Annotated in this window: 92 protein-coding genes and 7 pseudogenes (1 of these 99 running past the window's edge); 64 read left to right on the forward strand and 35 right to left on the reverse strand. The window is 59.1% G+C overall.

Annotation, left to right across the window (positions count from 1 at the left end):
* Positions 1–96: 96 nt before the first annotated feature.
* Positions 97–1,785, forward strand: a complete 1,689-nt coding sequence (locus IE038_RS13705; protein WP_163938555.1) for a molecular chaperone HscC — start codon at positions 97–99, stop codon at positions 1,783–1,785.
* Positions 1,786–1,789: 4 nt separating this feature from the next.
* Here IE038_RS13705 and IE038_RS13710 read toward each other — a convergent pair whose 3' ends face one another.
* Positions 1,790–4,453, reverse strand: a complete 2,664-nt coding sequence (locus IE038_RS13710) for a DUF805 domain-containing protein (RefSeq protein ID WP_163938552.1) — start codon at positions 4,451–4,453, stop codon at positions 1,790–1,792.
* Positions 4,450–5,130, reverse strand: a complete 681-nt coding sequence (locus tag IE038_RS13715) for a DUF1266 domain-containing protein (RefSeq protein WP_163938549.1) — start codon at positions 5,128–5,130, stop codon at positions 4,450–4,452. Before IE038_RS13715 ends, IE038_RS13710 begins: the two co-directional genes overlap by 4 nt.
* Positions 5,131–5,468: 338 nt before the next feature.
* Here IE038_RS13715 and IE038_RS13720 point away from each other — a divergent pair, with 338 nt between their 5' ends.
* From IE038_RS13720 to IE038_RS13755, 8 genes are all read left to right on the forward strand, one after another.
* Positions 5,469–9,533 carry a sulfite reductase subunit alpha gene (locus IE038_RS13720; RefSeq protein WP_189395782.1) on the forward strand — a complete coding sequence of 1,355 codons (4,065 nt, stop codon included), beginning with the start codon at positions 5,469–5,471 and terminating at the stop codon, positions 9,531–9,533.
* 266 nt (positions 9,534–9,799) lie between these two features.
* The gene (nirB, locus tag IE038_RS13725) at positions 9,800–12,358 is read left to right on the forward strand and encodes a nitrite reductase large subunit NirB (RefSeq protein ID WP_189395783.1); all 2,559 of its coding nucleotides are present in this window, start codon (positions 9,800–9,802) and stop codon (positions 12,356–12,358) included.
* The gene (nirD, locus tag IE038_RS13730; protein ID WP_163931944.1) at positions 12,358–12,720 is read left to right on the forward strand and encodes a nitrite reductase small subunit NirD; all 363 of its coding nucleotides are present in this window, start codon (positions 12,358–12,360) and stop codon (positions 12,718–12,720) included. The genes nirB and nirD overlap by 1 nt, the downstream gene beginning before the upstream one ends.
* A 91-nt stretch (positions 12,721–12,811) precedes the next feature.
* Positions 12,812–13,738 (forward strand): pca operon transcription factor PcaQ, encoded by a 927-nt coding sequence (pcaQ, locus tag IE038_RS13735; RefSeq protein WP_189395784.1) that lies wholly within the window; start codon positions 12,812–12,814, stop codon positions 13,736–13,738.
* 153 nt (positions 13,739–13,891) lie between these two features.
* A complete protein-coding gene (bamJ, locus tag IE038_RS13740) occupies positions 13,892–14,614 on the forward strand; it encodes a BamJ family beta-barrel-assembly machinery protein (RefSeq protein WP_163931947.1) in 723 nt (240 codons plus the stop codon).
* A gap of 285 nt (positions 14,615–14,899) precedes the next feature.
* Positions 14,900–15,340 (forward strand): YkvA family protein, encoded by a 441-nt coding sequence (locus tag IE038_RS13745; protein WP_163931950.1) that lies wholly within the window; start codon positions 14,900–14,902, stop codon positions 15,338–15,340.
* An 88-nt stretch (positions 15,341–15,428) separates the two neighbouring features.
* On the forward strand, positions 15,429–15,779 hold the full coding sequence (locus tag IE038_RS13750) for a helix-turn-helix domain-containing protein (RefSeq protein ID WP_163931954.1): 351 nt from the start codon (positions 15,429–15,431) through the stop codon (positions 15,777–15,779).
* Positions 15,776–16,150: a hypothetical protein gene (locus IE038_RS13755; protein ID WP_189395785.1), complete on the forward strand. Its 375-nt coding sequence runs from the start codon at positions 15,776–15,778 to the stop codon at positions 16,148–16,150. Before IE038_RS13750 ends, IE038_RS13755 begins: the two co-directional genes overlap by 4 nt.
* Here IE038_RS13755 and IE038_RS13760 read toward each other — a convergent pair.
* Both IE038_RS13760 and IE038_RS13765 read right to left on the reverse strand, forming a co-directional pair.
* The gene (locus IE038_RS13760; protein WP_189395786.1) at positions 16,126–17,904 is read right to left on the reverse strand and encodes a bifunctional diguanylate cyclase/phosphodiesterase; all 1,779 of its coding nucleotides are present in this window, start codon (positions 17,902–17,904) and stop codon (positions 16,126–16,128) included. The genes IE038_RS13755 and IE038_RS13760 overlap by 25 nt on opposite strands.
* Before the next feature lie 123 nt (positions 17,905–18,027).
* Positions 18,028–20,109 (reverse strand): carboxy terminal-processing peptidase, encoded by a 2,082-nt coding sequence (locus IE038_RS13765; protein ID WP_163931957.1) that lies wholly within the window; start codon positions 20,107–20,109, stop codon positions 18,028–18,030.
* Positions 20,110–20,248: 139 nt separating this feature from the next.
* Between IE038_RS13765 and IE038_RS13770 the strand changes: the two genes are divergently transcribed.
* Positions 20,249–21,211: an NAD(P)H-quinone oxidoreductase gene (locus tag IE038_RS13770; RefSeq protein ID WP_189395787.1), complete on the forward strand. Its 963-nt coding sequence runs from the start codon at positions 20,249–20,251 to the stop codon at positions 21,209–21,211.
* A 902-nt stretch (positions 21,212–22,113) separates the two neighbouring features.
* On the opposite strand, the gene IE038_RS13775 is transcribed toward IE038_RS13770, so the two are convergent.
* The 6 genes from IE038_RS13775 to IE038_RS13800 form a co-directional block, all read right to left on the reverse strand.
* A complete protein-coding gene (locus tag IE038_RS13775; protein ID WP_163937058.1) occupies positions 22,114–22,767 on the reverse strand; it encodes an HAD family hydrolase in 654 nt (217 codons plus the stop codon).
* 24 nt (positions 22,768–22,791) lie between these two features.
* Complete coding sequence (locus IE038_RS13780) at positions 22,792–23,781, reverse strand: ABC transporter ATP-binding protein (protein ID WP_189395788.1); 990 nt, start codon at positions 23,779–23,781, stop codon at positions 22,792–22,794.
* 1 nt (position 23,782) lies between these two features.
* Positions 23,783–24,580, reverse strand: a complete 798-nt coding sequence (locus IE038_RS13785; protein WP_163937055.1) for an ABC transporter permease — start codon at positions 24,578–24,580, stop codon at positions 23,783–23,785.
* Positions 24,567–25,409: an ABC transporter permease gene (locus IE038_RS13790; RefSeq protein ID WP_189395789.1), complete on the reverse strand. Its 843-nt coding sequence runs from the start codon at positions 25,407–25,409 to the stop codon at positions 24,567–24,569. The genes IE038_RS13785 and IE038_RS13790 overlap by 14 nt, the downstream gene beginning before the upstream one ends.
* The gene (locus IE038_RS13795) at positions 25,406–26,212 is read right to left on the reverse strand and encodes an alkaline phosphatase family protein (RefSeq protein WP_163937051.1); all 807 of its coding nucleotides are present in this window, start codon (positions 26,210–26,212) and stop codon (positions 25,406–25,408) included. Before IE038_RS13795 ends, IE038_RS13790 begins: the two co-directional genes overlap by 4 nt.
* Before the next feature lie 116 nt (positions 26,213–26,328).
* Positions 26,329–27,393: an ABC transporter substrate-binding protein gene (locus IE038_RS13800; protein ID WP_163937048.1), complete on the reverse strand. Its 1,065-nt coding sequence runs from the start codon at positions 27,391–27,393 to the stop codon at positions 26,329–26,331.
* 354 nt (positions 27,394–27,747) lie between these two features.
* On the opposite strand from IE038_RS13800, the gene phnR reads away from it, so the two are divergent.
* Positions 27,748–28,461 carry a phosphonate utilization transcriptional regulator PhnR gene (gene phnR, locus IE038_RS13805; protein ID WP_163937045.1) on the forward strand — a complete coding sequence of 238 codons (714 nt, stop codon included), beginning with the start codon at positions 27,748–27,750 and terminating at the stop codon, positions 28,459–28,461.
* Here phnR and IE038_RS13810 read toward each other — a convergent pair.
* A pseudogene (locus tag IE038_RS13810) lies at positions 28,458–30,601 on the reverse strand (mechanosensitive ion channel family protein). The gene phnR and the pseudogene IE038_RS13810 sit on opposite strands and share 4 nt — an antisense overlap.
* Positions 30,602–30,642: 41 nt before the next feature.
* Entirely contained in the window at positions 30,643–30,807 is a 165-nt protein-coding gene (locus tag IE038_RS13815) for a hypothetical protein (protein WP_167524074.1), read from the reverse strand.
* Between the two features lie 267 nt (positions 30,808–31,074).
* Here IE038_RS13815 and IE038_RS13820 point away from each other — a divergent pair, with 267 nt between their 5' ends.
* The 5 genes from IE038_RS13820 (at position 31,075) to IE038_RS13840 (ending at position 34,806) form a co-directional block, all read left to right on the forward strand.
* Entirely contained in the window at positions 31,075–31,512 is a 438-nt protein-coding gene (locus IE038_RS13820; RefSeq protein ID WP_189395790.1) for a hypothetical protein, read from the forward strand.
* 60 nt (positions 31,513–31,572) lie between these two features.
* On the forward strand, positions 31,573–32,310 hold the full coding sequence (locus IE038_RS13825) for a hypothetical protein (RefSeq protein WP_189395791.1): 738 nt from the start codon (positions 31,573–31,575) through the stop codon (positions 32,308–32,310).
* Positions 32,311–32,407: 97 nt separating this feature from the next.
* Positions 32,408–33,145: a hypothetical protein gene (locus IE038_RS13830; protein ID WP_189395792.1), complete on the forward strand. Its 738-nt coding sequence runs from the start codon at positions 32,408–32,410 to the stop codon at positions 33,143–33,145.
* Positions 33,146–33,242: 97 nt separating this feature from the next.
* Positions 33,243–33,971, forward strand: a complete 729-nt coding sequence (locus IE038_RS13835; RefSeq protein ID WP_189395793.1) for a hypothetical protein — start codon at positions 33,243–33,245, stop codon at positions 33,969–33,971.
* Positions 33,972–34,068: 97 nt separating this feature from the next.
* On the forward strand, positions 34,069–34,806 hold the full coding sequence (locus IE038_RS13840) for a hypothetical protein (protein WP_189395794.1): 738 nt from the start codon (positions 34,069–34,071) through the stop codon (positions 34,804–34,806).
* A gap of 105 nt (positions 34,807–34,911) precedes the next feature.
* Here the strand turns inward: IE038_RS13840 and IE038_RS13845 are convergent, their stop codons facing one another.
* The 5 genes from IE038_RS13845 to minC all read right to left on the reverse strand — a co-directional run bounded on the left by IE038_RS13845 (position 34,912) and on the right by minC (position 38,971).
* Complete coding sequence (locus tag IE038_RS13845; RefSeq protein ID WP_189395795.1) at positions 34,912–36,201, reverse strand: M18 family aminopeptidase; 1,290 nt, start codon at positions 36,199–36,201, stop codon at positions 34,912–34,914.
* A 136-nt stretch (positions 36,202–36,337) separates the two neighbouring features.
* Entirely contained in the window at positions 36,338–36,973 is a 636-nt protein-coding gene (locus IE038_RS13850) for an RluA family pseudouridine synthase (RefSeq protein WP_065760413.1), read from the reverse strand.
* Between the two features lie 90 nt (positions 36,974–37,063).
* On the reverse strand, positions 37,064–37,318 hold the full coding sequence (gene minE / locus IE038_RS13855; protein WP_065760412.1) for a cell division topological specificity factor MinE: 255 nt from the start codon (positions 37,316–37,318) through the stop codon (positions 37,064–37,066).
* 3 nt (positions 37,319–37,321) lie between these two features.
* Positions 37,322–38,134, reverse strand: coding sequence for a septum site-determining protein MinD (gene minD / locus IE038_RS13860; RefSeq protein ID WP_163933397.1), 813 nt, complete (start codon positions 38,132–38,134; stop codon positions 37,322–37,324).
* A gap of 96 nt (positions 38,135–38,230) precedes the next feature.
* A complete protein-coding gene (minC, locus tag IE038_RS13865; RefSeq protein WP_163933394.1) occupies positions 38,231–38,971 on the reverse strand; it encodes a septum site-determining protein MinC in 741 nt (246 codons plus the stop codon).
* A gap of 120 nt (positions 38,972–39,091) precedes the next feature.
* Here minC and IE038_RS13870 point away from each other — a divergent pair, with 120 nt between their 5' ends.
* Both IE038_RS13870 and IE038_RS13875 read left to right on the forward strand, forming a co-directional pair.
* A complete protein-coding gene (locus tag IE038_RS13870; protein ID WP_163933391.1) occupies positions 39,092–40,024 on the forward strand; it encodes a lipid A biosynthesis lauroyl acyltransferase in 933 nt (310 codons plus the stop codon).
* A 42-nt stretch (positions 40,025–40,066) separates the two neighbouring features.
* A complete protein-coding gene (locus tag IE038_RS13875) occupies positions 40,067–41,218 on the forward strand; it encodes a patatin-like phospholipase family protein (RefSeq protein ID WP_163933388.1) in 1,152 nt (383 codons plus the stop codon).
* A 51-nt stretch (positions 41,219–41,269) separates the two neighbouring features.
* On the opposite strand, the gene IE038_RS13880 is transcribed toward IE038_RS13875, so the two are convergent.
* A complete protein-coding gene (locus IE038_RS13880) occupies positions 41,270–42,055 on the reverse strand; it encodes an MlaA family lipoprotein (protein WP_163933385.1) in 786 nt (261 codons plus the stop codon).
* Positions 42,048–43,346, reverse strand: coding sequence for a serine/threonine protein kinase (locus IE038_RS13885; protein ID WP_163933381.1), 1,299 nt, complete (start codon positions 43,344–43,346; stop codon positions 42,048–42,050). The genes IE038_RS13880 and IE038_RS13885 overlap by 8 nt, the downstream gene beginning before the upstream one ends.
* Positions 43,347–43,583: 237 nt before the next feature.
* Here IE038_RS13885 and IE038_RS13890 point away from each other — a divergent pair, with 237 nt between their 5' ends.
* Positions 43,584–43,955 carry a hypothetical protein gene (locus tag IE038_RS13890; RefSeq protein WP_189395796.1) on the forward strand — a complete coding sequence of 124 codons (372 nt, stop codon included), beginning with the start codon at positions 43,584–43,586 and terminating at the stop codon, positions 43,953–43,955.
* 278 nt (positions 43,956–44,233) lie between these two features.
* Here the strand turns inward: IE038_RS13890 and IE038_RS13895 are convergent, their stop codons facing one another.
* Positions 44,234–45,784 (reverse strand): glycoside hydrolase family 17 protein, encoded by a 1,551-nt coding sequence (locus IE038_RS13895; RefSeq protein WP_189395797.1) that lies wholly within the window; start codon positions 45,782–45,784, stop codon positions 44,234–44,236.
* 335 nt (positions 45,785–46,119) lie between these two features.
* Between IE038_RS13895 and IE038_RS13900 the strand changes: the two genes are divergently transcribed.
* The 6 genes from IE038_RS13900 (at position 46,120) to csrA (ending at position 50,879) form a co-directional block, all read left to right on the forward strand.
* Entirely contained in the window at positions 46,120–46,968 is an 849-nt protein-coding gene (locus IE038_RS13900; protein ID WP_163933378.1) for a glycine betaine ABC transporter substrate-binding protein, read from the forward strand.
* Positions 46,969–47,160: 192 nt separating this feature from the next.
* Positions 47,161–47,472 (forward strand): DUF485 domain-containing protein, encoded by a 312-nt coding sequence (locus IE038_RS13905; protein ID WP_163933375.1) that lies wholly within the window; start codon positions 47,161–47,163, stop codon positions 47,470–47,472.
* Complete coding sequence (locus IE038_RS13910; RefSeq protein WP_163933372.1) at positions 47,469–49,127, forward strand: cation acetate symporter; 1,659 nt, start codon at positions 47,469–47,471, stop codon at positions 49,125–49,127. Before IE038_RS13905 ends, IE038_RS13910 begins: the two co-directional genes overlap by 4 nt.
* A gap of 224 nt (positions 49,128–49,351) precedes the next feature.
* Complete coding sequence (locus IE038_RS13915; RefSeq protein ID WP_189395798.1) at positions 49,352–50,167, forward strand: SDR family oxidoreductase; 816 nt, start codon at positions 49,352–49,354, stop codon at positions 50,165–50,167.
* Positions 50,168–50,222: 55 nt separating this feature from the next.
* Positions 50,223–50,555, forward strand: a complete 333-nt coding sequence (locus IE038_RS13920) for a YnfA family protein (protein WP_163933369.1) — start codon at positions 50,223–50,225, stop codon at positions 50,553–50,555.
* Between the two features lie 135 nt (positions 50,556–50,690).
* A complete protein-coding gene (gene csrA, locus IE038_RS13925; protein ID WP_163933366.1) occupies positions 50,691–50,879 on the forward strand; it encodes a carbon storage regulator CsrA in 189 nt (62 codons plus the stop codon).
* Between the two features lies 1 nt (position 50,880).
* Here the strand turns inward: csrA and IE038_RS13930 are convergent, their stop codons facing one another.
* Both IE038_RS13930 and mnmC read right to left on the reverse strand, forming a co-directional pair.
* A complete protein-coding gene (locus IE038_RS13930; RefSeq protein WP_163933364.1) occupies positions 50,881–51,108 on the reverse strand; it encodes a YheU family protein in 228 nt (75 codons plus the stop codon).
* Positions 51,109–51,167: 59 nt separating this feature from the next.
* A complete protein-coding gene (mnmC, locus tag IE038_RS13935; protein WP_189395799.1) occupies positions 51,168–53,159 on the reverse strand; it encodes a bifunctional tRNA (5-methylaminomethyl-2-thiouridine)(34)-methyltransferase MnmC2/FAD-dependent 5-carboxymethylaminomethyl-2-thiouridine(34) oxidoreductase MnmC1 in 1,992 nt (663 codons plus the stop codon).
* A gap of 140 nt (positions 53,160–53,299) precedes the next feature.
* Here mnmC and pap point away from each other — a divergent pair, with 140 nt between their 5' ends.
* A complete protein-coding gene (gene pap, locus IE038_RS13940) occupies positions 53,300–54,793 on the forward strand; it encodes a polyphosphate:AMP phosphotransferase (RefSeq protein WP_189395800.1) in 1,494 nt (497 codons plus the stop codon).
* Between the two features lie 259 nt (positions 54,794–55,052).
* The gene (locus IE038_RS13945) at positions 55,053–56,009 is read left to right on the forward strand and encodes a DMT family transporter (protein WP_163936126.1); all 957 of its coding nucleotides are present in this window, start codon (positions 55,053–55,055) and stop codon (positions 56,007–56,009) included.
* Position 56,010: 1 nt separating this feature from the next.
* Here the strand turns inward: IE038_RS13945 and IE038_RS13950 are convergent, their stop codons facing one another.
* Positions 56,011–57,405, reverse strand: a complete 1,395-nt coding sequence (locus IE038_RS13950; RefSeq protein WP_163936123.1) for a class II fumarate hydratase — start codon at positions 57,403–57,405, stop codon at positions 56,011–56,013.
* A 154-nt stretch (positions 57,406–57,559) separates the two neighbouring features.
* Here IE038_RS13950 and IE038_RS13955 point away from each other — a divergent pair, with 154 nt between their 5' ends.
* The 7 genes from IE038_RS13955 to IE038_RS13985 all read left to right on the forward strand — a co-directional run bounded on the left by IE038_RS13955 (position 57,560) and on the right by IE038_RS13985 (position 65,298).
* Positions 57,560–58,084 (forward strand): DUF2059 domain-containing protein, encoded by a 525-nt coding sequence (locus tag IE038_RS13955; RefSeq protein ID WP_163936120.1) that lies wholly within the window; start codon positions 57,560–57,562, stop codon positions 58,082–58,084.
* 12 nt (positions 58,085–58,096) lie between these two features.
* Entirely contained in the window at positions 58,097–58,396 is a 300-nt protein-coding gene (locus IE038_RS13960) for a BolA family protein (protein WP_163936117.1), read from the forward strand.
* Between the two features lie 107 nt (positions 58,397–58,503).
* A complete protein-coding gene (trhO, locus tag IE038_RS13965) occupies positions 58,504–59,442 on the forward strand; it encodes an oxygen-dependent tRNA uridine(34) hydroxylase TrhO (RefSeq protein WP_163936115.1) in 939 nt (312 codons plus the stop codon).
* A 2-nt stretch (positions 59,443–59,444) separates the two neighbouring features.
* Complete coding sequence (locus IE038_RS13970; RefSeq protein ID WP_163936112.1) at positions 59,445–60,077, forward strand: DsbA family protein; 633 nt, start codon at positions 59,445–59,447, stop codon at positions 60,075–60,077.
* A complete protein-coding gene (locus IE038_RS13975) occupies positions 60,070–61,902 on the forward strand; it encodes an ABC transporter ATP-binding protein (RefSeq protein ID WP_189395801.1) in 1,833 nt (610 codons plus the stop codon). The genes IE038_RS13970 and IE038_RS13975 overlap by 8 nt, the downstream gene beginning before the upstream one ends.
* 109 nt (positions 61,903–62,011) lie before the next feature.
* Positions 62,012–64,471: an EAL domain-containing protein gene (locus tag IE038_RS13980; protein ID WP_163933160.1), complete on the forward strand. Its 2,460-nt coding sequence runs from the start codon at positions 62,012–62,014 to the stop codon at positions 64,469–64,471.
* Positions 64,472–64,503: 32 nt separating this feature from the next.
* Entirely contained in the window at positions 64,504–65,298 is a 795-nt protein-coding gene (locus tag IE038_RS13985) for an iron-containing redox enzyme family protein (RefSeq protein ID WP_163933163.1), read from the forward strand.
* A gap of 3 nt (positions 65,299–65,301) precedes the next feature.
* On the opposite strand, the gene IE038_RS13990 is transcribed toward IE038_RS13985, so the two are convergent.
* The 4 genes from IE038_RS13990 to IE038_RS14005 are packed head-to-tail and all read right to left on the reverse strand — an operon-like array spanning position 65,302 to position 68,832.
* A complete protein-coding gene (locus IE038_RS13990) occupies positions 65,302–66,042 on the reverse strand; it encodes a YciK family oxidoreductase (protein ID WP_163933165.1) in 741 nt (246 codons plus the stop codon).
* Positions 66,043–66,067: 25 nt separating this feature from the next.
* Positions 66,068–66,739, reverse strand: coding sequence for an N-acetylmuramic acid 6-phosphate phosphatase MupP (gene mupP / locus IE038_RS13995; protein ID WP_189395802.1), 672 nt, complete (start codon positions 66,737–66,739; stop codon positions 66,068–66,070).
* 2 nt (positions 66,740–66,741) lie between these two features.
* A complete protein-coding gene (ubiG, locus tag IE038_RS14000; RefSeq protein ID WP_163933168.1) occupies positions 66,742–67,440 on the reverse strand; it encodes a bifunctional 2-polyprenyl-6-hydroxyphenol methylase/3-demethylubiquinol 3-O-methyltransferase UbiG in 699 nt (232 codons plus the stop codon).
* A gap of 60 nt (positions 67,441–67,500) precedes the next feature.
* Positions 67,501–68,832 (reverse strand): TRZ/ATZ family hydrolase, encoded by a 1,332-nt coding sequence (locus tag IE038_RS14005; protein ID WP_189395803.1) that lies wholly within the window; start codon positions 68,830–68,832, stop codon positions 67,501–67,503.
* A 108-nt stretch (positions 68,833–68,940) separates the two neighbouring features.
* Here IE038_RS14005 and mtnA point away from each other — a divergent pair, with 108 nt between their 5' ends.
* The 14 genes from mtnA to IE038_RS14075 all read left to right on the forward strand — a co-directional run bounded on the left by mtnA (position 68,941) and on the right by IE038_RS14075 (position 87,157).
* Positions 68,941–70,017 (forward strand): S-methyl-5-thioribose-1-phosphate isomerase, encoded by a 1,077-nt coding sequence (gene mtnA / locus IE038_RS14010; RefSeq protein ID WP_163933171.1) that lies wholly within the window; start codon positions 68,941–68,943, stop codon positions 70,015–70,017.
* A 269-nt stretch (positions 70,018–70,286) separates the two neighbouring features.
* Positions 70,287–72,938 carry a DNA gyrase subunit A gene (gyrA, locus tag IE038_RS14015; protein ID WP_163933174.1) on the forward strand — a complete coding sequence of 884 codons (2,652 nt, stop codon included), beginning with the start codon at positions 70,287–70,289 and terminating at the stop codon, positions 72,936–72,938.
* Positions 72,939–73,031: 93 nt separating this feature from the next.
* Positions 73,032–74,117, forward strand: a complete 1,086-nt coding sequence (serC, locus tag IE038_RS14020; RefSeq protein WP_163933177.1) for a 3-phosphoserine/phosphohydroxythreonine transaminase — start codon at positions 73,032–73,034, stop codon at positions 74,115–74,117.
* Positions 74,117–75,211: a prephenate dehydratase gene (gene pheA, locus IE038_RS14025; RefSeq protein ID WP_065760853.1), complete on the forward strand. Its 1,095-nt coding sequence runs from the start codon at positions 74,117–74,119 to the stop codon at positions 75,209–75,211. The genes serC and pheA overlap by 1 nt, the downstream gene beginning before the upstream one ends.
* Positions 75,212–75,251: 40 nt before the next feature.
* Positions 75,252–77,492, forward strand: a complete 2,241-nt coding sequence (locus IE038_RS14030; protein ID WP_163933180.1) for a bifunctional prephenate dehydrogenase/3-phosphoshikimate 1-carboxyvinyltransferase — start codon at positions 75,252–75,254, stop codon at positions 77,490–77,492.
* Positions 77,489–78,178: a (d)CMP kinase gene (gene cmk, locus IE038_RS14035; protein ID WP_163933183.1), complete on the forward strand. Its 690-nt coding sequence runs from the start codon at positions 77,489–77,491 to the stop codon at positions 78,176–78,178. Before IE038_RS14030 ends, cmk begins: the two co-directional genes overlap by 4 nt.
* A gap of 122 nt (positions 78,179–78,300) precedes the next feature.
* Complete coding sequence (rpsA, locus tag IE038_RS14040; RefSeq protein ID WP_065760855.1) at positions 78,301–79,977, forward strand: 30S ribosomal protein S1; 1,677 nt, start codon at positions 78,301–78,303, stop codon at positions 79,975–79,977.
* Positions 79,978–80,448: 471 nt separating this feature from the next.
* The gene (ihfB, locus tag IE038_RS14045) at positions 80,449–80,742 is read left to right on the forward strand and encodes an integration host factor subunit beta (protein ID WP_065762000.1); all 294 of its coding nucleotides are present in this window, start codon (positions 80,449–80,451) and stop codon (positions 80,740–80,742) included.
* A gap of 24 nt (positions 80,743–80,766) precedes the next feature.
* A complete protein-coding gene (locus IE038_RS14050) occupies positions 80,767–81,009 on the forward strand; it encodes a LapA family protein (protein WP_163933186.1) in 243 nt (80 codons plus the stop codon).
* A gap of 145 nt (positions 81,010–81,154) precedes the next feature.
* Positions 81,155–82,621 carry an MBL fold metallo-hydrolase RNA specificity domain-containing protein gene (locus IE038_RS14055; protein WP_163933189.1) on the forward strand — a complete coding sequence of 489 codons (1,467 nt, stop codon included), beginning with the start codon at positions 81,155–81,157 and terminating at the stop codon, positions 82,619–82,621.
* A gap of 577 nt (positions 82,622–83,198) precedes the next feature.
* Positions 83,199–84,512, forward strand: coding sequence for a UDP-N-acetyl-D-glucosamine 6-dehydrogenase (gene wbpA, locus IE038_RS14060; protein ID WP_163933227.1), 1,314 nt, complete (start codon positions 83,199–83,201; stop codon positions 84,510–84,512).
* 17 nt (positions 84,513–84,529) lie between these two features.
* Positions 84,530–85,480: a UDP-N-acetyl-2-amino-2-deoxy-D-glucuronate oxidase gene (gene wbpB / locus IE038_RS14065; protein WP_163933192.1), complete on the forward strand. Its 951-nt coding sequence runs from the start codon at positions 84,530–84,532 to the stop codon at positions 85,478–85,480.
* 7 nt (positions 85,481–85,487) lie between these two features.
* Positions 85,488–86,072, forward strand: a complete 585-nt coding sequence (wbpD, locus tag IE038_RS14070) for a UDP-2-acetamido-3-amino-2,3-dideoxy-D-glucuronate N-acetyltransferase (RefSeq protein ID WP_163933195.1) — start codon at positions 85,488–85,490, stop codon at positions 86,070–86,072.
* Positions 86,069–87,157, forward strand: a complete 1,089-nt coding sequence (locus IE038_RS14075) for a DegT/DnrJ/EryC1/StrS family aminotransferase (RefSeq protein ID WP_189395804.1) — start codon at positions 86,069–86,071, stop codon at positions 87,155–87,157. The genes wbpD and IE038_RS14075 overlap by 4 nt, the downstream gene beginning before the upstream one ends.
* A 447-nt stretch (positions 87,158–87,604) precedes the next feature.
* Here IE038_RS14075 and IE038_RS25300 read toward each other — a convergent pair whose 3' ends face one another.
* Together IE038_RS25300 and IE038_RS25305 are read right to left on the reverse strand one after the other, a co-directional pair.
* Positions 87,605–88,132 (reverse strand): transposase, encoded by a 528-nt coding sequence (locus IE038_RS25300; RefSeq protein ID WP_498052824.1) that lies wholly within the window; start codon positions 88,130–88,132, stop codon positions 87,605–87,607.
* A pseudogene (locus tag IE038_RS25305) lies at positions 88,121–88,386 on the reverse strand (transposase); the annotation flags it as partial. The pseudogene IE038_RS25305 and the gene IE038_RS25300, both read right to left, overlap by 12 nt.
* A 588-nt stretch (positions 88,387–88,974) precedes the next feature.
* Between IE038_RS25305 and asnB the strand changes: the two are divergent.
* From asnB to IE038_RS14140, 12 genes and pseudogenes are all read left to right on the forward strand, one after another.
* Complete coding sequence (asnB, locus tag IE038_RS14085; protein WP_189395805.1) at positions 88,975–90,861, forward strand: asparagine synthase (glutamine-hydrolyzing); 1,887 nt, start codon at positions 88,975–88,977, stop codon at positions 90,859–90,861.
* 127 nt (positions 90,862–90,988) lie between these two features.
* Positions 90,989–92,179 carry a glycosyltransferase family 4 protein gene (locus IE038_RS14090; protein WP_163933198.1) on the forward strand — a complete coding sequence of 397 codons (1,191 nt, stop codon included), beginning with the start codon at positions 90,989–90,991 and terminating at the stop codon, positions 92,177–92,179.
* Positions 92,176–93,283, forward strand: a pseudogene (locus IE038_RS14095) (NAD(P)/FAD-dependent oxidoreductase). Before IE038_RS14090 ends, IE038_RS14095 begins: the two are co-directional and overlap by 4 nt.
* 14 nt (positions 93,284–93,297) lie before the next feature.
* Positions 93,298–94,533, forward strand: coding sequence for a glycosyltransferase family 4 protein (locus tag IE038_RS14100; protein ID WP_163933201.1), 1,236 nt, complete (start codon positions 93,298–93,300; stop codon positions 94,531–94,533).
* Between the two features lie 91 nt (positions 94,534–94,624).
* Positions 94,625–95,923 (forward strand): hypothetical protein, encoded by a 1,299-nt coding sequence (locus IE038_RS14105; RefSeq protein WP_189395806.1) that lies wholly within the window; start codon positions 94,625–94,627, stop codon positions 95,921–95,923.
* Entirely contained in the window at positions 95,920–97,401 is a 1,482-nt protein-coding gene (locus tag IE038_RS14110) for an MATE family efflux transporter (protein ID WP_163933211.1), read from the forward strand. The genes IE038_RS14105 and IE038_RS14110 overlap by 4 nt, the downstream gene beginning before the upstream one ends.
* 28 nt (positions 97,402–97,429) lie before the next feature.
* The gene (locus IE038_RS14115) at positions 97,430–98,287 is read left to right on the forward strand and encodes a dTDP-4-dehydrorhamnose reductase family protein (protein WP_189395807.1); all 858 of its coding nucleotides are present in this window, start codon (positions 97,430–97,432) and stop codon (positions 98,285–98,287) included.
* Positions 98,288–98,408: 121 nt separating this feature from the next.
* Entirely contained in the window at positions 98,409–99,419 is a 1,011-nt protein-coding gene (locus IE038_RS14120) for a nucleoside-diphosphate sugar epimerase/dehydratase (RefSeq protein ID WP_163933214.1), read from the forward strand.
* Complete coding sequence (gene wecB, locus IE038_RS14125; protein WP_163933217.1) at positions 99,412–100,539, forward strand: non-hydrolyzing UDP-N-acetylglucosamine 2-epimerase; 1,128 nt, start codon at positions 99,412–99,414, stop codon at positions 100,537–100,539. The genes IE038_RS14120 and wecB overlap by 8 nt, the downstream gene beginning before the upstream one ends.
* Positions 100,539–101,507, forward strand: a complete 969-nt coding sequence (locus IE038_RS14130) for a UDP-glucose 4-epimerase family protein (protein WP_163933220.1) — start codon at positions 100,539–100,541, stop codon at positions 101,505–101,507. The genes wecB and IE038_RS14130 overlap by 1 nt, the downstream gene beginning before the upstream one ends.
* Entirely contained in the window at positions 101,504–102,514 is a 1,011-nt protein-coding gene (locus IE038_RS14135; RefSeq protein ID WP_163933223.1) for an MraY family glycosyltransferase, read from the forward strand. The genes IE038_RS14130 and IE038_RS14135 overlap by 4 nt, the downstream gene beginning before the upstream one ends.
* 22 nt (positions 102,515–102,536) lie before the next feature.
* Positions 102,537–104,573, forward strand: a complete 2,037-nt coding sequence (locus IE038_RS14140) for a polysaccharide biosynthesis protein (RefSeq protein WP_438810774.1) — start codon at positions 102,537–102,539, stop codon at positions 104,571–104,573.
* A 188-nt stretch (positions 104,574–104,761) separates the two neighbouring features.
* Here the strand turns inward: IE038_RS14140 and IE038_RS14145 are convergent.
* The 4 genes and pseudogenes from IE038_RS14145 to IE038_RS14160 all read right to left on the reverse strand — a co-directional run.
* Positions 104,762–105,596 (reverse strand): annotated as a pseudogene (locus IE038_RS14145) (IS3 family transposase); the annotation flags it as partial.
* Between the two features lie 39 nt (positions 105,597–105,635).
* The gene (locus IE038_RS14150) at positions 105,636–106,985 is read right to left on the reverse strand and encodes an IS110 family RNA-guided transposase (RefSeq protein WP_163939753.1); all 1,350 of its coding nucleotides are present in this window, start codon (positions 106,983–106,985) and stop codon (positions 105,636–105,638) included.
* 222 nt (positions 106,986–107,207) lie between these two features.
* Positions 107,208–107,456: pseudogene (locus tag IE038_RS14155) on the reverse strand (transposase); the annotation flags it as partial.
* A 118-nt stretch (positions 107,457–107,574) separates the two neighbouring features.
* Positions 107,575–109,461 carry an acyltransferase family protein gene (locus tag IE038_RS14160; RefSeq protein WP_189395808.1) on the reverse strand — a complete coding sequence of 629 codons (1,887 nt, stop codon included), beginning with the start codon at positions 109,459–109,461 and terminating at the stop codon, positions 107,575–107,577.
* Between the two features lie 246 nt (positions 109,462–109,707).
* On the opposite strand from IE038_RS14160, the gene tnpB reads away from it, so the two are divergent.
* The 3 genes and pseudogenes from tnpB to IE038_RS14175 all read left to right on the forward strand — a co-directional run.
* Positions 109,708–110,067 carry an IS66 family insertion sequence element accessory protein TnpB gene (gene tnpB / locus IE038_RS14165; protein WP_229775666.1) on the forward strand — a complete coding sequence of 120 codons (360 nt, stop codon included), beginning with the start codon at positions 109,708–109,710 and terminating at the stop codon, positions 110,065–110,067.
* 18 nt (positions 110,068–110,085) lie between these two features.
* A pseudogene (gene tnpC / locus IE038_RS24705) lies at positions 110,086–111,612 on the forward strand (IS66 family transposase).
* 46 nt (positions 111,613–111,658) lie between these two features.
* Positions 111,659–111,849: pseudogene (locus tag IE038_RS14175) on the forward strand (transposase domain-containing protein); the annotation flags it as partial.
* Between the two features lie 213 nt (positions 111,850–112,062).
* Here IE038_RS14175 and IE038_RS14180 read toward each other — a convergent pair.
* Positions 112,063–113,139, reverse strand: coding sequence for an acyltransferase family protein (locus IE038_RS14180; protein WP_189395809.1), 1,077 nt, complete (start codon positions 113,137–113,139; stop codon positions 112,063–112,065).
* A gap of 436 nt (positions 113,140–113,575) precedes the next feature.
* Between IE038_RS14180 and IE038_RS14185 the strand changes: the two genes are divergently transcribed.
* Positions 113,576–114,559, forward strand: a complete 984-nt coding sequence (locus tag IE038_RS14185; protein ID WP_229775669.1) for a glycosyltransferase family 2 protein — start codon at positions 113,576–113,578, stop codon at positions 114,557–114,559.
* Between the two features lie 60 nt (positions 114,560–114,619).
* On the opposite strand, the gene IE038_RS14190 is transcribed toward IE038_RS14185, so the two are convergent.
* On the reverse strand, positions 114,620–115,343 hold the 3' portion of the coding sequence (locus IE038_RS14190) for a right-handed parallel beta-helix repeat-containing protein (RefSeq protein ID WP_163939562.1). 968 nt of this gene lie beyond the right edge of the window; only the last 724 of its 1,692 coding nucleotides appear in the window; its start codon lies beyond the right edge, outside the window; it ends in the stop codon at positions 114,620–114,622.

The raw sequence follows: 115,343 nt of genomic DNA on the forward strand, positions 1-115,343 counted from the left end.
GTACGGAACCGTACGCACGGTGGTGTGAGAGGACGGCGGGTGTGAACTCGCCTCCTACTCGATTCTCATTCCCGCTGCTCAGGAAGAGTCCCCATGATGCAGGATGCAAGCACCCCCCGTACGCCCTTGCTGGGCATCGATCTGGGTACGACCAATAGCCTGATTGCCGTCTGGCAGGACGGGCGAGCGCAATTGATCCCCAATGCCCTTGGCGAATGGCTTACCCCTTCGGCAGTCAGCATCGATGAAGATGGCAGTATTCTGATTGGCCAGGCGGCTCGCTCCCGGCTGACCACGCACCCGGAGCGAAGCGCAGCCGCGTTCAAACGCTTTATGGGCAGTGAAAAACGTCTGGAACTTGCTGGCCAGACCTTCAGCCCCGAAGAGTTGTCCGCGCTGGTGCTCGGTGCGCTCAAGCAGGACGCAGAAGCCTGGCTAGGGTGTTCGGTAAGCGAGGCGGTGATTTCAGTGCCGGCTTACTTCAGTGATGAACAGCGTAAACGCACCTGTTTTGCTGCTGAGCTGGCCGGGCTCAAGGTACAACGCCTGATCAACGAGCCTACCGCTGCCGCCATGGCGTATGGTCTGCATGAGCAGAAATTCGAGCGCACGCTGATTTTCGACCTGGGGGGCGGCACCTTCGATGTGACGGTACTGGAATACGCCTTGCCGCTGATCGAGGTGCATGCCTCTACCGGCGACAACTACTTGGGTGGCGAGGATTTTACCCATGCATTGGTGCAGGCTTGCCTCAAGGACCTGCAACTGGCGACCGACAGTGTTGAGCCGCAAGCCCTGGCTTCACTGTACGACGGTCTGGAGCAGATCAAGCGCAAGCTCAACGAAGGCCCGCAACAGTTGCAGTGGCGGTGTGCCGGTGAAATGCGTGAGTGGTCGTTGGATGAAGGACGTGCGCAAAAGATCTGGGAGCCTTTGCTGGCCCGCCTGCGTGCTCCGGTGGAACAGGCGTTGCGTGATGCGCGGCTGAATCCGCGTGACCTCGATAGCCTGGTGCTGGTGGGGGGCGCCACGCGTATGCCGGTGGTCCAGCAGATGGTTGCTACCTTGTTTGGGCGTTTGCCCTACCGGCACCTTGATCCTGACACCATCGTTGCCTTGGGGGCTGCCAGCCAGGCCGCGTGCAGGGCACGTGACCAGGCCATCGAAGAACTGATCCTGACCGATGTCTGCCCCTATACCCTGGGTATTGCAGCCGTCCGCGGTGAAAGCCGGCGCCAAGCGTTCGTGCCGATCATCGAGCGAAATACGGTGATCCCGACTTCACGGGTAGAGCGCTTTCATAGCACGCATCCCGAACAGAAAACCGTGCGCATCGAGGTCTATCAGGGGGAGCGGCCCTGGGTGAGTGACAACATCTTCATCGATGCATTCGATATCGAGTTACCGCAGGCCGACCGGATTCAGTCCATGGATGTGCGTTTCAGTTACGACATCAATGGCCTGCTGGAAGTGGATGTTGCCCTGGAAGGGGGCGAGCGTCACAGTCATGTGATCGACCGCAGCCCCGCCGGGCTTGACGATGCCGCCCGGGCGGCCAGCCATGGTCGGTTGGCGGCGTTGAAGATTCACCCGCGCGATGCGCTGCCCAACCGTGCACTGTTGGCGCGTCTGGAGCGCGCCTGGATGCAAAGCCTGGGTGAACAGCGTGATCAGGTTGGTCAGTGGCTTGAGGCCTTCACTGCCGTGTTGGGTAACCAGCATGCGCAGGACATCAACAGTACTCGCCAGCGCCTGAATACAGCGCTGGACGAGCAGGGGCTCTGAGCCGTTAGGCGTTCAGGCGGCGCAGGGCGGCTTGCAGGCCGCCTTCCAGCGCATGCTTTTCGCCACCGGGTGGCACGCCATAGCGATTCGGCAGGCTGTCGCCGGGCAAGACCAGCAGCACCAATGGCATGAACGGCAGGACGATGGTCAGGGCCATGCCAATCAGCAGCATGGCCACGCCAAACCCGATGTCATGCAGCCGCCGCAGGATGATGCTCATCTGCACCAGCACGGTGATGGCCACGATCCCCAGCGCTACCTGTGCATTGCCGCTGGCCAGGCTCAGGAAGATGGCCAGCCCTTGGCACATCAGGCTCTGCTGGGCGCAGGCGACACGTCCCAGGCGGCTGTTCAGGCTCAACATGTTCCATTCTGATACCGGTTGGCTGCCTGATTTGGCCAGCGTCAGGCGTTCGCTCCAGGACAACAGCGCTGCCAAGGCCAGGCGCAGGCCCGGTCCATGGCGCGGATCATCCTTGGCCTGCTGCAATTGGCGCAAAACCTTGGTGCGTGGCACGGCAGTACGGTTTTCCATCACCAGCCTGCGCAGGGTATCGATGCCGAGATAGAACGCGCTGCTGTCGATGCCTTGCTGCTCTTCGAGGATCTCCCGGGGCGGGCGTACCGGTTCGCCCTTGATCAAGCCGTCTCGGAATGACTCGAACCAGGCATCGGAGCAGGCGATTCCGGAGATAGTGTTCAACAATACACGGTGCTGCTCGGCATCCAGTGTCGGGTCCTGATAGAGCACCCCACAGAGCAGCATCAAACCCAGCAGATCATCGCCGAAGGTGTCGTAATCGTTCACGACGCAGTCGTACAGGCGTGTGTTGCTCGGCAGCTTGGCACTGCCCAGTGCCTGAGGCACGGTGAGCAGGTTCAGTGCGATGTCGTTTTGTACGGGCTCCTCTTCTGACAGCCAGCCCAGTAAACCGTTGAAGTGACCTTCCTGTTGATGCACGCGCTGCAACAGCGGCAACACGCGCGACAGCGGATGCCCCGTGTCGGCGCGCATGCTGTGAAGCAGTGCAGGGGAAATCAGCGTCAGCCAGCGCAGCGGGTTGGACATCAGGGCAATGAAGAACAGCGCTTGGCGGTGCCATTCCCACAGTCGTTCACCGTCAGGTTGGGGCGGCAATACGACGCCCTCGCGATTGAGGAGCGCGAGCATCTTTACCCCAAACGGTAGCGAGGCGATGAGCTCCTGCTCAAAGGCGCTGTCCAGGCGCGCCCATTGCTCCGTACTGAGGGCCATGAGCCGGCGCAGCCAATGTTGAGTGACGTCCAGTGCCAGGTCCTGACCCAGCAGCGGGTTCAGTTGTACGCCGTCATCAGGGGCGTTGATAAAGGCCGTCAACGCCTGTGGAATGGGAGCATGCTGCAGCCAGTACAGGTGTTGTTCGGCCTGTACCTTGAGGCCTTCGAGCACCAGTGTATCGAGCACATCGTTACTGTCGGGTTCCGCTAGCAGGCGTTCCAGCAGGGCGGTGTCGCCACGGTGCAATGCCCAGGCCTGGCGATACAGGTTCGTTAACCCCGGGTCGTCAGGCTCATCGAGCAGTAACGCCACCAATGGCAGTTCATCGCCGTCCAGGCGCCAGTTCACATAAGCCCCCGCAAGGCCTCCCAGGTTCTGGCGGCCTGCGTTGAGCCAACGGGTCAGTGTCTCCGGGCGTTGCGCCGGGCTGCCCCACGCCTGGGCAGGGTCACTCAGGTTGTTTGGCCAGTCGCGGAAATGCTCGCGGCGGTCGAAGGCTTGAATCAGCAGCGGCAAGCGCTGTGGCTGGTGTTTACCGCACAACTCGAGCAGCCACTGTGCGGCCTGCGGATGCTGGTGCTCGCGCCACAGACGCACCCAGGCGCTCAGGGCTTGCTCCTCCAGGCCGAGGGCACTGCACTGGCGAGCGAGCAGGTACAGCCAGTCGACATCATCCGGTGCATCTCGATGTTTTTCAGCACACAGCGCGTAGAGGGTCTTGCTCGCAACATCAGCTTGAGTGAGTTGTACCAGCAGGCGCTGCAACCAGGCGTCGTCGTTCGGCAGTGGCAGGCAGGTAGGCTGGTTGACGAAGTCACGGAACTCGTCCAGCGGCCGCTCCTGATAGAGGTGCTCCAGGGTGTTCACGTACCAGAGGGTTTCGATCTGCGCCGGAGGTGGCCAGGACGAGATCGTTGCGGTATCGAAGAGGTCGGGCTGTGCGATGCGTTCGATAAACGCCTCGACTTGCTCGACATTGTCGATACGCAGCAGGTGCCCCTGCCAGTCCAGCCGCTCGGCCAGCAGGCGTGCGCAATTGTTGGAGATCGGCCCGCTGTCGATCAGCCGCTCCAGCAGGGGCCAGCGCAGCGCCTCGACAACCTCAAGGGAGACGCTGTCGAGACGCTCGATATAGCCACGCCAGGCCGCTGGGTCGAAGCGCTGTGCGCCATCGCTGAACAGTTCATCGAATGCGTCCAGCAGGTCGCGGGCCGGACTTTGCTCATCGCCGGCGTGTGCGGGCTCGACGCTACGGGCTTCCTTCAGTGCGGCCTCGTAGGCTTCACGCAAGGCCTGGAAACCCTGTGGGTCGGTTTCCGGATGATGCTGTGGCAGGCGCGTACGGTAGGCGCTGCGGATGGCGTCCTGATCGCGGGTAGGCTCGATGCCCAAGGATATCCAGCAGCTCATGACCAGTTGAACTCCACCAGCGAATCAGGTTTTTGTGGCAGGTTGAGTGGCAGGTCCCAAGGCAGCTCGGCAAACAGTTCGGTGGCATCCTGGGCGAGGGCACGAGCGCTGCAGCGACTCCAGTAGGCATAGCCTTCTCGGTCCAGGGCGTGGCCGAGCTCTTCGTCTGCACTGTCCAGGCAGCACCAGTACATGCGGCCGGTCATGTAGCCGCCCAGGTAGGTGCTCCAACTGGTGTAGTAATGACGTGCTCTCAAGGCCAGCCGGCTATGTAGCCAGAGACTTTCATCAAGGTTGAGCCAGCCGCTGCGCAGGCCGTTGCGCAGCAGGAAACCCATGCGCCCCAGGTCCCAGGCACGAATGCCGCCGTGGCCACATTCGCTGAAGGTCCGGCTGGCAAATTCATGGAGCGCGCGTTGCCGTGGGGCGAGGCTGTCGAGCAGGGTCGACCATTCACTGGGCAGGCAACGCTGCCAGTTCCAGTAGGCATCGACCATCCCGCTGGCATGACCGCGGTCGGCCATGTAGAGCATTTCGAGCAACTGCTGGCGATTGCTGATGCCCCAGCCGTCCTGCAGGTCCATCTCGATGTAGTCCGGGGCGGTGTAGCTGGAACCGTTGAGGGCTGCCATGGGGGCAGAAAGGGCGTACAGCCAGCGCTGTTCTATCTCTTCCATGAAAAATGCTCCTGAGCCGACGGGAAAATGGAAAGCGCCGGCACTCATCGGCGCGAATTGTAGAGATCCGGCAGGTGAGCGGCAAACTGCAGCCTTCAGTGCCTGCCTCGCACTGGTGCGAGTTGTTCCGCAATGGTGCGTCGCCACCGCTGCGGTGTTGGTTTGAAGCCGCAGATGACGGGGTATTGCAGTTTGGCGCGGCCCTTGCTTTGGCGTGTTCATCAGGCAATCAACGCAGATTGCTCTATTCACGACAAAGGCGCCGTGTCGCTCCCGCTTGCAACGCAAGCAGGGGCGGCAGGGCGCCTTTTTGTTTTGCCTAAGCAGGAGATCGGGTGATGACCCAGACATCCGTGCGCAGCGTCTGCCCCTATTGTGGCGTCGGCTGCGGCATTGTCATGACCGTGGCCGAAAACCGGGTAATCAAGGTCAGCGGTGACAAACAGCACCCGAGCAACTTCGGGCGGCTTTGCACCAAAGGACAGACCTGCCATCAACCACTGCGCGAGTCGGGACGCATGGAACAGGCCTTTGTCCGTCACCAGCGTCAGCGCGACCCCGTGCAGACCGCGATCGACCTGGCGATCGACGAGGCAGCCCAGCGCCTGAAGGCCATCCTCATCGAGCATGGCCCGGATGCCCTGGCGTTTTACGTTTCCGGGCAGTTGTCGCTGGAAGCCCAATACCTGATCAACAAACTGGCCAAAGGCTTTGTGCGCAGTCGGCATATCGAGTCCAACTCACGGCTGTGCATGGCCAGCGCCAGCAGTGGCTACAAACTCTCGCTGGGCGCGGATGGGCCGCCGGGCAGCTATGAGGACTTCGACCGCAGCGAACTGTTCTTTGTCATTGGCGCCAACATGGCGGACTGTCATCCGATCCTGTTTCTTCGCCTGCTTGACCGACGCAAGGCCGGTGCCCGGCTGATTGTGGTCGATCCCCGGCGTACTGCGACAGCGGAAAAGGCCGACCTGTTCCTGCAGATCAAGCCCGGTACCGACCTGGCGCTGCTCAACGGTTTACTGCACCTGTTGTTGGTCAACGGTGCGGTTGATACGGCGTTCATTGAACGTTTCACCGAGGGCTGGGAGGCCATGCCGGACTTCCTGCAGGACTATGCACCGGCACAGGTGGCGCAGGTGACCGGTCTGGCCGAAGCCGATATCCGCAAGGCTGCCGAGTGGATCGGCCAAGCGCCAGAGTGGCTCAGTTGCTGGACCATGGGCTTGAACCAGAGTATTCACGGCACCTGGCAGACCAATGCGCTGTGCAACCTGCACCTGGCCACCGGGGCGATCTGTCGCCCTGGCAGCGGGCCGTTCTCCCTGACGGGGCAGCCCAATGCCATGGGCGGACGCGAGATGGGCTACATGGGGCCGGGTTTACCCGGCCAGCGTTCGGCACTGGTAGAGGCCGACCGGCATTTCGTTGAGGACCTCTGGCAGGTGCCGCGTGGCAGTCTGCGGGCCGCGGCCGGAGACGGTACCGTAGCCGTGTTCGAGGGCATGGCCGCCGGGCATATCAAGGCCTGCTGGATCATCTGCAGTAACCCGGTGGCCAGTGTCGCCAACCGTCAGCAGGTGATCGACGGCCTGCAAACGGCTGAACTGGTCATCACCCAGGACGCGTTTCTCGATACCGAAACCAATCGCTACGCCGACATTCTTCTGCCCGCGGCGCTTTGGGCCGAAGCCGATGGGGTAATGGTCAACTCCGAGCGTAACCTTAGCCTCACCGAACAGGCCGTCGAACCTCCGGGCGCGAGCCTGCCGGATTGGCAGCTCATCGCCCGAATGGCCTGTGCCATGGGCTATGAGGCAGCGTTCAGTTATACCTGTGCCGAGCAGATTTTCGATGAGCTGCGTCAGGCCTGGAACACCGACACCGGTTACGACCTGCGCGGTATCAGTTACCCCTTGTTGCGCCAGGCACCACGGCAATGGCCCTGCGCACCCGGTCAGGCGGATACACGGCACCCGCAACGCTACCTGAATGATGGCGTCAGTCAGCGCTTGCACACAGATGCTCAGGGCCAGTGCCCGCCGCTCGCCTTTCCAACGCCTGGCGGTAAAGCCCGCTTCTTTGCTCGGCCCTACCTGCCTCCCGCGGAGCTACCGGACGAAGCCTACCCGTTGGTGCTCAATACCGGGCGGGTTCAGCACCACTGGCACACCCTGACCAAGACCGGCAAGGTCGCCGTGTTGAATGCGCTGGAGCCTGGCCCGTACCTGGAAATTCACCCCGAAGATGCCCGGCAACTGGGCATTACTGAGCACGATCAGGTGCAGGTGCGCTCCCGGCGTGGAGAGGCGTTGTTGCCGGCGCGCTTGAGTGAGCGGGTACTGCCGGGCAACTGCTTCGCCCCGTTTCACTGGAATGATGCCTATGGCGAGCGTTTGGCGATCAACGCGCTGACCAGTGATGCCATTGACCCGGTTTCCCTGCAACCGGCGTTCAAATACTGCGCAGTGGCCCTGAGCCGTGTCGCGGGTGAACGTATTGCCGCTGTTGAACTACCGGCCCACACGCTTCAGGAGTCCGCGACCATGCCGATCGACACACTCAGCCAACTGCTCGGCCTGAACAACCGCGTTGAACTGGCGTTGGCCGAGGATGAACACCTGTATATGCAGGGCTATTTGCTGGGCCTGCGTAACAGCCATCTGGACGGCGTGCCGAGTTTGCCGGTCAGTGCGCCACTGGCACCGGCGCGGCGCCTGTTGGTTGAAGGTCTGCTGGCGGGCCTGTTTTCGCGCAGTACGCCGGTACAGGCCCCTGCCATCCAGGCTATGGAGCCTGTCGAAGCCAGCCGCCATTGGCTGCTTTGGGCGTCCCAGACCGGTAACGGCCAGGCGCTGGCGCAACATTGTGCGCAGCGCTTGCGAGAGGCTGGCCTGGCAGTTCAGGTAAGCAGCATGGAGCAGGTCAGCCTTGAGCAGGTGAGCAACGCTGCCAGCCTGTTGCTGGTGGCGAGCACGTTTGGCGATGGTGAGGCACCGGACTGCGCCAAGGCCTTTTGGCAGGCCCTGCAGGCCGCGTCCGCCCGCCGCTGCACCGGGCTGCGTTACGCGGTATTGGCCTTGGGAGACTCCAGTTACGCCGAGTTCTGTGGTTTCGGTCGCAAGCTGGACCAGCGTCTGGCTGAGCTTGGTGGTGTGCGCCTGCTGGAGCGGGTCGAGTGTGAGCCCGACTTTGACGAGCCGGCTGAGCAGTGGCTGGGCACGTTGGTCACGGCCCTTGGGCAGGCTTCAATGGCGGCTGCGCCAGCGGTCGCGCTTCAAGCGGCGACCGTGCCAACCTTCAGCAAGCAGCAGCCGTTGCACGTCAGGGTGGTGGAAAACCGTCTGCTCAACGCACCCGGTGCCGCCAAGGAAACCCGGCAAGTGGTGTTTGATCTTGCGGACAGCGGCCTGACGTATCAGGCGGGTGATGCCCTGGGCGTCTGGCCGCGCAATTGTCCGGCACTGGTCGAAGAGCTGCTCAGTGCCATGAAGCTTGATGGAGAGGTGAGTGTCAGCCTCAAGGGCCAGCCACCCATGCCGTTGCGTAGCGCACTGCGCGAGCGGCTGGAGATCGCTCGAATCACTCCGGCCATACTCGAACAGGTTGCCCGCTGCAGCGCTGATCCTGAGTTGCAACGCCTGCTGGACCCGGTGCACAAAAACGAGTTGCAGGGCTGGCTATGGGGGCGGCAACTGGTCGATCTGCTGCAGCAGTTTCCCGTAAGCATGACGCTCGATACCTGGCTGCGCCTGCTCAAACCCTTGCAGCCGCGCTTGTACTCCATTAGCTCAAGCCCGTTGTTGCACCCGCAGCAGGTTCACCTGACGGTGTCGACGGTGCGCTACCGCCAGCGTAAAGGGGTGTGCTCGACCTTCCTTGCTGACCGTGCCGAAGCCGGGCAGGTGGGGATCTTTGTACAGCCCTCGGCTGATTTCCACTTGCCGAGCGATGATACGGCACCGGTGATCATGGTCGGGCCCGGGACGGGGATCGCACCGTTCCGGGCGTTTCTTCAGGAACGCCAGGCGCGCGGCGCCAGTGGGCGCAACTGGCTGCTGTTTGGCGAGCAGCGCGCTGACAGTGATTTTTACTACCGTGACGAACTGCTGGCCTGGCAACGCGATGGCCACCTGACGCGGCTCGACACGGCCTTCTCCCGTGACCAGGCAGACAAGGTCTATGTGCAGCAGCGCATGCTGGAGCAGGGCGCCGAGTTGTGGCACTGGCTGGAGGCGGGCGCGTACTTCTACGTTTGTGGCGATGCCGGACGCATGGCGCGGGATGTGGACGCGGCGCTCCAGCAGGTGGTGGCGGAGCACGGTGGAATGAGCGCCGAGCAGGCCAGTGATTATGTTGCGGGGCTAGGTCGGGCCAAACGCTACCGGCGAGATGTGTACTGAAATGCCCCAGAACGGGTAGCGCTGCACCAGGATGGCGCCGCTGGGGCGTGGTGTTTGCCGCGATGCCCTTGGCTATCCGGGGCTTGCACAGTTGGCACGGTATCTGCTGAAGACAGATTACAACGTCCAGGGGTGATCAACGGCGATCCGCCCCACGGACCACGATTATGAACGACCAGGCAAAGGCGCCTGGAGCTTCGGCTCCAGGCGCCTTTTTTTGTGGGTGTTTTTCCGGCCGCCGTGATCGGCCAGAGTGAGGAAACGCTATGAGCGCTCAAGCGACCATCGAGCAACGGGAACGTCTGATCATCGTCGGCAACGGCATGGTGGGCCATCACTGCGTCGAACAACTGATCGAGCGCGGCGCCTTGGCCCGCCTCGATCTGCGGGTGTTCGGCGAGGAGCGTCAGCGTGCCTACGACCGTGTGCACCTGTCGGAGTATTTCAGTGGCAGCGATGCTGAAACACTGGCATTGGGTGATGCGCAATTGTATGCCGAACACGGTGTGCGCCTGCACTTGGCAGAGGCAGTCGTCGAGATCGACCGCGAGGCCGGTGAAGTGGTGACGGCGCAAGGCCGCTACCCCTTTGATCGGTTGATCCTGGCTACCGGCTCCTATCCCTTCGTACCGCCGATTCCCGGTCCGGACGGTGCGGCGCGATTGGTCTATCGAACCCTGGACGACCTGGATGCGATTCGTGCGGCGGCCTATGGCGCACAGCGTGGCGTGGTCATCGGCGGTGGTCTGCTGGGCCTGGAAGCAGCCAACGCTCTCAAATCCCTGGGGCTTGAAGCTCATGTAGTGGAATTCGCGCCGCGCCTGATGCCAGTACAACTGGATGCTGAAGGCGGTGCGGCCCTGCGTGCACAAATCGAGGCACTGGGTGTCGGTGTACACCTGTCTCGCGCCACCCAGAGCATTGTTGAAGGCCGCGACTTCCGCTACCGGATGAATTTCGATGGCGAGCAGTTCCTGGAAACCGACCTGATCGTGTTTTCGGCGGGCATTCGCCCGCAGGACAGCCTGGGCCGTAGTTGTGGCCTGGAAATCGCACCACGGGGCGGGGTCGTGATCGATGGCGAATGCCGCACCAGCGACCCACGGATTTTTGCCATCGGCGAGTGTGCCTCGTGGAACGGCAGCGTCTTCGGCCTGGTGGCCCCGGGTTACAGCATGGCCCGTAACCTGGCTTCAGCCTTGTCGGGGGAACCATTCGAGGCCTTCGCCGGTGCCGACATGTCGACCAAGCTCAAGCTGCTGGGCGTGGATGTCGGTTCCATCGGCGATGCACACGCGGCGACCCCCGGTGCCCGCAGCTACCGCTTTATCGACGAGGCCGGCAGCGCCTACCGACGCCTGGTGATCGACGCCGAGGGCAAGCGCGTCCTGGGGGCGGTTCTGGTCGGTGATAACAGTTACTACGACACCCTGTTGCAGTATGTGCAGAACGCCATTGCCCTGCCAGCGGACCCCGCCGGCTTGATCCTGCCCTTGGGCAGCGCCGCGCCAGCACTGGGTGCGGATGCCTTGCCAGACGCGGCAACCATCTGCTCTTGCCACAACGTCAGCAAGGGCGCGATCTGTGCTGCCATCGACGGTGGTTGCAGCGACCTGGCGCAACTCAAGGGCCAGACCAAGGCCTGCACGGGGTGCGGTGGCTGCGCCGCCTTGCTCAAGCAGGTCTTCGAGCATGAGCTGAGCGCCCGCGGTGTGGCGGTGGACAAGAGCCTTTGCGAGCACTTTGCCTTCACCCGTCAGGAGCTTTATGCGCTGGTGCGCGTCGAGGGCATTACGACGTTTGAAGACCTGCACGCCTGTCATGGTCGCGGTCAACTGGGCTGCGATGTCTGCAAACCGACGGTAGGTTCGATCCTCGCGTCCTGCTGGAACCAGCCGATCATGGATGCCGCGCTGGTGCCCTTGCAGGACACCAACGACACCTTCATGGCCAACATGCAGAAGAACGGCACATATTCTGTGGTGCCGCGTATTCCGGGTGGGGAAATCACACCGGACAAGCTGATTGTGATTGGTCAGGTGGCGAAGAAGTACGACCTCTACACTAAGATCACCGGCGGCCAGCGCATCGACCTGTTCGGCGCGCAGTTGCATGAATTGCCGGAGATCTGGTCCGAGTTGATCGCCGCTGGCTTTGAGACCGGGCATGCCTATGGCAAATCCACCCGCACGGTGAAGTCCTGCGTCGGCAGCACCTGGTGCCGCTATGGCGTGCAGGACAGCGTGGCCATGGCGCTCACCCTGGAAGACCGCTACAAGGGCCTGCGTTCGCCACACAAACTCAAGTTCGCGGTGTCCGGCTGTACCCGCGAATGCGCCGAGGCGCAAAGCAAGGACATCGGCGTGATAGCCACCGAGAAGGGCTGGAACCTTTATGTCTGTGGTAATGGCGGCATGCGTCCACGCCACGCCGAGCTGTTCGCCACCGACCTGGATGATGCCGGGCTGATCCGTACCATCGACCGCGTATTGATGTTCTACATCCGCACCGCCGACAAACTGCAGCGCACTTCGGTCTGGCGCGAGCAGTTGGAGGGTGGGCTGGATTACCTCAAGGCGGTAATCCTCGGGGACAGCCTGGGCCTGGGCGCCGAGCTGGAGGCGCAGATGCAGCAGGTGGTCGATCGCTACGAGTGCGAGTGGGCCAATGCCCTGAAAGATCCCGAGAAGCTCAAGCGCTTCCGTACCTTCGTCAATGATCACCGTCCGGATCCGGCGATTCACTTCGTCAAGGAGCGCGGCCAGCGCCGACCGGTGGGCAACGCCGAGCTTCACCTGATCCCGACCACTGAAGAGGTGCTGTGATGAACCCGTCGAATCAAGCGGTACGTGTTGACCTGCAAGACTGGCAGGCGGTCTGCAGTCGCCATGACCTGGTGCCCTATTCGGGGGTGGTGGCCCGTGTGGGGGATGCTCAGGTGGCCCTGTTCTATCTGCCGGAGGCTGCCCAGGCGCTCTATGCCGTAGACAACCATGACCCGCAGTCCGGAGCCAATGTGATCGGGCGGGGCATCATTGGCAGCCTCAAGGGGCAGCCGGTCGTGGCGGCCCCCCTGTATAAACAGCACTTCAGTTTGCTCGACGGACGCTGCCTGGAGGATCCGCAGCAGGTAGTGCGGGTATGGGCTGTGCGTTTCAATGGCGACCAGGTCGAGGTAGCGGTTTAGGCTCAGGCCAGTCACGGCGGCTTGTGCTGCGGTGGGCGGTGGCGGCTCAAGGCAGTCGCCGCCTGCTCGGCAGGCCGTTACACTGTCGGGCATGAACCTCGACACCCGCATTAAATACCGCCACTTGCTGTGCTTCCTGGAAATCGCCCGGCAGGGCAGTTTCGCCAAGGCGGCCGATGTCTTGGCAATCAGCCAGCCCGCAACGTCCAAAACCCTCAAGGAACTGGAGGATTTGCTGCAGGCGCGTTTGTTCGAGCGTGGCAAGCAGGGCGTTGAACTGACCCCGGCCGGGTTTCGTTTCATGCGTTACGCAGGCCCTAGCGTGCAGGCCCTGCGCGAGGGCGTGAGCAGTGTACGCGGCGAGGAACACGCGCCACCGCAGGTGCGTGTCGGGGTGCTGTCCACGGTCGAAAGCCTGTTGATGCCTGAAGCGCTCTGCCGTTTGCATCAGCGCCATGAGGCACTGGTGGTCAGTGTCGCCACCGGGCCCAGTGCCTATCTGCTGGCGCAGTTGCACGTTGGCGAGCTGGATCTGGTCATTGGCCGGATGACCGACAGCCCGCAAATCCAGGGCCTGATCTTCGAGCACCTGTACAGCGAGTCAATGGCCCTGGTAGTGCGTCCGGGGCATCCATTGCTCAAGCGTCAGCCATTGGAGCGTAACCGTGTCGGGGCCTACCCATTGGTACTGCCGCTGGCCGGTACCACCATTCGCAAGCATGCCGACAGCTTGTTCGTGCAGTGCGCCATAGAGCAGCCGCTGCAGCGCCTTGAAACCCTGTCTCCGGCCTTGAGCCGCCGTTATGTCCTGGGCAGTGATGCCGTCTGGGTCGCGCCACGGGATGCGGTACGGGTCGATCTTGACGCTGGCGAACTGTGCGAACTGGACCTTGGTGTCAGCGAACCGGGCGGTTCGGTCGGTATTTGCAGCAATGCCGCGTTGCCTCGGTCACTACCGGCACAGTGGTTGTGCGAGGTATTGCGCGAGGTCGCCGGAGCCTACCGCACTGAGCGATAGCGGCCATTGGCTGTCATCTGGATGAAGAAGGTTTTATCTGGCTGAACTTATCCCTGTTTTCTCGCTCTCATGCCGGTAGCCATTGGTCGTGGCGGCCTGATAAGCTCGCGGCTTTACTCGATTGCCCTATTGGCGCATGAACAAGGAAATAGCATGAAACAGCATCGGTTGGCGGCTGCGGTTGCCCTGGTTGGCCTGGTACTGGCGGGTTGCGATTCGAAGACCAGCGTCGAGCTGAAAACTCCGGCACAGAAAGCCTCCTACGGTATCGGCCTGAACATGGGCAAGAGCCTGGCTCAGGAAGGCATGGACGACCTCGATTCCAAGGCTGTCGCACAAGGCATCGAAGATGCTGTCGGCAAGAAAGAGCAGAAAATCAAGGACGAGGAGCTGGTTGAAGCCTTCGCTGCACTGCAGAAGCGTGCTGAAGAGCGTCTGGTCAAGATGAGCGAAGAGTCGGCGGCTGCCGGCAAGAAGTTCCTCGAAGAAAACGGCAAGAAGCCAGGTGTTGTCACCACCGCTTCCGGCCTGCAGTACGAAGTCGTGAAGAAGGCCGATGGCGCTCAGCCCAAGCCGACCGACGTGGTCACTGTTCATTACGAAGGCAAGCTGATCGACGGCAAGGTCTTCGACAGCTCGGTTGAGCGTGGCAGCCCGATTGACCTGCCGGTCAGCGGCGTGATCCCAGGTTGGGTCGAAGGCCTGCAACTGATGCACGTTGGCGAGAAGTACAAGCTGTACATCCCGTCCGACCTGGCATACGGCGCACAGAGCCCAAGCCCGATGATTCCGGCCAACTCCGTGCTGGTATTCGATCTGGAACTGCTGGGCATCAAGGATCAGCCGAAGCCAGAAGCTGAAGCTGACGCCAAGTAAGTTTACCGCTGTACCGACGACGCCCCGTTCTCACGGGGCGTTGTCGTTTCTGGGGCCGGGCAGCATTTCCCTGTACCATCAGGCACATACCATGCGACGTCTGAATCGCTGAACCTGTTGACGCGGCACTCAAACAATTGCGCATTTAAACAGGTGTGTAAAAAACGCCCGATTTGAGTAAAGCCCTTGCGCTGCGGGCACCCTGGGCCCTAAAAGCGGCTCTGTTCACAAGGTTATCCACAATAACTGTGGATAACCTTCCCTGACACATTGGTAGGAGGCTGCATGAAAGCTCCGTGGAATTTCACTCGTTTCCTGCCTTTGGCCGAGCGCTTGCTCAGCCGTGGGCGGCTCCCTGCACTGATTTTTGCTGTGGCTCGCAAAGGTCCGCAATTGGGCAAGCTCAAAGATGACGTGCGCCTGTTGCAGGCGTTGTGTCTGGCCTGGTGGCGCGGCGAGTACCGGGCAATCAGCCCCAAGGCCATGGTCACTGTCGTGGCGGGGCTGTTGTACTTTGTCAGCCCTCTGGATGCGATTCCAGACTGGTTGTTGGGGGTAGGCCTGCTGGATGACATCGCGGTGCTGGCTTGGGTGCTCAAGACGGTGGGTGATGAACTGGCGGCGTTTCGCGCCTGGCGTGATCGGCAGGCGCCGGAGAAGCTGCGTGTTGTAGAGCGTTTGCCGGATTCGCCTGAGGCATTGTGCCTGGAGCATAAAAAAAGCTGACGCCGCACGTTTCCGTTGGCTGGTAATATAATTGGCATAAGGATTATGCCTACCGATTACATGCGAGTTGTCCTACAAGGGGGTTGTAATGGGTATTCAGGTCATCAGCCGGGACGGCCAACCCGAGTATGCGGTCGTACCTTGGGAGCAGTATCAGGCCCTGCTCAAGGCAGCAGGTCAACCTGCGGCGAATTCAATGGGGCAACCGGCCACGTGCGAGCCGGTTGTCGAACCCTCGGCGGCTCGGGTTCCGAGCTTGAGTGAGCTGGCCCAGTTGCGTCAGGCCAAGGGTCTGGCACCTGAGCAGTTGGCGCGTACCGTGGGTATCAGCCCGGCCTACCTGGCCATGATCGAGTCCGGTGAGCGCCAGCCCGATGCGGCGATTCGCCGTAGCTTGGCGTGGGAGCTCGGTGTGCCTGGCTGGAGTGAGCCATCGTGAGCAGCGTGCGGATCAGCCGCCAGCAGTGGGAAAGCCTGTTGGGCGAGCTGGACGTTGCGCGTCGGCAGCGCCATCTGCTGACCTACCGGGCCTTGCTTGAGCGTCTGCAACTGCCGACCCCGGCCATGCAGACCCTCACGGCAGCGCTGGAGTACCTGGCTGTGCTTGATGCCCGTGCCGAGCAGCCACTACGCAGCTCGTTGGTGATCAGCCAAGGCGCCAGTCGCCTGCCACGCACTGGTTTTTTCGAGTGTGTCGAGCGCCTGGGGCGTTTTTCCGGGCCGTCCGATGGTATGGCTGCTGCGTCCTGGCATGCGTCAGAAGTGGTCCGGGTGTTCGAGTACAGTTACCCGGCAGAGGCTGAGGTCTGAGCCAGCTCGGCGGTCTCGATCACGTAAACGCTATAGCCCTTGACGTCCTTGGCGTGATGCTTGGCCTTGGAGGCCAGTTCCGCCAGCTGCCCGGCAGTGAGCTGTGCGCCTGCCTGTGCGTGTAGCTGCACCACGCCGATGGACAACGACAGCAGCTCAAAGGACTGTTGCCGGCCCTGTCGGTCGTGCCCAGTGAAACATCCGGCCTCCAGATGTTCGGCGCGGTAGAAGCGCCTGCACTGTTTCTGAAAATCTTCCAGTAACAGCTTCAAGCGTGCGTGCCAGTCACTGGCACTGAGCACCAGCATGAAATCGTCACCGCCGATATGCCCGACAAAGTCGCGGCTGGGGTCGACCCGCTCACTCAGGCACTGCGCCAGGCACAGTAGCACCTCATCACCCCGGGCGTAGCCGTAGATGTCATTGAACGGCTTGAAGTTATCGATATCCACATAGCAGATCGCCGCCTCACGCTGCTGCTGCAACAGGTGTGTCAGGCATTGCTGGATCGGTACGTTGCCTGGCAGCAAGGTCAGGGGGTTGGCGTACCGGGCCTGCTGGATTTTTTGCTCGGTGATCAACTTGAGCACATCGATGACCCGCCCCAGGCCCAGGTATTGCCCGTTCTGGGTAATGATGAAGTCTTCCTCGATGCGTTGGCGCGCCCGGCTGGTCAGCAGTCGGCTGACCTGTTGCAGAGACTGGCTGAGCTCCACGGCGAGAAAGTCTTCACTCATTAGCCGGCTGATCGGCTTGCGTGCAAACAGGTCGGTGGCGAAGGGTTTGAGCAGGGCGTCGGAAAACGCATGCCGGTGCACGATGCCACACGGTCGTAGATTGGCATCCAGCACGGCCAGTGAGTTCAGGTTGGCCTGGCGGCGAAACGATTCCAGTACCAGCGCAGTAGGGGTATCGCCAATCACGGCTGACTGCTCAATCAACAGCGCTTGAAGGTCGCTACTCTCTTCGCTGAGGATTTGGCTGACGGCTGTCTGGTTTGGCAGTACGTTCTGGATGTCTCGCGGCGGCTGTTCTTGAGGACGGCCCAGCAGGTAGCCCTGAACCAGGTCTACCCCCATTTCAGTGAGTACCTTGAGCTCTTCGGCCAACTCGATGCCTTCGGCAATCACTTGTGCCCGAGAGGCTTTGGCGATTTGCAGAATAGAGCCGACAAACTCGCGTTTGACCGCGTCCAGATGGATTCCGTCGATAAAGTGGCGGTCAATCTTCACGTAGTCCGGGCGCAGTTCCGACCACAAGCGCAGGCTTGAGTAACCGGCGCCGAGGTCGTCCAGGGCAATGGAAAACCCCATGTCGCGGTAGTGGTGCAACGCGTTGAACAACAGTTGGAAGTCATCGGTGGGTGTCTGTTCGGTCAACTCAATGACCACCCGGCTCGGTGACAGGCCCATGTCTTCCAGCATTTTCAGGGTGCGTCCCGACTGATACTGCGGTTCCAGCAACGACTCCGGCGAGACGTTGAGGAACAGCTTGCCCTCCAGTTTTTGCTGACTGAAGCGACGACAGGCACTCTCTCGGCAGGCAACTTCCAGCTCGGTCAGTCGACCGGCCTGACGGGCCACGGCAAACAGGTTGATGGGGGAGTGCAGTGGGCTGTTGGACGGGCCGCGGCTTAAGGCTTCATAACCGAGAATACGCCGTTCTGATAGGCAGACGATGGGTTGGAACAGGCTGTGCAAGCCGCTTTGAGCCAGGATGGAGCTCAGCGCGCTAAGCTGTTCGGTCACGGTCATGGCAGGCGTTCCTTACGAAAAAAGGGCTGCGTACCCTTGGTACGCAGCCCCTTATTTCACGACAGATAAATGACTGTTTGATGACGCGCCAGCGTCCAGCCATATTATTTCGCCATTAGTGCCTCAATGCTTGGCCACCGCTGAGTTCAGACTCAGGTAGTCCAGCAGGATGCGCCCGGTTTCAGCCAGGTAGGCGTCATCCTCGGGTTTGGTGTCATCCGGCTCGGCCGGCAATGCATCCTCGTCTTCTTTTTTCAGTTCCTTGAGCGGTTCCTCGCCCTTGGCTTTACGCCGGGTGTTCTCCAGCGCCAGTTGTTTGCCTTCGATAGTGGCGTGCTGGGCACGACGCTCGGTTTCGTTCAGGCTCACGGATTTTTCGTTCATCAGCTTCTGGGTCAGGGCCAGACGATCGCGGATGTAGACGAACTCCGGATCCTTGGCGCTGCGCTCGTCATGACGCGCCTTGAGCTGAGCCAGGAACGGTTTGAACGGATCGCTCGCCGGCTTGATCGCCGGACGAATGGTGTCCCATGGCATCGCCTCGGGCAGGGCGCTCTCGCCGATTTCCTTGGTGTCGATCACCGACGGGTAGTCGATGTCTGGCAGTACGCCCTGATGCTGGGTGCTCTGGCCAGAAACACGGTAGAACTTGGCCAGGGTCAGCTTCAATTCGCCGTGGTTCAGCGGCTGAATGGTCTGCACGGTGCCTTTACCGAAGGTCTGGCCACCGATGATCAGTGCGCGGTGGTAGTCCTGCATGGCGCCTGCAAAGATCTCAGAGGCGGAGGCCGACAGGCGGTTGACCAGCAAGGCCATCGGGCCTTTGTAGAAGGCACCGCTGTTTTCGTCTTCAAGCACATCGACACGACCATCGCTGTTGCGCACCAACACGGTAGGACCGTTGTCGATGAACAGGCTGGTCAACTCGGTGGCTTCCTGCAAGGAACCGCCGCCGTTGTTGCGCAGGTCGATGACCACGCCGTCGACTTTTTCCTTCTGCAGCTCGGTCAGCAGCTTTTTCACGTCACGGGTGGTGCTCTTGTACTCTGGATCGCCAGCGCGGAAGGCCTTGAAGTCCAGGTAGAAGGCCGGGATCTCGATGATGCCCAGCTTGTAGTCGCGGCCATCCTGCTTGAGCTTGAGCACCGACTTTTTCGCGGCCTGCTCTTCCAGCTTCACCGCTTCACGGGTGATGGAGACGATCTTGCTGGTCTGGTCGTTCGGTGCATTGCTGGCTGGAATCACTTCCAGGCGAACCACGGAACCTTTCGGGCCGCGGATCAGCTTGACCACTTCGTCCAGGCGCCAGCCGATCACATCGACCATTTCCTTGTCACCCTGGGCCACGCCGACGATCTTGTCGGCAGGCGCGACTTGCTTGGTCTTGGCGGCAGGGCCAGCCGGTACCAGGCGAACGATCTTGACCTGGTCATTGTCGCTTTGCAGGACGGCGCCGATACCTTCGAGCGACAGGCTCATGTTGATATCGAAGTTCTCTGCGTTGTCAGGCGACAAGTAGTTGGTGTGCGGGTCGTAGGATTGGGCGAACGTGTTGATGTAGGCCTGGAAAATATCCTCGGCACGGGTCTGGTCCAGGCGCGTCAGCTGGTTCTTGTAGCGCTTGGTCAACAGTTCCTGAATGGCCTTGGGGTCCTTGCCGGCGATCTTCAGACGCAACACTTCGTCCTTCAGGCGCTTGCGCCAGAGGTCGTCGAGTTCGGCTTCGTTTTTCAGCCAGGCGGCGTCCTTGCGGTCGACCAGCAAGGTTTCCTGGGTGTTGAAGTCGATGCTGTCGACGCCCTTGTCCAATTGCGCGAGGGTGAAGTCCAGGCGCGATTTCACCCGGTTCAGGTAGCGCTTGTAGATCGTGAAGCCGGGATCGAGATTGCCGCTCTTGAGGAAGTCATCGAACTGAGTCTTCCACTTGTCGAATTCGGCGATGTCGCTGGCCAGGAAATAGCTGCGAGCCGGATCGAGCAGCTTCAGGTAGCTGTCATAGATGATGACTGAGCGAGCGTCATTGAGCGGCGGTTTGCTGTAGTGATGGCGCTTGAGCAGCTCGACCACGTTCAGGCTGGCGACCACTTCGTCACGGTCGGGTTGCAGTTTGTCCCAACTGTTGGCGGCAGAAGCATTGCCCGCCAGCGGTAGGCTGCCAAGGCCGATCAACAGTGCGAGGGCGGTACTGGGCAGAAAATGCTTCATGCTGATTCGACGTAAGGGCAATTGATCACGCATATTAGGCCGTCTTTGAATTCGCCGGTTCCATAAAAACCGGACGCATACTGCAAAAAGCCCGACGCATTTGCACTCGGGCTCGTGATAACACAACTATGGAGGCACTGTGAAGGCATTGCAAGGCGTTGACGGACATGTGGAGTGGGTTACGACGACAAGTCCAACCTGCGATGTAGGTCAAGTACGAATCCGTGTTGCGGCTGCGGGCCTCAATCGGGCCGATTTGTTGCAAAAAGCCGGGCTCTATCCGCCACCTCCTGGCGCGAGCGAGTATCTGGGCCTGGAATGTTCCGGGGTGATCGTTGAAGTCGGTCCAGGCGCTTCCTGGCAGGTCGGTGATCGGGTCTGCGCGTTGTTGTCCGGTGGCGGCATGGCCGAAGAAGTGGTGGTCGATGCCCGCCACGTGCTCCCCGTGCCTGAAGGCCTGAGCCTGCACGAAGCGGCGGCGATCCCTGAAGTGTATGCCACCGCCTGGCTCAACCTGTTCCAGTTGGGGGCGCTCAAGCCGGGCGAGAAGGTGCTGTTGCATGCAGGTGCCAGTGGTGTCGGCTCGGCGGCAATCCAGCTGTGCAAGGCGTTTGGTAGCCCATGCTGGGTTAGTGTGGGCTCGGCCGATCGGCTGGCTTACTGTCAGGGCCTCGGCGCCACAGGTGGTGTGGTGCGTGGTGAAGACCTGGAAAGCCTGAGCGATTTCGCCCCGTTTGATGTGATTCTCGATCCGGTCGGGGCCAATTACGCTGCGCTGAACCTCAAGGTACTGGCACGTGATGGACGCTGGGTGATCATTGGCCTGATGGGCGGTCGCAAGGCTGAGCTGGACCTGGCCCAGTTGCTGGCCAAGCGGGTGCAGGTGACTGGTTCGACCTTGCGTAACCGTGATGATCAGTTCAAGGCCGACCTGCTCAGTGATCTTGGCCAGCAGGTCTGGCCGTTGTTCACTGAAGGGCGGCTTAAGCCGCAATTGGTCGGTCGTTACCCGATCAAGGATGCAGAGGCTGCATTTGCCGAGCTGGCGGGGAACCAGGTGTCGGGCAAGCTGGTGCTGGTGATTGACGAGAGCCTGGTGTAATCCCTGACGGGCTGAAGTATCGCTGACGGGTCGGCCCCTGGAGGTAATGTCGTTCATTCAAGGAAACGGCATAGCCTGAGTCGGCCTTGTCGGCGATGTGTTTTCATACGCTGAGCCTGCTGGCACCGCCAGATGGCGTCGCAAACGGATATGCCTGCTGTCATCAGTGGCTGTTGGCATTCACCTTGTGAGCATATCCATTCCCTGCGTCGGCACCACCGGCTGGTTTCGCCCTTTACGGCGACCCACTTTTGATAGGGCGCAAAAGTGGGCAAAACGCCCTGTCCCGACATCCGGCCCTACGCTGCGCTTCGGGTGCCTTCCTTACGCCATCGCTCCCGTGTGGACGCGCCGACGGGCCATCCATGGCCCATCAGCACTTGCGAGGCCTCCCTGCCTCGCACCCCACTCCGCGATGACTCCACTCTGCCTTCTGAAGGGACGTCCTGCGGCGCCTGACATTCCGCGCACTGAAAAGCAGAGCACTCGCAGACGCTCGCGGCTTCGCTTGTCCGCGAAGGTGCTGGGCTTTTCGACGTTGCTTTTTCATCCGCTGAACTTGCAGGCGCTGCCAAATTGTCCCTTCAGGAGGTCGAACGCAGGCGGTGCGTAGCTGGGTGTCAGGCAAGGATGCCTGGCAAGGGCTGAGGGCCAGGAAGGCCCTTCAGCACGGCTTCAGCGGGAGCACTGCCGGAGTGAGAGAACCCGCACGCAAACGGATATGCCTGCCGTCATCAGGGGCGACGCATGTTTGTGGCTATTGGCACTCACCTCGTGAACATATCCATTCCCTGCAGCGGCACCACCGGCTGGTTTCGCCTTTTACGGCGACCCACTTTTGAAAGGGCGCAAGGTTGCTTGAGCGCATCAAGCACTCCAAGGGCCTAAGTGAGCCTCACGGGTCAGCGCCAACTCAGGATTGGCCAGCCGTGTTGCTCGGCGTGCTCGCGCAGTACCGGGTCGGGGTTCACTACGACGGGGTGGTCGACCTTGAGCAGCAGCGGCAAGTCGTTGCGCGAGTCGGAGTAGAAACTGGCACCCTCCAGGTTCTCTTCTTCCTGATCCAGCCATTCCAGCAAGCGGGTGATCTTGCCTTCGCGGTAAGTCAGTACGCCCCGGGTATTGCCGGTGTACACACCCTTCACGACCTCAAGATCAATGGCAAGAAATTCGTCGATACCCAGTCGCGCCGCAATCGGTGCCACCAGGTGGGCGCCGGAGGCCGATATCACCAGCACCCGGTCGCCACGCTTTCGGTGCTCGGCGATCCGTTTGCAGGCTTCGCTGAAGATGATCGGCTCAATGATGTTCTCGACCCACGGCTCCACCAGGTGCTGCACCTCTTCCGGGGTTCGCCCGGCGATGGGTTCCAGGCTGAAGACCATGTAGTCCTCCATGGCCAGGTGGCCACGGCCATACGCGTCCATCAACTCACGGTCGCGGCGCAGAAACGGCTCCCCGTCGACCCAGCCCAGGCGGGCCATTTCTTCACTCCACAGCGAAGCGCAGTCACCATGGATCAAGGTTTCGTCCAGATCGAAAATCGCTAAAGCCATTTCACTCAAACTCCTGTGCAACCCTCAGGCAACTTCGCAGAGGGCGGTGGGATCGATCGACAAGGATACCCGTTGGCCGTTGGGATGCAGATCGGCAGACGAGCGATTCAGCACATCGACCAGCAACTCCACCCCCCGAGCCTCGACCCGGTAACGGATCACATTGCCCAACAGGCTGTGACTGCGTACCAGACCTTCCAGTTCGCCATTCAGGCTCAGGGTGATGGCCTCCGGACGAATGGCCAGTCGGCTGCTGACCGGGCGTTGCAGCAAGCGACTGGCACTGTCGGCATCGAGCAGGTTGTAGTTGCCGATAAAGCCGGCAGCGAACGCATCGGCGGGGGCGGTGTAGAGGGTTTCGGCATCGCCGCTCTGGACGATACGCCCTTGGTTCATCAGGAAAATGCGGTCCGACAGGATCAGCGCTTCCTCCTGGTCATGGGTCACAAAAATGGTGGTCAGGCCCAACTCACGCTGGATGTTTCGGATCTGTTCGCGCAGGTGCTTGCGGATGCGTGCATCCAGGGCCGACAGCGGTTCGTCGAGCAGCAACAGGCGTGGCCGGGTCACCAGCGAACGGGCCAGAGCCACGCGTTGGCACTGGCCCCCTGAAAGTTGGTGCGGGTAGCGGCTGGCAAGGTCCTGCAATTCGACCAGTTGCAGCACTTCAAGCACGCGGCTGCGGCTTTCTTCGTTGGCGACCTTCTGCATGCGCAGGCCAAAGGCGACGTTTTGTTCCACGGTCATGTTGGGGAACAGGGCATAGCTTTGAAACACCATGCCAATCCCGCGTTTTTGCGGGGTCAGTGGTACCAGGTCTTGCCCGTCCAGAAGGATCTTGCCGCTGTCTACTGCCGTCAGCCCGGCAATGCAGCGCAGCAGGGTGGATTTACCGCAGCCGGAAGGGCCGAGCAGGGTGACGAACTCGCCGCGTTCGATGTGGCAGTTGATGTCATTGAACACCGTGCTGCCGGCATAGCTTTTCTGCAGGTTTTGCACACTGACGAAACTCATATCACGACTTGTCCTTGTTCAGGCGGTTGGCTGCCCAGGTCAGCACCAGCACGAAGAGGAAATAGGAAATCACCAGGGCGCTGTTGAAATGGCCGCTGCTGTTGCGCATGTTGTTGAGGTACACCTGCAGGGTTTCATAACGTGTGCCGACCAACAGGTTGGCGAAGACGAACTCGCCAAACAGGAATGAGAACGACAGCAGCAAGGCGACCAACAGGCCTTTGCGCAGGTTGGGCAGCACCACCAGAAACGCAGCCTGAAAGGTACTGGCGCCAAGCAGTTGGGCCGCGTCCATCAGGTCACGCAAGTTGATGGCCTGCAGGTTGTTGGTGATTGCCCGGTACATGAACGGCAACGCCACGGTGAAATAGCAACCGATCAGAATCCAGGGTGTGCCGACCATCGCCAGTGGCCCCGAGCCATAGAGCTGCAGCAGGCCCACCGAGGACACCACCGGCGGTACCGCGAAGGGCAGCAGGATGAGGATATTCATCAGCGCATCGAGCCGCGGGAAGTGGTAGTGAACCACGAACAGCAATGGAAGGATCAGCAGTACCGAGAGTATCAACGCTCCCACACATACCAGCAGCGATTGGCCGAAGGCGTTCAGAAAACGCGGGTCGCTCCACAGTGCCAGGTACCACTTGATGGTCAGCCCGCTGGGCAGGATGCTTGCCGACCAACTGGTGGCCAGGGAGTAGAGCAGGGTGCCGGCCAAGGGCAGCAGCAACAGCAGAAACAGGACGTAGACCACCAGCCGATGATAGAGGCGGGTCGAGCCGGGTTCAGCGCGCGACATGGTAACTCCTCTTCAGCAGCCATTGGTGGACCAGGGTGACCAGCGTCATCAAGCCGACCAGGATCATGGCCAGTGCACTGGCCAGGTTTGGGTCCAGGGAGATGTCGCCTGCGACCAGCGCGGCGATGCGGATCGGCAGTACGTTGAAGTTGCCGGTGGTCAGGGCATACACCGTGGCGTACGCCCCCAGGGCGTTGGCCAGCAGGATCACGAAGGTGCCGAGCAGTGCCGGGGTCAGCACCGGCAGGCCGATGTGCCGCCAGTACTGCCAGGCGTTGGCACCGAGCAACTCGGCGGACTCGCGCCAGTCCTCACGCAGGGCGTCGAATGCCGGGTAGAGCAGCAACACACCCAGCGGTATCTGGAAGTAGGTGTAGAGGATGATCAACCCGCTTTTGGAGTACAGGTTGAAGTCTTCGATGATCCCGGTTTGCTTGAGCAGCATGGTCAGGGCACCGTTGAAGCCAAGCAGGATGATGAAGGCAAAGGCCAGTGGCACCCCGGCGAAGTTGCTGGTCATGTTGGCGAAGGCGTTGACGAAGTCGCGCAGCCGCGAATCGACCCGGCGCAGCGAGTAGCTGCCGAGAATGGCGATCACGATGCCAAACAGACTCGACCAGAAACTGATCTCCAGGCTGTGCTGGATAGCCTGGCGGTAGAACTTCGAGTTGAACACCTTGCTGAAGTTGTCCAGGCCCCAGCCGCTCTCGGCCTGAACACTGTGTACGGCCACCCAGGCCAGCGGGGCAATTTGAAAGACCAGGAAAAAGACCGCAAAGGGCAGCAGGCAGAGCAGGGCTAGGTATTTACCGCGAGTCAGCGCGTTCACGTAAGTAGCTCCCGGCACACCGGCTTGTCATGGGCAATGCCCATCAGCTCGCAGATCGTCCCGCACAACTCGGTTTGCAGGGGCTTGGCGGCAGGGTCGAGGCTGAAGGCATCGCCAAACACGAACAGCGGCACTTCGCGCTCTTCAGGCAGCAGGCCATTGTGCGAGTGGTCGTTGTTCATGCCGTGGTCAGCGGTGACGAGTACCTGATAGCCACTGTCGAGCCAGCCTTGCAGGTAGTCGGCCAGCAGGATGTCGGCGCTACGCGCACTGTTGCGGTACTGATGGCTGTCCAGGCCATGGCGATGGCCAGCATCGTCAATATTCATCGGGTGGACGAGCAGGAAGTTCGGCGTGTACTTGCGTCGCAGGTACTCGGCGTCGGTAAACAGGTGCGAGTCCGGGTAGTGGTCGACGTAATAAAACAGGCCGTGTTGAATCGGCAGTTTCGGCGAGTGGGTGTGGCGATCGCGCAACGGATCGAACGGTGAGCGGTTGTACAGTTCGCTGACCCAGTGGTAGGCCGCTGCCGCCGTGCTCAGCCCGGCTTCGTGGGCGTAATGAAAGATGCTGCGCTGCGTGGACAGGCGCGTGACGTTGTTGTGAACGATGCCACTGTCGATGGGGGCTACGCCGGTAAGGATGCATTCGTACAGTGGTCGGGACAGTGCCGGCAGTTCGCATTCGAGGCGGTACAAGGCTGCACGGTCGGCTTCGACATAGGCGTGCAGGTGGCCCATGGCGTGGTGCGCAACCTGATAGTTGAGCCCATCGAGCAAGACCAGAATGACGTTGTGGTTCATGACTTCTCCGAAGTACGCGGGGGCTTTATCGCTGGCAAGCCAGCGCCCACATGAGCCTTGTGGGAACTGGCTTGCCAGCGATTGGGCGACACGGTTTCCCGGTCGGGCCCAATGCCTCACTCCATCTCGATGATCACTTGCTCTTGCCACATCTGTGGCAGTTTCTTCGAGGTGGCTTCCCAGGCCGCAGCATCCTTGATCGGCTGAGCGGCCTTGTACTGCGCGTTGGGCAGCAGCTTGGCTTGTACATCGGCAGGCAGTTTCAGGTGCTCGGCACGAATCGGCCGGGCGTTGCCGCGGGCGAGGTTGGTTTGCCCGGCATCACTGAAAATGTACTCGCGGGTCAGTTTTGCGGCATTGGGGTTCTTGGCGTATTTGTTGATGATGGTGGTGTAACCCGAAATCACCGAGCCATCTGCCGGGATCAAGACCTCAAAGCGTTTTGGATCGATCTGTTCGCGGTAGCTCAGGCCGTTGAAGTCCCAGACCACACCGACTTCCACTTCGCCCTTCTCCAGGGTCTGGATGGTGGGGTTGGCCAGCGACAGACGCTTCTGCTGCGCCAGTTTGGTGAACAGTTGCAGGCCCGGCTCGAGATTTTTCTCGTCGCCCTTGTAGGCGATCGCGGCGGCCAGCACGCCGTTGGCGGCTTGGGCAGCCGTGCCGACATCACCGATGGCGACCTTGTACTTGCCCTTTTCCAGGTCATGCCAGGTTTTTGGCATGTCGGCTTCCTTCACCAACTGCTTGTTGATGATGAAGGCGATGGTGCCGGTATAGGCCAGGGCCCAATGGCCATCTTTGTCTTTGGCCCACGCAGGCACCTGGTCCCAGGTACTCGGCTTGTAGGGCTGGGTCACGCCTTTGGCAGTGGCAATCGGGCCGAAAGCAGCACCAACGTCGCCGATATCAGCACTGGCGTTATCTTTTTCCGCCTCGAACTTGGCCACCTCCTGGGCCGAACTCATGTCGGTGTCCATGTGCTTGAGACCATACTTGCTGGCCAGGTCTTCCCAGGTTTCTTTCCAGTTGGCCCAGGCATCGGGCATGCCGACGCTGTTGACCGCACCCTCTTTACGAGCGGCGTCCTCCAGGGCTTTCAAGTCGGTACCTGCAGCCATCGCCGCGGTACACAGGGCGATGGTAGAACCTAACAGTGACGCCAGGAAAAGCTGTTTCATCCGAAGCTCCTTTTTGGTGCCTTGCAAAACGCATGGGTGTTGGACGTTGTTGCGATTCGGTTGGTCTAGGTCAGCAATACCTGAGCCAAGGTAGGCCGGGTGCATGACATTTTGATGTCGCTGCGGGCTGCTCCGGCATGGCAGCTGGCTCTGAAAATACAGCGTAGACCAGATTCAAGTGCTTGATCCGCAACGGCTGGAGGCCTTGATCGACAGGGTTTTGATGACCGTTGAGCGGTAATGTCATCTGGCGTTCATCTGCATTGCCTAGGCTTGAAGTATTCCCGTGCGCCCCTTTCTGAGCGTTTTACTGCCCAGTATTGGCGCTGGACTAGTCCAGATAGGTAACCTTTGATGCGTCCACTGCCACCGCGCGCAGTAACAGCCATATGCCAGGCGTTGCAGGAACAGATCGAGCATGGCCTGCTGGCCGCAGGCTGCAAGTTGCCGGCCGAGCGCAAGCTCAGCGAGGTGTTCGATACGACGCGTATTACCCTGCGCGAAGCCCTGGTGCAGCTTGAAGCCTTGGGGGTGATCTATCGCGAGGAGCGCCGTGGTTGGTTCGTTGCTCCCGAACGATTGACCTATGACCTGATCGAGCGTAGCCACTTTCACGCCATGGTGCGTGCCCAGGGGCGGGTACCGGCTACCGAGTTATTGTCGGCACGCCTTCAACCAGCGCCCGCCGCAATCTGTGCGCGTTTGCAACTGTCGCCGCTGTCCAGCGTGATTCAGATCTGTCGGTTACGGCGTATCGACGGGCGTGCAGTGCTGTATGCCGAGCACTACCTGAACCCCGATTACTTTCCGGATATCCTCAGCTTCGACCTGGGCCAGTCTCTGACCGAGTTGTACGCCGAGCATTACGGGATCCAGTACGGTCGGGTGTGCTTTGAGATTCTGCCTACGGCATTGCCCGTCGCCGCTGGCATGGCCCTGAAAGTGTCGTCAGGTAGCCCCGGGCTACAGATCACCCGGGTCAACAGCGACCAGCACGGGCGCTTGATCGACTGTGACCTTGAGTATTGGCGGCATGACGCGATTCGCATTCGTGTCGATGCCGGTTAAGCATTGTTGCCCTCGGCACCACCACCGGCTGTGATCACCTGCACCGACAGGCGCGGAGTGGCCAGGTCCAGGCCGGCTTCATCGAGCTCGCGCTTGAGCGCCAGGTTGAACGCCCTTGAAACCTCCCACTGCTTGATCGGTGCGGTCTTGAATCGCGCCCGCAGGATCGCCGAGCCGGACTCGAAGCTTTCCACCCCTTGCAGCTCCAGCGGCGACCAGATACTGCGCCGTTGCAGCGGGTCATTGCGCAGCTTCTGGCCAACATCGCGAACCAGGTCGATGGCCTGGTCGATGTTCATGCTGTGGGGAATGGCGATGCGGAAGATCGCGTAACCGAACTCCCGCGAGTAGTTCTTGATGCTTTTGATCTCGCTGAACGGAATGGTATGGACGATGCCATCGATATCGCGCAGGCGTACGGTACGGATAGTCAGGCCTTCAACGGTCCCCAGGTGGCCGCCGACATCGACATAGTCGTCGATGGCCAGGGAGTCTTCGATGATGATGAACAAGCCGGTGATCAAATCGGCTACCAGCGATTGCGCGCCAAAACCGATGGCCAGGCCGATGACCCCGGCACCGGCCAGCAGCGGTGTGACGTTCATGCCCATGTTGGCCAGGGCGACGATCACCGCGATGATGAAAATGGTCACGAACAACACGTTGCGGATCAGCGGCATCATGGTTTGTGCGCGGGCATTGGCGGCCCCTTTACGCGAGCGCGTCAAGGCATGATGCACGGCGGTGTCGCTGAGTATCCACACCAGCCACGCCGCAAGCAGTGTGCCGCTCAGGCCGAACAGGCGCATGGCGGCTTCATGGCCGTCGCCCTCGGCAAAACCGATCAGCGACAAGCCCCAGACCCGAAGCCCCAATTCGATGAACAGCAACCAGATCGTCAGGTATAGCCAAAGCTTTTCAGGCGTTCGTAGTACAGCGGCTGACGGCGGTTGCTGCGGTGTGGTTTTGCAGCATGGCGACGGACCAGGCCGTTGATCACGATGCACAGCACCAGCAGCACCGCGCACATCAGCGACTGACGTAGCGCAGTGCTGGTGTCACCTGCCGAAATGAATGTGGCAAACAGTGAGACAGCCACCAACACCAACGCCGGCAGGTACCAGAGACTGCCGAGAATCTCGATGGTGTCGCTCAGGGCCCGGCGGGTCAGACGCCGCGACAGGGGTTGGTTACGAATCAGGTGGGCAATAGGACGCCGGAATCGCAGTATGAACAGCCCGCTGGAAATGGCCGCCAACACATTGGCCAGTGTGGCCAGGCTATGCGCCAGGTGAGTGCCTAGTGCAACGGCCAGGCGCGGGTCGTTCATCGCCTCGCCGAAGGCGGCAAAACTGCCGATCAGCCACAGCGGACGAAAAGCGCGACGCCGCAGAATGTGCAGGGCGTGATGGCGGTGAGGGCCATCGAGCAGGGAAAAGGCAATCACGCAGATGGCCGAGAAACAGGTACCGACCACCAGTGCATAGGCCAGCACCATGGCCATGGATTTGCCCAGTGAAGAGGGCAGTGCAAAGCTCAGGTACACGGTGATGATCAGTGCTACCAGCCAAGGGCCGAGCTTGCGCAAGGCGAAGAGCACCAGGTCCCAGGTCTTGGGATGCTGGGGTAGCTCTTCGGTCAGACCAAAGCGCAGTCGCACCCGATGCCCGACCCAGATAAACCCGTAGGCCAACAGGCTCCAGAGGGCGATGACCGCCGCAAAGCCGAACAGAATGGCGGGTAACTCCTGTGCCGGCACCTTCAAGGCCGCCAACTCATCCTGGGCTTGGTCCAGCTCTTGCGACCAGAGGGTGAAGGGGCTGGCGTCACCACTGAACTGCTTTTCCAGGCTGGCCACGGTATTGCCGATCACGCCCAGTACACCTTGCTCTACCGATGGCTGCGCCTGTTTGGTGCTGTCGCGCAACTTCTTCAGATCGGCCAGCAAATTGGCGCGTTGCTGATCGTTTTCCAGGCGCTTGATGACTTCGTCCAGGGACTGGCTCAGCGGCTCGGTGGCCTCGGGTTGGGCCTTGCTGCCGCCGAGCAAGCCCGGCAAGCCTGCCGCCTGGGCCAGGCCGACGGGCGCCAGAAAAATCAGAAACAGCGCGAAAAAGCGGAAAAAGGCGGGCACTGGCAGATCAACCTCAGGCAATCAATCGCCCGAGTGTAGTGTATTTGTCAGTTCAGTTTCTCAAGGATCTTCCAGGCCATGATACCGATCATGCCCAGCGTACCGATCCACATCATCAGCACCCCGATATTGCGCTCACGCATGTTGAAGCCGACGGTCAACAGGATCAGGCCGGCGATCACCGGGAGGAACATCATCTGGAACTCTGACATGCGCAAGGACCTTCTCAAGGCTCGGAAATTCATGGGGCAAGCATAGGCCGGAATCGTCAAGCCAGGGTTGATGGAGATCAGCGCCGGCACGGCCCGTGCTGATTCTAACAGCAGAGAAACTTCCTACATCAATATCAGACCGCGTCTGATACAGCGCCCAAGGCTTCCTGCCGACTGGTTAAAAGCGTCATGAGCGATTGATGAATCGCCCTGACGCGGACATGTAGCAACAGCTGTGTGTCATTAACCTTTGAAAGGATGTCGCGAATGAAAAATATCAAGAAGGTGCTGTTGGGTTCTTTTGTGGTGTTGGGGTGCTCGGTGGGTGGGGCGGTACAGGCAGCTAATCTGGCAACTGTTACGGTTGTAAATGAAACCAGTGCAGAGGCGGTGTACGGCTATGAATATTTTTCTGGAAGTTTAAATACCCCGCCTACCAATATTGTACAGAATTCCAGTATTGGTTTTATTCATACCAGCGGAAGTGATATTGCGTCCGGTATGCGATTTACTTACGCAGTGGGCTCGAAAAAATGCCGGTTCTCGGCATCGCACTTGGTTGAAATTCATCTGGGCGGATACCTGCCTAGCTGGAAAAAAGATGCAGTGTCTATTGGTTCGAGCCGTGCAACCTGTACCGCGACATTGGTAAAAGCGGACTCGAATCTTCCCTTCAATTACACCGTGCAGTTCTCTATTAAATAGTCATGCAGCTAGGCACTTGAAGAAGTGCCTCGCTGCATTGGAACGGTTGGAGGAAGCAATATGAAAATAGGCGCAATTCCATCATCGGTAGCTATTGTTAGAACGCCACCAAAACCAGAACCGACAGAAGAAGCTTCAACCTCAAGCACGAAGGAAAGTGTAAGTCTTTCAGTCGAGGGATTGAAATTGAGCGCCAGCATGGCGCAGGTCGATGCCCAGAATGATCAAGCCAGGGATAAATACGAAAGAATTTACGGTGCCCATGGCCTTGGTAAAACAGCCTTTTTACGGGTGAGTATGTATGGCGCAGAAGCTTTCAAACAGCCCGAGGTGTCGGCAGATTGTTCACCTGAACAACTGTCCCGAAAGCAGATGTCCTTTGATTTTCTACTGTCTATTCATGAGGGAAGGGGTAAACCGGCTAACCCGTTTGCAGGGCTATCCCGGCCAGAGCTTGCTGCGATCGTGGAAGACGAAAGCGGTGAATATACGGATGAAGAGCGCTATGTGGCGCTTCATGCAAAAAGTGACCTGGACTTCGAGTGTTTTCAGGTAGTAGCCAGCTTTATTTCCTCTGGAGGTGATGCTCGCCCTGCTTATCGCAGCTATATAGAGTTACTGGATAGCCTCAGCCCTGTAGAGCGTTTTCGATATCCGGCGGGTGATCGCGAGATTGCTGAACGTCTTCTCGCCCAGGAAGAACAGCGCCTCGGCAAACTCCCAGCCGAGTTCTCTATCTGGGAACTTATGGCTCAGGAGGGGCGCGGCCTGAACAAGGAAATACCAGCAGCGGGTTGATGTGTTTCAGTGATTGGCACTGTACGCGTCGGTCGGGATTACGCTAGGTCGTTGCTACCGACTGCGTAATGGTATTCGCCAGGTTAGGGAGAACAACATGAAAATAGGCACCGTTCCATCATCGGCAACTATTGTTAGAACACCACCAAAGCCAGTGCCGACAGAAGAAGCTTCAACCCCAAGCACGAAAGAAAGTGTAAGTCTTTCAGCTGAGGGGTTGAAGTTGAGCGCCAGCATGGCGCAGGTCGATGCCCAGAGTGATCAAGCCAGGGATAAATACGAAAGAATTTACGGTGCCCACGGCCTTGGTAAAACAGCCTTTTTACGGGTGAGGATGTATGGCGCAGAGGCTTTCAAGCAGCCCAAGGTGTCGGCAGATTGTTCACCTGAACAACTGTCTCGAAAGCAGAAGTCCTTTGATTTTCTACTGTCTATTCATGAGGAAAGGGGTAAACCGGCTAACCCGTTTGCAGGGCTGTCCCGTCCGGAGCTTGCAGCGATCGTGGAGGACGAAAGCGGTGAATATACGGATGAAGAGCGTTATGTGGCGCTTCATGCCAAAAGTGACTTGGATTTCGAGTATTTTCAGGCTTCAACCAGCTTTATTTTTCCAGGGGGCGATGCTCGCCCTTTTTACCGTAGCTACATAGAGTTACTGGACAGCCTCAGCCCTGTAGAGCGTTTTCGATATCCGGCGGGTGATCGCGAGAAAGTTGAGCGCCTGCTTGCCCAAGAAGAACAACGCTTCGGCAAACTCCCTGCCGAGTTCTCCATTTGGGAACTTATGGCGCAGGAGGGGCATCGTCTGGACAAGGAAATGCCAACAGAGGGTTGATGCGTTTCAGTGGTTGACACTGTATGCGTCGGCCGGGATTGCGGTAGTTCGTGGCTGCCGACTGCGTAATGGTATTCGCTAGGTTAGGGAAAACAACATGAAAATAGGCACCGTTCCATCATCGGCAACTATTGTTAGAGCGCCACCAAAGCCAGCGCCGACAGAAGACCTTTCAACCTCAAATACGAAGGAGAGCGTAAGCCTCTCGGCGGAGGGGTTGAAGTTGAGCGCCAGCATGGCGCAGGTCGATAGCCAGAATGATCAAGCCAGGGATAAATACGAGCGTATCTATGGTCGTTACAATTTTGGAGACAAGCTGTGGGCGCAAATCAGGACGCAAGGTAGGGACACGCCGGTCATACCTGAGTCTCCCAATGATTACTCTGATGAGCAGTTGACCCAGATAAAAAAGTCGTTTGAATTTCTACTGATTATCAATGAGCAGCGAAAAATTACGGACAATCCATTTGCAGGGTTGTCACGCTCAGAGCTTGTCGCCATTGTTGAAGATGAAACTGGACGATACACCGACGTAGAGCGTTATACAGCGGAGTATGCAAAAAGTGCACTGGACTTTAATTACTTTAGCGCAGCCATGAATTTTGGTAACGATGGACGTCCCCTGTCTCGCGCTTACATCGATTTTCTGGACAGTCTCAGCCCTGCAGAGCGCTTACGATTCCCTGCGGGTGATCGTGAAATGAGCGAGCGCCTTCTCGCCCAGGAAGAGCAACGCCTCGGCAAACTCCCAGCTGAGTTCTCTATTTGGGAACTTATGGCTCAGGAGGGGCGCAGCCTGAACAAGGAAATACCAGCAGCGGGTTGATGCGTTTCAGTGATTGGCACTGTACGCGTCGGTCGGGATTACGGTAGGTCGTTGCTACCGACTGCGTAATGGTATTCGCCAGGTTAGGGAGAACAACATGAAAATAGGCACCGTTCCATCATCGGCAACTATTGTTAGAACACCACCAAAGCCAGTGCCGACAGAAGAAGCTTCAACCCCAAGCACGAAGGAAAGTGTAAGTCTTTCAGTCGAGGGATTGAAGTTGAGCGCTAGCATGGCGCAGGTCGATGCCCAGAATGATCAAGCCAGGGATAAATACGAAAGAGTTTACGGTACCCATGGCCTTGGTAAAACGGCTTGGTTGCGGGTGAGGATGTATGGCGCAGAGGCTTTCAAACAGTCAGAGGTATCGGCAGAGAACTCGCCTGAGCAACTGTCTCGAAAGCAGAAGTCCTTTGAGTTCCTACTGTCCATTCATGAAGGAAGGGGTAGGCCGGATAATCCATTTGCAGGGCTATCCCGTTCGGAGCTTGCGGCGATCGTAGAGGACGAAAGCGGTGAATATACGGATGAAGAGCGTTATGTAGCGGATTATGCAAAGGATGGGCTGGATTTCGAGTGTTTTCAGACAGCAGCCAGCTTTATTTTTTCTGCGGGTGATGCGCGCCCGGTTTATCGCGGCTACATAGAGTTACTGGACGGCCTCAGCCCTGTAGAGCGTTTTCGATATCCGGCGGGTGATCGCGAGAAAGTTGAGCGCCTGCTTGCCCAAGAAGAACAACGCCTCGGCAAACTCCCTGCCGAGTTCTCTATCTGGGAGTTTATGGCGCAGAAGGGGCAGCGTATGGACACGGATGTACCAGAAGAGGGTTGATGCCTTTCAGCGGTTGGCCCAGTACAAGGTAGCATCACAGGCAAGCCTTGCTCCCTCGGGGGCTGTTCAAATCCCCCGGCAAGGCCTGCCTCTGCAGGCCGGGTGTTACGGCAGGTCGCGGCTGCGGTAGAACGCCGTCAGTACTTTCACCAGGTGCGCCAGATCATGGCTGCCGCACAGCTCGCGAATTGAGTGCATGGCAAAGGTCGGCAGGCCGATGTCGACGGTGCGCACGCCCAGGTGGCTCGCGGTAATCGGGCCGATGGTCGAGCCGCAACCCATGTCGCTGCGCACCACGAAACTCTGTACCGGCACTTCCTCGGCCATGCACAGATGGCGGAAGAAACCGGCGGTTTCGCTGTTGGTGGCGTAACGCTGGTTGTTGTTGACCTTGATGACCGGGCCGGCGTTGAGCTTGGGACCGTGGTTGCCGTCATGCTTGTCGGCGTAGTTCGGGTGTACGCCGTGGGCGTTGTCGGCCGACACCAGCAGCGAGCGCTGAATGGTCCGGACGAAGTCGTCGCCGTCAGGCAGCAGGCGGCGCAGGGTTTGTTCCAGCATCGGGCCATCGGCCCCGCAGGCTGAGGAAGAACCGACTTCCTCATGGTCATTGCATACCAGCACGCAGGTTTCGTCACTGTCGGCAGCCAATAGCGCTTGCAGACCGGCATAGCAGGACAGCAGGTTGTCCAGCCGCGCACCGGCGATGAAGTCGCCGTTCAGGCCAACCAGCGCGGCGGTCTGGGTGTCGTAGAAGCTCAGTTCGTAATCCAGCACCACATCGGCGTTCAGGCCGTGTTCGCGGGCCAGTTGATCCGTCAGCAGGGCGCGAAAATCAACGCGCTCATCGCCAGCTACCTGAGCCAGAATGGGCGGCAGCTCGGTCTGGGCGTTGATCGCCCAGCCCTCGTTGGCAGTGCGGTTGAGGTGGATCGCCAGGTTTGGGATCACCGCAATCGGCAGCTTGAAGTCGATCAGTTGGCTTTCAACCTTGCCATCGCGACGGAAGGTTACCCGCCCGGCCAGGGACAGGTCTCGGTCGAACCACGGTGCCAGCAGCGCACCGCCGTAGACTTCCACGCCCAGTTGCAAGAAGCCCTGGCGTTGCAGCTCCGGTTGCGGCTTGACCCGCAGGCATGGGCTGTCGGTGTGGGCGCCGACCAGGCGGATGCCGTCGATCAAGGGCGAGTGCCGACCGAGCTTGAAAGCGATGATCGAGGAGTCGTTTCGGGTCAGGTAGTAGCGGCCGCCAGCGGTGGTGGCCCAACTGTCGCGCTCGTCCAGGCGCTGGAACCCCGCCGCTTCGAGGCGTAGAGCGAGGCCGGTGGTGGCATGGAACGGCGTGGGGGAGGCCTTCAGAAAATCGATCAGGCCTTGATTCAGGGCATCGCGCATAAGTCACTCCAGACAGCAGTGGCGCGAGTTTAACGTATTGCTTGGGGATTGGGGTGGCTCGAATCGCCGACAAGGCCAGCGCCAACAAGGGTTCTGCAGGCGCTGGCCATGCCGCTGATAGCGGTGTTGCCATTCATCAGAACGGCGCTGGGCACTCGAAGCGCAACCGCTCACCGGTCACCGGATGAGTGAAGCTCAACATGCTCGCGTGCAGGCACAGCCGTTCATGGGCGGCCAGCGCCTCGGGGTTGGCGTACAGGCGATCACCCAGCAGCGGATGGCCGATGGAGAGCATATGCACGCGCAACTGGTGCGAGCGGCCGGTAATCGGCGTCAGCTCAACCCGGCAGTGGTCGCCACACCGCTCGACGATACGCCAGAAGGTCAGCGCATGCTTGCCCTGCTCATGGTCCACCACATGCCGTGGCTTGGTCGGCGGGTCGTAGCGCAGTGGCAGGTCGATACTGCCGCTGTCCAGTTCCGGTTGTCCCCAGCACAGCGCGGTGTAGGCCTTCTCGGTTTCCCGGTCATGGAACTGGCGGGACAGCTCGCGGTGGCTGTCGGCATCACGCGCCAGGAGGATGATCCCGGAGGTTTCCCAATCCAGGCGATGGACGATGCGGGCTTCCGGATAACCGTTTTCCTGCAGGCGGGTAATCAGGCAGTCGCGGTTGTCCTCGGCGCGGCCGGGGACGGACAGCAGCAGGGTCGGTTTGTTGACCACCAGGACGGCGGCATCCTGGTGCAGGATATGGACGTTGGACAGCGGCATTGCATGCTCTCTGTAAACACCAACGGCGACCGTCGAACCCTCGCAATGCGAAGGCCCGGCGGTCGCCGTGGTGGCTTGCCCGGCTGCCTGTCAGCGGTCGGGCAGGGTGATGTTGAGTTCCAGGATCGAGCAGCTGCCCTGGTTTTCCAGAGCGACCTGCACATCATCGTTGCCGATGTTGACGTACTTGCGGATCACCTCCACCAGCTCCTTCTGCAAGGCTGGCAGGTAGTCCGGGGTACTGCGCTGACCGCGCTCGTGCGCCACGATGATCTGTAGACGCTCTTTCGCAACCGAGGCGGTACTTACTTTTTTGCTGGCACGAAAGAAGTCAAAAAGGTTCATTGATTAGTTGCCTCCAAACAGGCGCTCGAAGAATCCCTTCTTCTGTACATCGAGGAAACGATGTTCCACGGTTTTACCCAGCAAACGGTCAACGGTATCGCTGTACGCCTGGCCGGCGTCGCTCTGGTCATCGAGGATGACGGGAACGCCCTGGTTGGATGCCTTGAGCACCGCCTGGGATTCAGGGATAACGCCCAGCAGGGCAACGGCGAGAATTTCCTTCACGTCTTCGACACCGAGCATTTCGCCCTTGCTCACGCGCTCTGGATGGTAGCGGGTGATCAGCAGGTGTTCCTTGATCGGGTCTTCGCCTTTCTCGGCGCGGCGCGATTTGCTCGCCAGCAGGCCCAGCATGCGGTCGGAGTCGCGTACCGAGGACACTTCCGGGTTGGTCACGACGATCGCCTCATCAGCGAAGTACATGGCCAGGTGGGCACCTTTCTCGATGCCGGCCGGTGAGTCGCAGACCACGTAGTCGAAGGTGTCCTTGAGTTCCATCAGGACTTTCTCGACGCCTTCCTGGGTCAGCGCGTCCTTGTCGCGGGTCTGGCTGGCCGCCAGCACGTAAAGGTTTTCAAGGCGCTTGTCCTTGATCAGGGCTTGTTGCAGGTTGGCTTCGCCATTCACGACGTTGACGAAGTCATAGACCACGCGGCGTTCGCAGCCCATGATCAGGTCAAGATTACGCAGGCCGACGTCGAAGTCGACGATGACTGTCTTGTGGCCACGCAGAGCGAGGCCGGTACCGATAGCGGCGCTGGTGGTGGTCTTACCCACACCACCCTTGCCGGATGTAACCACGAGAATCTTGGCCAAGGTGTATCACCCCTAAAGAAAAAAGGACGTTCAGTCCCAAAAAATACAAAACGGCAACGTCGAAAAAAGTTGCGCGGAAAATGGCGGCAGTATCCGTTAAAGACGGGTGATGTTCAACACGTCACCGGACAGGCTGACCTGCACCCCGGCCCCCCACAGCGGATCGCGGCGCAGGTCTTCGGAGACCTTGTATTGCCCGGCGATCGAGACCAGTTCAGCGGTCATTTGCTGGCAGAAAATCCGTGCCTTGGTGTTGCCCTTGATCCCGGCCAGGGCGCGCCCACGCATCGCCCCGTACACATGGATATTGCCGTCGGCAAGAAGTTCCGCCCCCGGGCTGACCGACGAGATCACGACCAGGTCGCCGCCCTGAGCATAGATCTGCTGGCCGCCACGTACAGGTGAGGTGATGATTTTGGTCGGTTTTACCGCAGGTTCTGCCGGTGGCTCGGGTTTTTTCTTCTCGACCACTGGCTCTGGCAGCTCCACGGGCCGCTCGCGGGCGCCGGAGGGCGGCAATACGGGCAGGTCGATGGCGATGGCGGCCGCAATGTCCTCGATCCGGCTGGCGCGAATCGCCAGGGTGCGCAGGCCGTGTTGACGGCAGACCCGCATCAGGCCCGGCAGGTCCACGGCGCCTTCGCTGGGCGGCAACTTGTCCAGGGCCAGCACCAACGGGGTATTGCTGAAGAAGTTGGGGGCCTGGGCAACCTTGGCGGCCAATTGCCGATCCAGGCCCTCAAGGTTGTTTTGCGCAAGCTCAAGCACGGTAATGGCGAGCATGCTGCCCTTGAGCTGGAACACGGGTTCTTGGTCGGGCGTCTGAGTTTGGCTCATGGTCTGCATCGGGCGACTTGTTACGAAAAAGTGCCCAGACTTATAACGAGATCGTACGTTAGCCGCAACCCGCACCGAACCGTTGTAGAATGCGCGGCCTTTGTCTTTCCGGAATCTTGAATGGATCGCCCGCGCTTTCGTCCCTATTTTTTGCACCCGCGCTTCTGGCCATTGTGGCTGGGCCTGGGCGTGCTCTGGCTGATCGTACAGCTGCCTTACCGGGTATTGCTGGCAATCGGTCGTGGCCTCGGGTTAGCCATGTACCGTGTTGCAGGCGAGCGTCGGCGCATTGCCGCACGCAATCTAGAGCTGTGCTTCCCTGAGCTGTCGTCCGACGAGCGGACCCGCCTGCTCAAGGAAAATTTCGCCTCCACCGGCATCGCCTTCTTCGAAATGGCCATGAGCTGGTGGTGGCCAAAAGCCCGTCTGGCGCGTCTGGCGCATATCGAAGGGCTGGAACACCTGCAGGCCGCCCAGCGTGATGGCCAGGGCGCCATCCTGATGGCGTTGCATTTCACCACGCTGGAGATCGGTGCAGCCTTGCTCGGCCAGAAACACACCATCGATGGCATGTACCGCGAGCACAAGAACCCGTTGTTCGACTTTGTACAGCGCCAGGGGCGCGAGCGGCATAACCTCGACTCGCTGGCCGTGGAGCGTGAGGACGTGCGCGGCATGCTCAAGCTGCTGCGTGCCGGCCGGGCGATCTGGTATGCGCCAGACCAGGACTATGGCGCCAAGCAGAGCCTGTTCGTGCCGCTGTTCGGCATCGACGCCGCGACAGTCACGGCAACCACCAAGTTTGCCCGCCTGGGCAAGGCCAGGGTGATCCCCTTTACCCAACAGCGCCTGGCCGATGGCAGCGGTTACCGGCTGGTGATCCACCCTCCGCTGGCCGACTTCCCGGGGGAGACCGAAGAGGACGACTGCCTGCGTATCAATCAGTGGGTCGAGGCATCGATCCGTGAATGCCCTGAGCAGTACCTGTGGGCGCATCGACGCTTCAAGTCGCGGCCGCCAGGAGCACCGAAGCTTTACGAAAAACGGCGTTAGTCCATATACGGGCTTTCCAGCAAGTACTCAGGGAGCAACAGCATGGCAGCAGCAGAACCGGTTACCGGTCTGATCCTTTCCGGCGGCGGTGCCCGTGCCGCTTATCAAGTCGGGGTGTTGGCCGGGATTGCCGATCTGTTGCCAGCGGGTGCTGCCAATCCCTTTCCGGTGATTGTCGGCACCTCCGCCGGGGCTATCAACGCCGTTACCCTGGCCAGCGGCGCCATGCAGTTTTCCGAGACCATTCACCGGCTCACCGAGCTTTGGCAGGGCTTTCGCAGCAGCCAGGTGTTGCGCAGTGACTGGCCAGGGGTGGTGCGTCAAGCCGCGCGCTTTGTCTTTCACAACCTGTTGGGGCTGGGTGGCCCCGTGCCGGTTGCGTTGCTCGACAGCTCGCCGTTGCGCGGCCTGCTCAACACGCACTTGAACCTGAACGGGATTACCACGGCGATCGAGCAGAAACACCTGCACGCCGTGGCGGTGACCGCCTTCGGTTACGAGTCGGGACAGGCCGTGACCTTCTACCAGGGGCGTGGCGCTATCGACCCTTGGTTGCGCCACCGGCGAATTGGCATGCCCACGCACTTGACCATCGAGCACCTGCTGGCCAGCTCGGCGATTCCCTTGCTTTTTGCTCCGGTGATGCTGGGGAAAGAGTTCTTCGGTGATGGTGCGGTGCGCCAGTCGGCGCCGATCAGCCCGGCGTTGCACCTGGGGGCGAACCGGGTGCTGGTGGTCGGGGTCAGTGGTAACCCTCATCACCCGTCGGAGCTCCTCCCGCATCAGCGCAGCTTCAGTGGTCAGCACCCAAGCCTTGCGCAAATTGGCGGGCACATGCTCAACAGTACCTTCATCGACAGCCTGGAGGACGATCTGGAATTACTGCAGCGGCTTAACCACCTGAGTCACCTGTTGCCGCCCGAGCGACGCCCCAAACACCTGGGGCTGACACCGGTGGAGGTGCTGGTGGTCGCACCCAGCCAGCCGCTGGATGAAATCGCCGCCCGTCACCGGCGGGAGTTGCCAGCGGCGTTGCGCCTGTTCCTGCGCGGGCCGGGGGCGACCAAAACCAGCGGCGCCGGGGTGCTCAGCTACCTGCTGTTCGAGGCCAGCTACTGCAGTGAGCTGATTGAACTGGGACGACGCGATGCCCTGGCCAAGCGTTCACAGCTCAGCCGGTTTCTCGGGCTTTGATCCGACCAGCCTTCGCGATGTCGTCTTCCGTAGGGTCGGGTCAGTACCTCGTCATTCGTTGATCTGCAGTTGCCGTGCTGCCGTGTAGACGTAACGCACCTTCTCATACTCGAATGGCGAGTTCGTCTGGCCATAGCGGAAGCTGGTGGTGTAGCGCTTGTCGACCGCGCGTAGCGCGACCAGTTCAGGGTGATTGCTGCTGACTTCAGCAACGTTGAGGAAGTTGATCTGCGTCTCGCCGCGGTAGTCCACCACCAGCCCTCCGGTGTCCCGCAGGTTGGACGGGCCGAGGATCGGCAGCATCAGGTAAGGGCCTTCGGGCACACCATAGAAACCCAGTGTCTGGCCGAAGTCTTCGCTTTGATGCGGAATGCCCATTTTGGTGGCCGGGTCCCACAAGCCTGCGACCCCAATCGTGGTGTTCAACAGCAGACGCGCGGTGACCTCCATCGAACGCTTGCCCTTGAGTTGCAGCAGGCTGTTTAACAGGTTCGGCACATCGCCCAGGTTGCTGAAGAAGTTGCTCACGCCGCTGCGGACAAAGCCGGGGGTAATCGCCTGGTAGCCATTGACCACCGGCAGGAACACCCACTCATCGAAGCGGTAGTTGAAGTGGTACACCCGGCGATTCCAGGACTCCCATGGGTCATAGACGTTCAGGGCGGTCAAGGTCGAGCGCTCAAACTCGCGTTGATCCAGGCCAGGGTTGAACTTCAGGGACTTGAGTGGCTGGGTAAAACCATCGGCGTCCGCCGTGGGGGCCTGAGGTGGGGTGTCGTCGGCCTGAGCCAGGCCGGCGGTGAGCAGCGCCGCAACGAAGAGAAGTTTTTTAACCACGGAAAAACTCCAGCATAGCGTCGCTGTTGACGCGGTAATTGATGTTGCCGCAATGGCCACCGTGCGGGTAAAGCGTCAGGCGGTCGCCAAAGGTACTGCGCAGAAAACCGATATCGCCAGGGCCGAGGATGACGTCGTCCGCGTTGTGCATCACGGCGATTTTCGAGCTGCCCTTGAGGTAGTCCTTCAAGGCATACAGGCTCACCTGATCGACCAGTTGCAACAGGCTGCCGCCGTCACTGCGGGCTCGCCACATCGGGATGACCTGCTCGGTCAGGTAGCAGTCGAAGTCACACTGCAAGGCGCGCTTGAAAAAGGGCGTCAGGCTGCTGCCTTCGGTGATCGGGTACTTGGGCGGGGTGATCAGGCCGCGGCGGTTGATCAGGTCTGAGGTGAAGGCAATATCGGCAGCGGAAAAACGGAACGAAGTACCAATCACCATGGCCATCTGTTCGTTGGATAAATGCTGACGCGACTGCTGGAAGTCGTAGAGCAGGGCGTCATTGAGGTCAATGTAGCCCTTCTGCTGGAAGTAACGGGTCAGCTTGCCCAGCACCAGTTCGTAGAATGTGGTGCTGTTGTTGATGCCCTTGACCTGCGTCTGCACCAGCTTGTCGAGGTTGCTGACGGAGGTGTAGAGGTTCACCGGCGGGTTGAGCAGCAGTACGCGCTTGAAGTTGAAGCTGTGGCGGGTTTCATCCAGATGGCTGACAAACGCAGCATCCAGCGCGCCCAGGCTGTAACCGGTGAGGTAGAAGTCAGTGATTGCCAAATGAGGGTGCTGGGCCCTTACCGCTTGCATCACCCGGTACATGTCTTCGGCGTCTTCCTTGGAAACGCCGGGAGTGGCGAAGCGCGAAGCCGAGGTCATGAAGTCGAAGCTGGTAGGCGATGACAACTGCACCACATGGTAACCCGCCTTGTAGTAAAGCTTCTTCAGGTACTCGTTGAGGCTGCTGTTGTACGGCGCACCGGTACCGGCAATGAGGAAAATCAGCGGTGCGGGGTGGTCCTGGCGGGCCATCCGGTAGCGCAGCTTCTTCACGGGCCAAAAATTGTCGGGCAGGCTGAACGCTCGCTCAGGCCGCAGGTTCAGGTTGTAATCAGACTGGTTGATCTCTTCATCACTGGGCAGTTCAGGGCGCAGCTCGGGCGGGGTCGAGGCGATGGTCGCTTCAAAGGGATTGGTCAGTGGGTAACCGTAGCTGGCAGCATCAATATCTGCCGCCAAGGTGCACGCACTCAGCAGGAGGCCACCCAACAAGGTGGCAAGGCGCAGTGATCGAAGCATGACGAGTCCCCGGAAAATACAAGCGAAATGCGCAGGTTAGGACAACCCTGAGGCTGGCAAAGTTGCCAAGCGTCGTTGCATTCATCGCAATCGATAGTGCCGTTACGGTAACTGTTGCTGCAACAACGGGTTCGATTTGTCGTATTGGGTAAAGTAGCTCACACAGGCGCTTTCGCCTTGCATAGACGGCTTGGACGATTATGCTGGGTGCCGATTTTGAAGATTCTGGAGTTGCGCATGCCCCGCTTGTTACCGTTTGTCGCTTTGCTGGTTTTGCTGCCGTTGTGGCTGGCCGGTAGCTACGGCGTGCGTTATGTGTTGATGGAAGACCCTCAGTGGGTTGGCGTATGCCTGGAACAGGCGACGGCCTGGTCGTGTCAGGTGCGTTCGATGTTGGGTTTGATGATCCACTGGCGGGTCCTGGCCTGGACGGCGCTGGGCCTGGCACTGCTCGCGATGTGTGTGCCCGGTCGTGCCGGCTGGCGCGTTGCGGTAATGGCACTGCTGTTCGGGATCCCGGCACTGGTCTTGTACACCGCCAGTATGGCCGTGTTTGCCGTGGTGCTGGCGGCGTTGCGCCTGGTTAGGCAGGCGCCGCGTACTCTCTGAGACCGTGTTGGGCCTATCGCAGGCGAGCCTGCTCCTACAGAAAATGCAGAGTACTGCGCAGACCCCTGTGGGAGTTGGCTTGCCAACGATGCAGCTGCCGCGTACCTACTGGCACCGCGCTGATGCCATCGCAGGCGAGCCTGCTCCTACAGAAAATGCAGTGTACTGCGCAGATCCCTGTGGGAGTTGGCTTGCCAACGATGCAGGCGCCGCGGACTCACTGAGACCGTGTGAGCCTATCCGGGTTCAGCAAGGCCGGGCATTACGCTTGTTCTACGTTACTGACGCACCCTCAAACTCCGCCACAATCCCACCACCATCACCGCACTGACCACCGCCCAGCCCCACGCTTGCTGGTTGCCCAAACCCTCACCGAACAGTTGCGGCGCGATGCCAGCGCCGATGATAAACGTCAGCATCCCGACCTCCGCCCGTGGCGCACGTACCGGCCGCAGGGCATAGACCAATGCTGGCAACACCAAGGCCACACTCGGAAAACTGCGGTAACGCGGGTCAAAGACCAGTGCCAGCATGCTTACCGCTGCCGCAAAGCCGGCCGCCACCAGCCACCATCCCGCCCGGGCGTTCAGCCAGTTGAAGGCGCGTTCACGCCAGCCTTTACGTGTCGCCAGTGCCAGGGCCGCATAGGCCAGTACCAGCAGGTTCAGACCGACCAGCAGGCCCGCCCACAACCACTCACCGGCAAACCGGCTGTTGACCCGCGCCAGTTCACCCCACAACCCAACGCTGCCGGCACCGGTCGCGGCCAGCAACGGCAGCAGCAAGGCCGAGCGGGTGCCACGCACCGGGCCGGCAAGCCACAGCGTGATCAGGAACAGTGCAGCACTGACGCTCAGCCACTGCGGCCAGAGCGGCAGGTTCGACACCGGCCCTTCAAGCACGCCCTTGTCCTGACGGTCTGCGTCGTACAGGCCCCAGTAACCGCCAACGGCGCCTTCGCTGGCGCGTTTCCACGGCTGGTCAAAGGCTTCTATCAGGTTGTAGTGCCAGCCCTGCTGCTCGGCCATGGCCACGAAACCACGAATGAAGCGTGCCTCGTTGACCCGGCTGGGAAGGGCGGTTTCGCGCTGGCGACCTTCGCTGGGCCAGCCGGTTTCACCGATCAGGATGTCCTTGGGCGCGAAGCGGTTGCCGAATACCTGGCGGATTTCGCCGACATGGGCAAGGGCGTCGTCGATACGTTTAGGATCGTCTTCCCAGTACGGCAACAGGTGGATGGTCAGGAAATCCACGGCCGGGGCAATCTCCGGATGCTTCAGCCAGAACTCCCAGACATCGGCATAGGTTACCGGTACGCTGACCTGGCTTTTCACCCGGGCGATCAGGCCGGCCAGTTGCGGGCCAGTCACTTCCTTGCGCAGCAGCGCCTCATTGCCAACGATCACCGCACGAACGACGTCCTTGTTGGCATTGGCCGAGGCGATCAGTGCCTGGATTTCCTTCTCGGTGTCTATCGGGTTGCTGTTGATCCAGGCGCCGAGCATCACTTTCAGGCCGTGCTTGCGGGCCAGTTCAGGGATCGCCTCAAGGCCGGTCATTGAATAGGTGCGAATGCACTCGAAGCGCTTGGCCAACAGCGCCAGGTCAGCATCCATGCGCGCCGGGCGGAGTTGAAAAGGCTGGTCGAACGGCGACTGGTCTTTATCGAACGGCGTATAGGACGCGCACTGCAGTTTGTGTGTGGCGCTGGCCGCATCGGGCAGCACCACCGGTTTCCCCAGTCCATACCAGAGCCCGGCAAGGGCCAGCAGGCCGAGCAGGCAGGCAAACAGGTAAGGCAGCGTGGGGAAGCGGGCGGTGGAGGACATAAATCGACGCCGTCTGGTAACAAAGCCGCCAATAGTACCCGCAAAAGCCGCCCACTAACGCCTTGGCATGCAAAGTTCGGGCGTAACCGACAGCCGTTCGAGCCAAGCCCCGCGTTACTGGCCTTGTGATGTCGTTTCTCGCTGTTTCGGGGTCGCTGCCAGAGCAGGATCGAGGGGAGTGTCGGTTGATGATGCGGTGTATCAGTACTCCGCTGATGCTTCGGTTGTCCTGGTAAGCGGGCGTGACGGGGGCGCCATGCACCAAACCATAACGTGACGATGCTCGACCATTGTCGGGCGCTGCACTTTCCGTGAAGTAACGAGGGGAAGCTTTGATGAAAATGCGACGACTCCTGGGGGCGGCCTCCGCCCTGGTACTGGCAATGGGCGCCACACAGGCGATGGCCAAGGAAGTGAGCATCGGCTACGTCGATGGCTGGTCGGACAGCGTCGCGACGACGTTTGTCGCGGCACAAGTGATCAAGGAAAAACTGGGCTACGACGTCAAGCTGATGCCCGTTGCGACCGGCATCATGTGGCAAGGGGTCGCCACTGGCAAACTGGACGCCATGCTCTCCGCCTGGTTGCCAGTCACTCACGGCGAGTACTGGAACAAGAACAAAGACAGCGTGGTCGACTACGGTCCTAACTTCAAGGACGCCAAGATCGGCCTGATCGTTCCGGATTACGTCAAGGCTGTTTCCCTGGCCGATTTGAAGACCGATGACAGCTTCAAGAAAAAGATCGTGGGTATCGATGCCGGCTCCGGTGTGATGCTCAAGACCGATCAAGCAATCAAGGACTACGACCTGACCGGCTACAAGTTGCAGGCCAGTTCCGGCGCGGCGATGACCGCTGAACTGGGGCGTGCCTATGCCAAGCAGCAGTCGATTGCGGTCACTGGCTGGGTGCCGCACTGGATGTTCGCCAAGTGGAAATTGCGCTTCCTTGAAGACCCAAAAGGGGTGTACGGCGCTGCTGAAACCGTCAACAGCATTGGCAGCAAAGAGCTGGCGACCAAGGCGCCAGAAGTCGCGACGTTCCTGAAAAAATTCTCCTGGCAGTCGAAAGACGAAATCGGCGAGGTCATGCTTGCGATTCAGGAGGGCGCCAAGCCTGAGGCCGCCGCCAAGGACTGGGTTGCCAAACACCCTGAGCGCGTCGCGGAGTGGACCGCCAAGTAACCTTTAACACGGCCGCCTCTGCCTCCCGAGGGCTGCATGAGTTTTTGCGATCATGCAGCCCTTTTCATTCGTGGCTGTTACAGAAACTGCAAAAGAGTTTTACATATAAGACTAAGGTCGTCTGGAGTGCGTCCCAAGGCAGCATAAAGTAGCGGTGAGTTCTATCTACTCTGTGCTGCGAGGACAAAAACAATGAACGACAGCATTTACCTCTCGATACAAAACAGCCCGCGGTTCAAGGAGCTTGTTTCGAAACGGGAGCGGTTCGCCATGATTCTATCGGCGATCATGCTTGGGCTTTACACCGGCTTCATTCTGCTTATCGCCTATGGTCCCCAGATTCTGGGCACCAAGGTCAGTCCTGAGAGTTCGATTACGTGGGGCATTCCCGTGGGTGTCGGCATTATTGTCGCAGCCTTCATTCTCACCGGGATCTACGTGCGTCGTGCGAACGGTGAGTTCGACGATCTGAACAACGCGATTCTCAAGGAGGCTCAGCAATGATCCGGCGTTTACTGGCAACACTGGCCTTCGGCGTATTCGCGCCGGCCGTCTGGGCGGGAGAGGCCCTGACCGGTGAGGTCCACAAACAACCGCTGAACATTTCTGCCATTGCAATGTTCGTGGTTTTCGTTGGCGCCACCCTGTGCATTACCTACTGGGCATCCAAGCGCAACAACTCGGCAGCGGATTACTATGCTGCGGGTGGTCGTATCACGGGCTTCCAGAACGGTCTGGCAATCGCCGGTGACTACATGTCCGCGGCGTCCTTCCTGGGTATTTCCGCACTGGTGTACACCTCTGGCTATGATGGATTGATCTATTCGATCGGCTTCCTGGTCGGCTGGCCAATCATCCTGTTCCTGATCGCCGAGCGGTTGCGTAACCTGGGCAAATACACCTTTGCCGACGTTGCTTCCTATCGTCTGAAGCAGAAGGAAATCCGCACCCTGTCGGCCTCTGGCTCGCTGGTGGTGGTAGCGTTCTACCTGATCGCACAGATGGTCGGTGCAGGTAAGCTGATCCAACTGCTGTTCGGTCTGGACTACCACGTTGCGGTGATCCTGGTCGGTATCCTGATGGCGCTGTACGTGTTGTTCGGCGGCATGCTGGCAACCACCTGGGTACAGATCATCAAGGCTGTGCTGTTGCTGTCTGGTGCCAGTTTCATGGCGCTGATGGTCATGAAGCACGTTAACTTCGACTTCAACCTGCTGTTCTCCGAATCGATCAGCGTTCACCCTAAAGGTGAAGCGATCATGAGCCCTGGTGGCCTCGTGAAAGATCCGGTTTCGGCGTTCTCGCTGGGCCTGGCACTGATGTTCGGTACCGCTGGCCTGCCGCACATCCTGATGCGCTTCTTCACCGTAAGCGACGCCAAGGAAGCGCGTAAGAGCGTGCTGTATGCGACTGGCTTCATCGGTTACTTCTACATCCTGACCTTCATTATCGGCTTCGGCGCGATCCTGCTGGTCAGCACCAACCCGGACTTCAAGGACGCGGCTGGCGCGCTGTTGGGCGGTAACAACATGGCCGCTATCCACCTGGCCAAAGCGGTGGGCGGTAGCATCTTCCTCGGCTTCATCTCGGCGGTGGCGTTCGCGACCATCCTGGCAGTGGTTGCAGGCCTGACCCTGGCCGGTGCCTCGGCAGTGTCCCACGACCTGTATGCCAGCGTGTTCCGTAAAGGCCGCGCCAACGAGAAGGACGAGATCCGCGTTTCGAAGATCACCACGATCGCTCTGGCGGTACTGGCAATCTTCCTGGGGATCCTGTTCGAGAAGCAGAACATCGCGTTCATGGTAGGTCTGGCGTTCTCCATCGCTGCCAGCTGCAACTTCCCAGTACTGCTGCTGTCGATGTACTGGAAGAAGCTGACCACCCGTGGCGCCATGATCGGCGGCTGGATGGGCCTGGTCAGTGCAGTAGGCCTGATGGTTCTCGGCCCAACCATTTGGGTACAGATCCTCGGTCACGAGAAAGCGATCTACCCGTACGAGTACCCAGCGCTGTTCTCGATGCTGATTGCCTTCGTCGGTATCTGGTTCTTCTCGATCACCGACAAGTCCAAAGCAGCTGATGAAGAACGTGCACTGTTCTACCCGCAGTTCGTACGTTCGCAAACCGGCCTGGGCGCCAGCGGTGCGGTAGCGCACTAATACGCTGAGCGGTTAAGCCACAGAAAAATGCCAGTCAATCGACTGGCATTTTTTTTGGCCTTTTGCGTCGTGAGCGTGGGCTGGATCGCCTTTCGCGCCTCGGCGCTTCAAGGCCACGCCATTCATTTAGCCTGCGCCATTCAGCAACCTGATGGAGGGTGGGGCGGTGCCGTGCCTTCGCTACACTCGCCGAACGTATCCATGGTTGAACGAGGCTTCCGTCTATGCAAAACCGCATGATGATCACTGGCGCTGGTTCGGGGCTGGGCCGAGAAATGGCGTTGCGTTGGGCCCGTGAGGGATGGCAGCTGGCGCTCGCCGATGTCAATGAGGCCGGATTGAGAGACACACTGGCCCTGGTGCGCGAGGCGGGGGGAACGGGCTTCATTCAACGCTGTGATGTGCGTGACTACAGTCAACTGACAGCATTGGCGCAGTCCTGTGAAGAGCATTTCGATGGGGTTGATGTGATCGTCAACAACGCGGGTGTTGCCTCTGGCGGCTTTTTCGCCGAGTTGTCGCTGGAGGACTGGGATTGGCAACTGGCAATCAACCTGATGGGCGTGGTCAAGGGCTGCAAGGCGTTCTTGCCTCTGCTGACCCGCAGCAAAGGACGAATCATCAACATCGCATCGATGGCGGCCTTGATGCAGGGCCCGGCCATGAGCAACTACAACGTGGCCAAGGCGGGCGTGCTGGCCTTGTCGGAAAGCTTGCTGGTGGAGCTACGCCAACAGGAGGTTGCGGTACATGTGGTGTGCCCGTCCTACTTTCAGACCAACCTGCTGGACTCGTTCCGCGGGCCGACACCAGCGATGAAAGCACAAGTGGGCAAGTTGCTGGAAAGCTCGCCGATTACCGCGAGTGAAATCGCCGACTACATCTACCAGCATGTCGCGCAAGGCGAATTCTTGATCCTCCCTCACGAACAAGGCCGTCAGGCCTGGCAGCTCAAGCAGCAACACCCTCAGGCGCTGTATGACGAGATGGCCACAATGGCTGAGAAAATGCGCAGCAAGGCGCGTCCGGCGCAGGCTTGAGCGTTTGCCTCAGGTATTCTGGGCACCTTTGCTTAACAACCCAAGGTGCTCTGGCGTGATCAATTACTTCTGGTTCTTCCTGGCTGCAGTCTTCGAGATCGGCGGATGCTATGCCTTCTATCTCTGGCTAAGGCTGGGCAAGAGCGCCTGGTGGATCGCGCCAGCGCTTGTCAGCCTGACCTTGTTCGGGTTGATCCTGACCCGGGTCGAGGCTGCTTATGCCGGCCGCGCTTACGCCGCCTATGGCGGTATCTATATTGTCACCTCGTTGATCTGGCTGGCGTTTGTTGAGCGTGCCAAGCCGTTGGGCAGTGACTGGATCGGTGCGCTGCTCTGTGTGCTGGGTGCCAGCATCATTGTGTTGGGGCCGCGTTTACAAAGCGCTTGAAGGCCTCTTTTTTAAGTTAATTTGTAGGGAAATTCCGAACACATGGTGGGAAACGCCTAAATCTCGCTCGCAGCGTTGATGGCACCTTGCCCATGCCGCAGTCTCCAGATTCGCCAAGAGCTGGAGGAAAAAGAGATGCTGGTTATAGGACGTGAGGTAGGTGAGGTGATCGCCATTGATGGGCAGATCAGGATCGAAGTGTTGTCCGTGGAGGGCGGCACCGTTCGTTTCGGTATCAGCGCTCCACGGCATATCGAGGTACACCGGGCGGAAGTCTACCGGCGTATCGTCGAGCAGGCCGGCAAGAAGACGAGCGCGGACTGATTCAGCCCAGCAGCTCCCGAGGGACTTCGTGTTTGGGTAGCAACTGGCACTGCTGGCTTTCCAGGTCGAAAAGGATAAAGGCCTGGCCTTTGAGCAGCGCCTGGCGAACCCGCAGTACACGGGTTTCGAGTGGGGTTTCGTCACCGTTGTCGGTGCCGTCGCGGGTGACGAAGTCCTCGATCAGGCGGGTCAGGGTTTCAGCTTCCAGTTGGTCGTAAGGAATCAGCATAAAAAGACTTGGACGTAGTTAAGATTCTCCACATCCTACGCGAATCGTCACCGGCTGGCTTAGCCCTGTCGGTGCTTGCCGCGTACCAGTTCACGCAACATGAAGCGGTTCGGATGGCAGGCCTCGGCGACCGCCCGAGGCAATGGCAAGGGGGCGCCGTCAACCCAGGCGGCAATCAACTCGCCTGACAGTGGCGCGGTGATCAACCCTCGTGACCCATGGCCGCTGTTGATGTACAAGCCCTCAAGCCAAGGGCAGGGCGTATCGGGCTGTTGTCGGGCGTCTCTGGCGAGCACCGCATAGGCCTGGGTGAACGCTTCGCGGTCAGCCAACGGGCCAACGATTGGCAGGTAGTCTGGGCTGGTACAGCGGAATGCCGCCCGGCCTTCAAGCACGTCGGGGTCGAGTTGATCCGCGCCCAGGCGTGCTGCCAGGTCGTTGGAGATTTCCTCTAGCAACGCCAGGTTGCCTTGGTGCTCGGCGGCAGTAGGCGTCAGATCGGTGGCCGTGAAGTCGAAGCTGGCGCCGAGGGTGTGTTCACCCAGGCGCGGCGGTGCAACGTAGCCATCGGCGCAGACCACGGTGCTCAGGGCTGAACTCTGCTCGGTGACCGGCAGGCGGGTGATTTGTCCTCGGATGCGTTTTAGTGGCAACCCGCTACAACCTTCAAAACGCTGGATTTCTGCAGCACAGGCGAGCACCACAAGCGGCGCATTGGCTAGCAGGCGCTCGCCCTCCCAGGCCTGCCACTGGTCATCGACCTTGCGCAGTTCCAGCACCTGATGATGCATCAGCAGGCGGATGTTCGGATGTTCGGCTTGCCAGGCGCACAGCGCCGGTGGGTGAACCCAACCACCTTCGGGGTAGAACAGGCCGCCGCTGGCCAGGCCAATGCCCGCCACGGCTTCGGCGTCGGTGCGGTTCAGGCGTTGCAGCAACGTTGCATCAAAGGCTTCGGCCAGTTTGGCCTGACGCTGATCTTCCTTGTCGTCGAAGGCCAGTTGCAAGACACCGCAGGCGTCCCAGTCACGGCCACGTTGCAACTGTTCCAGCAAGCGCCGGGTGTAACCGAAGCCGCTGATGATCAGCCGCGACAGGGCGGTGCCGTGGGCTGAGAGCTTCAGGTAGAGCACACCTTGCGGGTTGCCCGAGGCCTCGCTGGCCGGTTGTGCATGGCGCTCCAGCAGGCTGACCTGCCAGCCACGTGCGGCCAGGCTTGCGGCTGTCGCGCAGCCAGCCAGGCCAGCGCCAATCACCAGTGCCTGGCGTGGGCCAGGCAGGGCCGGCGGGCGGGCGTACCAGGGCGCGACAACTGCCGGGGCTGCCGGCTCGGGCGGGCAGCCTTCATAGACCCCGCGCACGATTTCCCATTTCTTGCCGATCCCCGGGATCTTTTTCAACGTGAAACCGGCAGCCATCAGGCCGCGACGAACCCAGCCGGTGCTGGTAAAGGTGCCGAGTGTGGCCTGTTCGGCCGAGAGCCTGGCCAGTTGAGCGAACAGCTCCGGGGTCCACATTTCCGGGTTTTTCGCCGGGGCAAAGCCGTCGAGGAACCAGGCGTCTACCCGGGCGTCGAGTTGTGGCAACTGCTCCAGCGCATCGCCCACCATCAAGGTCAGGGTGATACGGCCCTGCTCGAAGACAAACTGCTGGAAGCCTTCATGCACCGCCACATACTCGGCCAACAGGGCATTGCCGAAAGGTGCCAGCTCCGGCCACAGGGCCAAAGCCTTGGCCAGGTCGGCGCGGCTCAGGGGGTATTTCTCGACCGTCACGAAATGCAGGCGCGCCCCAGGCGCCGCGCATTCGGCGAACAGTTGCCAGGCGCAAAGAAAGTTCATCCCGGTACCAAACCCGGTTTCGCCGATCACCAGGCACTGGTTCTCCTGCAGAGCGCTGAAGCGCTGACGCAGGTTGTTCTGTTCAATGAACACATGACGGGTTTCCTCAAGGCCCTGTTCCTTGGAGAAATACACGTCATCGTACTGCCGCGAATGCGGGCGTCCCTGGTCGTCCCAGTCGATCTGGGCATAATTGGTTACGTCGGTCATGTTCGGCTCGGAAACGGCAAGACCGGCATTTTAGCCGATCGGTTGAAGGCTGTTTGATTTGGCGCATGGTACTGATTTTTCTGCCGACAAAGACCGCTCTGATCCGCTAGTCTTGCTTATCAACCAAGGGAGCCTGGTACATGTTCGAATCTGCTGAAATTGGTCACGCCATCGACAAGGACACCTATGACGCTGAAGTCCCGGCGTTGCGAGAAGCGTTACTCGAAGCACAGTTCGAACTCAAGCAACAGGCGCGCTTCCCGGTCATTGTGTTGATCAACGGTGTCGAAGGTGCAGGCAAGGGCGAGACGGTCAAGCTGCTTAACGAATGGATGGATCCGCGACTGATCGAAGTGCGCACGTTCGATCAGCAAAGCGACGAGGAGCTTGCCCATCCACCAGCCTGGCGTTATTGGCGGGCGTTGCCGGCCAAGGGGCGGATGGGCATCTTCTTCGGCAACTGGTACAGCCAGATGCTGCAGGGGCGGGTTCATGGCGTGTTCAAGGACGCCGTGCTCGACCAGGCGATCAGCGGCGCCGAGCGTCTGGAACAGATGCTCTGTGATGAAGGTGCATTGATCTTCAAGTTCTGGTTCCACCTGTCCAAGAAACAGATGAAAGCTCGCCTCAAGTCCCTGCAGGACGACCCGTTGCACAGTTGGCGGATCAGTCCGCTGGACTGGCAACAGTCACAAACCTATGACCGCTTTGTGCGCTTTGGTGAGCGGGTGTTGCGCCGTACCAGCCGAGACTATGCGCCATGGCACGTCATCGAGGGTGTCGATCCCTATTACCGCAGCCTGGCCGTCGGGCGCATTTTGCTTGAAGGCTTGCAGAACGCGTTGAAGGCCGAGGGCCGAGTCGTGCGTCCGAGTAACATCGCGCCGCTGAACCAGAGCATTGATCAGCGCAGCTTGTTGGGCAGCCTGGATTTAAGCAAGCAACTGGGCAAGGACGAATACCAGGAACAACTGATTACCGAGCAGGCACGCCTGGCAGGGCTGTTGCGTGATAAACGCATGCGCCGCCATGCCTTGCTGGCCGTGTTCGAAGGTAATGACGCGGCAGGCAAGGGCGGTGCGATCCGTCGCGTTGCCGCCGCACTGGACCCGCGTCAGTACCGTATCGTGCCGGTTGCCGCCCCGACCGAGGAAGAGCGTGCTCAGCCTTACCTCTGGCGGTTCTGGCGGCACATCCCGGGGCGCGGCAAGTTCACCGTGTTCGACCGCTCCTGGTACGGTCGGGTACTGGTGGAGCGGGTCGAGGGCTTTTGCCAGCAGGCAGACTGGATGCGTGCCTATGGCGAGATCAATGATTTTGAAGAGCAGTTGAATAACGCTGGCGTGGTAGTGGTCAAGTTTTGGCTGGCGATTGACCAGCAGACCCAACTGGAGCGTTTCCAGGAGCGTGAGCAGATTCCCTTCAAACGCTTCAAGATCACCGAAGAAGATTGGCGAAACCGTGACAAGTGGCCGCAATACGCTGAGGCAGTGGGTGACATGGTTGACCGTACCAGCACTGAAATTGCGCCCTGGACCCTGATCGAAGCCAATGACAAACGCTGGGCCCGGGTGAAAGTGCTGCGCACCCTCAACGAAGCGCTTGAAGCAGCGTTCAAGAACGACAAGAAGTAATCACTCACTCTGTAACGCACAGGCACCCCGCCGACGCCATCGCAGGCAAGCCTGCTCCAACAAAAGCCGAACAGCCTGTGGGAGCGGGTCTTGCCCGCGATACAGGCGCCGCCTACCTACAGGCATCCCGCGGCTATCCAGGCGTATCCGAGCTCATGGAATAAGATGCTGAATTCTTTTCCCTATCTGTAACTGTGTAAGTCGCTGTTACCGCCGTAGAATCAAACCTCCCCCCACCACAGGGTTTTTCGAGGCGGTCATGCATATTTCTTCCGGACGCTGGGTCTATGGTCTGTTCCTGGCGTTGTTGACAGCCGTGCTCTGGGGCATCCTTCCGATCAAGCTCAAGCAGGTGTTGCTGGTGATGGACCCCGTCACCGTCACCTGGTATCGCCTGTTGGTTTCCGGTGGCCTGCTGCTGGCGTTTCTTGGCGCCACGCGGCGTTTGCCTTCCGTGCGAACCCTTGGCCGTAATGGACGTTTTCTGTTGTTGCTGTGTGTAGGCGGGCTGATCGGTAACTATGTGCTCTACCTGATCGGCCTGAACATGCTCAGTCCCGGTACTGCGCAGTTGATGATTCAGATGGGGCCGGTGCTGCTGTTGATTGGCAGTGTGGTGGTTTTCAAGGAGCGCTTCAGCCTGGGGCAGGGGATTGGTCTGGCCATTCTGCTGATTGGCTTCGGTCTGTTTTTCAATCAACGCCTGGACGAGCTGCTGACTTCCCTGGGGGCCTACACCAAGGGCGTTCTGATTATCCTGCTGGCCGCTGCAGTGTGGACCTTCTATGCCTTGGGCCAGAAGCAATTGCTCACCGTATGGAGCTCGCCACAGGTGATGATGGTGATCTACCTGATCTGTGCCTTGATCCTGACGCCTTGGGCGCACCCGTTGGAGGCGCTGCAACTGAGCCCGCTGCAAGGCTGGTTGCTGTTGGCCTGTTGCCTGAACACGCTGGTGGCCTACGGTGCCTTTGCTGAAGCGTTGGCCCACTGGGAGGCTTCACGCGTCAGCGCGACCCTGGCGATCACACCGTTGGTGACGTTCGGTTGTGTTGCCCTGGCGGCCGTGCTCTGGCCTGGTTATGTGCAACCTGAGCAGATCAATGGCCTGGCCTACATTGGCGCGGTGATCGTGGTGCTCGGCTCGGCACTGATCGCGCTGGGGCCGTCACTGATTGCCGGTTGGCGTGCCAGACGCGTGCGCCTGGCACGCTGACTCAATCGTTGTCGCCCGCGTTGAGCATGTGTTCGGGGCGTACCCACTGGTCAAACTGCTGGTCGCTGACATACCCCAGCGCCAACGCGGCTTCGCGTAAGGTGCTGCCTTCGGCATAGGCTTTCTTGGCAATTTCGGCGGCCTTGTCGTAACCGATGTGCGGGTTCAGCGCCGTCACCAGCATCAGGCCGCGTTCCAGATGGGCGGCCATCTGCTGGCTATCCGGCTCAAGCCCGGCAATACAGTGCTGCTGGAAGTTATGGCAGCCGTCCGCCAGCAGCTCGATCGACTGCAGCAGGTTATGGATGATCACCGGCTTGAACACGTTGAGCTGAAGGTGACCCTGGCTGGCGGCAAAGCTGATCGTCGCGTCGTTGCCCAGTACCTGGCAGGCCAGCATCGACAGCGCCTCGCATTGGGTCGGGTTGACCTTGCCGGGCATGATCGAACTGCCCGGCTCATTGGCCGGCAAACGCACTTCAGCCAGCCCGGCGCGAGGACCAGAACCGAGCAAGCGCAAGTCGTTGGCCAGTTTCATCAGGGTGACAGCCAGGGTTTTCAGCGCCCCGGCAAGTAGGGTCAGTGGTTCATGCCCGGCCAGTGCGGCGAATTTGTTCGGTGCGGTGACGAAGGGCAGCCCCGCCAGGGCCGCGAGCTCTGCGGCGATGGCTTCGGCAAAGCCTTTCGGGGCGTTCAGGCCGGTACCGACGGCCGTCCCTCCCTGAGCCAGCTCGTAGACTGCCGGCAATGCCGAACGGATTGCCCGCTGTGCATAGTCAAGTTGGGCGACATAGGCAGACAACTCCTGACCAAAGGTCATCGGCGTGGCGTCCATCAGGTGGGTGCGCCCGGTCTTCAATAGATGCTGGTGGCGTACGGCCTGTTCGGCCAGGCCTGCAGCCAGTTCGCTGATCGCAGGCAGTAGCCGTGCGTGCACCGTCTGTGCTGTGGCGATGTGCATGGCGGTAGGGAAACAGTCGTTGGAGCTCTGCGAGCGGTTGACGTGGTCGTTGGGGTGGACAGGGCTTTTGCCCCCACGGCCCTTGCCGGCGAGTTCGTTGGCGCGACCGGCAATTACCTCGTTGACGTTCATGTTGCTTTGGGTGCCGCTACCGGTCTGCCAGACCTTCAGCGGAAATTGCTCGTCGTGTTGCCCGGCCAGCACCTCGTCGGCGGCTTGCTCGATCAGTTGCGCAATGTCGGTTGGCAGGTTGCCGACGCGCACGTTGACCCGCGCTGCGGCCTTCTTGATCAGGGCCAGGGCATGCAGTACCGCCAGCGGCATCCGTTCCTTGCCAATCGCGAAGTTAATCAGCGAGCGCTGCGTTTGGGCGCCCCAGTAGGCCTGATCTGGAACTTCGACCGTCCCCAGGCTGTCTGTTTCATTACGGCTCATGCTGCGGTCACTCCTTTGTCGTCTGATTCCGCAGTTTAGGTCCTGATTCGACAGGGCGATCTATTGCTTGTCGATCCACTTGAGCGCTCAGCCCTACTCGGCGCAGAATGCTCTCCTCTGAGGTGCCACCTCTTCCGACAATTAAGGATTTCCGATGACCCGTCTTCGCGCCCTTTGCACCGCAGTTGTACTGGTTTGTGCCAGCGGCCAGGTGCTTGCCGATACTGCCAGCCACAATGCCAGCGCCGAAGCCTTCCTTAAGCTGGCGCACGCCGACAAGCTCGGAACCCCGGTCTACATGCAGGTGCAGCAGATGTTTGCCCAGCGCTTCGAACAGACCAAGGCACCCGCTTCGAAAAAGGCCGTGCTGGACAGCTACCAGGCCAAGGCCAATGCTGCCCTTGACCAGGCTATCGGCTGGAACAAGCTCAAGCCTGATATGGTTCAGCTCTACACCAGCACCTTCAGCGAAAGCGAGCTGAAAGACCTGGTGAAGTTCTATGAGTCGCCACTGGGCAAGAAAGTCCTGGAAAAAATGCCCATGGTCACCCAGCAATCGGCTCAGTTGACCCAGCAGAAACTGGAAAGCGCAGTACCGGTGGTCAACAAGTTGCTGTCGGACATGACCAACGAACTGGACCCGTCCGCGGGCAAGGCCGCACCGGCCAAGAAGCCGTAAGCGGAGCCCGTCATGTCGATGCAGCAACGAATTGAGCAAAGCCTGGCCGCGCTCGCCCCACAGCACCTTGAAGTGCTGGACGAGAGCCACATGCACAGCCGTGGCCTGGAGACCCACTACAAGGCGATCCTGGTTAGTGAACAGTTCGATGGCCTGAGCAGCGTCAAACGCCACCAGAAGGTGTATGCCACCTTGGGTGAGCTGATGAGCCAGTTCCATGCTCTGGCATTGCATACCTACACGCCGCAGGAGTGGGAAAAGGTCGGCGCAGCCCCGGCTTCGCCAACCTGTGCCGGTGGTAGCAAACACTGATTTTGCTGCCGGGTTTTTGTTAGAATGTGCAACGCGCCGCTCGTCGGCGCGTTTTTTTTGACACCTGGTTCGTCCTTTGCGAGGACAGCCACCCGGAGATTCAAGGCATGACCCAAGCTATCGTCGTGGCGGCGCTGTACAAATTCGTCACCCTCGAAGATTACATTGAGCTGCGTGAACCGCTGCTCGAGTCGATGACCGCCAATGGCATCAAAGGCACCCTGTTGCTGGCTGAAGAAGGCATCAACGGCACGGTGTCCGGTACCCGCGAAGGTATCGATGGCCTGTTGGCCTGGTTGCGCAGCGATGCGCGCCTGGTAGACATCGACCACAAAGAGTCCTACTGCGATGAACAACCGTTCTACCGCACCAAGGTCAAGTTGAAGAAAGAGATCGTTACCCTGGGTGTGCCGGGTGTCGACCCGAACAAGAAGGTCGGTACCTACGTCGAGCCTAAAGACTGGAACGCGCTGATCAGCGATCCCGAGGTGCTGCTGATCGACACCCGTAACGATTACGAAGTGTCCATTGGCACCTTTGAAGGGGCTATCGACCCGAAAACCACGACTTTCCGTGAGTTTCCCGACTACATCAAGGCCAACTTCGACCCAAGCCGCCACAAGAAAGTCGCCATGTTCTGCACCGGCGGCATTCGCTGTGAAAAAGCCTCCAGCTACATGCTCGGCGAGGGATTCGAAGAGGTCTATCATCTCAAGGGCGGTATCCTCAAATACCTTGAGGAAGTACCGCAGGAAGAAAGCCGCTGGGAAGGCGATTGCTTCGTCTTCGACAACCGGGTCACCGTTCGTCATGACCTGAGCGAAGGCGATTACGACCAGTGCCACGCCTGCCGTACGCCGATCAGTGCGCAAGACCGGGCTTCGGAACACTATTCGCCAGGTATCAGTTGCCCGCATTGCTGGGACAGCCTGAGCGAGAAGACGCGCCGCAGCGCCATCGATCGGCAAAAGCAGATCGAACTGGCCAAGGCCCGTAACCAACCGCACCCGATTGGCCATAATTACCGCAAAGCTGCCGAGGTTTGATGATGTCCGCTCGCCTGCTCTATGTGATGGACCCGATGTGCTCCTGGTGCTGGGGGTTTGCACCAGTGGCCGAGGCCCTGATCGCCCAGGCGCAGGCAGCGGGCGTGCCGACCCATCTGGTGGTCGGTGGCTTGCGTAGCGGTAGCAGCCCACTGGATGCGTCTACCCGACGTTATATCCTTGAGCACTGGCAGGCCGTGCATGAGGCGACGGGCCAGTCGTTTCGTATTGAAGGGGCGATGCCCGAGGGTTTCGTCTACGATACCGAACCGGCTTGCCGCGCCCTGGTTACCGCACGCAGCCTTGACCCGGCACGGGCCTGGGCCTTGCTCAAATTGATCCAGCAGGCCTTCTATGAGCGCGGCGAAGATGTCACCCGTGCGCCACAACTGGTAGAGCTGGCCACCCAGGCAGGCTTTGAGCGTGCCGCGTTCTCCGAGCGCTTTACCAGCGCTGAGCAACGTCAGGCCACCGCAGCGGATTTCGTCTGGGTGCAGGACTTGGGTATCGCGGGTTTCCCGACCTTGCTGGCTGAGCGCAATGGCCAGTTGGCCTTGCTGACCAATGGCTATCAGGCGCTGGACGCGTTGTCCCCGTTGCTCGGCCGTTGGCTGGAGCGCGCCGTTCATGCTTGACCTGCCGGGGTCACCCGACCCGGTGCCGGGGTCACCGGCAGGTCATGTCGATCGTCTGAGCTGGGCTGAAATTCGTCGCTTGGCCTTGCAGCACAAAAAAGCCCTGTGGATCGCCAATGGCGTTGCTGTGCTGGCGGCGCTATGCAGTGTGCCGATCCCGCTGTTACTGCCGCTGCTGGTCGACGAAGTGTTGCTGGGGCATGGTGACGCTGCGCTGAAGTGGATGAATCAGTTCCTGCCACAAGGCTGGCAGGTGGCTGCCGGCTACATTGGCCTGATGCTTCTGGCGACCTTGTGCCTGCGGGTATGCGCCCTGACATTCAACGTGATTCAGGCCAGGTTGTTTGCCGGCCTGGCCAAGGACATTGTCTACCGCTTGCGTATCCGCCTGATCGAGCGGCTCAAGCGAATTTCCCTGAGCGAGTACGAAAGCCTCGGCAGTGGAACGGTCACGACGCACTTGGTGACGGACCTCGACACCCTGGACAAGTTTGTCGGTGAAACACTCAGCCGTTTCCTCGTAGCGGTGCTGACCTTGACCGGAACTGCCGGGATTCTGATCTGGATGCACTGGCAGTTGGCGCTGTTGATCCTGCTGTTTAACCCGTTGGTGATTTTTGCCACCGTGCAGTTGGGCAAACGGGTCAAGCACCTGAAAAAGCTGGAAAACGACAGCACCTCGCGGTTTACCCAGGCGTTGGCTGAGACACTGGATGCGATTCAGGAGATTCGTGCGGGTAACCGCCAGGGCTACTTCCTGGGGCGGCTGGGTTTACGGGCCCAGGAGGTGCGTAACTATGCCGTTGCTTCGCAGTGGAAGAGTGACGCCAGTGGGCGGGCCAGTGGCCTGTTGTTCCAGTTTGGTATCGATATCTTCCGTGCGGCGGCAATGCTCACCGTGCTGTTCTCCGACCTTTCCATCGGCCAGATGCTGGCCGTGTTCAGCTACCTGTGGTTCATGATCGGGCCGGTAGAGCAATTATTGAACCTGCAGTACGCCTACTACGCCGCAGGCGGTGCGCTGACGCGAATCAATGAGCTGCTGGCGCGTGACGACGAGCCGCAGTTTGCCGGCGGCGTCGATCCGTTCAAGGGGCGTGACACGGTTGGCATCGACGTGCGCGGCCTGCGTTTCGCCTATGGCGAGGAGCCGGTGCTCGACCAACTCAACCTGTCGATTGCGCCCGGCGAGAAGGTCGCGATTGTCGGGGCCAGCGGGGGCGGCAAGAGCACCTTGGTGCAATTACTGCTGGGGCTCTATACCCCGCAAGCCGGGACGATCCGCTTCGGTGGCGCGACCTTGCAGGAAATTGGCCTGGAAACCCTGCGTGAGCAGGTGGCCGTGGTGTTGCAGCATCCGTCCCTGTTCAACGACACGGTGCGCGCCAACCTGACCATGGGCCGCGATTGTTCAGACGAGGCGTGCTGGCAGGCGTTGGGCATTGCCCAGCTGGAGGCCACCATTGCTGCGCTGCCTCAGGGGCTGGACAGTGTGGTAGGGCGTTCCGGCGTACGCCTGTCCGGTGGGCAGCGCCAACGTCTGGCCATTGCCCGGATGGTGCTGGCCGAACCCAAGGTGGTTATCCTCGATGAAGCCACGTCAGCCCTGGACGCAGCGACCGAGTACAACCTGCATCAGGCCCTGGCCCGTTTCCTCAGTGCCCGCACGACCTTGATCATCGCCCACCGTCTGTCGGCAGTGAAGCAGGCAGACCGTGTTCTGGTGTTCGACGGCGGTCATGTTGCCGAAGACGGTTGTCATCAGCAGTTAATCGCTGACGGCGGTTTGTACGCCAAACTGTATGGTCATTTGCAACAAAGTTGAGCGAAAAAAACGAATTTTGAGGTAAAGGCCGTTTGCCCGGCTGGCAAATATCCTAGTCTGTTGTAGGTTTAGACTCATACGGCTCTGCAACTCTGCAACAAGGGACCTCATGAAGGGAAATCGGACTCTCGAAGCGCCAAGGTTGCTGGGCATCATTTGGCCATTTGTCGCAGTCGTGCTGTTTCAGGCGTTGCTGGGCAGCATCAGCCTGTACGCGCTGTCGGCTGTGCGGGGTTATGTGGGGGGCGAAAGCCTCTGGTCCAAGGGACAGAAGGACGCTATTTACTACCTTACGCTGTATGCCGACAGTGGCGATCAGGCGGCGTTTGAGAAGTATCAGCGGGCTATTGCCGTGCCCATGGGCGGTCATGACCTGCGCACTGCGCTGGATTTGCCGACACCGGACATCGCCGCCGCTCGCAGGGGGATGTTGCAGGGCGGCAACCACCCCGATGACGTCTCCAGTGTGATCTGGTTGTACCTGAATTTCCGTCATGTCAGTTACCTGGAAAAGGCGATTCAACTGTGGGCCGTTGGCGATGGCTTCGTGCAGCAAATCGACAGTCTTGCCCAGGAAATACGCCAAGGCTTTGCGCGCGGTAAGGCTTCGGCCAAAAAGGTGGCCGACTGGAAGGCCAGGATTGCGGCGATCAACGAGGGAGTGGCCCCGGCCGCCAGTGCGTTCAGCGATGCCTTGAGTGAGGGCTCGCGGGTGCTCCTGCGCCTGTTGCTGGTTACCAACCTGGCGACTGCATTGTTCCTGATTGCCCTGGCCTGGATGCGCTCGCACAAGCTGCTGGCGCAGCGTCAAGCGTTTGCCAGTGCGCTACAGGCTGAAAAAGAGCGAGCGCAAGTGACCTTGGCATCGATCGGCGATGGTGTGATGACCACCGACGTCGATGGCTGTATTACCTACATGAACCCGGCCGCTGAGCAGTTGACCCACTGGGATGCTCAGCAGGCGCAGGGTTTGCCTCTGGCGGCACTGTTCAATCTGCTTGATGACAATGCCGAGAAGGACAGCCTGACGCTGATTGAGCACATCCTCAGTGGCACCCTGCATGAAGGCGGTGAGCATGCCAAGCTGATTCAGCGCCTTGATGGCAGCACCGTTTCCGTTGCTCTGGTAGGTGCACCGATTCTGAGCGAAGGGCGTGTCAGTGGCGTTGTGGTGGTATTGCATGACATGACGCAGGAGCGCCAGTACATCGCCAACCTGTCCTGGCAGGCGACCCATGATGCCCTGACGGGGTTGGCCAACCGCCGGGAGTTCGAGTACCGCCTGGAGCAAGCGCTCGCAGGCCTGAGTCGAAATGCGGCTCGCCATTCATTGCTGTTTCTGGATCTGGATCAGTTCAAGCTGGTCAACGATACCTGTGGCCACGCAGCGGGCGACGAGCTACTTCGGCACATTTGTGCAGTGCTCCAGGGCGGGCTGCGAGAAGGCGACACCTTGGCGCGCCTGGGGGGCGATGAGTTCGGCATCCTGCTGGAAAACTGCCCGCTGGAGCAAGCCGAGCGGATTGCCGAGAACCTTCGCCAGATGGTGCAGAGCCTGCACTTTGTCTGGAAAGGGCGCCCTTTCATGACGACGGTCAGTATTGGCCTGGTGCACCTCAGCCAGCAACCCTCCACGTTGGAGGCATCGCTGCGGGCCGCTGATATGGCCTGCTACATGGCCAAGGAGAAGGGGCGCAACCGCGTTCAGGTCTACCACGCCGATGACACCGAACTGTCCATGCGTTTCGGCGAAATGGCCTGGATTCAGCGTTTGCACGTCGCATTGGAAGAAAATCGCTTTTGCCTTTACTCCCAGGAAATTGCAGCGCTGGGTGAGTCGGGCAATGCCGGTGGGCATCTTGAGATTCTTTTGCGGCTGCACGATGAGAGCGGACGCGTCATTCTGCCTGACAGCTTTATTCCGGCGGCCGAGCGATACGGGCTGATGACCGCACTGGACCGCTGGGTCGTGCGTAACGTTTTCCAGGTCATTCGCCAGAGCCTGGATGAGCCGCATCAAGGGCCGTTGGCCATGTGTGCAATCAACCTGTCCGGTAGCAGCATTGGTGACGACAATTTCCTTGATTACCTGCATCGCATGTTCACTGAATATGCGATACCACCGCAGTTGATCTGTTTTGAAATTACCGAAACCAGCGCCATTGCCAACCTGGGGAGCGCCATTCGCTTCATCAATGATTTGAAGGGGTTGGGGTGCAGGTTCTCGCTCGATGACTTCTGCGCAGGCATGTCATCGTTCGCCTATTTGAAGCACTTGCCGGTAGATTTCTTGAAAATCGACGGAAGTTTCGTCAAGGATATGCTGGATGACCCGATCAACCGGGCGATGGTCGAGGTGATCAACCACATTGGCCATGTCATGGGAAAACGCACCATCGCCGAGTTTGTCGAGACGCCGCTGATCGAACAGGCGTTGCGGGAAATTGGCGTGGACTACGCGCAGGGCTACCTCATTGAGCGCCCTGCCATGTTCACCTGCGATAGCCTGCGGCGCCAACGCACGGTAGAGCCTCCTCACATGCTGAAGGCGCCAGGCACCTTGCGCTGAACGTCGACAATCACAAGGAAAAGGAGCTGACAGTGAGTGACGCATTTGTTCGAATCGGCCCGTTGATGGACCCCGCCAGTTACCCGCTTTGGGCTCAGCAGTTGATTGAAGCCTGCAGCGAGAGTAAACGAAAGGTGGTCGAACACGAGCTTTACCAGCGCATGCGAGACAACCGTCTGGGCGCCCGAACGATGCGTCAGTACTTGATTGGTGGCTGGCCGGTGGTTGAACAGTTTGCGTTGTACATGGCGCAAAACCTGACCAAGACCCGCTTTGCCCGCCATCCTGGTGAAGACATGGCGCGTCGTTGGCTGATGCGCAACATTCGTGTTGAACTCAATCATGCCGATTATTGGCTGAACTGGTGCCATGCCCATGGCATCAGCCTTGACGATTTGCAGGCCCAGCAAGTGCCGGCAGATCTGCAGGCCTTGAGTCACTGGTGCTGGCACACAAGCTCGGCGGACCCGCTGATCATTGCCATTGCAGCGACCAACTATGCCATTGAAGGGGCTACCGGTGAGTGGGCGGCCCTGGTCTGTTCGACCGGCACCTATGCCGAGGCGTTCCCTGAGGATCAGCGCAAGCGCGCCATGAAGTGGCTGAAAATGCACGCCCAGTACGACGATGCGCACCCTTGGGAGGCGCTGGACATCATTTGCACGTTGGCCGGCAACAATCCGTCCAGGGCCTTGCAGGCCGAGCTGCGTCAGGCTATCTGCAAGAGTTATGAATACATGCACCTGTTCCTTGAGCGCTGCATGCAACTGGAAGTGTCACAGGAGCGCCAGAGCCCCCGCGAGCGGATGGCTCTGGTTCAAGGCTGAGGCTTACTGGGCGTCGAACGCCTGGCCGTTGATGCCGGTGCTGTCAGGGCCCATCAGGTACAGATAGACCGGCATGATGTCGGCAGGCAGCGGGTTGCTTTCCGGATTTTCACCCGGGTAGGCCTGGGCGCGCATGCTGGTGCGGGTTGCACCTGGGTTGACACTGTTGGCGCGCACAGGAGCAACACCTTCCAGCTCATCTGCCAGGGTTTGCATCAGGCCTTCGGTGGCGAACTTCGATACGCCATAGGCGCCCCAGTAAGCACGGCCTTTGCGGCCAACACTGCTGGAGGTGAAGATCACCGAAGCATCCTGCGACAGCTTCAGCAGCGGCAGCAGGGTACTGGTCAGCATGAACGTGGCATTCACGTTGATATGCATTACCCGCATGAAGTTGTCGCCGGACAGCTGCTCGATCGGTGTGCGCGGGCCGATGATCGAGGCGTTGTGCAGCAGGCCGTCGAGCCGGCCGAACTCATTTTCGATCATGACTGCCAGTTCGTCGTACTGGTGCGGCAGGGCCGTTTCCAGATTGAACGGAATAACCACGGGTTGTGGGTGCCCGGCAGCTTCGATTTCGTCATAGACCTGGGTCAGGTTGGCTTCGGTCTTGCCCAGCAGCAGTACCGTTGCGCCGTGCGCGGCGAAGCTCTTGGCAGCGGCTGCGCCGATACCGCGACCGGCGCCAGTGACAAGGATGACCCGGTCTTTGAGCAGGTTGGGGCGGGCGGAGTAGTCGAACATGGTGTTTACCTCTAAATAGTCGCTATCAGCAGCCGCAGAGCGCGCTGTCGATCACCTTGCGCAGTTCCAGTGGATGGTCGACTACCACGTCTGCACCCCAGTTGTTGGGGTTGTCCTCGGGGTGAATGTAGCCATAGCGTACGGCGGCAGTCCGGGTGCCGGCATCACGGCCCGACTCGATATCCCGCAGGTCGTCGCCCACGAACAGCACGCTGGCCGGGTCCAGATTCAGGGTTTTGCAGGCCAGGATCAGCGGCTCAGGGTCGGGTTTGCTGTTTGTCACGTGATCCGGGCAGATCAGCAGCGCCGAACGCTCGGCCAGGCCGAGCTGTTGCATGATCGGTTCGGCGAAGCGCACCGGCTTGTTGGTGACCACGCCCCACAGCAGGTTGCCTTTCTCGATGTCGGCCAGCAGTTCGGCCATGCCGTCGAACAGGCAGCTGTGAACAGCACAGTTACTCTGATAGCGCTCCAGAAACTCCAGGCGCAGGGCCTCGAATTCTACCGCTGCGGGGTCCAGCTCGAAGGTTGCGGAAACCATGGCCCGGGCGCCGCCGGAAATCACATCACGGATTCTCTGTTCGTCTACAGGGGGCAGGCCGCGGTCGGCCAGCATGGCCTGGCAGATGGCGACGAAGTCCGGCGCCGTATCCAGCAAGGTGCCATCCATGTCGAAAAGTACGGCTCGCAAACGCATGCTCATTCCTCGCGCAGGGTTTGAATCATGTAATTGACGTCGACATCGGCCGCCAGCTTGTAGTGCTTGGTCAGCGGGTTGTAGGTCAGGCCGATGATGTCCTTGACGCTCAGGCCGGCTTCACGGCTCCAGGCGCCCAGTTCGGAAGGGCGGATGAACTTCTTGAAGTCATGGGTGCCGCGTGGCAGCAGCTTCATGATGTACTCGGCGCCGATGATCGCGAACAGGTAGGCCTTGGGGTTGCGGTTGATGGTCGAGAAGAACACCTGGCCACCCGGCTTGACCATGCGATAGCACGCGCGAATGACCGAGGAAGGATCCGGTACGTGCTCCAGCATCTCCAGGCAGGTGACCACATCGAACTGGCCCGGCATCTCTTCTGCAAGTGCCTCGGCAGTGATCTGCCGGTACTCGACGTTGACGCCCGACTCCAACTGGTGCAGTTGGGCGACGGCCAGCGGTGCTTCACCCATGTCGATACCGGTGACGGTTGCGCCACGTTGGGCCATTGCTTCGCTGAGAATGCCACCGCCACAGCCAACATCAAGCACCTTCTTGCCGGCCAGCTTGACGCGCTCGTCAATCCAGTTGACCCGCAGCGGGTTGATGTCGTGCAGCGGTTTGAACTCGCTTTCGCGGTCCCACCAGCGGTGGGCGAGGGCTTCGAATTTGGCGATTTCAGCGTGGTCGACGTTGCTCATGGAACAGTCCTCTGAAGCTTCAATAATGCGTTACGGGTCGGCAGCGTGGCTGCAGACGGGTTATTCGTGATGGCCGCCGATGCGCTGGCCCCAGGCGCGCGCAGTGGCATTCAGGGCCTGTTCGTCCAGGCGCGTCAGGCGCCGCTCGTCCAGCAGTTGCTTGCCGTTGACCCAGACGTGCTTCACACAGTCGCGGCCGCAGGCGTAGATCAGTTGCGAAACCGGATCGTAGACTGGCTGCTGAGCCAGGCCCGAAAGGTCGAAGACGGTCAGGTCGGCGGCCTTGCCCAGTTCAAGGGAGCCGGTAATGGCTTCAAGGCCCAGGGCGCGTGCGCCATTGAGGGTCGCCATGCGCAAGGCGCGGTGAGCGTCCAGCGCAGTGGCCGAACCCGCGACAGCCTTGGCCAGCAAGGCGGCAGTGCGGGTTTCGCCGAGCAGATCGAGGTCGTTGTTGCTGGCCGCGCCATCGGTGCCCACGGCAACGTTGACACCTGCTTGCCACAAGCGTTCGACCGGGCAGAAACCACTGGCGAGCTTCAGGTTCGATTCCGGGCAGTGCACAACACTGGTGTTGCTTTCTACCAGCAGTGCCAGGTCTTCGTCGCTGACCTGGGTCATGTGCACCGCCTGCAGGCGTGGACCCAGCAGGCCGAGGCGTGCCAGGCGTGCCAGGGGGCGCTCGCCATGCTGCTCAAGCGACTGCTGGACCTCGAAAGCGGTTTCCTGGATGTGCATGTGAATCGGCGCGTCCAGTTCCTCGGCGATCACCCGGATCTTCTCGAGGTTCTCGTCGTTCACCGTATAGGGGGCATGCGGGCCGAGGGCCACGGTAATGCGTGGATGGTGGCGCAGGTCGCCAAACAGCTCGACCCCCAGGTGCAGCGCTTCATCAGTATTGCGTGCGCCGGGGATCGGGAAGTCCAGCAGGGGAATGGCGATCTGGGCGCGAATACCACTCTCGTGTACACGCTCGCTGGCGATCTTCGGGAAAAAATACATGTCCGAGAAACAGGTAATCCCCCCCTTGATCTGCTCGGCGATGGCAAGGTCAGTGCCGTCACGAACGAAGTCCTCATCGACCCAGCGACCCTCGGCCGGCCAGATGTGTTCTTCGAGCCAGGTCATCAATGGCAGGTCGTCGGCCAGGCCGCGGAACAGGGACATCGCGGCGTGGCCGTGCGCGTTGATCAGGCCGGGGCTGAGCAGGCAGTCCGGCAACTCGCGGATTTCTCCGGCGTCGTGGCGCAGCGCTTCGTCGCGCGGGCCAATGAATGCGACCTTGCCATCCCGGATACCCAGGCCGTAGTCCTTGAATACCACCCCGGCCGGTTCGACGGGCACCAGCCAGGTTGGCAGGAGCAGCAGGTCGAGGGGGGCGGAAAGCTTGGGCATGGCAGGAATTCCAAGGACTAAAGGAGTAAGGGCGAAGTATACCCGAGCGCCCGCGCCTGGGGATCGTTATAATCATTCGCTTTTGATGTCCGAAGGGTGGGGTGAGTCATGCGCGATCGACTATTGGCTGCAGAGAAGGTAAAGGCCATCGATTGGCGAGACGGTGCCTTGTACCTGCTTGACCAGCGCATTCTGCCGGCTGAGGAAGTCTGGCTGGCGTATGCCGATGCGCGTGGCGTGGCCGAAGCGATTCGTTCAATGGTCGTGCGCGGCGCGCCCGCAATCGGTATCAGTGCGGCGTACGGCATTGTCCTGGCGGTGCGCCAGCGCCTGGCTGCGGGTGGCGACTGGAAAGCCGCGCTGGAAGAAGATTTCACCGTGCTGGCTGAGTCACGGCCGACCGCCGTCAACCTGTTCTGGGCGCTGAACCGCATGCGTGAGCGCCTGGAGCGGCTCAAGAGCACTGACGATCCGTTGGCAGTCATGGAAGCCGAGGCCATCTCTATTCATGAGAGTGACCGCGAGGCCAACCTGACCATGGCTCAGTTGGGGGTCGAGCTGATCCGCAAGCATCAGGGCAGCGAGCAGGCGGTACTGACCCACTGCAACACCGGCGCGCTGGCGACAGGTGGTTTTGGTACCGCCCTGGGCGTGATTCGCGGTGCCTGGCTGGAAGGCATGATCGAACGGGTCTATGCCGATGAAACCCGGCCCTGGCTGCAAGGCTCGCGGCTGACTGCCTGGGAGTTGGCCAACGAAGGTATCCCGGTGACCCTGAATGCCGATTCGGCGGCCGCTCACCTGATGAAGACCAAGGGTATTACCTGGGTCATCGTCGGAGCAGATCGCATTACCGCCAATGGTGACGTGGCCAACAAGATCGGTACTTACCAGCTGGCCGTGAACGCCATGCACCATGGCGTGCGCTTCATGGTGGTAGCGCCAAGCTCGACCATCGACATGAGCCTGGCCAGCGGTGACGACATTCCGATTGAAGAGCGTGCCGGCAGTGAGTTGCTGGAGGTTGGCGGGCAGCGCGTCGGTGCCGATGTCGATGCCTTCAACCCGGTGTTTGACGTGACCCCGGCGGACCTGATCGACGCCATCGTTACCGAGAAAGGTGTCGTCGAGCGCCCGGATACCGCGAAGATGACCCAGTTGATGTGTCGCAAGCGCCTGCATTGACTGAGTGGCTCCTGAAGGCCTTCATCGCCGCGGGTGCTAGGGTGCCTGCACCAGCGGCGCTTTGCCGTACTCCCAAGCCCTCGGCGACTGTGGTAACATCCGACGGTTTCCAAGACTGCCCAATTTGGCTGTCTTTACTGCGCAGATCCATGGCTTAACTCGTTGATTTGTCGTAAGTCGTTGCAGGGCAGCAGCTTTGCGGCGGCGAGCTTCGTTCGTCCGATCATGGATGTGGCGGAGTTTCACCAGAAAAAGGAATCAGGCTTCTCATGGGCGAACTGGCCAAAGAAATCCTCCCGGTCAATATCGAAGACGAACTGAGACAGTCCTACCTCGACTACGCGATGAGCGTCATTGTCGGGCGAGCACTGCCCGATGCGCGTGATGGCTTGAAGCCCGTGCATCGTCGTGTTCTGTTTGCGATGAGCGAGCTGGGTAACGACTGGAACAAACCGTACAAGAAATCTGCCCGTGTGGTCGGTGACGTAATCGGTAAGTATCACCCTCACGGTGACACGGCGGTCTACGACACCATCGTACGTATGGCTCAGCCTTTCTCCCTGCGCTACCTGCTGGTCGATGGCCAGGGTAACTTCGGTTCGGTCGACGGCGATAACGCGGCCGCGATGCGTTACACCGAAGTGCGCATGACCAAGCTGGCCCACGAGCTGTTGGCCGACCTGCACAAGGAAACCGTCGACTGGGTGCCCAACTACGACGGCACCGAGCAGATCCCGGCGGTCATGCCGACCCGCATCCCGAACCTGCTGGTCAACGGTTCCAGTGGTATCGCCGTGGGCATGGCGACCAACATTCCGCCACATAACCTGAGCGAAGTCATCGACGGTTGCCTGGCGCTGATCGATAACGCGGACATCACGGTCGATGAGCTGATGCAGTTCATCCCGGGCCCGGACTTCCCGACTGCCGCAATCATCAACGGCCGTGCCGGCATCATCGAGGCCTACCGCACAGGTCGTGGCCGCATTTACATGCGTGCCCGTTCTACCGTCGAAGACATCGACAAGGTCGGTGGCCGTCAGCAGATCGTGATCACCGAGCTGCCGTACCAGTTGAACAAGGCGCGGCTGATCGAAAAGATCGCCGAGCTGGTCAAGGAAAAGAAACTCGAAGGTATCACCGAGCTGCGCGACGAGTCCGACAAGGACGGTATGCGCATCGTGATCGAGCTGCGTCGTGGCGAGGTGCCTGAGGTCATTCTCAACAACCTCTATGCCCAGACCCAGCTGCAAAGCGTGTTCGGGATCAACGTTGTTGCCCTGATCGACGGCCAGCCAAAGGTTCTCAACCTCAAGGAGCTGCTCGAGGCGTTCGTTCGTCACCGCCGCGAAGTGGTTACCCGCCGTACCGTCTTTGAGCTTCGCAAGGCCCGTGAACGTGGTCATATCCTTGAAGGTCAGGCCGTTGCCCTGTCCAACATCGACCCGGTAATCGCCTTGATCAAGGCATCGCCAACCCCGTCCGAGGCCAAGGAAGCGCTGATCAGCACCCCTTGGGAGTCCAGTGCCGTGCAGGTCATGGTCGAGCGCGCCGGCGCCGATTCCTGCCGTCCGGAAAACCTCGACGAGCAATACGGCCTGCGCGACGGCAAGTACTTCCTGTCGCCGGAACAGGCCCAGGCTATCCTTGACCTGCGTCTGCACCGCCTGACAGGCCTGGAGCACGAGAAGCTGCTGGCCGAGTACCAGGAGATCCTCAATCAGATCGGCGAACTGATCCGCATCCTCAATAGCGCTGAGCGCTTGATGGAAGTGATCCGCGAAGAGCTGGAACTGATCCGTGCCGAATACGGCGACGTGCGCCGCACCGAGATTCTCGACGCGCGCCTCGACCTGACCCTGGGTGACATGATTCCGGAAGAAGACCGGGTCGTGACCATCTCCCACGGCGGCTACGCCAAGACCCAGCCGCTGGCGGCCTACCAGGCTCAGCGTCGCGGTGGTAAAGGCAAATCGGCGACTGGCGTCAAGGACGAGGACTACATTTCGCACCTGCTGGTTGCCAACAGCCACACCACGCTGCTGCTGTTCTCCAGCAAGGGCAAGGTGTACTGGCTGAAAACCTACGAAATCCCTGAGGCCTCGCGTGCCGCCCGCGGTCGTCCGCTGGTCAACCTGCTGCCGCTGGATGAGGGTGAGCACATCACCACCATGCTGCCGGTCGAGGAGTACACCGAAGGCCACTTCATCTTCATGGCAACCGCCAACGGTACCGTGAAGAAGACCCCGCTGGAGCAGTTCAGTCGTCAGCGTAGCGTTGGCCTGATCGCGCTGGAACTGGACGAGGGCGATATCCTGATTTCCGCTTCCATTACCGATGGCGAGCGTGAGGTCATGCTGTTCTCCGACGCGGGCAAGGTGACACGCTTCAAAGAGTCCGACGTACGTGCCATGGGCCGTACCGCGCGCGGAGTGCGCGGCATGCGCCTGGCTGAAGGTCAGAAACTGATCTCGATGATCATTCCGGAGGAGGGCAGCCAGATCCTCACCGCGTCCGAGCGTGGCTACGGCAAGCGTACGGCGATCACCGAGTTTCCAGAGTACAAGCGCGGTGGCCAAGGTGTAATCGCCATGGTCAGCAACGAGCGTAACGGCCGTCTGGTCGGTGCAGTTCAGGTGCAGGATGGTGAAGAGATCATGCTGATCTCCGACCAGGGCACCCTGGTTCGCACCCGGGTCAGCGAAGTCTCCAGCCTGGGTCGTAATACCCAGGGCGTAACCTTGATCAAGCTGGCGAGCGACGAGACCCTGGTGGGCCTTGAGCGCGTACAGGAGCCTTCCGAAGAGGAGGGTGACGAAGAAGGTTACGAGGGTGAGGCCGACGCCGTCGTTGATATCGATGTCGATGCAGACGTTGATGCTGGCGCAGATGCGGATACAGAAGAAGCGCCGCAGGAATAGTGTAAACGCGGATTTTATGTGGGAGGGCCTGCGCGGCTGGCAATCGGCCTCGCAGCGAATCCCGCAGACATCAAGAGCAGAGCGAGAGTGGATGTGAGCAAACGAGCCTTTAACTTCTGCGCAGGCCCTGCTGCGCTTCCTGATGCTGTGCTGCAGCGTGCCCAGGCCGAGATGCTGGATTGGCACGGCAAAGGCCTGTCGGTCATGGAAATGAGCCACCGTAGCGACGACTACGTGGCCATCGCCGAGAAAGCCGAGCAGGATCTGCGTGATCTGCTCTCTGTTCCTTCCAACTACAAGGTCCTGTTCCTGCAGGGCGGTGCCAGTCAGCAGTTCGCTGAGATTCCACTGAACCTGCTGCCTGAGGGTGGCACGGCGGACTACGTGGAAACCGGCATCTGGTCGAAGAAGGCCATTGAAGAAGCGCGCCGCTTCGGTCACGTCAATGTTGCCGCCAGCGCCAAGCCCTATGATTACCTGGCCATTCCAGGGCAGAACGAGTGGAACCTGACCAAGGACGCCGCTTACCTGCACTATGCCTCCAACGAAACCATCGGTGGCCTGCAGTTCGACTGGGTACCGCAAGCCGGTGATGTGCCGTTGGTCGTTGATATGTCCTCGGATATCCTTTCGCGTCCAATCGACGTCTCGCAGTTCGGCTTGATCTATGCCGGTGCGCAGAAAAACATCGGCCCGAGCGGTCTGGTGGTGGTCATCGTCCGTGAAGACCTGTTGGGCCGTGCCCGCAGCAGCTGCCCGACGATGCTTGACTACAAGGTCGCAGCCGACAACGGTTCGATGTACAACACCCCGGCGACCTACTCCTGGTACCTCTCCGGGCTGGTCTTCGAGTGGCTCAAGGAGCAGGGTGGTGTCGAGGCCATGGAGCGTCGTAACCGGGCGAAGAAAGACCGCCTGTACGGCTTCATTGACAGCAGCGAGTTCTACACCAACCCGATTGCCACCAATGCCCGTTCCTGGATGAACGTACCGTTCCGCCTGGCGGACGAGCGTCTGGACAAAGCCTTCCTGGCCGGTGCCGATGCCCGTGGCCTGCTCAACCTCAAGGGCCATCGCTCTGTGGGCGGCATGCGTGCCTCGATCTACAACGCGCTGGGCCTTGAAGCGGTCGAGGCTCTGGTGGCCTACATGGCTGAATTCGAGAAGGAACACGCCTGATGTCCGAACAGGAGCTCAAGGCGCTGCGCGTGCGCATTGACAGCCTCGACGAGAAAATCCTCGAGCTGATCAGCGACCGCGCGCGTTGCGCCCAGGAAGTTGCACGGGTCAAGATGGCGTCCCTGAGCGAAGGCGAAACCCCGGTGTTCTACCGCCCTGAGCGTGAAGCACAAGTGCTCAAGCGGGTCATGGAGCGCAACCCGGGGCCGCTGGGCAACGAGGAAATGGCGCGGTTGTTCCGCGAAATCATGTCCTCCTGCCTGGCCCTGGAACAGCCACTGAAAGTGGCTTACCTCGGCCCGGAGGGCACCTTCACCCAGGCGGCAGCGTTGAAGCACTTTGGCCATGCTGTCATCAGCAAGCCAATGGCAGCAATCGACGAAGTGTTCCGTGAAGTCGCAGCCGGCGCCGTGAACTTCGGCGTCGTGCCGGTGGAGAACTCCACCGAGGGTGCGGTCAACCACACCCTGGACAGCTTCCTTGAGCACGACATGGTGATCTGTGGCGAAGTCGAGCTGCGTATTCACCACCACCTGCTGGTGGGCGAGAACACCAAGACCGACAGCATCAGCCGTATCTACTCCCATGCGCAGTCGCTGGCCCAGTGCCGCAAGTGGCTCGATGCGCATTACCCGAACGTCGAGCGCGTGGCCGTGTCGAGCAACGCCGAGGCGGCCAAGCGGGTCAAGGGTGAGTGGAACTCCGCGGCGATTGCCGGTGACATGGCGGCAGGGTTGTATGGCCTGACGCGCCTGGCCGAGAAAATCGAAGACCGCCCGGATAACTCCACGCGCTTCTTGATGATTGGTAACCAGGAAGTCCCGCCGACTGGCGACGACAAGACCTCGATCATCGTCTCGATGAGCAACAAGCCGGGTGCGCTGCATGAGCTGCTGGTGCCGTTCCACGAGAACGGTATCGACCTGACCCGCATCGAAACCCGTCCGTCGCGCAGCGGCAAATGGACCTACGTCTTCTTCATCGACTTCGTCGGGCATCACCGCGATCCGCTGATCAAGGCCGTGCTGGAGAAGATCAGCCAGGAGGCGGTAGCCCTGAAAGTACTGGGTTCCTATCCGAAAGCAGTGCTCTGAGGTATGGCCATGCGTGATGTTTTGAACAGGGTGCTGGTTCGTGGTTGACGTGACAGTAGAGAAGGCTGAACCCGTTATTGATCGTCTGGTCGTCGTCGGCCTGGGCCTGATCGGTGGCTCCTTTGCCAAGGGCTTGCGCGAAAGCGGCTTGTGCCGCGAAGTGGTCGGGGTTGATCTCGATCCGCAGTCGCGCAAGCTGGCGGTTGAACTCGGTGTCGTCGATCGCTGCGAAGACGACCTGGCAAAGGCCTGTGTCGGTGCTGATGTCATTCAATTGGCAGTGCCGATTCTGGCCATGGAAAAGCTCCTGGCCAAACTCGCACAGCTCGAACTGGGGCAGGCGGTACTGACGGATGTCGGTAGCGCCAAGGGCAATGTCGTGCGCGCAGCGCGCGAGGCCTTTGGCTCGCGCCTGCCGAATTTCGTCCCGGGGCATCCGATTGCCGGCTCCGAGCAAAGCGGTGTGGAAGCCTCCAATGCCGAGTTGTTCCGTCGGCACAAAGTCATTCTGACCCCGCTTGCCGAGACCGATCCCGCCGCACTTGCGCGTGTTGATAGCCTCTGGCGTGCGCTGGGTGCCGATGTCGAGCACATGCAGGTCGAGCGCCACGACGAGGTGTTGGCGGCAACCAGCCATTTGCCGCACCTGTTGGCCTTTGGGTTGGTCGACTCGTTGGCAAAACGCAACGAAAACCTGGATATCTTCCGTTACGCTGCGGGCGGCTTTCGCGATTTCACGAGAATCGCCGGAAGCGACCCGGTCATGTGGCACGACATTTTTCTCGCCAACCGCGAAGCTGTTCTGCGCACACTGGATACATTTCGCAGCGACCTCGACGCCTTGCGCGATGCGGTCGATGCAGGGGACGGGCACCAGCTGCTGGGTGTTTTCACCCGCGCTCGGGTAGCTCGCGAGCATTTCAGTAAAATCCTGGCCCGTCGGGCCTATGTGGACGCTATGAACTCCAACGATCTGATTTTCCTGGCAAATCCTGGTGGTCGCCTGTCCGGCCGTATTCGTGTACCAGGCGACAAATCGATTTCCCACCGCTCGATCATGCTCGGCTCGCTGGCCGAAGGCACCACCGAGGTGGAAGGTTTCCTTGAAGGCGAAGATGCGCTGGCTACCCTGCAGGCCTTCCGCGACATGGGTGTGGTGATCGAAGGCCCGCATCATGGCCGTGTGACCATTCATGGCGTCGGCCTCAATGGTCTGAAGCCGCCACCGGGTCCGATCTACCTGGGTAACTCCGGTACCTCGATGCGCCTGCTGTCCGGCCTGCTGGCCGCGCAGAGCTTCGATACCGTGCTGACTGGCGATGCTTCGCTGTCCAAGCGCCCGATGAACCGTGTGGCCAACCCGCTGCGCGAGATGGGGGCGGTCATTGAAACGGCTGCCGAAGGTCGTCCACCGATGACCATCCGTGGCGGTCACCCCCTCAAGGCCTTGAACTACACCCTGCCAATGGCCAGTGCCCAGGTTAAATCCTGCCTGTTGCTGGCGGGGCTGTATGCCGAAGGCAAGACCACGGTTACCGAGCCTGCACCGACCCGCGACCATACCGAGCGCATGCTGCGTGGTTTCGGCTACCCGGTGACGGTTGAAGGTGCAACCGCATCGCTGGAGTCCGGTCACAAGCTGACGGCCACTTCGATCGAAGTGCCTGCCGACATTTCCTCGGCGGCGTTCTTCCTGGTGGCTGCATCGATCGCTGAAGGCTCTGAATTGCTGCTCGAGCACGTCGGCATCAACCCGACCCGTACCGGTGTTATCGACATCCTGCGTCTGATGGGGGGTGACATCACCCTCGAAAACCAGCGCGAAGTGGGTGGCGAGCCTGTGGCTGACCTGCGCGTGCGCGGCGCTAAGCTCAAGGGCATTGAAATTCCCGAGGCGCTGGTACCGCTGGCCATCGACGAATTCCCAGTGCTGTTCGTGGCCGCTGCCTGTGCCGAAGGCCGCACCGTGCTGCGTGGCGCCGAAGAGCTGCGGGTCAAGGAGTCCGACCGCATCCAGGTCATGGCCGATGGCCTGCTGACCCTGGGCGTTAAATGTGAGCCGACCCCGGATGGCATCATCATTGAGGGTGGCCCTATCGGTGGCGGCGAAGTTCATGGGCACGGTGACCACCGTATTGCCATGGCCTTCAGTGTTGCCTCGCTGCGTGCAAGTGCACCGATTCGCATCCATGATTGTGCCAACGTCGCCACGTCGTTCCCGAACTTCCTGGCGCTGTGTGCCGAAGTCGGCATCCGTGTTGCTGAAGAGGGCAAGTCGTGAACCAGCAAGCACCAGTCATCGCCATCGACGGGCCTAGCGGCTCTGGCAAGGGCACCATCGCCGGGCTGCTTTCCAAGCGCCTGGGCTGGAACCTGCTCGACTCGGGCGCGCTGTACCGTCTGCTGGCGTTTGCCGCTGGCAATCACGGCGTCGACCTGACCAACGAAGAGCTGCTCAAGACGTTGGCCGCTCATCTGGATGTGCAGTTCATCCCTGCCAGCGATGGTCAGCCTCAGCGTATTATTCTGGAAGGCGATGACGTCAGCGATGTCATTCGCAACGAAACTGTGGGGGCGGGCGCCTCCATGGTGGCTTCGTTGCCGGCTGTGCGTGATGCGTTGTTGCAGCGCCAGCGTGCATTCCAGGAGTCGCCGGGCCTGGTTGCTGACGGTCGCGACATGGGCACCGTGGTGTTTCCCGATGCCCCGTTGAAGATTTTCCTGACGGCCAGTGCAGAGGAGCGCGCACGTCGACGCTACTTGCAGTTGAAGGCCAAGGGCGATGATGTTAGTCTGTCGAGTCTGCTAGATGAGATACGTGCGCGTGATGAACGCGACACCCAGCGCGCAGTGGCCCCGCTCAAGCCGGCGCCCGACGCAATTCAGCTGGATTCCACGGAATTGTCCATCGAGCAGGTGTTGGAACGCATCATGAGTGAAGTCGCACTGCGCGACATCGCCGGGTGATCAGGGAGGTTTGCAGGTCCACCAGTCAACGTCCTGCAGGCTGCCCTTACTATGAACGAAACCCACATTGTCTGGAGTGTGGTTGCTGGGCGTCTGTTTCGCCCTAATCTACAGGAATTAAAATGAGCGAAAGCTTTGCAGAACTCTTTGAAGAAAGCCTGAAAACCCTCAACCTTCAACCAGGTGCGATCATCACCGGTATCGTTGTTGATATCGACGGTGACTGGGTTACTGTCCACGCCGGTCTGAAATCCGAGGGCGTCATCCCGCTCGAGCAGTTCTACAACGAAGCTGGCGAGCTGACCATCAAGGTCGGTGACGAAGTTCACGTTGCGCTGGACGCGGTCGAAGACGGCTTTGGCGAAACCAAACTGTCCCGTGAAAAAGCCAAGCGCGCCGAGTGCTGGATTGTTCTGGAAGCAGCTTTCGCCGCCGAAGAAGTGGTCAAGGGCGTTATCAACGGTAAAGTCAAAGGCGGCTTCACTGTTGACGTCAACGGCATCCGCGCCTTCCTGCCAGGTTCCCTGGTTGATGTCCGCCCAGTGCGCGACACCACCCACCTGGAAGGCAAAGAGCTGGAATTCAAGGTCATCAAGCTGGACCAGAAGCGCAACAACGTTGTCGTTTCCCGTCGCAGCGTCCTGGAAGCCGAAAACAGCGCCGAGCGCGAAGCTCTGCTGGAATCGCTGCAGGAAGGCCAACAAGTCAAAGGTATCGTCAAGAACCTCACAGACTACGGTGCATTCGTTGATCTGGGCGGCGTCGATGGCCTGCTGCACATCACCGACATGGCTTGGAAGCGTATCAAGCATCCATCGGAAATCGTCAACGTTGGCGACGAGATCGATGTCAAGGTTCTGAAGTACGATCGCGAGCGTAACCGCGTTTCCCTGGGCCTGAAGCAACTGGGCGAAGACCCATGGGTTGCTATCAAGGCACGTTACCCAGAGAGCACTCGCGTCATGGCGCGCGTTACCAACCTGACCGACTACGGCTGCTTCGCAGAGCTGGAAGAAGGCGTGGAAGGCCTGGTACACGTTTCCGAAATGGACTGGACCAACAAGAACATCCACCCATCGAAAGTCGTTCAAGTGGGCGACGAAGTGGAAGTTATGGTTCTGGACATCGACGAAGAGCGTCGTCGTATCTCCCTGGGCATCAAACAGTGCAAGTCCAACCCATGGGAAGACTTCTCTGGCCAGTTCAACAAGGGCGACAAGATCTCCGGCACCATCAAGTCGATCACCGATTTCGGTATCTTCATTGGTCTGGACGGCGGCATCGACGGTCTGGTTCACCTGTCGGACATCTCCTGGAACGAAGTCGGCGAAGAAGCCGTACGTCGCTTCAAGAAGGGCGACGAGCTGGAAACCGTCATCCTGTCGGTTGACCCAGAGCGCGAGCGCATCTCCTTGGGCATCAAGCAGCTGGAAGACGATCCGTTCTCCAACTACGTTGCTGTCAACGACAAGGGCGCTATCGTCAAAGGTATCGTGAAAGAAGTTGACGCCAAGGGCGCTGTAGTTACCCTGGCTGATGACATCGAAGCTACTCTGAAAGCCTCCGAAATCAGCCGTGACCGCGTTGAAGACGCGCGTAACGTCCTGAAAGAAGGCGAAGAGATCGAAGCTAAGATCATCAGCGTCGACCGTAAGAGCCGCGTAATCAACCTGTCCATCAAGTCGAAAGACGATGCAGAAGAGCGCGAAGCGATCCAGAGCCTGAAAACCGCTCCAGAAGTCACTGGTGACACCACCATGGCTGCCCTGCTGCGCGAGGCAATGGCCAAGCAGAACTAAGTTCTGACTGGTTAAGAAAAAGGGCGACTTCGGTCGCCCTTTTTTGTGCCTGCAAAACACGCGGCCTCTCGAGGGCACCCTACCGACACCATCGCAAACGCCAACAACTGCGGGAGTCTGGCTTGCCCGCGATGCAGGCACCGCGAACTCGCAGACACCCCGCCGATACCATCGCAGGCAAGCCTGCTTGTATGTTTAGACTTGAAGGGGTGGGTGGGACTAAAGCCTCGCTTCTGACTCTGACCAGTACAGACTGTGGGAGTCGGGCTTGCCCGCGATACAGGCACCACGACCTCGCAGACTCCCCACCGATACCATCAAAGTCCTGCCAGCCCGCGTTCCTTGGGCATCCCCACTATGGTGCGATTTTGAATTTTTGATTAAGTCAAGATCTACCCTGTTCAAATCCCTCCCAGCATGCTACAAACAGAAGAAGCAATGATCTAGCTGCTTGATAAAGAAGGGAAAAATATGACGAAGTCCGAGTTGATCGAACGTATTGTCACCCATCAGGGGCTGCTCTCGTCCAAAGATGTGGAGCTGGCCATCAAGACCATGCTTGAGCAAATGTCCCAGTGCCTTGCGACGGGTGATCGTATTGAAATTCGCGGTTTTGGCAGCTTCTCACTGCACTACCGTGCGCCCCGCGTAGGCCGAAATCCCAAGACCGGTCAGTCTGTCAGCCTTGATGGCAAGTTCGTGCCGCATTTCAAACCCGGTAAAGAGTTACGGGATCGGGTCAATGAAGACGAGGAAGAGGCGTGATCCTGTCAGGAAAAGGAGATAAACATGCGCAACCTTAAACGGCTACTGCTGGTAGTGTTCGTTCTGGCGGTGGCAGCGGTTGTGCTGCTGTTTGTGCTGGAAAACCAACAGGCCGTGGCACTTGTGCTGTTTGGTTGGTCTGCTCCGGCGTTGCCTGTTGCTGTGATCGTTCTGGCTGCGCTGTTGACTGGTCTCGCCGTAGGCCCGTTGTTGGGCATGTACATCGCCCTGCGCACCAAAAGCCGTGTTCGCCGCACGAATACCTGAGGCAAGCCTCGCACTAAACTGCAGAATATTGAACAGCACTCAGAAATAGGACGTTTCCTACGTTCATAGCATCCGATTCCGACACCGTAACCACGCGCATCTGTGGAGTAATAGTGCTACTCAAAAACGCATGGAACGGGCTCGTATGGATTTTCCCGCTATTACCCACCACGGCGCCACCCAAGGCGTAACCGGCTCCTGTCACCAGCTCGATCTTGATGGCGCTCAAAGCCTGCTGGTCGATTGCGGTCTGTTTCAGGGTGACGAGTCGAGCCCAGCGGCCAACCTTGCAGTCGACTTCCCGATAGAGGGCATCAAGGCCCTGCTGATCACTCATATTCACATTGATCATGTCGGGCGCATTCCCAGCCTGCTGGCTGCTGGTTTCAACGGCCCTATTATCTGCAGTCAGCCCTCTGCCAGGCTATTGCCGCTAGTGTTGGAAGATGCCTTCAAACTCAGCGTCACCCGTGACCAGAACACAGTAGATCGCTACCTCAAGCGTGTAGAGCAAGCCATCATCGCTGTGCCCTACGATCAGTGGCATGAACTCATCAATACCCCGGACCTGATCTGCAATGTCCGCCTTCAGCGTGCGGGCCATGTATTGGGTTCGGCGTACATTGAATGTGATATCCACTACCTGAAAACCGCTACCAACAAACGCATAGTTTTTTCTGGAGACCTCGGGGCGACCCTTACGCCATTGTTGCAGCCACCCAAATCGCCGGAGCGAGCCGACATCCTGGTGCTGGAAAGCACCTACGGCGACCGCCTGCATGAAGACCGTACCCATCGCCAGCAACGCCTCGAACAAGCGATCGATCAGGCGTTGGCTGACCATGGCACCATCCTGATTCCGGCATTCAGTGCCGGTCGCACCCAAGAGCTGCTCTACGAAATCGAAGACATCCTCCACCGCAAGGCGCTGCTGTCTGCCGAGCCTTGCCAAGGCGAACAGGAGCCTCGGCAAGGGTTGCCCATCGACTGGCCGCAACTGCCCATCATTCTTGATTCGCCATTGGCCAGCCGTTTCACCCAAGCCTACCGTGAGCTTAGCGACTTCTGGAATGACGAAGCCCGGCAGCGTTTGAGCGAGGGGCGAAAACCGCTGCGCTTCAGGCAGTTGATCACCATTGATAGCCACGTGCAGCACCAGAAAGCCGTCAACTACCTAGCGAGCACCGGCAGGCCTGCTATTGTCATTGCAGGCAACGGCATGTGTTCAGGTGGGCGAATCGTCAACTACCTCAAGGCTATGCTTGGCGACCCGCGGCACCAAGTGTTGTTCGTTGGCTACCAGGCAAGAGGCACGCCGGGTGCAGTGATACAGGCAAGCGAGGGCGCCGAAGGCTTTGTCATGATTGACCTGGATGCCGAGATGTACGAGATCAAGGCCAAAGTGGCAACGCTGGGTGGCTACTCGGCCCATGCGGATCAGAAAGGCTTGGTGGATTTCGTAACGGGGATGCAGCAGTGGCCTGCGCAGATTGTTTTGGTGCATGGAGAGTGGAGGGCGAAAAGGGCGTTGGCTGCTGCTTTGTTCATCCATTATGATCAGATGGAGCATAAGGTAGATGTACGGATTTCTGGTATGCCAACTGATAGTTGAGTTGTATAGATGAGTATGCTCCTCAGCGGTGAGGAGTACTTGGTGTTATCGGCTTGGGTCACTCGCACCCTCTAATCTCGCACTTTCTCTCCTGGGGCAGGGGAGTGAAAGCTCTGGTTTGAGTTGTATGGCCTGCTCCCTAGGTCAAGCTTGGCTTGGCATGCGTTGTTGCGGTTCGTCCTATCTGTCCGATTGTTGCTCCTGCCGCGACGTATTATGTCTATTGGTCGGTTTGCCAATTTTCTGAAGCCATTCAGAAGGATAATAGGCATAATACGTCGATTTTGGGTTGCAGGGTTGTAGGAATTTTCCTGCCTGATGATCCAAACCAAGACGACTCCTACAGTATTCCTTTGTCGGGCGCAAGACGTGGGCCTGGTTTGCGAGCTTTTTGTTGCCCGAGCACGAAAATGATAGTCGGAGGTATTTGTGACGCGCCATGAGGCTAGGGTGACGAGCGCATTTGCTGCTAAAGGCAATGCAAAGCCGCTTTATGGCAACATCGACAGCGGGTTGGTCAATCCCGGTTCGTTGGTGCTTTAACTGTTTTAGTTTTATAGATGGGGAGTTTTGCCAGATGTCGGACATCAAACGGGCTAGCATAGCCAAATTTAAAAGCAGAGAAGCTCTGATCGGGATCGTCGGGCTAGGCTATGTCGGTCTACCTTTGATGTTGCGTTACAACGCTATCGGCTATCGTGTGCTCGGTATTGATATTGATGAGGCAAAGGTCACCCGGCTCAATGGTGGGGAAAGTTATATTGAACACATCCCTGCAGAAAAAATTCGTGACGCCCGCGAAGGCGGTTTCGAAGCGACCAGCGATTTTCAGCGCGCGAGCGAATGCGATGCCTTGATCCTGTGCGTGCCTACGCCATTGAACAAGTATCGCGAGCCGGACATGAGCTTCGTGATCAATACCACGGATGCGATCAAACCTTACTTGCGTGAAGGGCAGGTTGTGTCTTTGGAGAGCACTACCTACCCGGGTACCACGGAAGAGGAGCTTCTTCCGCGCGTTGAGGAAGCCGGGCTCAAAGTAGGTGAGAATATTTTTCTGGTCTATTCGCCGGAGCGCGAAGATCCGGGCAATCCAAACTTTGAAACTCGTACTATTCCCAAAGTCATCGGTGGGCACACCCCAGCGTGCCTGGATGTGGGCGTTGCACTCTACGAGCAGGCAATCGATCGCGTTGTCTCGGTTAGCTCCACCAAGGCAGCGGAAATGACCAAGCTGCTGGAGAACATCCATCGCGCGGTGAACATCGGCCTGGTCAACGAGATGAAGATCGTCGCCGACCGCATGGGTATCGACATCTTCGAAGTGGTCGATGCTGCGGCAACCAAGCCGTTCGGCTTCACCCCGTACTACCCGGGCCCGGGCCTGGGCGGCCACTGCATCCCGATCGACCCGTTCTACCTGACCTGGAAGGCCCGCGAGTATGGCCTGCACACCCGCTTCATCGAGCTGTCCGGTGAAGTCAACCAGGCCATGCCCGAGTTCGTGGTCAACAAGCTGATGGATGGTCTGAACAACAGCGCCAAGGCGCTGAAAGGTAGCAAAGTGCTGGTGCTGGGCATCGCCTACAAGAAGAACGTCGACGACATGCGCGAGTCGCCGTCGGTCGAGATCATGGAGCTGCTCGAAGCGAAAGGTTGCGTCGTCGCCTACAGCGACCCGCACGTACCGGTGTTCCCGAAGATGCGCGAGCACCACTTCGAACTCTCCAGCGAAGCACTGACTGCGGAAAACCTCGCCCGCTTCGATGCCGTGGTGCTGGCCACCGACCACGACAAGTTCGACTACGAGCTGATCCGCCAGCATGCCAAGCTGGTCGTCGATAGCCGCGGTAAGTACCGCGCGCCAGAAGCCCATATCATCAAAGCCTGATTGCGGGAGTGTCCTTCTTGAAACGTTTTGCCCTTATCGGTGCTGCCGGCTATATCGCCCCACGGCACATGCGTGCCATCAAAGACACCGGCAATGAACTGTCCCTGGCCTACGACATCAATGATTCGGTCGGGATCATCGACAGCCTGTCGCCGCAGAGCGAGTTTTTCACCGAGTTCGAGCGCTTTGCCGAGCACGCCAACCGCCTCAAGCGCGATCCGGTAACCGCCCTGGACTATGTTGCGGTCTGCTCGCCGAACTACCTGCACCACGCCCACATCGCTGCCGGCCTGCGCCTGGGTTGCGACGTGATCTGCGAAAAGCCGCTGGTGCCGACGCCGGAAGTGCTGGACGAACTGGCCCTGGTCGAGAAAGAGACCGGCAAGCGCGTCTATAACATCCTGCAATTGCGCCATCACAAGGCAATCCTGGACTTGAAGGAAAAGGTCGCCGGTGAAAACCGCGATGGCAAGTATGATGTCGAGCTCACCTACATTACCTCCCGCGGCAAGTGGTACATGGAGAGCTGGAAGGGCGATCCACGCAAGTCTTACGGTGTCGCCACTAACATCGGCGTGCACTTCTACGACATGCTGCACTTCATCTTCGGCAAGCTGCAGCGCAACGTCGTGCATTTCGCCAACGACTACAAGGCTGCGGGTTACTTGGAGTACGAGAAGGCGCGCGTGCGCTGGTTCCTATCCATCGACGCCAACGACCTGCCCGAGTCGGTCAAGGGCAAGAAGCCGACCTACCGTTCGATTACTGTCGACGGTGCCGAGATGGAGTTCTCCGAAGGTTTCACTGACCTGCATACCACCAGCTACCAGGAAATCCTGGCCGGTCGTGGCTATGGCATCGAAGATGCGCGCCACTGCGTAGAAACTGTGAACACCATCCGTTCGGCAAAAGTCGTCGAGCCGGAAAACGACGAAGGCCACCCATTCCTCGTAACCCTGCGTCGTTGAGGCTGACATGAATTATCAGGTGCATGCTTCGGCGATCGTCGATGACGGCGCACAGATTGGCGAAGGTTCGCGGGTGTGGCACTTCGTCCACGTTTGCGGTGGCGCACGGGTCGGCAAGGGGGTTTCCCTCGGGCAGAACGTGTTCGTGGGCAACAAGGTGGTCATTGGCGACAACTGCAAGATCCAGAACAACGTGTCGGTATACGACAACGTCACCCTTGAAGAGGGCGTGTTCTGTGGTCCCAGCATGGTGTTCACCAATGTCTACAACCCGCGGTCGCTGATCGAACGCAAGAGCGAGTACCGTGACACCCTGGTCCGTAAAGGCGCCACCTTGGGCGCCAACTGCACCATCGTGTGCGGTGTGACCATCGGTGCGTACGCCTTTGTCGGTGCCGGCGCGGTGATCAACAAGAACGTGCCGGCCTATGCCCTTATGGTGGGCGTTCCGGCAAGGCAGATCGGCTGGATGAGCGAGTTCGGCGAACAGCTTGACCTGCCCCTTGAGGGCGAAGCTGAGGCGGTCTGTGAGCACAGTGGTGCCCGTTACCGCCTGAGTGGCAAGACCCTGGCAAAGGAAAGCGCCAAATGATCGAGTTCATCGACCTCAAGATCCAGCAGGCCAACCTTAAGGACAAGATCGACGCTGGCATCCAGCGTGTCCTGGCCCACGGGCAGTACATCCTCGGCCCGGAAGTTGCCGAGCTTGAAGAGCGTCTGGCAGCTTTTGTCGGCGCCAAGTATTGCATCACCTGTGCAAACGGTACCGATGCCTTGCAGATCGCCCAGATGGCCCTGGGCATCGGCCCTGGTGACGAAGTGATAACGCCGGGCTTTACCTACATCGCGACGGCCGAGACCGTGGCGCTGCTGGGGGCCAAGCCTGTCTACGTCGACGTCGACCCGCGTACCTACAACCTGGATCCGGTGAAGCTGGAAGCGGCCATTACCCCGCGCACCAAGGCCATCATTCCGGTCTCGTTGTATGGCCAGTGCGCCGACTATGACGCGATCAACGCGATTGCCGCCAAGCACGGTATCCCGGTCATCGAAGATGCTGCGCAGAGCTTCGGCGCAACCTACAACGGCAAACGCTCCTGCAACCTGACTACCATCGCCTGCACCAGCTTCTTCCCTAGCAAGCCGCTGGGTTGCTATGGCGACGGCGGTGCGATCTTCACCAATGACGACGAGTTCGCCAAAGTGCTGCGCCAGATCGCCCGTCACGGCCAGGACCGTCGTTACCATCACATCCGCGTGGGTGTGAACAGCCGTCTGGACACCCTGCAGGCCGCGATTCTGCTGCCCAAGCTTGAGATCTTCGAGGCTGAACTTGCGCAGCGTGACAATGTTGCCGAGCGTTATGCCCAGTTGCTCGGTGCGAACGGCATTGCTGCACCCTTTGTGGCTGCAGGCAATACCAGCGCCTGGGCCCAATACACGGTGCAGGTGGACGATCGCGAAAAAGTGCAGGCGCAACTCTCGCAGGCAGGCGTACCTACCGCCGTGCACTATCCAATCCCGTTGAACAAGCAGCCTGCCGTTCGTGACGACCTTGCCAAGCTGCCTGTTGGAGATAGCGTCGCACAGCGCGTCATGAGCTTACCGATGCACCCTTATCTTCTCGTTGAGCAACAGCAGGCAATCTGTAGCGCGCTGAAAGACGCCATTGCCTAATCCTGCGGCTATGCAGAGGGTGGGAGAGGCGATGGGGTGAAAGGGCCTGGCCTAGTTGCCCTAACTGGCAATCCTCGACCCATCCTCTGCGAAGCGTCAGCCGATAGCGTTGATTTCTCAAGAATATGCAAGGGCACGTAGTGGCGAAGTTCCTGACTTTCCTCCGCTACATGCTGGGCTTGAGCTCCATGGATATCGGCTTCGACCTCGTATGGATGGCGAGGTCGTATCCAATCCGTGGGATGCCCTGTTAAGGAAACTCCGAGCAAGTCGCTCAACAACCGGCAACAGGCGGCGTCTTGACCCATCTGGGTGATGGTTTTCAGTGCCCATGTTGCCCAAACCAAGGCTCAACCTTGGTTTTCCTTTACTACAGACGCACCTCTCCTGTGGTAGTCAATAATTGTCGGCGCGACATCCACAGGTTCGATAGCGCAAATAGCGTGGTCAGTTAGCCGTGTTCTTGGTCAATCCCCGGAAGCGAGTTTTCACGTAGCCGAGTTGGCGTTTGATTACCCGGAACGGGTACTCCACTTTCGCACGTACCTGCGCCTTGGCCTTTTCGATCATGCGCTTGGCTTTGTAGCGCGCTGCGTTTGCCCAAGTGCTTATAAGTGCTACGTGCGTAGCTATCTGCCAGATCGCTGGCCGCCCTTCATGCTCTGGTCTTTTCTCAACACCGGTATAGCCCGCATCGGCACAGGTGACGTTCTCTGCGCCATGCAACAGATGTGCAACTTTCGTTACGTCGGCCACGTTCGCAGCGGTGCTGTGAACGTGATGCACCAGACCTGATTCAGCATCTGCGCCGATATGGGCCCTCATGCCGAAATAGTACTGGTTGCCCAGGTAGGTATTGATGGTTTCCAGGATGCCTGCCGCCAACTGGTGTTTCTCCAGCAAGTGCCGGAAATTCATGATTGTCGTGTCTTCCGGGATCGGGGTGCTGAGCGTCAGCCGAGCAAACTGGCGCATCGAGGTGATCTCGTACAACGCTTCTTCCATCGCTGGATCGCTCAGCGAAACCAGTTCTGCAGCAAGTGAATGCGCAGCATCGTTTCCAATGGATAAGGCTTACGACCGCCAGCGGCCTTTGGATAGTACGGCTCGATCAACGCGACCAGTCCGCTCCACGGCACGACGTGCTCCATCTCGGCCAGGAAACGCTCACGGCGGGTCTGCTTGCGCTTACCGGCGTACTCGAAATCGAAAAAGCTCATCTGACTCATGGGCAAGGCTTGTGGGGGTTGGTTGAGCGGGAGGCTATTTCAGCACAGGTCAGACGGCCTGTGCTGACTTGATCGGAGAGTCCTTAGTAGTACGCAGTCGAATTTTTTTGATCCGGTATGGATTTGGATGAGCAGTTTCGTGGCTTACGACTCTCAGGGTGCGACTTGTTCGATTGAGCAGGGTTGATCCAGCACGCTCGGCGCGATCGTGCCAAAGGCCTCAGCCTGCTTGATGTGGGGTAGGGGGGAGCGCGTCAAGCGCTATGCGCTCTGGATGTTGATCGCGAGCGGCTATGAGTGATCGCGCGCATGCTCTGTAGGGCAGACTGCAGTCCGTCGTGTGTTTCTGGCCCTGGCCTCCAAGGCCGACGTGTGTGATGCGCGCGGTTCAGGTATAGTCCGCGGCCGAGTCGTGAAAATTTCCCAGGGTTTGCTCGTCACACCCTGGAAAGATCAAGATACGTTTAACACTGTTTAGCTATCTGTGGCCTTTATCTGAATGTGGCGAGTTGGTAGGCAGTGTATTGTTGAACTCACTTATCATAATTTCCATTGTCGAATTGACGCTGTACTGGGTTGATTGAGCTTATGTGTGGGATTTTAGGGGGCGCGTGGTTCACAGGCGCGGAAGTTCCTTACGCTCGCGTCGAGCGGGCGCTGGTTCAGCTTCGCTTTCGAGGGCCTGACGATCGGGGTGTCGAAGGTTTTTCCTGCGCCGCCGCCAACGTTGCATTAGGGCACACCCGGCTTTCCATCATTGATCTGTCATCGGGTGGCCATCAGCCGATGAAGGCCAGCGATGGTCGCTATGTGCTTGTGTTCAACGGTGAGATCTACAACTACCGTGAACTGCGTGCCGAGCTGGCAGCGGGTGGCAGGGTGTTTACCACCGACTCGGACACCGAGGTGCTGCTCGCGGCCTGGGAAGCTTGGGGCGAGCAGGCATTGCCGCGCCTCGTCGGTATGTTTTCCTTTGTCCTGCTCGACCACCAGCGCGCCACGCTCACGTGCGTGCGCGATGCGTTCGGTATAAAACCGCTGTTTTATACCGTTGAAGGTGGGCACTTCCTGTTCGCTTCGGAAGTGGGTGCGATCAAAGCGCTCAAGGCGGCCCCGCTGCAACTCGATTGGCAACGTGCCTATGACTATCTGGTGCATGGCGATTACGACAGCAACCCTTCGACCTTCTTCGAGGGCGTGAAGCAACTGCCGTCGGGCCATCTGATGCAGGTGGACTTGCACTCGTCTGCCGTCCGCGAGCCGCGCCCTTGGTGGAAACCCAGCATCAAGGAGCGCACCGACCTGAGCTTCGCGGACGCTGCCGAGCAGGTCAGGGAGCAGTTCCTTGCCAACATTCGCCTGCATCTACGCAGCGATGTCGCCCTGGGGGCGGCGCTGTCGGGGGGGATCGACTCTTCCGCGGTCGTCTGTGCCATGCGGCATGTGGAGCCAGACCTGCCGATCCATACATTCAGCTATATCGCCCGCGACAGCGATGTCAGCGAAGAGGTCTGGGTCGATCGCGTCAATCAACACGTGAATGCCCGCCCGCACAAGGTTGTCGTCAGTGCCGAGAACCTGGTCAGGGACCTGGACTCCATGATCCTTGCCCAGGGCGAGCCGTTCGGTAGCACCAGCATCTATGCCCAGTACCGGGTTTTCCAGTTGGCTCGGGAAAACGGCGTTACTGTCACGCTGGACGGCCAGGGTGCCGATGAGATGCTTGGCGGCTACAGTGGCTACCCGGGGCAGCGCTTGCGCAGTTTGCTGGAAAAAGGCCACCTCAGCGAAGCCTGGTCGTTCCTGAACGAGTGGGCGCAGTGGCCAGGGCGTGACCGTATCGGGGGCGTCAAGCGCTGCGTCGCGGAAATGACCCAGGGTTCGCTTTACCAGGCGCTCAGGTCGCTGAACGGAATGCGCAGCACACCGGCGTGGCTCAACCCTGGGCCGCTGATCGAACGCGGCATCATCCGGGCGTTCCCTCACCAGCGTGCTGAAGTCAACGAGCCGGGGCGCAGGCTTGCAGCCGAGCTTGGCTTGTCGCTCACCAAGCGAGGCCTGCCCGCGTTGCTCAGGCATGGGGACCGCAACTCCATGCGCTTCTCGGTCGAGAGCCGAGTGCCCTTCCTGACCCAGGATTTTGTCGACCTGTTGCTCTCGTTGCCCGAGTCGTATCTCGTCTCGCCGAAGGGCGAGACGAAGTCGGTCTTCCGTGCCGCGATGCGTGGGATTGTGCCGGATGATGTGCTGGACCGCCGTGACAAGATCGGTTTCGCCACACCTGAGCAGGCTCTGTTCGCCTCGATGGTCGATACCATTCGCGGTTGGCTGAAGCATGATCTTCATTTGCCGTTCTTCAACCAGGCACAGGCGCTTCGTGAATTCGAACTGATCATGGCAGGAAGGCAGCCCTTCTCCTGGCAGATATGGCGCTGGATCAATTTCTGCCGCTGGCACAGTCACTTCCTGGGTTGAGTCGAAGGTTGATAAGCATCTTGAGAGTCTCGTTCTACGTTCCGGGCGCTCGTCCGCAGTTCATCAAGGAGGCGTCCCGAGCTTTCATCGATGCCATCCTGACGCTTTTCAGGAGGCATTGAGGCGCATGCGTATTCTTTACATGCACCCGGCCGCGGCATTCGGCGGGGCGTCCAAAAGCCTCATTGAGCTGTTTGCCTGCCTGCGTCAGCAAGGCGTCACGGGCACGGTCCTGACACCACGCGGCCCGGTATGCAAAGCGTTCACCGATGCGGGCATGGACGTCAGGCCTGTACGAGGGCTCAGCCAGTTTGACAACACCCGTTATGGTTACTACCGGCGATTGCGCTGGATAATCCTTTTGCGGGAGTTGTTGCTGCTGTCGTTTTCCCTGGCGGCCATCTGGCGTTTGCGCCATGAGCGCTTCGATTTACTGCACGTGAATGAAATCACCCTGCTGCCGCTGGCCATATTGACCAAATGGGTGCTGCGCATCCCCATGGTGGTGCATGTCCGCTCGTTGCAGCGCACTCCGGGCAACGGGCTGCGCACTCGGCTGATCAATCATTGGCTTGCCAGGCATGCCGATGCCGTGGTGGCCATCGATCATACGGTGAGGCAGACACTGGATTCGAAGCTTCAGGTAGAGGTCGTTCACAACGGGCTGGTGATCGACAACCCCCCAGCAGGCTCGGGTGGTCATTCGAGAGCGCTGGTCACTGTCGGCTTCTTGGGGGTTCTTATTGCCCTCAAAGGTATTTACGAACTGATCGAGGCCATGCGAATCCTCAAGGAGCGGGGAGTCCAGGTGCATTGCCTGATCGCGGGTGAGAACGCTCGGCAATTGTCTGGCCTGAAAGCTTGGGTGCTCGGCAAGCTAGGGTTCGCCCGTGATGTTCGTGCGGATCTGGAGCGCCTGATCGTTCAGCATGAACTGCAAGGGCATGTCAGCCTCCTGGGTTTTGTCGGCGATGTAAGAACGCTGTATCCGCAACTGGATGTGCTGTGCTTCCCTTCGCATCTAGATGCTGCGGGGCGCCCGGTCTTCGAGGCGGCGTTCTACTCGATTCCCAGCGTGGTGGCGGTCCAGGACCCTGTGCTGGATGCGATCATTCATGAGGTGACGGGCCTGGCGATTCCCCGGCCGGATCCCGTGCTACTGGCTGATGCGCTGCAACGTCTGGTCGAGAATGACGCGTTTCGCGAGCAACTGGGGCGCCAGGCTCGCGCATGGGCCCAGGACAATTTCGCTATCGGCGCCAATGCGAAGCTCATGCATGGCGTTTATCTGCGCCTGCAACCGAGTAGCGATAGATGAACGACATCGGTTGTCTGGTCGTGGGTGGCGGTGTCATCGGCCTGGCCTGTGCCGCCCAGATGGCCCGCCAGGGCAACAGCGTGATGCTGGTCGAGCAGGAATGCCGTATCGACGAGCATACCTCAAGCCGCAACTCCGAAGTCATTCACGCCGGTATCTACTACGCACCGGGGTCGCTGAAGGCGGGCCTGTGCGCGGAAGGTCGCGACCTTTTATACAGCTGGTGCCAGGACCATGGTGTGAACAACCGCCGGGTTGGCAAGCTGCTGGTGGCGGTCACCGAGTCCGAAGTCGCGGCCCTTGAGGCGCTGCAGCGCAATGCTCGCCACTCGGGAGTAGATAGCCTCGAGGAAGTTTCCGTGGCATGCCTGCGTGAGCTGGAGCAGTCAGTTGCCGGGGTGGCTGCGCTGTTCTCGCCGCAGACCGGCATCATCGACATCCATGGCTACATGGAGTCGCTGCTTGCCGACGCACGGCGCCATGGCGCGGACCTGGTGCTTGATACCCGGGGCGAGCACCAGGCACCCACTGCACAGGGCTGGGAGGTGGTGGGGGGCAGTTGTGGCGAGCGCTTCAAGCTCCACGCCCGTTGTGTGATCAACGCCGCCGGTCTTTTCGCCAGCCAGCTGGCCGAGCGGGTCGAAGGCTTGGCCGCTGCGCACGTGCCGGCCACCCATTGGTGCCAGGGCCGCTATTTCGCCTATGCCGGTCGCGCACCCTTCAGCCATCTGGTCTATCCGATGCCGGAAACCAACACGGCGCTCCTGGGTGTCCATGCCACCCTGGACCGGGGCGGGCAGGTACGCTTCGGCCCGGAGGTCGCGTGGACCCAGGCACTGGACTATCGGGTGGATGAGTCTCTTCGCGAGGAGTTTTCTCGCGCAATTGCCAGATATTTCCCATCGATTGATACGAACAAGCTGACTGCTGGTTGCAGTGGTATACGGCCTAAATGCCGCCGCAGGCCAGCCTGCCGCAGATTTCAGCATTCAGGCGCCGCAAACCCATGGTTTGCCTGGCCTGGTCAATCTTTACGGGATCGAATCACCTGGGCTGACAGAAAGCCTCGCGATTGCCCGGCATGTCTCCCTGCTTCTCGATTGAGTCACTGACTACCCATGAAGATCCTCGTACTTTCCCAGTATTTCTGGCCTGAAAGCTTCATCATCAACGACATCGTGCGCACGCTGGACGAGCAGGGGCATGACGTGGTTGTTGCCACTGGCAAACCCAACTATCCGGATGGCGACATCTTCGAGGGCTACCGGGCAGGCGGAACCCAGCGCGAACGTTACCTTGAACGCATCGATGTCGTGCGGGTGCCGTTATGGCCGCGCGGGGCGGGCGGGGCGAGAAACCTCATACTCAATTACCTGTCGTTCGTGCTGGCCGGCTTGTTCTATCTGCCTTGGCTGCTGCGCAAGCGGGAGTTCGATGCCATCCTGGTCTTTGCGCCATCGCCCATCCTGCAGGCCATTCCTGCCATTTTGCTGAAGTGGATCAAGCGCGCCAGGCTGGCGTTGTGGGTCCAGGACTTGTGGCCGGAGAGCCTGGCCGCCACCGGGTTCGTCCGCAATCGCCTGGCCTTGCGTCTGGTCGGCGGCCTGGTGCGGGGCATCTACCGTTGCTGTGACACGCTGCTGGTGCAGTCGCACGCGTTCGTGGAGCCGGTGTCGCGATACGCCGCCAGGGACAAGATTGTCTACTTCCCCAACTCGATGGACTCCCGTGCCATGGCCCATGCGCCGGCGCTGCCCGAGCCATTGGGCGATGTGTTGGCCAACCATTTTTGCGTGGTGTTCGCCGGCAACCTGGGCACTGCCCAGGCGCTGGACACGCTGGTCGAGGCGGCGGTGCAACTGTGTGATGACGCGGACCTGCGCCTGGTATTGGTGGGTAGTGGCAGCAGGTCTGCTTGGCTGCAGGAACGCAAGCAGGCGTTGGGGTTGGACAACCTCATCCTGCCGGGGCGTTTTCCCATGGACATGATGCCGGCCATATTCGAGCGCTCTGCGGTATTGCTCGTTTCGCTCAACGACCAGGACATCTTCGCCCAGACCGTGCCGAGCAAGATCCAGGCGTACCTGGCCGCTGGCAGGCCGATAGCGGCCAGCCTCAACGGCGAGGGCGCACGGGTGGTGATCGAGGCGGGAGCCGGTATGGCTTCGGCGGCTGAGCAGGTGGAAGCGCTGGTGGACAACCTACGCCGTCTCAAAGCCATGGATCCAGCGATGCGCGAGCAGATGGGGCGGGCTGGCCGGGCTTACTTCGATCAGCATTTCGAGATGAGTGCCCAGGTTCAAAGGCTTGTAAAGGTGCTCTCAGGTAACATTGCGCCATGTACGGGGCGGTAATTTCAGTTGGGGCGAGGCTAATCTTGAGCAAGTCGAAATGATGACGGTTATTAGCAGGGCTTGGGCGATCAGGCATTTACCGGTACTTGTAATGTTGCTGATCTACCTGCCGGCTGCCTGTGTCGGGCAGTTTTTGTTCAGCAATGAAGTGTCTCGGGATTTTCTGATCCTGCTGTTTCTTTTTACTGCGACCTATTGGTTCAGTTTTCCTTACTTTTCCAGGTTGTACCTGATTCTGGTGCGCCAAGTGGCAGTGCTGCGCCAGGTACCCACTTCGTGTTGGAGCATGCTGGCGGGCGCCTGCTTGCTGATTTATGCACTTGTTCTGGCCTATGTGTCCTGGCGAGCGCCTTCCGTGCCGTTGCTGGTTGCGCTCAAGGGCGGCAGCCTCATGGACATTGCCCATTCGCGCAGCCAGTACTTGGCCGGGCTCAAGGGCTATGAAAGCGTGCTGCGCTATGCAGTGTTCATTCTTGGTCGCTCGATCCTGCCGCTGATTCTGGTGGCTGCCTTCATGGCCCGTGCACGCTCGAGGCATGCATTGCTGGGGTTTGTCCTGGTGCTATCGCTGCTGTCCATGGAAAAAGCCGCGCCGATCTTCGTGCTGCTGCCTCTGGCCCTGCATTTCGCATTTGCAAAGCACTGGAAGACCCTGGCAGCTGTGTTGCTGCTGTTGGCGAGCAGTATCATGCTCATGACATTCCTGGCCATGGGCGGCAACAGCACCGCGGCCGCGCCTGGTGCCGCGACGCAGGCTTCGCATGGCGAAGACGCCCAGATGATGGTGCCGCCCGGCATGCCTATCGATAGGGCCATGGCGCCACCGTCGCGCTCAGTGCTCCTCCATCACCTGCATGTGCTATACGGCGACGGTAAATACAGGCTCGATGCAGCCACGGTCTCGGGCAAATTGACGCTCCTGTTCAACCGGATCGCCTGGGTGCCCTATATCACTGCCTACGACTGGCTGGAGTTCCAGCGTATCGTCCTGGATGGGCACATCACCAATGGGCGTTCGATCAGCCTGGTGCACCTGTTGTACGGTGAGCCGAAAGTGCCACTGGAAAAGATGGTCTACGTCTTCGAGTACGGGGCATCTCCAGGCGGGCAGGGGGCCTCGAACACCGTGTTCTTCGTCGACGCCAAGCTTGCTTTCGGCTGGTTGGGAGTGCTTGCCTATTGCCTGGTCTTTACATTCTGTGCGGCGTGTATTTTCACGTCGGGCAGTCGGGTGCTGATCGTGTCGAGCATTGTCTGTTTCTTCATTGCCTCGATCAGTTCGTTGACCGCGACACTGCTCAGTGGCGGGCTGTTCATTTACGTTGTGCTCGCCTTCCTGTTGGGTGACCCTCTCAAAGCCAATGCTGCGGACAAGGAGTTCGCTCGATGAAACCAGGGATGGCGATTTCCACGTTCAAAACTGCCAGCGGGCAGTTTTTCGGCCTGCTGTTCGGTGCCATTGCCGTCAAGCTCCTGGCTATCGTCGCTGGGCCGGCGGGGGTTGGGCTGTATTCGGTATTGCGTCAGTTGCAGCAGATGCTCTCGTCGGTGGCCTCGATCGGCGGGCAGAATGCCGTTGTCCAGGGCATGAGCATCTACACCGGGATCACTCGGCAGCGCTTTTTCCTCTCCACTCTTTATGTATTCCTTGCCATGGGCCTGCTCGTGTGCGGCGCGGTGCTCGCTGGAGCCGATCTGATTGCCGGGCTTGCCCTGGCTGGAGATCATGCCTCGGCGGTGCGCTGGCTGGTGATCCCGGTGATCCTGGGCACGCTGCTGTTCTTCCTGCGCGGGGTGCTGACGGCAGACGGGCAGTATGGCTCGGTGGCGCTCATAAACCTGGCCACCGGCCTGGGCGCGGCAGTGGTGGCACTGCCGGCGGGGCTGGCCTACATGCGCGGATACCCTGACCTGCTGGTGCTGCTGGTGGGTGGCGGGCTGGTGCCAGCGTTGCTGATCGCGTTCATTCATGTGCGCCGGCTCGGCTACCTGGGCAGCCTCGCTGAATTAGCGCCGAGCGGCGTCACTTGGGATGCCAGCACACGCTTTCTGCACGTGGCGCTGCCGTCGCTGTTGTCGCTGATGCTGACCCTGGGCTGCGTCCTGGTGGTGCGGGCGAAGGTCGTGCACCTGTACGGCCTGGAAGGCGCTGGCCAGTTCGATGCCGCCTGGAGCATCAGTGCCATGTACCTGGCCTTGTTCCTCGCTTCCCTGCAGAGCTACCTGCTGCCGACGCTGAGCAAGACGAGCACCGATGCGGCCCTGCACTGCGCTCTGTCCAAGGCATTCCATTTCGCTTTGATGTTATCCTTGCCACTGATCGTCGGCCTGGTGGTATTCAAGCCACTGGTGATGAGCCTGCTGTTCAGCAAGGCGTTCATGCCGGCGCTGGACGTGCTGCGCTGGGTGCTGTTGGGCGACTTTGTCCGTGTGTTGGGCTGGGTCATGTCGACCACGCTCCTGGCCCGCGCCGACATGAAGGGTTTTGCGCTGGGCGAAGGGCTGTGGAGCCTGGTCTTCGTTGCCGTCGCCCTGCTGCTGCTGCCGCATGGTATCGAGTGGGTCGGTGTGGCTTACTTGCTGGGCTATGTCGCGTACCTCATCTTTCTCGGCTGGCGTCTGTGGCGGGTACATGGCGCCGGGCTGGAGCGGCACCGTATCGGCCAGTGGCTCGCCGCACTGGCACTGATTGTCCTGGCCTCCAGGTTGTGCTGGCACGAGCAGCAAATGCTCGCCTGGCCAATGCTGATGATCATTCCTTCCGTGATGTTCAGCTGGTATATCATGCAGGCAGATGAGCGAAAATTTGCAGTGCACCTTGCCAGCCAGTCATTGGGACGGCTGAAGCGGTTTACCGGCCGGCGCTGAGTCGGCCTCATGTTTTTCGAGGGAAGCAATGAAGACTCTGGTTCTGGGTGTGACCGGCATGCTGGGCAATGCCGTTTTTCGCGTGTTCAGTGCGGACCCGGCACATGAAACCTGGGGCACCCTGCGCAGCCAGACTGGCCTGCGTCACTTTGCGAAGGCAAGCCATGATCGCCTGGTCAGCGGTGTAGATGTGCTCGATCAGGATATACTTGCCGTCGTTTTGGCGAAGGTGCGTCCTGATGTGGTGATCAACTGCGTGGGGCTGATCAAGCAGCTGGCCGATGCCAAGGATCCGCTGACGGCTCTGCCGATCAATGCCATGTTACCGCATCGCCTGGCGCGCCTGTGTGCACTGAGTGGTGCACGCCTTATCCATGTGAGCACCGATTGCGTATTCGCTGGGCGCAAGGGGCACTACCTTGAGAGCGATCTGTCTGACGCCGAGGATCTGTATGGTAAGTCCAAGTACATTGGTGAACTACATGACGTCAGCAACGCCATCACCCTACGTACCTCGATCATTGGCCATGAACTGGACTCCAATTATGCATTGGTGGATTGGTTCCTTTCGCAACAGGAATCGGTGAAAGGTTTCACCAAAGCCATTTTCTCTGGTTTGCCAACGGTTGAATTGGCGCGGGTCATGAAGGACTTTGTTGTTCCTCATCCGCACCTCAATGGCCTGTATCATGTAGCTGCCGAACCCATCGCCAAGATGGATCTGCTGCAATTGGTCGCTGCTCGGTACAGCAAGCAGGTCGAAATTCGACCGGACGATTCGCTGGTGATTGATCGCTCCCTCGACGGCTCGCGTTTCCGCGAGGTGACCGGTTACGTCGCCCCAACCTGGCCTGAGCTTGTTTGCCGCATGCATACGGATCGCTAAAGTCTCAAGTGTATTTTTGCACGGGCTGGGATAAGCCACTGTCTTTCCCTTATCGGAATGGCAGGCAATCTAATTATTTTGCGCAACCTTGCAGGTTGACGCGCATAAGCGGGAAGGTTCTATGTTCGATGACAAGGTATTGATGATCACCGGTGGCACCGGTTCCTTTGGCCATACGGTGTTGCGGCGGTTCCTCAATACCAATGTGCGCGAGATTCGCATCTTTTCCCGCGATGAGAAGAAGCAGGAAGACATGCGCATCGCCCTGTCCAACGACAAGGTAAAATTCTACATTGGTGATGTACGCGACTATGACAGCCTTAAGCAGGCGATGGTTGGGGTCGATTACATCTTTCATGCGGCGGCGCTTAAGCAGGTGCCGTCCTGTGAGTTCTATCCAATGGAAGCGGTTCGCACCAATGTGCATGGCACCGAGAATGTACTCAACGCGGCCATAGCCAGCGGCGTGCAGCGCGTGGTCGTTCTGTCCACCGACAAGGCAGTCTACCCGATCAACGCCATGGGTATCTCCAAGGCAATGGCCGAGAAGCTGGTAGTCGCCAAGTCGCGGATGATTCCTCAAGGCGGCACTGTGGTTTGCTCCACCCGCTACGGCAACGTGATGGCGTCGCGTGGCTCCGTCATTCCGCTGTTCGTCGAGCAGATGCGCACGGGCGAACCACTGACCGTCACCGATCCGGCCATGACCCGCTTCCTCATGTCCCTGGAAGACTCCGTCGACCTGGTCCTGCATGCCTTCGAGCATGGCCAGCAGGGTGACCTGTTCGTGCAGAAGGCACCGGCTTCCACCGTCGGCGAACTGGCCCAGGCGCTCAAGGAGCTGTTCAAACGCGACAACCAGATTCGGGTGATTGGTACCCGCCATGGCGAGAAACTCTATGAGTCGCTGGTTTCCCGCGAAGAAATGGCAAAGGCCGAGGATATGGGGCGTTACTACCGCATCCCGGCCGACAACCGTGATCTCAACTACAAAAAGTACTTTGTTGAAGGCGAGGAAAAGATCTCTGAACTCGACGACTACACCTCGCACAATACCGAACGCCTGGATATTCCTGGCATCAAGCAGTTGCTATTGAAACTCGACTACATCAAGGAGCAACTCGATGCTTAAGGTCATGACCTTGGTCGGTACCCGCCCTGAGCTTATCAAGATGAGCCGGGTGATTGCCGAACTCGACCGTCAAGTGAATCACGTACTGGTTCACTCCGGGCAGAACTATGACTTCGAGCTGAACCAGGTGTTCTTCGATGACCTGGAAATCCGCAAGCCGGATCACTTCCTCGGTGCCGCCGGTGAAACCGCCGCGCAGACCATTGCCGAAGTGATTTCCAAGGCGGATGCGGTGTTCGAGCTTGAAAAACCTGATGCGTTACTGCTCTATGGTGATACCAACACCTGCCTGGCGGTGATTGCCGCCAAGCGCCGTAAAATTCCGGTTTTCCATATGGAAGCGGGTAACCGTTGCTTCGATCAGCGGGTGCCTGAAGAGCTCAACCGTAAGGTGCTCGACCATCTCTCCGACATCAATATGGTGTTGACCGAGCATGCCCGCCGCTACTTGATTGCTGAGGGCATTCGCCCCGAGACTATCATCAAGACCGGCTCGCACATGCATGAAGTGCTCGACTACTACATGCCCAAGATCCAACAGTCCGACGTGCTGGCGCGCAGCGGCCTGGAAGTCGGCAAGTTCTTCATCGTCAGCACCCACCGCGAAGAGAATGTGGACACGCCGCAGAACCTGCGTGACCTGCTCGCCACCTTGCGTGCGCTGGCCGACGAATACGGCTATCCGGTGATCGTCTCCACTCACCCGCGCACCCGCAAGCGTCTGGAGGCGCTGGGCGAGTCGCTGGAGCACCCGCTGATTCGCTTCGTCAAGCCGTTCGGCCTGCTGGACTACATCAAGCTGCAGATGTCTGCGTTCTGTGTGCTGTCCGACAGTGGCACCATCACCGAGGAAGCCTCGCTGCTGAACCTGCCGGCCGTGACTCTGCGCAACGCTCACGAGCGTCCCGAAGGCATGGATGAGGGCACGCTGATCATGAGTGGGCTGCGCAAGGAGTCCGTGCTTGCCGCGGTCAAGGTGATCACGTCGCAGCACAAGGCCGGCGAGCGTGCCGTGCCACTGGTGCCGGACTATGAAGGTGGCCCGGTGTCGCTGCAGGTGGTGCGCGTGGTCTTGAGCTATACCGACTACATCAACCGTACCGTCTGGCGCAAAGACTGATGTCGGCGAAGGTCTTCCTCACCGGCGCCACAGGGTTTGTCGGTTCGGCGATCCTGCGCCAGTTGCTCGCGGTGCCTGGCCGGGAGGTCGCCTGCGCGGTGCGCGGCACCTCGGCCAGGCTCGCAAGTGATGCGCAACCGGTGCGTTGCGACGACTTCGCGGTCGATGGCGATTGGCAGCAGGCTCTGGCCGGCGTCGATGTGGTCATCCACTCGGCGGCCCGGGTCCATGTTATGAACGACACCGAGCAGGACCCGCTGGCGGCGTTTCGCCAGGTCAATGTCCAGGGCACCCTGAACCTCGCACGGCACGCCGCGGTCGCCGGTGCCCGGCGCTTCATCTTCATCAGTTCGATCAAGGTTAATGGCGAGGGCACCGTGCCCGGCCAGGCTTACCGGGCCGACGATACCCCAGCGCCGAGCGACCCCTACGGCATTTCGAAGTTCGAGGCCGAGCAGCAACTGCTGGAGTTGGCGCGGGGCTTTGCGATGGATGTTGTGATCATCCGTCCGGTGCTGGTCTATGGCCCGGGTGTGAAGGCCAATTTCTTGTCGATGATGCGCTGGCTCGACCGTGGTGTGGTACTGCCCTTTGGTGCCATACACAATCGACGCAGCCTGGTCGCCCTGGACAACCTGGTCGACCTGGTGATCACCTGCATGGCGCACCCAGCTGCGGCGAACCAGCGGTTCCTGGTCAGTGACGGCGAAGACCTTTCCACCTCTCAACTGCTCACCCGCATGGCCCAGGCCCTGGGCAAGCCCGCACGGCTGCTGCCGGTGCCAGCCTGGGCGCTGCAGGCCGGTGCTCGCCTGGTCGGGCGCAAGGCGCTGTCGAAACGGCTGTGTGGCTCGCTGGCCGTGGACATCGGCAAAACCCGTGAACTTCTCGGCTGGGCACCACCGGTCAAGGTCGATACCGCCTTGCAAGCGGCGGCTCGTCATTATCAGGAATCTCTTCGTAAATGATGTATTGGGCAATTCCCTTCATTACGGGTCTCTCGCTATTGCTGACGGCGTTGTTGCGACGCTACGCGCTGGCAAAGAGCATCATCGACATACCCAACGCGCGCAGCTCCCACAGCTTGCCGACCCCTCGGGGAGGCGGCGTGGCGATCGTCGTCGCGCTCCTCGCGGCGCTGCCGTTGCTGGGTTGGGCCGGGCTGCTCGACAGCGCACCGCTGGCAGCCCTGTTCGGCGCAGGGCTGCTGGTGGCGGTCATCGGCTTCATGGACGACCATGGCCACATTGCCGCGCGCTGGCGCCTGCTTGGTCACTTCAGTGCCGCGATCTGGGCGCTGCTCTGGATGGGTGGCTTGCCACCACTGGAGCTGTTTGGCCACACGCTGGCGCTGGGCTGGATCGGTCATGTGCTGGCGGCGTTCTACTTGGTGTGGATGCTGAACCTGTACAACTTCATGGATGGCATCGACGGCATTGCCAGTGTCGAGGCCATTACCGCCTGTCTCGGCATTAGCCTGCTTTGCTGGCTAGCGGCTGCTCCCCAGCTGGTCTGGCTGCCCTTGCTGCTGGCGGCGGCAGTCGCCGGTTTCCTGTTCTGGAATTTCCCGCCAGCGCGCATCTTCATGGGCGATGCCGGCAGCGGTTTCCTCGGCGTGGTGCTCGGGGTGATTTCGCTGCAGGCGGCGTGGGTGTCGTCCCAGCTGTTCTGGGCCTGGCTGATCCTGCTCGGGGTGTTCGTGGTGGACGCCACCTTCACCTTGGCGCGCCGCCTGGTTCGTGGTGACAAGGTGTATGAGGCGCATCGCAGCCACGCCTACCAGTTCGCCTCGCGTCGGTATGGCCGGCATCTGCCGGTGACCCTCGCGGTCTGCGCGATCAACCTGCTGTGGTTGCTGCCGATGGCCGCAGGCGTAGTATTGGCGGGACTGGATGGCCTGACCGGTGTGCTGGTCGCTTATGCGCCCCTGGTGGCGCTCGCCGTTTATTATCGCGCGGGCTCGCGCGAAGACTGATTTCACAAGGCCGGGGCGGCACATGCCTTTCCCAGTCATGCCTTATCGGGACGAGATTCGGAAGTTGGATAAAATCAAGACAGCGCTGCTGGGGCTTCCCCGGCGTTACAAGCGGACATTACTGCTCGGTATCGACCTGGTGTTGGTCACGCTTGCCTTGTGGATGTCGTTCATCGTGCGTCTTGGCTACGAAGATGCGGGCAACCCGGTGTTTGATCACCCCTGGTTGTTCATCTCCGCCCCGCTGATCGCGATTCCGATCTTCATCCGCCTCGGCATGTACCGTGCGGTGATGCGCTACTTCGGCAACGAAGCGCTAATCGCTATTTTCAAGGCCGTGGGGCTGTCTGCGCTACTGCTGGCGCTGGTGGTCTACTGGTACAGCAACCACACCACTGTGGTGCCACGTTCGATCGTCTTCAACTACTGGTGGCTGAGCCTGGTGATGCTGGGTGGCTTGCGGCTGCTGATGCGCCAGTATTTCCTTGGCGACTGGTTCGCGGCTACCCAGCATGTACCTTTCACCAAGCGTGTCAGCGGCTTGCCGCGGGTGGCTATCTATGGTGCCGGTGCAGCCGGAAACCAGCTTGCCGCTGCCCTGCGCATCGGCCGGTCGATGCAGCCGGTGGCATTCATCGACGACGATCCGAGCATCGCCGACCGGGTGATTTCCGGGTTGCAGGTCTACAAACCGCGCAATATTCAGCGCATGATCAAGGACACTGACGCGCAGGAGATCTTACTGGCCGTGCCTTCGGCCAGTCGGGCTCGCCGCCGGGAAATACTGACGTTCCTTGAAGGTTTCCCGCTGCATGTGCGTAGTGTGCCGGGCTTCATGGATCTGGCCAGCGGGCGGGTCAAGGTCGACGACATCCAGGAGGTAGATATTGCCGATTTGCTGGGGCGGGATGCGGTGCCTGCGCAGGAAGACCTGCTGGAGCACTGTATTGCGGGCAAAGTGGTGCTTGTGACCGGCGCGGGCGGGTCGATCGGTTCAGAATTGTGCCGGCAGATTCTCGGGCAGAAACCGAGCACGCTGCTGCTATTTGATCACAGTGAATTCAACCTCTACAGTATCACCAGCGAGCTGGAGCAGCGCATTCGGCGTGAGGCGTTGCCCGTACAGATGTTGCCGGTCTTGGGGTCTGTACGCAATCACGGAAAACTGCTTCAAGTGATGCAAACTTGGGGGGTGGAGACCGTCTATCATGCCGCGGCCTATAAGCATGTACCGATGGTTGAGCACAACATTGCTGAAGGCGTGATGAACAATGTTATCGGTACGCTTAACACCGCGCAGGCCGCTCTCCAGGCTGGAGTCGTCAACTTTGTACTGATTTCTACAGACAAGGCCGTTCGACCGACCAATGTCATGGGCAGCACCAAGCGTCTGGCGGAAATGATCCTCCAGGCATTGAGCCGAGAGGTTGCGCCTGTGCTGTTCGGCGAGAGCGGGAATGTTTCGCAGGTCAACAAGACCCGCTTCACCATGGTGCGCTTTGGCAATGTGCTGGGCTCCTCGGGCTCAGTCATTCCTCTGTTCCACAAACAGATCAAAGCGGGCGGACCGTTGACAGTGACCCACCCGAAAATCACCCGCTATTTCATGACGATTCCCGAGGCTGCACAGCTCGTTATCCAGGCCGGATCGATGGGGCAGGGTGGCGATGTCTTTGTGCTGGACATGGGCGAGCCGGTAAAAATCATCAAACTTGCTGAAAAAATGGTTCACCTGTCTGGTCTGAGTATTCGTTCCGAGAGTAATCCTCGTGGAGACATTGCTATAGAGTTCACCGGCCTGCGTCCAGGCGAGAAACTCTATGAGGAGTTGTTGATTGGTGACAATGTAGTGTCAACTCGACATCCAATGATCATGAGTGCGCAGGAAGACTACCTTTCTTGGGATGCTCTCAAGGGGCGTCTGCATGCGTTGACGGAGGCCTTGGTGAAGGACGATTACGCCCTTGTGCGCCAGTTACTGCGCGAAACGGTGAGCGGTTATGCACCAGATGGCGAGATTGTGGACTGGATTTATCAGCAGCGAAGGATTGATCCGTAATGGTGTTGTAATTGCTTTTCTCCGCGCTGCGTCACCTGTTTAAAAGTCTCCGAAAGCCTGGCCACAGTAGACTTTTAAGCGCAGCTGTCATAGTAATGTACTTCAGAGACTCACGAGATGAGACAGGTATATTCCCGTAGGGGGCGTGCTTGGTAAACCAAGTTAGCAATTGGTGACTAGTGTAGTGGTCAACTAATCCCGGACACTGCATTGAGTTTTTCCTCAGCAACAGCGGGCGCGAGCCCGCTGTTGAAATGATGCGGTTGCCGCCAGTTGTAGCGCTGCATCAAAAACCGACCGATATCCTGCTGTGCCAGCGATGCGCTCATGTAGCCCACGGCCGGTACCTATTCCGTTTTCAGGCTGCGAAACAACCGTTCCATCGGTGTCGAGGCAGTTTCCACGTCGGCTCATGCTCTACTTGAAGCGATAGCGCCAAAGTCGCTGACGGAAGCTTCGGCTGCCATATTGGCTTCCTTGTCGCTGTGAAACAGAGCGTTCTGAGGCCGACCACGCTGCTCATACGCTATGTCCAATGCCTTGATCACCAGGTCGACATCTGGCTTCGATGAAAACGCCCAGCCCACCACGCGGCGGGCGAACAGGTCGATCAAGGCCGCCACATAGTGCCAGCGACCCTGGGCCCAGACATACGTGATGTCCCCGCACCAGACCTCATTTGGTGCCGACACGGCGAACTCTCTATCCAGCACGTTCGGGATATCAGGCCGCTCCACCGTCGCCTTTTTGTAGGCATGTGAGCCGGGTTGCTTGCTGATCAACTTCATCTCGCTCATCAGCTTGCGCACCTTGAATCGCCCAATCGCTATGCCGTCCTCGCGCATCAGCCGCGCTGCGGCTTTGGGGGAACAGTTCATTCACGTGGCTACGCAAAATCAGCCGCTTAACGTCTGGAGATCGGTGCTTGCGACAGTGCGCGTAATAGCAGGATCGGGTGACTTCAAATACCGAGCACAACAGATCAACAGGCTCTTCAGAACGAAGCTGATCAATTAACGCGAACGCTCGTGTTCCTCAGCCATCAAGAGCGCGGTGGCCTTCCTAAGAAACACCACTTGCCGGTTGCAGCGTGAAGCCAAACTCAGCCGCACGTCGGTACAAACCTTTCACCACTCGCTCCCGATACTTTTGCTCGTAGTGATCGGCACCTGGGTCTTGATAACTCATTCCGAAACGCATGGCGTTGTAAAAAAGAATCGCGATCTTTCGAGCGGTAGCAGTCACGGCTTTGGCTTTTCCAATTCGTGCGGCAAGCCGCCGGTAAAATGCACCCAGCGCCGTGTTCGTCCGTCCGACGGTCACTGCTGCTAACCGCAAGTGGGCGGTCACTCGATTTTTGGTCTTGCGGGTATGGGCCGAAAGTACCTTGCCGCCACTGATGCGACAGCCGGGTGCGAGTGTCAACCAGGACGTGAAATGGTGGCAGGTACGCCATCGACTTAGATCTGTGCCGCACTCGGCGACCAGCCGCAGAGCCAAATAAGGGCCGATGCCGTGGATCTGGGTCAGATCAACACCGACCAGTTGATAAAGCAAGGTACGGACATCGAAATTGAGCGCGTTGGGCTGCCGAGTGTTATGTCGTGGTTTTGGCAACTGCTCGACCGGCGATACTTTCTCTTGCGAGAGTTTGAGCAGCACTTGTGCAATCTGCTGGTCGCAAACCAGTAACTGCGCCTGATAAGCGTCATACATGGACAGCGCCTGCGTTAAAGCGAAAACGTGCTCGGGCTGGTAGTTGCCGACCAGCGATGCCTCTATCACATCAATACCCGCCTTGCAGCGCTTGTCACTCAGCGCGGCTAACGAAGAAGGACTGCGCTCGCCTGCAACGATGGCGCGAATTATCCGCATCCCCGACAAGCCCGCGATATCGGCCACGACGTGATGCAGTCGCGGGTTCATGTGCGTGAGGGCTTTTTGCATGTGCTGAATATGGGCAGCTGCGTAGTCGAGGTGGCGCTCTCGCAGCCTCAAATAGCTGCGTAAGGCCGAAATCTCACGATCCGGATGAAAGCTGGCGCGCAGTAAACCGCAGGCATGGAGCCGTTGTATCCACTGCGCGTCATTTACATCGGTTTTACGTCCTGGCACCGCACGAGCGTCGCGGGCGTTGGCCAATATCACCTGAAGACCGTGTGCCTCCAAAATCTCGTAAACCGGGATCCAGTAAACGCCTGTCGACTCCATTGCGATGGTCGTTATGCCAAGATTGACCAGCCAATTGGCCATGCGCTCTAGATCGGCAGTGAAGGCTTGGAAGGTTTGTACGGATTCTTTGGCAAGGTCGGCGGGAACAGCCACCACATGAAAGCGTGAGCCAATATCAATGCCCGCTGCGCGATCATGAATGACCGGTAACCCTCGCTGCTTGAAATCGTGCTTGTTCATGAGCACCTCCAGTCAAGTTGAACTGGACGGGGACTCGGATCAAATCACCTTCCTAAACGGGGTCACGGTACGCGCCACCACTAACGGGTCCGCAGCTTCCCCTGGGTCAAGTTTTTTGACGGGGACTTAGCCTCCAAAAAGCCAGCGACCACTGTCCAGTGGGGTAAGTGTAGAGCACGGTGTTTCTAGTCCAATGGGCCGCGGAGCGCCGGGGAGGCGGTTTTTTAAGATCGATTTTTCCCGTTCCAGCCGATTGATTCGAGCTTCTAGCTCCTGGATTTTTTGCTGTTCGGGCGTCAGCGCTTTACTGGTCGGGGTTACACCATTTCGCTCTTCCTGAAGCTAGTTAACCCATCGACGCAGGGCCGACTCGACCAGCCCAAGCGAACGGGCTGCTTCGATATGGCTATAGCCCTGATCGAGCGCTAGGCTGGCAGCTTCGCGCTTGAATTCTTGGGTAAAGGAGCGACGTTACTTGGTCATCGGACACCTCTCTATGGCGAGCATTCTCGCCTAAATGGGTGTCCGGAACCATTAGACCACTACAAAGCTCATCGTGCATTAGCCGAAGATGAGCTTTGGCTACTGCTTAGTCGGTAGGCAAAAGCACTGAGCTGTTAAGAGTCGCGGCGTTGTGCAGTGTATGAATGTGATCGATGAACGTTTGAAAATACGGTGCTGCAACTGCCCCGTATTGTACAGAGCCTACCTCATTCAGGTGGTGGGAGTCCATGTAAATCAAGGTGTTGTTCTGCAACGGGGCCTCAGAAAATAGCGCGCTATTCGAGAGGTCTAGAAAAGATGCATTCTTGTGTCGAGAAACGAGTGTTTTTACTTTAAAGTTGGCCTGGGTCCATTCGGTGTTCTTCTGTGTGGTCAAATGCAGGCCTATGTTGTTCAGGCGGTAAATTCGTTGCGGGTTTGATGAGAACATGGGTACTTGGGCAAGCACTAGGACTTTCTGGTTTCTAATGGAAGCCTCTGATATAAACTTGTCAAGTTGCTCCATGAATAGGGCACTTGGAGTATGGAATTGCCACATGCCAGCAATAACAATTCCATCGGCCTCGGGTATGTATTTTTTGGCTTCATTGATCTGAGCGTTACAGGCGTCACGACCCCACTCTGCGATTCGAGTGGTATCGAATCCTGGAATAGTTATGCAGTTGCTTGCTGAAATGACTTTTATTTTCGCATGAATGGAGTTTCCAATAACATCAGCAAAATAGTTTAGCTGTGCAGCATGGCTATCGCCTAGCATGAGTAGCGTTTGATTCGATGATTTATCACCGCGCAGGCAGTCGCCTACAATCTGCCCATGGCAGATTTCAGCGTCTACTGCATAGCGGGTTAAATTATCGGAGAGGGGCGCTGCCAGATGGCGACTTACTATGCCAGCTAAAGTGATCATAATTAGCGAGGCGATAGCTAAGCTTGCTAGGTGAGTGTATGTGGTTTTGGTTGATGAGCGCTTTCTGAATGGTGACTCAATGTATCGATAAGACAAGTACGCGCAGCCAACGGTCAGCACCGGGAATGCAATATATGACAAAGCGCTCAGTGTATATGTTCCAGAGAGGTATCGTGTTATCGCCAGTATTGGCCAGTGCCAGAGATATAGCGAATAAGATATCGCCCCGATAAAGACCAGTGGTGTAAATGAAAGTGCACGGTTAAATGAGCTATTATAGCTTGTCAATAGCAATGCAGTGCCGATGCAGGGTGGTAATGCAAGAAGGCCCGGGAAGCTTGAACTTTCTGTAATCAGGAAGAAGCTGGGGAGGATAAGCACCAGTCCCAGTGCTGCGAGAAAATTGGATGCGCGGACTGTTGTGTGGCGACCGGGTGGTATTAAGGCTGCGATGCTTCCTATAAGAAATTCAGGTGTTCTTGCCAGTAGCGAGAAGTAAATTTTTTGCTGGTGGTTACTCTGTAGGCGGAGCTCAGAGTATGCAAGTAAAGTCACGGTCACTAGACATATTGCCGGCACCAAAAAGCGGCGGGGTATGAGTATTAGGAGTGCAGGGAGGAGTAGGTAAAACTGCATTTCAACTGCAAGTGACCAGGTGTGAAGCAGTGGTAGCTCGTAAGCGACAGGAGAGAAGTAGTTTCCCTGTTTTGAAAAAAATGAATTGCTGTCAAAGTAGAGGGCTGATTTTACACTCTGCTTGAATAGGGCGAAGTCGGTGGGGGTTAAAAATATTGCGGCGAAAATTGAGAGTATAATTATTAGTGTCAAGTATGCGGGGATAATTCGTTGGGCGCGGCTAGTATAAAAGCCTAGTAGTGAAAAATTCCGGGATTTCTTTTTTTGTAGGATTAAACTTGTTATCAGGAAGCCGGAAATCACAAAGAAGATATCAACGCCTATAAAACCACCCGGCAGCCAGCTCTTGTTTAAATGAAATAAAATAACACTAAGTACAGCGATGGCGCGTAGGCCTTGAATATCGTGCCTGAGTTGATTACTGCTCATTATGTTTCTCGTGTTTTTGTCGATTACTGGCGGCTTTACTTTGGCCCGTCATTCTACCATCACGGCGCATCAAAATCGCGACTTAGAGGGCAGCGGTACTCGTTGGGGCAACCACCTAAAAGCAAGCGGCGTAGGTCGAGGGGGGAGTGGCATGGGCTAGCTTTGAATGCGATCCACCGTACCCACATTCAAAGCCACTTGTTGATGCCCGATGCTGTGCTCCGATTTCTCAGGAGCCCATTCACCATGATGCGACCCGACGCCAAAGTCGAAAAAGTGTACCTGTACCCCAAGCCCGTCGACTTCCGAAAATCCATCCACGGACTGGCCGCTCTGGTGGAACTCGATATCAAGGTGGCCGTGTTCGACCCGGTACTTTTCGTGTTCCTCAACAAGCCGCGCAACCGCGTGAAGATCCTCTATTGGGAGTGTAACGGCTTCTGTCTTTGGCTCAAGCGCCTGGAATCTGAACGGTTCAAAATTTCGCCCGACGCCACCGATGAGGCGATTGTCCTGACCGTCCAGGTACTGAATTGGCTACTCGACGGCTTTGACCTCTGGTGCAACCGTCTGCATCAGGTTCTGACTCCGCATTTCGTCGCCTGAGTTAGTATAATCCATGGCATGATTTCCATGCCCAAAGACCTCCCTGACGATCCTGTTCTGCTCAAGCAATTGCTTGAGCAAATGATCAGTGAGCGTGAGTCGGACAAGGGCAAGATCGTTCACCTCGAAGAGGAAAACGCCCTGTTGCGCCAGCGCTTGTTCGGCCGCAAGTCCGAGCAGTGAGCGGACCCGCTGACGCCACAAATGGCGTTGTTCAACGAAGCTGAAAGCGTCGCCGAGCCTGCCAATGAAGCAGCGGAAGAAGAAACCATTGTACCGGCAAGACGACGTGGAAAGCGCAAACCGCTGCCCGTCGACCTTCCGTGGATTGAAGTCATCCACGAGCTGCCCGAGCACGAACTGACCTGTACTTGCGGGTGCCGTGAGCATCCCATCGGTGAAGAGGTCAGCTAGCAGCCCGAAATTGTCCCGATGCAGATCCGTGTGATCAAACACATCCGCAAGATCTATGGTTGCTGTGGTTGCGAGAGCGCGCCAGTGACAGCCGACAAGCCCGCCCAATTGATCGAGAAAAGCCTGGCCACCCAAGCGTGCTTGCCACGCTGCTGACCACCAAATACGTCGACGGCCTGCCGCTTCATCGTTTCGAAAAAGTGCTGGGCCGCCACGGCATCGATATCCCTCGGCAAACCTTGGCGCGTTGGGTCATCCAGTGCAGCGAGCATTTCCAGCTGCTGTTGAACTTGATGCGCGACAGTTTGCTATGCAGCCAGGTCATCCACTGCGACGAAGCACGCGTCCAGGTATTGAAAGAGCCTGGCCGTGAGCCGAGCAGTCAGTCCTGGATGTGGGTACAAACAGGTGGCCCGTCTGGCAGACCAGTCATTCTGTTCGACTACTCCACCAGCCGGGCGCAGGAAGTGGCGACGCGCCTGCTCGATGGCTATCGCGGCTACGTGATGACCGACGATTACGCAGGTTACAACGCACTGGGTGCACAAGCGGGCGTTGAACGCCTGGGCTGTTGGGCGCATGCGCGGCGTAAATTTGTCGAAGCACAGAAAGTGCAGCCAAAAGGGAAAACCGGGCGTGCAGACATTGAACCTGATCAACAAGCTGTACGGTGTAGAGCGGGATTTGAATACTGTGAGCGATGAAACCCGCAGGGCCGGTCGTCACAAACACAGCGTACCGCTGCTGGCCCAATTGAAAAGCTGGATGGAAAAGACACAGTCCCAAGTGACCTCGCAGAACGCTCTCGGCAAAGCGATCAACTACTTGGCGAGCAACTGGAGCAAGCTTGCGCGGTATGTAGAGGAAGGTTTCCTACCCATGGATAACAATGCTGCCGAACGCGCTATCCGTCCCTTTGTGATCGGCAGAAAGAATTGGTTGTTCAGCGACACGCCGAAAGGCGCGACAGCCAGCGCACAACTGTACAGCCTGGTTGAAACCGCCAAAGCCAATGGGCAAAAGCCCTATGCGTGGCTGCGCCACGCACTGAAGCAACTACCGCATGCTTCGACGGTTGACGATTACGAAGCGCTGTTGCCATGGAACTGCAAGCCGGTAATGCCACGGTAAACCGAGACCTTACCTTGCGGTAGGTGGGGTCTGTGGATCAGTTACGCTGTTCAGCGATACCCCGAAGGGCGCCATGGCCAGTGCTCAGATCTACAGCTTGGTCGCGACTGAAAGGTCAACGACCAAAAGCCTTGTACGTGGCTGCGCCACATATTGGAGCGCCTGCCGCATGCGCGATCGGTGGCGGACTACGAAGCATTGCTGCCCTGGAGCTGCTCACCGGAGATGCCACAGTAACCGTGGTCACCACTTCGCTGTAGGTGGGGATCAGGGATCGGTTACGATGAATCAGGCGCTGCTGAAGAAACTGTAGGATCGGTTTGGTCTGGTCTCGATACTATCACCCAGCTAACCGCACATCCTGAACCTCCGTATACGGAACCGTACGTACGATGGTGTGAGAGGATGGCGGCTGTGAGGCCGCCTCCTACTCAATCTATTCGAATAGAGTTATCCAGCGGAAGTGCGCGCCACGGGCTGAACTTGAGTTGCAATAAGTTTCTGTTTTAACCAGCGACGAACGGTAAGATGCTTGTCTTCGAGTAGCCATGCGCAGAGCGCGGAGAAGAGTACACAGACGAAGATCGAAAGCCATGCTTTGGCGGGTTGCGAGGAGTTCATGTGTGCACTTAGCAGCACCCGGATGGGTTCGTGTGTCAGGTACATTGCATACGACAAGAACGCACCCTTGGATGCAATCCATTTAGCCTGCGAGGAAACACGTAGGTCAGTGCTAGCAAAGATAATGAACATTAGGGTTACGCCAGTGAGCAACATTAGTTGCTGGTCATACATGTTCATGTAACTGCCAAACGACAGTCGTTGGAACCTCCATAGCAGACCGGCGATGACCAATGCTAGCGGCAGTGCAAGCCGCTTCCAATTTATGGAGGGCATATAGATATAGATATAAGCGCAAGCGGCGCCGAGGAACCACTCCCAGCCAATTGACTCCCAGATTGTAAAGTATCCAACTACCAGTATTGCTGGTATGGCAAGCACTGCCGCAAGCCCTCGCTCCACTGCCGACATGTCACGCCAAAAGAATACGATACCGAAGAAGACGTATAGCCACCATTCAACTGCAATGCTCCAGAAGACGCTATTACCGCCAAATATGTTGACGCGTGGAACGCCTTCGATCATGCGTGTAAAGGGGGTGTGCTGTAGCTGGAATAGATGCGCGATCCAGTCCCAGGCAGTAGGCGCAGTTCGACCGATTAGGAGTGCGAACACAACGAACGAAATAAGCATCGCGGGTACGTATAGGACGTAAATCCTACTAAATCTATCAATCATGTACTCGCTGAAACTGTATTTCACACGGGTGAGGCAGTGATACGTAATCAGAAAACCAGACAGCCAGAAGAACACAACGACTGCCAAGCTCTGAAATGGCATGGTTTTTCCGAACCAACTGACAGGTTGCACGCCAGACAGTGTATGTCCAACCAGCACAGAAAATGCAGCCAACGCTCGAATTGCATTGAGCATCGTTGATTGGCCTATGGTCAAATTTTTCGTCACGGACGAATCCTTTCTAGTGTGAAAGCATTGGGTAGATTTCGATTTTTGCTGGGAGTGAAGGTTACCAGAAAGTTCTTTTCAAGACGATGAGTTACCTCAGCATCGTTGTCTCCATGAACCTGTTCGCCGAGCGATTGTCGCTGTTGACCAATTACTCCGGTTTTTTATCAGAACCGGATGGCATTCATGCTTGACGTGACTTTCCCCGTTGGATACTGGGCGAGCCTTATGCTAGCTAGCAGCCAGGGCTCATTGATTGTCGACCTGTCCCAGATACAAAAAATATCACGAATAAGCGTCCTAGTATGCCAGTCGAAGCGTTAAACTGTAAGGAAAGGTGGATCCGCCAGTACCCTTGTTACCGAGCTTGCAGCTGCACCCCAAAAGGCTAAATGGACGTTATTTGACCAGTTGTTCTGGTCTCTCAGGAGAAACAATGTCGAGTGAGTTTCTAGCAACGAAGAAGACTACTGAGGTGGGGCGTCTCCCCTCCAAGAAAGTGTCGGCCTCTGTGGCTGTATTGATGTGTACACGAAACGGTGAAAAGTTTCTGGTCGAGCAACTTGAGTCTATTGAGCGTCAATCTCATAGAAATTTTCATGTTTTCATTTCCGATGACGGCTCAACGGACTCGACCTTAGCCATCCTTCAGCAGCAACAGCACTCATGGGGGGGGCGAGTTTCTTTGTTTAATGGGCCAGGAAAAGGGTTTGCCACTAATTTCTTGTCGCTGAGTTGCAACCCCGAGGTGGATGCCGATTTTTTTGCTTGGTGTGACCAGGATGATATCTGGCACGAGGACAAGTTGAAAAAAGCGACGGAATGGTTGTCGGGGGTTCCCGCGGATATACCAGCTTTATATTGTTCGCGCACGGAGTTGGTAAGTGAGGTGGGACAGCCAATCGGCTTTTCGACCTTGTTTCGCCGAAAGCCCGATTTTTGTAATGCGCTCGTTCAGAATATCGCTGGTGGTAACACCATGGTATTCAATCGGGAGTTGATGATGTTGCTGCGCGAGGCAGGTGACTCAGTGCCCGCCGTATCCCATGACTGGTGGGCTTATCTATTAGTTAGTGGTTGTGGCGGGAAAATTTTTTATGATTCAAATCCTTCAATTCTGTATCGACAACACGATTCAAATTGTGTGGGTGCAAACACAGGAGTTCGTGAAAGCGGCAAGAGAGTCAAGCAACTGTTGCACGGTCGCTATAGACAATGGATGGACCAGAACATCGTAGCCTTGCAGGCAATCAGTCATCGCTTTACACCTGAAAACAGAAATACCCTGGAACTGTTTAGCCGTGCTCGAAAAGGTAACCTGTTTAAGCGCCTTGCGGGAATGCGACGTGCCGGCGTCTATCGTCAAACCTACCTTGGCAATATCGGTCTTTTGGCAGCAATATTCATTCGGCGCGTCTAATCACAGAGCGTGACAGTGACCCGCAGATGGCCAGCCTGGATACCGGCCATCCTCGGTGTATCAGAAGATAAAGTCTAGAGGAGTGAGTTGATCTTTTCTAATGTTTTTCAGGGTGATGGTACTGGTCTCATTCAGCCGAATGACGGCATCGTCGCCCTGTTGAGCAGTCAGTGCCATCACTTCTACAAACGAGGCGAGGTTGCCCGTCAGATCGATGACATCTTTCTCTCCGGCGTAACCGGAGAAATCCATGATGATGTCGTTGCCGCTGTCCTGTTTTTCCCAGAAGATGAAAGAATCGGCGCCCGGCCCGCCCCACAACACATCGTCGCCCAGGCCTCCATCCAGTACGTCGTCGCCTTCATTTCCGAAAAGTTGGTCATTCCCTGCGTCACCGAAGAGAAAATCATCACCTGCTCGCCCCTCGATATGGTCATCACCTTCGGCACCTGCTAGCAAATTGCTGTCGTCGTTACCCAACAGAATGTCGTTATAAGGCGTGCCCTGTGCACCTTGAATATTCTTGAGATGGTCATTGCCGCAGCATCCGAAGGCCCGGCCGTCATCAAGGTCTACCTTAACTGGTCTGGGTTTCTGTCCCGCAGTGTGCGGATGCCAATAGTCCACCATCGTCGCTTGATCCTTGGCGATCAGCTTGTCGTCGCCCGGTGTGAGATTGGGGACGGGAAGAAAATTATGGTATCGAAGACGGTGCAATGGAGAAAGGTAGGTGGCGTATTCCGGTTCGACCGTTTCAATCTGGCCAGGCGTGGAGCGGCCGTGT

This window comes from Pseudomonas laurentiana (assembly GCF_014648275.1).
Lineage (GTDB): Bacteria > Pseudomonadota > Gammaproteobacteria > Pseudomonadales > Pseudomonadaceae > Aquipseudomonas > Aquipseudomonas laurentiana.

Bases quoted from the DNA above. Each gene is read 5' to 3' on its own strand.
- IE038_RS13715 (WP_163938549.1), bottom strand. From the start codon at position 5,130: ATGGAAGAGATAGAACAGCGCTGGCTGTACGCCCTTTCTGCCCCCATG.
- IE038_RS13750 (WP_163931954.1), top strand. From the start codon at position 15,429: ATGGGTATTCAGGTCATCAGCCGGGACGGCCAACCCGAGTATGCGGTC.
- IE038_RS14185 (WP_229775669.1), top strand. From the start codon at position 113,576: ATGTCGAGTGAGTTTCTAGCAACGAAGAAGACTACTGAGGTGGGGCGT.
- ihfB (WP_065762000.1), top strand. From the start codon at position 80,449: ATGACGAAGTCCGAGTTGATCGAACGTATTGTCACCCATCAGGGGCTG.
- IE038_RS13835 (WP_189395793.1), top strand. From the start codon at position 33,243: ATGAAAATAGGCACCGTTCCATCATCGGCAACTATTGTTAGAGCGCCA.
- IE038_RS13960 (WP_163936117.1), top strand. From the start codon at position 58,097: ATGTCGATGCAGCAACGAATTGAGCAAAGCCTGGCCGCGCTCGCCCCA.
- IE038_RS14090 (WP_163933198.1), top strand. From the start codon at position 90,989: ATGCGTATTCTTTACATGCACCCGGCCGCGGCATTCGGCGGGGCGTCC.
- mnmC (WP_189395799.1), bottom strand. From the start codon at position 53,159: ATGACCGACGTAACCAATTATGCCCAGATCGACTGGGACGACCAGGGA.
- IE038_RS13980 (WP_163933160.1), top strand. From the start codon at position 62,012: ATGAAGGGAAATCGGACTCTCGAAGCGCCAAGGTTGCTGGGCATCATT.
- IE038_RS14120 (WP_163933214.1), top strand. From the start codon at position 98,409: ATGTTCGATGACAAGGTATTGATGATCACCGGTGGCACCGGTTCCTTT.
- IE038_RS13765 (WP_163931957.1), bottom strand. From the start codon at position 20,109: ATGAAGCATTTTCTGCCCAGTACCGCCCTCGCACTGTTGATCGGCCTT.
- nirB (WP_189395783.1), top strand. From the start codon at position 9,800: ATGAGCGCTCAAGCGACCATCGAGCAACGGGAACGTCTGATCATCGTC.
- ubiG (WP_163933168.1), bottom strand. From the start codon at position 67,440: ATGAGCAACGTCGACCACGCTGAAATCGCCAAATTCGAAGCCCTCGCC.
- IE038_RS14105 (WP_189395806.1), top strand. From the start codon at position 94,625: ATGTTGCTGATCTACCTGCCGGCTGCCTGTGTCGGGCAGTTTTTGTTC.
- IE038_RS13900 (WP_163933378.1), top strand. From the start codon at position 46,120: ATGAAAATGCGACGACTCCTGGGGGCGGCCTCCGCCCTGGTACTGGCA.
- IE038_RS13945 (WP_163936126.1), top strand. From the start codon at position 55,053: ATGCATATTTCTTCCGGACGCTGGGTCTATGGTCTGTTCCTGGCGTTG.
- mupP (WP_189395802.1), bottom strand. From the start codon at position 66,739: ATGCGTTTGCGAGCCGTACTTTTCGACATGGATGGCACCTTGCTGGAT.
- IE038_RS13990 (WP_163933165.1), bottom strand. From the start codon at position 66,042: ATGTTCGACTACTCCGCCCGCCCCAACCTGCTCAAAGACCGGGTCATC.
- trhO (WP_163936115.1), top strand. From the start codon at position 58,504: ATGACCCAAGCTATCGTCGTGGCGGCGCTGTACAAATTCGTCACCCTC.
- IE038_RS13830 (WP_189395792.1), top strand. From the start codon at position 32,408: ATGAAAATAGGCACCGTTCCATCATCGGCAACTATTGTTAGAACACCA.
- IE038_RS13905 (WP_163933375.1), top strand. From the start codon at position 47,161: ATGAACGACAGCATTTACCTCTCGATACAAAACAGCCCGCGGTTCAAG.
- IE038_RS13950 (WP_163936123.1), bottom strand. From the start codon at position 57,405: ATGAGCCGTAATGAAACAGACAGCCTGGGGACGGTCGAAGTTCCAGAT.
- csrA (WP_163933366.1), top strand. From the start codon at position 50,691: ATGCTGGTTATAGGACGTGAGGTAGGTGAGGTGATCGCCATTGATGGG.
- IE038_RS13745 (WP_163931950.1), top strand. From the start codon at position 14,900: ATGAAAGCTCCGTGGAATTTCACTCGTTTCCTGCCTTTGGCCGAGCGC.
- IE038_RS13815 (WP_167524074.1), bottom strand. From the start codon at position 30,807: ATGTCAGAGTTCCAGATGATGTTCCTCCCGGTGATCGCCGGCCTGATC.
- pap (WP_189395800.1), top strand. From the start codon at position 53,300: ATGTTCGAATCTGCTGAAATTGGTCACGCCATCGACAAGGACACCTAT.
- IE038_RS13975 (WP_189395801.1), top strand. From the start codon at position 60,070: ATGCTTGACCTGCCGGGGTCACCCGACCCGGTGCCGGGGTCACCGGCA.
- bamJ (WP_163931947.1), top strand. From the start codon at position 13,892: ATGAAACAGCATCGGTTGGCGGCTGCGGTTGCCCTGGTTGGCCTGGTA.
- IE038_RS14075 (WP_189395804.1), top strand. From the start codon at position 86,069: ATGATCGAGTTCATCGACCTCAAGATCCAGCAGGCCAACCTTAAGGAC.
- IE038_RS14100 (WP_163933201.1), top strand. From the start codon at position 93,298: ATGAAGATCCTCGTACTTTCCCAGTATTTCTGGCCTGAAAGCTTCATC.
- IE038_RS13720 (WP_189395782.1), top strand. From the start codon at position 5,469: ATGACCCAGACATCCGTGCGCAGCGTCTGCCCCTATTGTGGCGTCGGC.
- IE038_RS14160 (WP_189395808.1), bottom strand. From the start codon at position 109,461: ATGAGCAGTAATCAACTCAGGCACGATATTCAAGGCCTACGCGCCATC.
- wecB (WP_163933217.1), top strand. From the start codon at position 99,412: ATGCTTAAGGTCATGACCTTGGTCGGTACCCGCCCTGAGCTTATCAAG.
- IE038_RS25300 (WP_498052824.1), bottom strand. From the start codon at position 88,132: ATGCGCCAGTTTGCTCGGCTGACGCTCAGCACCCCGATCCCGGAAGAC.
- IE038_RS13955 (WP_163936120.1), top strand. From the start codon at position 57,560: ATGACCCGTCTTCGCGCCCTTTGCACCGCAGTTGTACTGGTTTGTGCC.
- IE038_RS13775 (WP_163937058.1), bottom strand. From the start codon at position 22,767: ATGGCTTTAGCGATTTTCGATCTGGACGAAACCTTGATCCATGGTGAC.
- IE038_RS13915 (WP_189395798.1), top strand. From the start codon at position 49,352: ATGCAAAACCGCATGATGATCACTGGCGCTGGTTCGGGGCTGGGCCGA.
- IE038_RS13785 (WP_163937055.1), bottom strand. From the start codon at position 24,580: ATGTCGCGCGCTGAACCCGGCTCGACCCGCCTCTATCATCGGCTGGTG.
- mtnA (WP_163933171.1), top strand. From the start codon at position 68,941: ATGCGCGATCGACTATTGGCTGCAGAGAAGGTAAAGGCCATCGATTGG.
- IE038_RS13970 (WP_163936112.1), top strand. From the start codon at position 59,445: ATGTCCGCTCGCCTGCTCTATGTGATGGACCCGATGTGCTCCTGGTGC.
- IE038_RS13870 (WP_163933391.1), top strand. From the start codon at position 39,092: ATGGATCGCCCGCGCTTTCGTCCCTATTTTTTGCACCCGCGCTTCTGG.
- IE038_RS13795 (WP_163937051.1), bottom strand. From the start codon at position 26,212: ATGAACCACAACGTCATTCTGGTCTTGCTCGATGGGCTCAACTATCAG.
- phnR (WP_163937045.1), top strand. From the start codon at position 27,748: ATGCGTCCACTGCCACCGCGCGCAGTAACAGCCATATGCCAGGCGTTG.
- IE038_RS14140 (WP_438810774.1), top strand. From the start codon at position 102,537: ATGCCTTTCCCAGTCATGCCTTATCGGGACGAGATTCGGAAGTTGGAT.
- IE038_RS13885 (WP_163933381.1), bottom strand. From the start codon at position 43,346: ATGCTTCGATCACTGCGCCTTGCCACCTTGTTGGGTGGCCTCCTGCTG.
- IE038_RS13840 (WP_189395794.1), top strand. From the start codon at position 34,069: ATGAAAATAGGCACCGTTCCATCATCGGCAACTATTGTTAGAACACCA.
- pheA (WP_065760853.1), top strand. From the start codon at position 74,117: ATGTCCGAACAGGAGCTCAAGGCGCTGCGCGTGCGCATTGACAGCCTC.
- IE038_RS13930 (WP_163933364.1), bottom strand. From the start codon at position 51,108: ATGCTGATTCCTTACGACCAACTGGAAGCTGAAACCCTGACCCGCCTG.
- IE038_RS14055 (WP_163933189.1), top strand. From the start codon at position 81,155: ATGGATTTTCCCGCTATTACCCACCACGGCGCCACCCAAGGCGTAACC.
- IE038_RS13845 (WP_189395795.1), bottom strand. From the start codon at position 36,201: ATGCGCGATGCCCTGAATCAAGGCCTGATCGATTTTCTGAAGGCCTCC.
- wbpD (WP_163933195.1), top strand. From the start codon at position 85,488: ATGAATTATCAGGTGCATGCTTCGGCGATCGTCGATGACGGCGCACAG.
- IE038_RS13910 (WP_163933372.1), top strand. From the start codon at position 47,469: ATGATCCGGCGTTTACTGGCAACACTGGCCTTCGGCGTATTCGCGCCG.
- IE038_RS14135 (WP_163933223.1), top strand. From the start codon at position 101,504: ATGATGTATTGGGCAATTCCCTTCATTACGGGTCTCTCGCTATTGCTG.
- IE038_RS13875 (WP_163933388.1), top strand. From the start codon at position 40,067: ATGGCAGCAGCAGAACCGGTTACCGGTCTGATCCTTTCCGGCGGCGGT.
- IE038_RS13780 (WP_189395788.1), bottom strand. From the start codon at position 23,781: ATGAGTTTCGTCAGTGTGCAAAACCTGCAGAAAAGCTATGCCGGCAGC.
- IE038_RS13800 (WP_163937048.1), bottom strand. From the start codon at position 27,393: ATGAAACAGCTTTTCCTGGCGTCACTGTTAGGTTCTACCATCGCCCTG.
- IE038_RS13825 (WP_189395791.1), top strand. From the start codon at position 31,573: ATGAAAATAGGCGCAATTCCATCATCGGTAGCTATTGTTAGAACGCCA.
- IE038_RS13890 (WP_189395796.1), top strand. From the start codon at position 43,584: ATGCCCCGCTTGTTACCGTTTGTCGCTTTGCTGGTTTTGCTGCCGTTG.
- rpsA (WP_065760855.1), top strand. From the start codon at position 78,301: ATGAGCGAAAGCTTTGCAGAACTCTTTGAAGAAAGCCTGAAAACCCTC.
- IE038_RS13710 (WP_163938552.1), bottom strand. From the start codon at position 4,453: ATGAGCTGCTGGATATCCTTGGGCATCGAGCCTACCCGCGATCAGGAC.
- IE038_RS14050 (WP_163933186.1), top strand. From the start codon at position 80,767: ATGCGCAACCTTAAACGGCTACTGCTGGTAGTGTTCGTTCTGGCGGTG.
- IE038_RS13850 (WP_065760413.1), bottom strand. From the start codon at position 36,973: ATGCCGCTGTCCAACGTCCATATCCTGCACCAGGATGCCGCCGTCCTG.
- IE038_RS14005 (WP_189395803.1), bottom strand. From the start codon at position 68,832: ATGCCCAAGCTTTCCGCCCCCCTCGACCTGCTGCTCCTGCCAACCTGG.
- nirD (WP_163931944.1), top strand. From the start codon at position 12,358: ATGAACCCGTCGAATCAAGCGGTACGTGTTGACCTGCAAGACTGGCAG.
- IE038_RS13760 (WP_189395786.1), bottom strand. From the start codon at position 17,904: ATGACCGTGACCGAACAGCTTAGCGCGCTGAGCTCCATCCTGGCTCAA.
- IE038_RS14150 (WP_163939753.1), bottom strand. From the start codon at position 106,985: ATGAACAAGCACGATTTCAAGCAGCGAGGGTTACCGGTCATTCATGAT.
- minC (WP_163933394.1), bottom strand. From the start codon at position 38,971: ATGAGCCAAACTCAGACGCCCGACCAAGAACCCGTGTTCCAGCTCAAG.
- gyrA (WP_163933174.1), top strand. From the start codon at position 70,287: ATGGGCGAACTGGCCAAAGAAATCCTCCCGGTCAATATCGAAGACGAA.
- IE038_RS14130 (WP_163933220.1), top strand. From the start codon at position 100,539: ATGTCGGCGAAGGTCTTCCTCACCGGCGCCACAGGGTTTGTCGGTTCG.
- IE038_RS13895 (WP_189395797.1), bottom strand. From the start codon at position 45,784: ATGTCCTCCACCGCCCGCTTCCCCACGCTGCCTTACCTGTTTGCCTGC.
- tnpB (WP_229775666.1), top strand. From the start codon at position 109,708: ATGATGCGACCCGACGCCAAAGTCGAAAAAGTGTACCTGTACCCCAAG.
- wbpA (WP_163933227.1), top strand. From the start codon at position 83,199: ATGTCGGACATCAAACGGGCTAGCATAGCCAAATTTAAAAGCAGAGAA.
- IE038_RS13705 (WP_163938555.1), top strand. From the start codon at position 97: ATGCAGGATGCAAGCACCCCCCGTACGCCCTTGCTGGGCATCGATCTG.
- asnB (WP_189395805.1), top strand. From the start codon at position 88,975: ATGTGTGGGATTTTAGGGGGCGCGTGGTTCACAGGCGCGGAAGTTCCT.
- IE038_RS14110 (WP_163933211.1), top strand. From the start codon at position 95,920: ATGAAACCAGGGATGGCGATTTCCACGTTCAAAACTGCCAGCGGGCAG.
- IE038_RS14115 (WP_189395807.1), top strand. From the start codon at position 97,430: ATGAAGACTCTGGTTCTGGGTGTGACCGGCATGCTGGGCAATGCCGTT.
- pcaQ (WP_189395784.1), top strand. From the start codon at position 12,812: ATGAACCTCGACACCCGCATTAAATACCGCCACTTGCTGTGCTTCCTG.
- minE (WP_065760412.1), bottom strand. From the start codon at position 37,318: ATGAACCTTTTTGACTTCTTTCGTGCCAGCAAAAAAGTAAGTACCGCC.
- IE038_RS13820 (WP_189395790.1), top strand. From the start codon at position 31,075: ATGAAAAATATCAAGAAGGTGCTGTTGGGTTCTTTTGTGGTGTTGGGG.